Origin of the sequence: Prochlorococcus marinus str. MIT 0917, assembly GCF_027359575.1 — a bacterium.
Taxonomy (GTDB): domain Bacteria; phylum Cyanobacteriota; class Cyanobacteriia; order PCC-6307; family Cyanobiaceae; genus Prochlorococcus_B; species Prochlorococcus_B marinus_D.
The window spans coordinates 499082-606310 of the sequence record NZ_CP114784.1 but is presented as its reverse complement, the minus strand read 5'-3'; the positions used below and the strand labels follow the sequence as shown (position 1 = coordinate 606310).

152 protein-coding genes and 2 tRNA genes are annotated in these 107229 nt (G+C 34.1%); 87 read left to right on the top strand and 67 right to left on the bottom strand.

All coding sequences use genetic code 11. From position 1 onward, the window contains the following. Positions 1 to 55: 55 nt before the first annotated feature. A complete protein-coding gene (gene malQ, locus O5637_RS03820) occupies positions 56 to 1552 on the top strand; it encodes a 4-alpha-glucanotransferase (RefSeq protein ID WP_269606261.1) in 1497 nt (498 codons plus the stop codon). Between the two features lie 5 nt (positions 1553 to 1557). On the opposite strand, the gene O5637_RS03815 is transcribed toward malQ, so the two are convergent. The 4 genes from O5637_RS03815 to O5637_RS03800 form a co-directional block, all read right to left on the bottom strand. After that, a complete protein-coding gene (locus O5637_RS03815) occupies positions 1558 to 2091 on the bottom strand; it encodes a helix-turn-helix domain-containing protein (protein WP_269606259.1) in 534 nt (177 codons plus the stop codon). Between the two features lie 14 nt (positions 2092 to 2105). Next, positions 2106 to 2819, bottom strand: coding sequence for a pseudouridine synthase (locus O5637_RS03810; RefSeq protein ID WP_269606257.1), 714 nt, complete (start codon positions 2817 to 2819; stop codon positions 2106 to 2108). 69 nt (positions 2820 to 2888) lie between these two features. Then, on the bottom strand, positions 2889 to 3347 hold the full coding sequence (locus O5637_RS03805) for a hypothetical protein (RefSeq protein WP_269606255.1): 459 nt from the start codon (positions 3345 to 3347) through the stop codon (positions 2889 to 2891). Positions 3348 to 3397: 50 nt separating this feature from the next. After that, entirely contained in the window at positions 3398 to 5044 is a 1647-nt protein-coding gene (locus O5637_RS03800) for an ABC1 kinase family protein (RefSeq protein ID WP_269606253.1), read from the bottom strand. Between the two features lie 101 nt (positions 5045 to 5145). On the opposite strand from O5637_RS03800, the gene O5637_RS03795 reads away from it, so the two are divergent. Together O5637_RS03795 and O5637_RS03790 are read left to right on the top strand one after the other, a co-directional pair. Continuing rightward, on the top strand, positions 5146 to 6540 hold the full coding sequence (locus O5637_RS03795) for a lysine decarboxylase (RefSeq protein ID WP_269606251.1): 1395 nt from the start codon (positions 5146 to 5148) through the stop codon (positions 6538 to 6540). Between the two features lie 96 nt (positions 6541 to 6636). Then, positions 6637 to 7524: a phosphatidate cytidylyltransferase gene (locus O5637_RS03790; protein ID WP_269606249.1), complete on the top strand. Its 888-nt coding sequence runs from the start codon at positions 6637 to 6639 to the stop codon at positions 7522 to 7524. Positions 7525 to 7529: 5 nt separating this feature from the next. Here O5637_RS03790 and O5637_RS03785 read toward each other — a convergent pair whose 3' ends face one another. From O5637_RS03785 to rimI, 5 genes are all read right to left on the bottom strand, one after another. Next, entirely contained in the window at positions 7530 to 8162 is a 633-nt protein-coding gene (locus O5637_RS03785) for a hypothetical protein (protein ID WP_269606247.1), read from the bottom strand. Position 8163: 1 nt separating this feature from the next. Continuing rightward, positions 8164 to 9072: an alpha/beta fold hydrolase gene (locus O5637_RS03780; protein ID WP_269606245.1), complete on the bottom strand. Its 909-nt coding sequence runs from the start codon at positions 9070 to 9072 to the stop codon at positions 8164 to 8166. Positions 9073 to 9077: 5 nt separating this feature from the next. Continuing rightward, complete coding sequence (locus O5637_RS03775; RefSeq protein WP_269606243.1) at positions 9078 to 10196, bottom strand: iron-containing alcohol dehydrogenase; 1119 nt, start codon at positions 10194 to 10196, stop codon at positions 9078 to 9080. 19 nt (positions 10197 to 10215) lie between these two features. After that, positions 10216 to 12783: an ATP-dependent Clp protease ATP-binding subunit gene (locus tag O5637_RS03770; protein ID WP_269606241.1), complete on the bottom strand. Its 2568-nt coding sequence runs from the start codon at positions 12781 to 12783 to the stop codon at positions 10216 to 10218. A 181-nt stretch (positions 12784 to 12964) separates the two neighbouring features. Next, positions 12965 to 13429 carry a ribosomal protein S18-alanine N-acetyltransferase gene (gene rimI, locus O5637_RS03765; RefSeq protein ID WP_269606239.1) on the bottom strand — a complete coding sequence of 155 codons (465 nt, stop codon included), beginning with the start codon at positions 13427 to 13429 and terminating at the stop codon, positions 12965 to 12967. A 95-nt stretch (positions 13430 to 13524) separates the two neighbouring features. Between rimI and lysA the strand changes: the two genes are divergently transcribed. The 6 genes from lysA (at position 13525) to O5637_RS03735 (ending at position 19187) form a co-directional block, all read left to right on the top strand. Further along, positions 13525 to 14889, top strand: coding sequence for a diaminopimelate decarboxylase (gene lysA, locus O5637_RS03760; RefSeq protein WP_269606237.1), 1365 nt, complete (start codon positions 13525 to 13527; stop codon positions 14887 to 14889). A 29-nt stretch (positions 14890 to 14918) separates the two neighbouring features. Continuing rightward, positions 14919 to 15821 carry a diadenylate cyclase CdaA gene (gene cdaA / locus O5637_RS03755; RefSeq protein ID WP_269606235.1) on the top strand — a complete coding sequence of 301 codons (903 nt, stop codon included), beginning with the start codon at positions 14919 to 14921 and terminating at the stop codon, positions 15819 to 15821. Then, the gene (locus O5637_RS03750; protein ID WP_420063726.1) at positions 15818 to 16588 is read left to right on the top strand and encodes an isoprenyl transferase; all 771 of its coding nucleotides are present in this window, start codon (positions 15818 to 15820) and stop codon (positions 16586 to 16588) included. The genes cdaA and O5637_RS03750 overlap by 4 nt, the downstream gene beginning before the upstream one ends. Positions 16589 to 16680: 92 nt before the next feature. Next, a complete protein-coding gene (gene bioB, locus O5637_RS03745) occupies positions 16681 to 17724 on the top strand; it encodes a biotin synthase BioB (protein WP_269606233.1) in 1044 nt (347 codons plus the stop codon). A 6-nt stretch (positions 17725 to 17730) separates the two neighbouring features. After that, entirely contained in the window at positions 17731 to 18690 is a 960-nt protein-coding gene (locus O5637_RS03740) for a rhodanese-related sulfurtransferase (RefSeq protein ID WP_269606231.1), read from the top strand. Beyond that, positions 18687 to 19187 carry a hypothetical protein gene (locus tag O5637_RS03735; RefSeq protein WP_269606229.1) on the top strand — a complete coding sequence of 167 codons (501 nt, stop codon included), beginning with the start codon at positions 18687 to 18689 and terminating at the stop codon, positions 19185 to 19187. The genes O5637_RS03740 and O5637_RS03735 overlap by 4 nt, the downstream gene beginning before the upstream one ends. Positions 19188 to 19197: 10 nt before the next feature. Here the strand turns inward: O5637_RS03735 and lipA are convergent, their stop codons facing one another. Continuing rightward, the gene (gene lipA / locus O5637_RS03730; protein WP_269606228.1) at positions 19198 to 20130 is read right to left on the bottom strand and encodes a lipoyl synthase; all 933 of its coding nucleotides are present in this window, start codon (positions 20128 to 20130) and stop codon (positions 19198 to 19200) included. A gap of 13 nt (positions 20131 to 20143) precedes the next feature. Next, the gene (recR, locus tag O5637_RS03725) at positions 20144 to 20743 is read right to left on the bottom strand and encodes a recombination mediator RecR (RefSeq protein ID WP_269606896.1); all 600 of its coding nucleotides are present in this window, start codon (positions 20741 to 20743) and stop codon (positions 20144 to 20146) included. Between the two features lie 120 nt (positions 20744 to 20863). Here recR and psbP point away from each other — a divergent pair, with 120 nt between their 5' ends. Then, positions 20864 to 21409, top strand: a complete 546-nt coding sequence (gene psbP, locus O5637_RS03720; RefSeq protein ID WP_269606227.1) for a photosystem II reaction center PsbP — start codon at positions 20864 to 20866, stop codon at positions 21407 to 21409. Positions 21410 to 21411: 2 nt separating this feature from the next. On the opposite strand, the gene O5637_RS03715 is transcribed toward psbP, so the two are convergent. The 7 genes from O5637_RS03715 to O5637_RS03685 all read right to left on the bottom strand — a co-directional run bounded on the left by O5637_RS03715 (position 21412) and on the right by O5637_RS03685 (position 35657). After that, complete coding sequence (locus O5637_RS03715) at positions 21412 to 23202, bottom strand: ABC transporter ATP-binding protein (RefSeq protein ID WP_269606226.1); 1791 nt, start codon at positions 23200 to 23202, stop codon at positions 21412 to 21414. Positions 23203 to 23525: 323 nt separating this feature from the next. Then, complete coding sequence (locus tag O5637_RS03710; RefSeq protein WP_269606224.1) at positions 23526 to 25292, bottom strand: DEAD/DEAH box helicase; 1767 nt, start codon at positions 25290 to 25292, stop codon at positions 23526 to 23528. A 148-nt stretch (positions 25293 to 25440) separates the two neighbouring features. After that, entirely contained in the window at positions 25441 to 27150 is a 1710-nt protein-coding gene (locus tag O5637_RS03705; protein ID WP_269606222.1) for an AAA family ATPase, read from the bottom strand. 12 nt (positions 27151 to 27162) lie between these two features. Further along, positions 27163 to 30942, bottom strand: a complete 3780-nt coding sequence (locus O5637_RS03700) for a UvrD-helicase domain-containing protein (protein WP_269606221.1) — start codon at positions 30940 to 30942, stop codon at positions 27163 to 27165. Positions 30943 to 31038: 96 nt separating this feature from the next. Continuing rightward, entirely contained in the window at positions 31039 to 31599 is a 561-nt protein-coding gene (locus tag O5637_RS03695) for a methyltransferase family protein (RefSeq protein WP_269606219.1), read from the bottom strand. Between the two features lies 1 nt (position 31600). Then, entirely contained in the window at positions 31601 to 34894 is a 3294-nt protein-coding gene (locus O5637_RS03690) for an exodeoxyribonuclease V subunit gamma (RefSeq protein ID WP_269606217.1), read from the bottom strand. A gap of 25 nt (positions 34895 to 34919) precedes the next feature. After that, complete coding sequence (locus O5637_RS03685; protein WP_269606215.1) at positions 34920 to 35657, bottom strand: pyridoxine 5'-phosphate synthase; 738 nt, start codon at positions 35655 to 35657, stop codon at positions 34920 to 34922. Between the two features lie 138 nt (positions 35658 to 35795). Here O5637_RS03685 and O5637_RS03680 point away from each other — a divergent pair, with 138 nt between their 5' ends. The 3 genes from O5637_RS03680 (at position 35796) to grxD (ending at position 37120) form a co-directional block, all read left to right on the top strand. Further along, complete coding sequence (locus tag O5637_RS03680) at positions 35796 to 36476, top strand: lysophospholipid acyltransferase family protein (RefSeq protein ID WP_269606213.1); 681 nt, start codon at positions 35796 to 35798, stop codon at positions 36474 to 36476. A 79-nt stretch (positions 36477 to 36555) separates the two neighbouring features. Beyond that, positions 36556 to 36786 (top strand): BolA family protein, encoded by a 231-nt coding sequence (locus tag O5637_RS03675; RefSeq protein WP_269606211.1) that lies wholly within the window; start codon positions 36556 to 36558, stop codon positions 36784 to 36786. Between the two features lie 10 nt (positions 36787 to 36796). Continuing rightward, positions 36797 to 37120, top strand: a complete 324-nt coding sequence (gene grxD, locus O5637_RS03670; RefSeq protein WP_269606209.1) for a Grx4 family monothiol glutaredoxin — start codon at positions 36797 to 36799, stop codon at positions 37118 to 37120. 19 nt (positions 37121 to 37139) lie between these two features. Here grxD and O5637_RS03665 read toward each other — a convergent pair whose 3' ends face one another. After that, positions 37140 to 37409, bottom strand: coding sequence for a DUF6761 family protein (locus tag O5637_RS03665; RefSeq protein ID WP_269606207.1), 270 nt, complete (start codon positions 37407 to 37409; stop codon positions 37140 to 37142). Between the two features lie 88 nt (positions 37410 to 37497). Here O5637_RS03665 and O5637_RS03660 point away from each other — a divergent pair, with 88 nt between their 5' ends. After that, positions 37498 to 38262, top strand: a complete 765-nt coding sequence (locus O5637_RS03660; protein WP_269606205.1) for a response regulator transcription factor — start codon at positions 37498 to 37500, stop codon at positions 38260 to 38262. A 21-nt stretch (positions 38263 to 38283) separates the two neighbouring features. On the opposite strand, the gene crtH is transcribed toward O5637_RS03660, so the two are convergent. Both crtH and trmFO read right to left on the bottom strand, forming a co-directional pair. Then, positions 38284 to 39846 (bottom strand): carotenoid isomerase, encoded by a 1563-nt coding sequence (gene crtH / locus O5637_RS03655; RefSeq protein WP_269606203.1) that lies wholly within the window; start codon positions 39844 to 39846, stop codon positions 38284 to 38286. Between the two features lie 17 nt (positions 39847 to 39863). Further along, positions 39864 to 41267 carry an FADH(2)-oxidizing methylenetetrahydrofolate--tRNA-(uracil(54)-C(5))-methyltransferase TrmFO gene (gene trmFO, locus O5637_RS03650; RefSeq protein WP_269606201.1) on the bottom strand — a complete coding sequence of 468 codons (1404 nt, stop codon included), beginning with the start codon at positions 41265 to 41267 and terminating at the stop codon, positions 39864 to 39866. Positions 41268 to 41480: 213 nt separating this feature from the next. On the opposite strand from trmFO, the gene O5637_RS03645 reads away from it, so the two are divergent. From O5637_RS03645 to O5637_RS03620, 6 genes are all read left to right on the top strand, one after another. Then, a tRNA-Lys gene (locus O5637_RS03645) sits at positions 41481 to 41552 on the top strand. An 80-nt stretch (positions 41553 to 41632) separates the two neighbouring features. Beyond that, a complete protein-coding gene (locus O5637_RS03640; RefSeq protein ID WP_269606199.1) occupies positions 41633 to 41938 on the top strand; it encodes a hypothetical protein in 306 nt (101 codons plus the stop codon). Positions 41939 to 42375: 437 nt separating this feature from the next. Next, entirely contained in the window at positions 42376 to 42699 is a 324-nt protein-coding gene (locus O5637_RS03635) for a hypothetical protein (protein ID WP_269606197.1), read from the top strand. Positions 42700 to 42736: 37 nt separating this feature from the next. Beyond that, positions 42737 to 43033 (top strand): DUF3303 domain-containing protein, encoded by a 297-nt coding sequence (locus tag O5637_RS03630; protein ID WP_269606195.1) that lies wholly within the window; start codon positions 42737 to 42739, stop codon positions 43031 to 43033. Between the two features lie 76 nt (positions 43034 to 43109). After that, on the top strand, positions 43110 to 43325 hold the full coding sequence (locus O5637_RS03625) for a hypothetical protein (RefSeq protein ID WP_269606193.1): 216 nt from the start codon (positions 43110 to 43112) through the stop codon (positions 43323 to 43325). A 59-nt stretch (positions 43326 to 43384) separates the two neighbouring features. Beyond that, positions 43385 to 44956 carry a SulP family inorganic anion transporter gene (locus O5637_RS03620; protein WP_269606191.1) on the top strand — a complete coding sequence of 524 codons (1572 nt, stop codon included), beginning with the start codon at positions 43385 to 43387 and terminating at the stop codon, positions 44954 to 44956. 433 nt (positions 44957 to 45389) lie between these two features. Here the strand turns inward: O5637_RS03620 and O5637_RS03615 are convergent, their stop codons facing one another. The 5 genes from O5637_RS03615 to O5637_RS03595 form a co-directional block, all read right to left on the bottom strand. Continuing rightward, complete coding sequence (locus O5637_RS03615; RefSeq protein ID WP_269606190.1) at positions 45390 to 45533, bottom strand: hypothetical protein; 144 nt, start codon at positions 45531 to 45533, stop codon at positions 45390 to 45392. Positions 45534 to 45637: 104 nt separating this feature from the next. Then, on the bottom strand, positions 45638 to 45883 hold the full coding sequence (locus O5637_RS03610) for a hypothetical protein (RefSeq protein ID WP_269606186.1): 246 nt from the start codon (positions 45881 to 45883) through the stop codon (positions 45638 to 45640). A 237-nt stretch (positions 45884 to 46120) separates the two neighbouring features. After that, positions 46121 to 46393, bottom strand: coding sequence for a hypothetical protein (locus tag O5637_RS03605; protein WP_269606184.1), 273 nt, complete (start codon positions 46391 to 46393; stop codon positions 46121 to 46123). A gap of 525 nt (positions 46394 to 46918) precedes the next feature. Beyond that, the gene (locus tag O5637_RS03600) at positions 46919 to 47095 is read right to left on the bottom strand and encodes a hypothetical protein (protein WP_269606182.1); all 177 of its coding nucleotides are present in this window, start codon (positions 47093 to 47095) and stop codon (positions 46919 to 46921) included. Positions 47096 to 47782: 687 nt separating this feature from the next. Then, positions 47783 to 48076, bottom strand: a complete 294-nt coding sequence (locus tag O5637_RS03595) for a hypothetical protein (protein ID WP_269606180.1) — start codon at positions 48074 to 48076, stop codon at positions 47783 to 47785. A gap of 160 nt (positions 48077 to 48236) precedes the next feature. On the opposite strand from O5637_RS03595, the gene O5637_RS03590 reads away from it, so the two are divergent. Continuing rightward, positions 48237 to 48413 carry a hypothetical protein gene (locus O5637_RS03590; RefSeq protein ID WP_269606178.1) on the top strand — a complete coding sequence of 59 codons (177 nt, stop codon included), beginning with the start codon at positions 48237 to 48239 and terminating at the stop codon, positions 48411 to 48413. Positions 48414 to 48444: 31 nt separating this feature from the next. Here the strand turns inward: O5637_RS03590 and O5637_RS03585 are convergent, their stop codons facing one another. After that, positions 48445 to 48945 (bottom strand): hypothetical protein, encoded by a 501-nt coding sequence (locus O5637_RS03585; RefSeq protein ID WP_269606176.1) that lies wholly within the window; start codon positions 48943 to 48945, stop codon positions 48445 to 48447. A 533-nt stretch (positions 48946 to 49478) separates the two neighbouring features. Then, positions 49479 to 49640: a hypothetical protein gene (locus tag O5637_RS03580; RefSeq protein ID WP_269606174.1), complete on the bottom strand. Its 162-nt coding sequence runs from the start codon at positions 49638 to 49640 to the stop codon at positions 49479 to 49481. Positions 49641 to 50564: 924 nt separating this feature from the next. Between O5637_RS03580 and O5637_RS03575 the strand changes: the two genes are divergently transcribed. The 4 genes from O5637_RS03575 to O5637_RS03560 all read left to right on the top strand — a co-directional run bounded on the left by O5637_RS03575 (position 50565) and on the right by O5637_RS03560 (position 52415). Then, positions 50565 to 50638 (top strand) — tRNA-Pro (locus O5637_RS03575). A 51-nt stretch (positions 50639 to 50689) separates the two neighbouring features. Beyond that, entirely contained in the window at positions 50690 to 51460 is a 771-nt protein-coding gene (locus O5637_RS03570; RefSeq protein WP_269606173.1) for an NAD-dependent DNA ligase, read from the top strand. Positions 51461 to 51679: 219 nt separating this feature from the next. Next, a complete protein-coding gene (locus tag O5637_RS03565; RefSeq protein ID WP_269606171.1) occupies positions 51680 to 51874 on the top strand; it encodes a hypothetical protein in 195 nt (64 codons plus the stop codon). Positions 51875 to 52070: 196 nt separating this feature from the next. Then, positions 52071 to 52415, top strand: coding sequence for a hypothetical protein (locus O5637_RS03560; protein ID WP_269606169.1), 345 nt, complete (start codon positions 52071 to 52073; stop codon positions 52413 to 52415). 77 nt (positions 52416 to 52492) lie between these two features. Here the strand turns inward: O5637_RS03560 and O5637_RS03555 are convergent, their stop codons facing one another. Together O5637_RS03555 and O5637_RS03550 are read right to left on the bottom strand one after the other, a co-directional pair. Further along, positions 52493 to 52843, bottom strand: a complete 351-nt coding sequence (locus tag O5637_RS03555) for an ExbD/TolR family protein (RefSeq protein ID WP_420063730.1) — start codon at positions 52841 to 52843, stop codon at positions 52493 to 52495. Between the two features lie 56 nt (positions 52844 to 52899). After that, positions 52900 to 53529 carry a MotA/TolQ/ExbB proton channel family protein gene (locus tag O5637_RS03550; protein WP_269606166.1) on the bottom strand — a complete coding sequence of 210 codons (630 nt, stop codon included), beginning with the start codon at positions 53527 to 53529 and terminating at the stop codon, positions 52900 to 52902. A gap of 74 nt (positions 53530 to 53603) precedes the next feature. Between O5637_RS03550 and O5637_RS03545 the strand changes: the two genes are divergently transcribed. Continuing rightward, positions 53604 to 54290, top strand: a complete 687-nt coding sequence (locus O5637_RS03545; RefSeq protein WP_269606164.1) for an energy transducer TonB — start codon at positions 53604 to 53606, stop codon at positions 54288 to 54290. Between the two features lie 4 nt (positions 54291 to 54294). Here O5637_RS03545 and O5637_RS03540 read toward each other — a convergent pair whose 3' ends face one another. The 5 genes from O5637_RS03540 to O5637_RS03520 form a co-directional block, all read right to left on the bottom strand. Further along, entirely contained in the window at positions 54295 to 55146 is an 852-nt protein-coding gene (locus O5637_RS03540; protein ID WP_269606162.1) for an ABC transporter substrate-binding protein, read from the bottom strand. A 90-nt stretch (positions 55147 to 55236) separates the two neighbouring features. After that, the gene (locus O5637_RS03535; RefSeq protein WP_269606160.1) at positions 55237 to 57477 is read right to left on the bottom strand and encodes a TonB-dependent hemoglobin/transferrin/lactoferrin family receptor; all 2241 of its coding nucleotides are present in this window, start codon (positions 57475 to 57477) and stop codon (positions 55237 to 55239) included. A gap of 201 nt (positions 57478 to 57678) precedes the next feature. Then, complete coding sequence (locus O5637_RS03530) at positions 57679 to 58455, bottom strand: ABC transporter ATP-binding protein (RefSeq protein ID WP_269606158.1); 777 nt, start codon at positions 58453 to 58455, stop codon at positions 57679 to 57681. Between the two features lie 5 nt (positions 58456 to 58460). Beyond that, a complete protein-coding gene (locus O5637_RS03525; RefSeq protein ID WP_269606156.1) occupies positions 58461 to 59435 on the bottom strand; it encodes a FecCD family ABC transporter permease in 975 nt (324 codons plus the stop codon). Positions 59436 to 59639: 204 nt separating this feature from the next. Beyond that, positions 59640 to 60341, bottom strand: a complete 702-nt coding sequence (locus O5637_RS03520; protein ID WP_269606154.1) for an esterase/lipase family protein — start codon at positions 60339 to 60341, stop codon at positions 59640 to 59642. A gap of 210 nt (positions 60342 to 60551) precedes the next feature. On the opposite strand from O5637_RS03520, the gene psb28 reads away from it, so the two are divergent. Both psb28 and O5637_RS03510 read left to right on the top strand, forming a co-directional pair. Next, positions 60552 to 60908, top strand: a complete 357-nt coding sequence (gene psb28 / locus O5637_RS03515) for a photosystem II reaction center protein Psb28 (protein WP_269606153.1) — start codon at positions 60552 to 60554, stop codon at positions 60906 to 60908. Between the two features lie 192 nt (positions 60909 to 61100). Beyond that, positions 61101 to 61307: a hypothetical protein gene (locus tag O5637_RS03510; RefSeq protein WP_269606151.1), complete on the top strand. Its 207-nt coding sequence runs from the start codon at positions 61101 to 61103 to the stop codon at positions 61305 to 61307. 108 nt (positions 61308 to 61415) lie between these two features. Here O5637_RS03510 and O5637_RS03505 read toward each other — a convergent pair whose 3' ends face one another. Then, positions 61416 to 61796 carry a DUF1330 domain-containing protein gene (locus O5637_RS03505; RefSeq protein ID WP_269606149.1) on the bottom strand — a complete coding sequence of 127 codons (381 nt, stop codon included), beginning with the start codon at positions 61794 to 61796 and terminating at the stop codon, positions 61416 to 61418. A gap of 239 nt (positions 61797 to 62035) precedes the next feature. Between O5637_RS03505 and O5637_RS03500 the strand changes: the two genes are divergently transcribed. Next, positions 62036 to 62242 carry a hypothetical protein gene (locus O5637_RS03500; protein WP_269606147.1) on the top strand — a complete coding sequence of 69 codons (207 nt, stop codon included), beginning with the start codon at positions 62036 to 62038 and terminating at the stop codon, positions 62240 to 62242. A 115-nt stretch (positions 62243 to 62357) separates the two neighbouring features. On the opposite strand, the gene O5637_RS03495 is transcribed toward O5637_RS03500, so the two are convergent. After that, complete coding sequence (locus O5637_RS03495) at positions 62358 to 62522, bottom strand: hypothetical protein (RefSeq protein WP_187152602.1); 165 nt, start codon at positions 62520 to 62522, stop codon at positions 62358 to 62360. 399 nt (positions 62523 to 62921) lie between these two features. Between O5637_RS03495 and O5637_RS03490 the strand changes: the two genes are divergently transcribed. The 5 genes from O5637_RS03490 to O5637_RS03470 are packed head-to-tail and all read left to right on the top strand — an operon-like array spanning position 62922 to position 63577. Continuing rightward, positions 62922 to 63029 carry a high light inducible protein gene (locus O5637_RS03490; RefSeq protein WP_011125327.1) on the top strand — a complete coding sequence of 36 codons (108 nt, stop codon included), beginning with the start codon at positions 62922 to 62924 and terminating at the stop codon, positions 63027 to 63029. An 11-nt stretch (positions 63030 to 63040) separates the two neighbouring features. Further along, positions 63041 to 63160, top strand: a complete 120-nt coding sequence (locus O5637_RS03485; RefSeq protein ID WP_011294968.1) for a high light inducible protein — start codon at positions 63041 to 63043, stop codon at positions 63158 to 63160. Continuing rightward, the gene (locus O5637_RS03480; protein WP_269604620.1) at positions 63160 to 63306 is read left to right on the top strand and encodes a high light inducible protein; all 147 of its coding nucleotides are present in this window, start codon (positions 63160 to 63162) and stop codon (positions 63304 to 63306) included. The genes O5637_RS03485 and O5637_RS03480 overlap by 1 nt, the downstream gene beginning before the upstream one ends. Further along, entirely contained in the window at positions 63306 to 63452 is a 147-nt protein-coding gene (locus tag O5637_RS03475) for a high light inducible protein (protein ID WP_269604621.1), read from the top strand. Before O5637_RS03480 ends, O5637_RS03475 begins: the two co-directional genes overlap by 1 nt. Further along, positions 63452 to 63577 (top strand): chlorophyll a/b-binding protein, encoded by a 126-nt coding sequence (locus O5637_RS03470; RefSeq protein ID WP_011294605.1) that lies wholly within the window; start codon positions 63452 to 63454, stop codon positions 63575 to 63577. Before O5637_RS03475 ends, O5637_RS03470 begins: the two co-directional genes overlap by 1 nt. A 281-nt stretch (positions 63578 to 63858) precedes the next feature. Here the strand turns inward: O5637_RS03470 and O5637_RS03465 are convergent, their stop codons facing one another. Beyond that, positions 63859 to 64386, bottom strand: a complete 528-nt coding sequence (locus tag O5637_RS03465) for a hemagglutinin (protein ID WP_269606895.1) — start codon at positions 64384 to 64386, stop codon at positions 63859 to 63861. A 306-nt stretch (positions 64387 to 64692) separates the two neighbouring features. Here O5637_RS03465 and O5637_RS03460 point away from each other — a divergent pair, with 306 nt between their 5' ends. Further along, a complete protein-coding gene (locus O5637_RS03460) occupies positions 64693 to 64854 on the top strand; it encodes a hypothetical protein (protein ID WP_269606103.1) in 162 nt (53 codons plus the stop codon). An 8-nt stretch (positions 64855 to 64862) separates the two neighbouring features. After that, a complete protein-coding gene (locus O5637_RS03455) occupies positions 64863 to 64997 on the top strand; it encodes a hypothetical protein (RefSeq protein WP_257473379.1) in 135 nt (44 codons plus the stop codon). A gap of 150 nt (positions 64998 to 65147) precedes the next feature. Here O5637_RS03455 and O5637_RS03450 read toward each other — a convergent pair whose 3' ends face one another. Beyond that, on the bottom strand, positions 65148 to 65369 hold the full coding sequence (locus O5637_RS03450; protein ID WP_269606144.1) for a hypothetical protein: 222 nt from the start codon (positions 65367 to 65369) through the stop codon (positions 65148 to 65150). A gap of 64 nt (positions 65370 to 65433) precedes the next feature. Then, positions 65434 to 65625, bottom strand: a complete 192-nt coding sequence (locus O5637_RS03445; protein WP_269606142.1) for a hypothetical protein — start codon at positions 65623 to 65625, stop codon at positions 65434 to 65436. A 66-nt stretch (positions 65626 to 65691) separates the two neighbouring features. Between O5637_RS03445 and O5637_RS03440 the strand changes: the two genes are divergently transcribed. The 10 genes from O5637_RS03440 (at position 65692) to O5637_RS03395 (ending at position 68965) form a co-directional block, all read left to right on the top strand. Next, the gene (locus O5637_RS03440; RefSeq protein WP_269606140.1) at positions 65692 to 66177 is read left to right on the top strand and encodes a hypothetical protein; all 486 of its coding nucleotides are present in this window, start codon (positions 65692 to 65694) and stop codon (positions 66175 to 66177) included. Between the two features lie 88 nt (positions 66178 to 66265). Beyond that, positions 66266 to 66769: a hypothetical protein gene (locus O5637_RS03435; protein ID WP_269606138.1), complete on the top strand. Its 504-nt coding sequence runs from the start codon at positions 66266 to 66268 to the stop codon at positions 66767 to 66769. Positions 66770 to 66783: 14 nt separating this feature from the next. Next, positions 66784 to 67182, top strand: a complete 399-nt coding sequence (locus O5637_RS03430) for a hypothetical protein (protein ID WP_269606136.1) — start codon at positions 66784 to 66786, stop codon at positions 67180 to 67182. A 44-nt stretch (positions 67183 to 67226) separates the two neighbouring features. Continuing rightward, positions 67227 to 67364 carry a hypothetical protein gene (locus tag O5637_RS03425; RefSeq protein ID WP_269606134.1) on the top strand — a complete coding sequence of 46 codons (138 nt, stop codon included), beginning with the start codon at positions 67227 to 67229 and terminating at the stop codon, positions 67362 to 67364. A 26-nt stretch (positions 67365 to 67390) separates the two neighbouring features. Then, the gene (locus O5637_RS03420; protein WP_269606131.1) at positions 67391 to 67564 is read left to right on the top strand and encodes a hypothetical protein; all 174 of its coding nucleotides are present in this window, start codon (positions 67391 to 67393) and stop codon (positions 67562 to 67564) included. A 347-nt stretch (positions 67565 to 67911) separates the two neighbouring features. Continuing rightward, positions 67912 to 68094, top strand: a complete 183-nt coding sequence (locus O5637_RS03415) for a hypothetical protein (RefSeq protein WP_269606128.1) — start codon at positions 67912 to 67914, stop codon at positions 68092 to 68094. Further along, entirely contained in the window at positions 68095 to 68319 is a 225-nt protein-coding gene (locus tag O5637_RS03410) for a hypothetical protein (protein ID WP_269606125.1), read from the top strand. Between the two features lie 46 nt (positions 68320 to 68365). Continuing rightward, positions 68366 to 68554, top strand: coding sequence for a hypothetical protein (locus tag O5637_RS03405; protein ID WP_269606122.1), 189 nt, complete (start codon positions 68366 to 68368; stop codon positions 68552 to 68554). Positions 68555 to 68558: 4 nt separating this feature from the next. Further along, the gene (locus tag O5637_RS03400) at positions 68559 to 68825 is read left to right on the top strand and encodes a hypothetical protein (RefSeq protein ID WP_269606119.1); all 267 of its coding nucleotides are present in this window, start codon (positions 68559 to 68561) and stop codon (positions 68823 to 68825) included. Further along, positions 68822 to 68965, top strand: a complete 144-nt coding sequence (locus O5637_RS03395; protein WP_269606117.1) for a hypothetical protein — start codon at positions 68822 to 68824, stop codon at positions 68963 to 68965. Before O5637_RS03400 ends, O5637_RS03395 begins: the two co-directional genes overlap by 4 nt. 19 nt (positions 68966 to 68984) lie before the next feature. Here the strand turns inward: O5637_RS03395 and O5637_RS03390 are convergent, their stop codons facing one another. Beyond that, a complete protein-coding gene (locus tag O5637_RS03390; RefSeq protein ID WP_269606115.1) occupies positions 68985 to 70058 on the bottom strand; it encodes a hypothetical protein in 1074 nt (357 codons plus the stop codon). After that, positions 70058 to 70612, bottom strand: coding sequence for a J domain-containing protein (locus O5637_RS03385; RefSeq protein ID WP_269606113.1), 555 nt, complete (start codon positions 70610 to 70612; stop codon positions 70058 to 70060). The genes O5637_RS03390 and O5637_RS03385 overlap by 1 nt, the downstream gene beginning before the upstream one ends. Before the next feature lie 255 nt (positions 70613 to 70867). Here O5637_RS03385 and O5637_RS03380 point away from each other — a divergent pair, with 255 nt between their 5' ends. From O5637_RS03380 to O5637_RS03355, 6 genes are all read left to right on the top strand, one after another. Then, positions 70868 to 71167 (top strand): DUF3104 domain-containing protein, encoded by a 300-nt coding sequence (locus O5637_RS03380; RefSeq protein WP_269606110.1) that lies wholly within the window; start codon positions 70868 to 70870, stop codon positions 71165 to 71167. Positions 71168 to 71169: 2 nt separating this feature from the next. Then, the gene (locus O5637_RS03375) at positions 71170 to 71301 is read left to right on the top strand and encodes a hypothetical protein (protein WP_269606108.1); all 132 of its coding nucleotides are present in this window, start codon (positions 71170 to 71172) and stop codon (positions 71299 to 71301) included. A gap of 130 nt (positions 71302 to 71431) precedes the next feature. Beyond that, on the top strand, positions 71432 to 71599 hold the full coding sequence (locus O5637_RS03370; protein ID WP_269606106.1) for a hypothetical protein: 168 nt from the start codon (positions 71432 to 71434) through the stop codon (positions 71597 to 71599). 91 nt (positions 71600 to 71690) lie between these two features. Continuing rightward, on the top strand, positions 71691 to 71852 hold the full coding sequence (locus O5637_RS03365; protein ID WP_269606103.1) for a hypothetical protein: 162 nt from the start codon (positions 71691 to 71693) through the stop codon (positions 71850 to 71852). An 8-nt stretch (positions 71853 to 71860) separates the two neighbouring features. Next, the gene (locus O5637_RS03360) at positions 71861 to 71995 is read left to right on the top strand and encodes a hypothetical protein (RefSeq protein ID WP_269606101.1); all 135 of its coding nucleotides are present in this window, start codon (positions 71861 to 71863) and stop codon (positions 71993 to 71995) included. A gap of 239 nt (positions 71996 to 72234) precedes the next feature. Then, positions 72235 to 72387 (top strand): hypothetical protein, encoded by a 153-nt coding sequence (locus O5637_RS03355; protein WP_269606100.1) that lies wholly within the window; start codon positions 72235 to 72237, stop codon positions 72385 to 72387. A gap of 463 nt (positions 72388 to 72850) precedes the next feature. Here the strand turns inward: O5637_RS03355 and O5637_RS03350 are convergent, their stop codons facing one another. Next, complete coding sequence (locus O5637_RS03350; protein ID WP_269606098.1) at positions 72851 to 73102, bottom strand: hypothetical protein; 252 nt, start codon at positions 73100 to 73102, stop codon at positions 72851 to 72853. A 433-nt stretch (positions 73103 to 73535) separates the two neighbouring features. On the opposite strand from O5637_RS03350, the gene O5637_RS03345 reads away from it, so the two are divergent. Then, on the top strand, positions 73536 to 73724 hold the full coding sequence (locus O5637_RS03345) for a hypothetical protein (RefSeq protein WP_269606096.1): 189 nt from the start codon (positions 73536 to 73538) through the stop codon (positions 73722 to 73724). A gap of 18 nt (positions 73725 to 73742) precedes the next feature. Here the strand turns inward: O5637_RS03345 and O5637_RS03340 are convergent, their stop codons facing one another. The 4 genes from O5637_RS03340 to O5637_RS03325 all read right to left on the bottom strand — a co-directional run bounded on the left by O5637_RS03340 (position 73743) and on the right by O5637_RS03325 (position 75722). Next, the gene (locus O5637_RS03340; RefSeq protein WP_269606094.1) at positions 73743 to 73907 is read right to left on the bottom strand and encodes a hypothetical protein; all 165 of its coding nucleotides are present in this window, start codon (positions 73905 to 73907) and stop codon (positions 73743 to 73745) included. Positions 73908 to 74165: 258 nt separating this feature from the next. Beyond that, positions 74166 to 74384, bottom strand: a complete 219-nt coding sequence (locus tag O5637_RS03335; protein WP_269606093.1) for a hypothetical protein — start codon at positions 74382 to 74384, stop codon at positions 74166 to 74168. A gap of 483 nt (positions 74385 to 74867) precedes the next feature. After that, positions 74868 to 75197 (bottom strand): hypothetical protein, encoded by a 330-nt coding sequence (locus O5637_RS03330; RefSeq protein WP_269606091.1) that lies wholly within the window; start codon positions 75195 to 75197, stop codon positions 74868 to 74870. Positions 75198 to 75560: 363 nt separating this feature from the next. After that, on the bottom strand, positions 75561 to 75722 hold the full coding sequence (locus O5637_RS03325; protein ID WP_269606893.1) for a hypothetical protein: 162 nt from the start codon (positions 75720 to 75722) through the stop codon (positions 75561 to 75563). A gap of 279 nt (positions 75723 to 76001) precedes the next feature. On the opposite strand from O5637_RS03325, the gene O5637_RS03320 reads away from it, so the two are divergent. Together O5637_RS03320 and O5637_RS03315 are read left to right on the top strand one after the other, a co-directional pair. Continuing rightward, the gene (locus tag O5637_RS03320; RefSeq protein ID WP_269606089.1) at positions 76002 to 76220 is read left to right on the top strand and encodes a hypothetical protein; all 219 of its coding nucleotides are present in this window, start codon (positions 76002 to 76004) and stop codon (positions 76218 to 76220) included. Positions 76221 to 76331: 111 nt separating this feature from the next. After that, complete coding sequence (locus O5637_RS03315; RefSeq protein WP_269606087.1) at positions 76332 to 76763, top strand: cupin domain-containing protein; 432 nt, start codon at positions 76332 to 76334, stop codon at positions 76761 to 76763. Between the two features lie 97 nt (positions 76764 to 76860). Here the strand turns inward: O5637_RS03315 and O5637_RS03310 are convergent, their stop codons facing one another. Together O5637_RS03310 and clpS are read right to left on the bottom strand one after the other, a co-directional pair. After that, entirely contained in the window at positions 76861 to 76986 is a 126-nt protein-coding gene (locus O5637_RS03310; RefSeq protein WP_269606086.1) for a hypothetical protein, read from the bottom strand. A 190-nt stretch (positions 76987 to 77176) separates the two neighbouring features. Continuing rightward, positions 77177 to 77473 carry an ATP-dependent Clp protease adapter ClpS gene (gene clpS, locus O5637_RS03305; RefSeq protein ID WP_269606084.1) on the bottom strand — a complete coding sequence of 99 codons (297 nt, stop codon included), beginning with the start codon at positions 77471 to 77473 and terminating at the stop codon, positions 77177 to 77179. 825 nt (positions 77474 to 78298) lie between these two features. On the opposite strand from clpS, the gene rluF reads away from it, so the two are divergent. Together rluF and O5637_RS03295 are read left to right on the top strand one after the other, a co-directional pair. Further along, complete coding sequence (gene rluF, locus O5637_RS03300) at positions 78299 to 79021, top strand: 23S rRNA pseudouridine(2604) synthase RluF (RefSeq protein ID WP_269606082.1); 723 nt, start codon at positions 78299 to 78301, stop codon at positions 79019 to 79021. A gap of 322 nt (positions 79022 to 79343) precedes the next feature. Next, positions 79344 to 80063: a dienelactone hydrolase family protein gene (locus O5637_RS03295; RefSeq protein ID WP_269606080.1), complete on the top strand. Its 720-nt coding sequence runs from the start codon at positions 79344 to 79346 to the stop codon at positions 80061 to 80063. Positions 80064 to 80295: 232 nt separating this feature from the next. Here O5637_RS03295 and O5637_RS03290 read toward each other — a convergent pair whose 3' ends face one another. After that, entirely contained in the window at positions 80296 to 80685 is a 390-nt protein-coding gene (locus O5637_RS03290) for a hypothetical protein (RefSeq protein ID WP_269606079.1), read from the bottom strand. Beyond that, positions 80685 to 80876, bottom strand: coding sequence for a hypothetical protein (locus O5637_RS03285; protein ID WP_269606077.1), 192 nt, complete (start codon positions 80874 to 80876; stop codon positions 80685 to 80687). Before O5637_RS03285 ends, O5637_RS03290 begins: the two co-directional genes overlap by 1 nt. A gap of 702 nt (positions 80877 to 81578) precedes the next feature. On the opposite strand from O5637_RS03285, the gene O5637_RS03280 reads away from it, so the two are divergent. Both O5637_RS03280 and O5637_RS03275 read left to right on the top strand, forming a co-directional pair. Beyond that, a complete protein-coding gene (locus O5637_RS03280) occupies positions 81579 to 81755 on the top strand; it encodes a hypothetical protein (RefSeq protein WP_269606076.1) in 177 nt (58 codons plus the stop codon). 111 nt (positions 81756 to 81866) lie between these two features. Continuing rightward, the gene (locus tag O5637_RS03275) at positions 81867 to 82061 is read left to right on the top strand and encodes a hypothetical protein (RefSeq protein ID WP_269606075.1); all 195 of its coding nucleotides are present in this window, start codon (positions 81867 to 81869) and stop codon (positions 82059 to 82061) included. A 325-nt stretch (positions 82062 to 82386) separates the two neighbouring features. Here O5637_RS03275 and O5637_RS03270 read toward each other — a convergent pair whose 3' ends face one another. Both O5637_RS03270 and O5637_RS03265 read right to left on the bottom strand, forming a co-directional pair. Continuing rightward, positions 82387 to 82581 carry a DUF2811 domain-containing protein gene (locus O5637_RS03270; RefSeq protein ID WP_269606074.1) on the bottom strand — a complete coding sequence of 65 codons (195 nt, stop codon included), beginning with the start codon at positions 82579 to 82581 and terminating at the stop codon, positions 82387 to 82389. Further along, positions 82578 to 82868: a DUF2811 domain-containing protein gene (locus O5637_RS03265; RefSeq protein ID WP_269606072.1), complete on the bottom strand. Its 291-nt coding sequence runs from the start codon at positions 82866 to 82868 to the stop codon at positions 82578 to 82580. The genes O5637_RS03270 and O5637_RS03265 overlap by 4 nt, the downstream gene beginning before the upstream one ends. Before the next feature lie 874 nt (positions 82869 to 83742). Between O5637_RS03265 and O5637_RS03260 the strand changes: the two genes are divergently transcribed. Further along, positions 83743 to 84201, top strand: a complete 459-nt coding sequence (locus O5637_RS03260) for a hypothetical protein (RefSeq protein WP_269606070.1) — start codon at positions 83743 to 83745, stop codon at positions 84199 to 84201. A 312-nt stretch (positions 84202 to 84513) separates the two neighbouring features. Here O5637_RS03260 and O5637_RS03255 read toward each other — a convergent pair whose 3' ends face one another. Both O5637_RS03255 and O5637_RS03250 read right to left on the bottom strand, forming a co-directional pair. Next, entirely contained in the window at positions 84514 to 84810 is a 297-nt protein-coding gene (locus tag O5637_RS03255) for a hypothetical protein (RefSeq protein WP_269606068.1), read from the bottom strand. A gap of 55 nt (positions 84811 to 84865) precedes the next feature. Then, complete coding sequence (locus tag O5637_RS03250; protein WP_420063725.1) at positions 84866 to 85171, bottom strand: 2Fe-2S iron-sulfur cluster-binding protein; 306 nt, start codon at positions 85169 to 85171, stop codon at positions 84866 to 84868. A 554-nt stretch (positions 85172 to 85725) separates the two neighbouring features. Here O5637_RS03250 and O5637_RS03245 point away from each other — a divergent pair. Further along, on the top strand, positions 85726 to 86109 hold the full coding sequence (locus O5637_RS03245; RefSeq protein ID WP_269606065.1) for a hypothetical protein: 384 nt from the start codon (positions 85726 to 85728) through the stop codon (positions 86107 to 86109). Positions 86110 to 86370: 261 nt separating this feature from the next. On the opposite strand, the gene O5637_RS03240 is transcribed toward O5637_RS03245, so the two are convergent. Beyond that, positions 86371 to 86544: a hypothetical protein gene (locus tag O5637_RS03240; RefSeq protein WP_269606063.1), complete on the bottom strand. Its 174-nt coding sequence runs from the start codon at positions 86542 to 86544 to the stop codon at positions 86371 to 86373. Between the two features lie 1145 nt (positions 86545 to 87689). After that, positions 87690 to 87983: a hypothetical protein gene (locus O5637_RS03235; protein WP_269606062.1), complete on the bottom strand. Its 294-nt coding sequence runs from the start codon at positions 87981 to 87983 to the stop codon at positions 87690 to 87692. 204 nt (positions 87984 to 88187) lie between these two features. Here O5637_RS03235 and O5637_RS03230 point away from each other — a divergent pair, with 204 nt between their 5' ends. From O5637_RS03230 to O5637_RS03220, 3 genes are all read left to right on the top strand, one after another. Then, on the top strand, positions 88188 to 88370 hold the full coding sequence (locus tag O5637_RS03230; protein WP_269606060.1) for a hypothetical protein: 183 nt from the start codon (positions 88188 to 88190) through the stop codon (positions 88368 to 88370). Positions 88371 to 88621: 251 nt separating this feature from the next. Beyond that, entirely contained in the window at positions 88622 to 88978 is a 357-nt protein-coding gene (locus tag O5637_RS10775) for a hypothetical protein (protein WP_332299755.1), read from the top strand. Positions 88979 to 89580: 602 nt separating this feature from the next. Next, positions 89581 to 89790 (top strand): hypothetical protein, encoded by a 210-nt coding sequence (locus O5637_RS03220; protein WP_269606058.1) that lies wholly within the window; start codon positions 89581 to 89583, stop codon positions 89788 to 89790. Here the strand turns inward: O5637_RS03220 and O5637_RS03215 are convergent. The 3 genes from O5637_RS03215 to O5637_RS03205 form a co-directional block, all read right to left on the bottom strand. Then, complete coding sequence (locus O5637_RS03215; protein WP_269606057.1) at positions 89785 to 89973, bottom strand: hypothetical protein; 189 nt, start codon at positions 89971 to 89973, stop codon at positions 89785 to 89787. The two genes, O5637_RS03220 and O5637_RS03215, sit on opposite strands and share 6 nt — an antisense overlap. A gap of 57 nt (positions 89974 to 90030) precedes the next feature. Then, positions 90031 to 90195 carry a hypothetical protein gene (locus tag O5637_RS03210; protein ID WP_269606055.1) on the bottom strand — a complete coding sequence of 55 codons (165 nt, stop codon included), beginning with the start codon at positions 90193 to 90195 and terminating at the stop codon, positions 90031 to 90033. A 339-nt stretch (positions 90196 to 90534) separates the two neighbouring features. Then, on the bottom strand, positions 90535 to 90690 hold the full coding sequence (locus O5637_RS03205; RefSeq protein ID WP_269606053.1) for a hypothetical protein: 156 nt from the start codon (positions 90688 to 90690) through the stop codon (positions 90535 to 90537). A 95-nt stretch (positions 90691 to 90785) separates the two neighbouring features. Between O5637_RS03205 and O5637_RS03200 the strand changes: the two genes are divergently transcribed. Beyond that, positions 90786 to 91007 carry a DUF2839 domain-containing protein gene (locus O5637_RS03200; RefSeq protein WP_011823953.1) on the top strand — a complete coding sequence of 74 codons (222 nt, stop codon included), beginning with the start codon at positions 90786 to 90788 and terminating at the stop codon, positions 91005 to 91007. Positions 91008 to 91015: 8 nt separating this feature from the next. Here O5637_RS03200 and O5637_RS03195 read toward each other — a convergent pair whose 3' ends face one another. After that, on the bottom strand, positions 91016 to 91219 hold the full coding sequence (locus O5637_RS03195; protein ID WP_269606050.1) for a hypothetical protein: 204 nt from the start codon (positions 91217 to 91219) through the stop codon (positions 91016 to 91018). A gap of 436 nt (positions 91220 to 91655) precedes the next feature. On the opposite strand from O5637_RS03195, the gene O5637_RS03190 reads away from it, so the two are divergent. The 5 genes from O5637_RS03190 (at position 91656) to O5637_RS03170 (ending at position 95185) form a co-directional block, all read left to right on the top strand. Beyond that, positions 91656 to 91781, top strand: a complete 126-nt coding sequence (locus tag O5637_RS03190; protein ID WP_257473561.1) for a hypothetical protein — start codon at positions 91656 to 91658, stop codon at positions 91779 to 91781. Between the two features lie 243 nt (positions 91782 to 92024). Then, entirely contained in the window at positions 92025 to 92168 is a 144-nt protein-coding gene (locus O5637_RS03185; RefSeq protein ID WP_269606049.1) for a DUF3104 domain-containing protein, read from the top strand. A gap of 199 nt (positions 92169 to 92367) precedes the next feature. Further along, positions 92368 to 92799, top strand: coding sequence for a hypothetical protein (locus tag O5637_RS03180; RefSeq protein ID WP_269606048.1), 432 nt, complete (start codon positions 92368 to 92370; stop codon positions 92797 to 92799). A gap of 1445 nt (positions 92800 to 94244) precedes the next feature. Next, positions 94245 to 94586: a hypothetical protein gene (locus tag O5637_RS03175; RefSeq protein ID WP_269606047.1), complete on the top strand. Its 342-nt coding sequence runs from the start codon at positions 94245 to 94247 to the stop codon at positions 94584 to 94586. 59 nt (positions 94587 to 94645) lie between these two features. Further along, the gene (locus O5637_RS03170; protein ID WP_269606045.1) at positions 94646 to 95185 is read left to right on the top strand and encodes a hypothetical protein; all 540 of its coding nucleotides are present in this window, start codon (positions 94646 to 94648) and stop codon (positions 95183 to 95185) included. A gap of 238 nt (positions 95186 to 95423) precedes the next feature. On the opposite strand, the gene O5637_RS03165 is transcribed toward O5637_RS03170, so the two are convergent. Continuing rightward, entirely contained in the window at positions 95424 to 95606 is a 183-nt protein-coding gene (locus O5637_RS03165) for a hypothetical protein (RefSeq protein WP_269606043.1), read from the bottom strand. Between the two features lie 239 nt (positions 95607 to 95845). Here O5637_RS03165 and O5637_RS03160 point away from each other — a divergent pair, with 239 nt between their 5' ends. The 3 genes from O5637_RS03160 (at position 95846) to O5637_RS03150 (ending at position 97185) form a co-directional block, all read left to right on the top strand. Further along, on the top strand, positions 95846 to 96172 hold the full coding sequence (locus O5637_RS03160) for a hypothetical protein (protein WP_269606041.1): 327 nt from the start codon (positions 95846 to 95848) through the stop codon (positions 96170 to 96172). A gap of 138 nt (positions 96173 to 96310) precedes the next feature. After that, positions 96311 to 96574 (top strand): hypothetical protein, encoded by a 264-nt coding sequence (locus tag O5637_RS03155; RefSeq protein WP_269606039.1) that lies wholly within the window; start codon positions 96311 to 96313, stop codon positions 96572 to 96574. Between the two features lie 251 nt (positions 96575 to 96825). Beyond that, on the top strand, positions 96826 to 97185 hold the full coding sequence (locus O5637_RS03150; protein WP_269606037.1) for a hypothetical protein: 360 nt from the start codon (positions 96826 to 96828) through the stop codon (positions 97183 to 97185). Positions 97186 to 97227: 42 nt separating this feature from the next. Here O5637_RS03150 and O5637_RS03145 read toward each other — a convergent pair whose 3' ends face one another. Continuing rightward, positions 97228 to 97392 carry a hypothetical protein gene (locus O5637_RS03145; protein WP_269606035.1) on the bottom strand — a complete coding sequence of 55 codons (165 nt, stop codon included), beginning with the start codon at positions 97390 to 97392 and terminating at the stop codon, positions 97228 to 97230. A 329-nt stretch (positions 97393 to 97721) separates the two neighbouring features. On the opposite strand from O5637_RS03145, the gene O5637_RS03140 reads away from it, so the two are divergent. Both O5637_RS03140 and O5637_RS03135 read left to right on the top strand, forming a co-directional pair. Next, positions 97722 to 98108, top strand: a complete 387-nt coding sequence (locus O5637_RS03140) for a putative quinol monooxygenase (RefSeq protein WP_269606889.1) — start codon at positions 97722 to 97724, stop codon at positions 98106 to 98108. 4 nt (positions 98109 to 98112) lie between these two features. Then, complete coding sequence (locus O5637_RS03135) at positions 98113 to 98376, top strand: hypothetical protein (RefSeq protein WP_269606033.1); 264 nt, start codon at positions 98113 to 98115, stop codon at positions 98374 to 98376. Between the two features lie 264 nt (positions 98377 to 98640). On the opposite strand, the gene O5637_RS03130 is transcribed toward O5637_RS03135, so the two are convergent. Beyond that, the gene (locus O5637_RS03130) at positions 98641 to 99267 is read right to left on the bottom strand and encodes a hypothetical protein (protein ID WP_269606032.1); all 627 of its coding nucleotides are present in this window, start codon (positions 99265 to 99267) and stop codon (positions 98641 to 98643) included. A 331-nt stretch (positions 99268 to 99598) separates the two neighbouring features. Here O5637_RS03130 and O5637_RS03125 point away from each other — a divergent pair, with 331 nt between their 5' ends. Genes O5637_RS03125 through O5637_RS03110 form a run of 4 tightly spaced genes read left to right on the top strand, consistent with a single transcriptional unit; the run spans position 99599 to position 100216 of the window. Next, complete coding sequence (locus O5637_RS03125) at positions 99599 to 99805, top strand: high light inducible protein (protein ID WP_269605917.1); 207 nt, start codon at positions 99599 to 99601, stop codon at positions 99803 to 99805. 20 nt (positions 99806 to 99825) lie between these two features. Continuing rightward, positions 99826 to 99945, top strand: coding sequence for a high light inducible protein (locus tag O5637_RS03120; RefSeq protein ID WP_011294968.1), 120 nt, complete (start codon positions 99826 to 99828; stop codon positions 99943 to 99945). After that, positions 99945 to 100091, top strand: a complete 147-nt coding sequence (locus O5637_RS03115; protein ID WP_269605758.1) for a high light inducible protein — start codon at positions 99945 to 99947, stop codon at positions 100089 to 100091. Before O5637_RS03120 ends, O5637_RS03115 begins: the two co-directional genes overlap by 1 nt. After that, positions 100031 to 100216: a chlorophyll a/b-binding protein gene (locus O5637_RS03110; RefSeq protein ID WP_332299753.1), complete on the top strand. Its 186-nt coding sequence runs from the start codon at positions 100031 to 100033 to the stop codon at positions 100214 to 100216. The genes O5637_RS03115 and O5637_RS03110 overlap by 61 nt, the downstream gene beginning before the upstream one ends. A gap of 15 nt (positions 100217 to 100231) precedes the next feature. Here the strand turns inward: O5637_RS03110 and O5637_RS03105 are convergent, their stop codons facing one another. Next, the gene (locus tag O5637_RS03105; RefSeq protein ID WP_269606031.1) at positions 100232 to 100579 is read right to left on the bottom strand and encodes a hypothetical protein; all 348 of its coding nucleotides are present in this window, start codon (positions 100577 to 100579) and stop codon (positions 100232 to 100234) included. Positions 100580 to 100820: 241 nt separating this feature from the next. Further along, the gene (locus O5637_RS03100; RefSeq protein WP_269606030.1) at positions 100821 to 101093 is read right to left on the bottom strand and encodes a DUF3303 domain-containing protein; all 273 of its coding nucleotides are present in this window, start codon (positions 101091 to 101093) and stop codon (positions 100821 to 100823) included. Positions 101094 to 101931: 838 nt separating this feature from the next. Between O5637_RS03100 and O5637_RS03095 the strand changes: the two genes are divergently transcribed. The 8 genes from O5637_RS03095 to O5637_RS03060 all read left to right on the top strand — a co-directional run bounded on the left by O5637_RS03095 (position 101932) and on the right by O5637_RS03060 (position 106675). Further along, on the top strand, positions 101932 to 102222 hold the full coding sequence (locus tag O5637_RS03095; protein ID WP_269606029.1) for a cytochrome oxidase: 291 nt from the start codon (positions 101932 to 101934) through the stop codon (positions 102220 to 102222). A 490-nt stretch (positions 102223 to 102712) separates the two neighbouring features. After that, complete coding sequence (locus tag O5637_RS03090; protein WP_269606994.1) at positions 102713 to 102859, top strand: hypothetical protein; 147 nt, start codon at positions 102713 to 102715, stop codon at positions 102857 to 102859. A 152-nt stretch (positions 102860 to 103011) separates the two neighbouring features. Then, positions 103012 to 103239, top strand: a complete 228-nt coding sequence (locus O5637_RS03085; RefSeq protein ID WP_269606028.1) for a hypothetical protein — start codon at positions 103012 to 103014, stop codon at positions 103237 to 103239. Positions 103240 to 103475: 236 nt separating this feature from the next. Further along, positions 103476 to 103865: a hypothetical protein gene (locus O5637_RS03080; RefSeq protein ID WP_269606026.1), complete on the top strand. Its 390-nt coding sequence runs from the start codon at positions 103476 to 103478 to the stop codon at positions 103863 to 103865. A gap of 136 nt (positions 103866 to 104001) precedes the next feature. Continuing rightward, entirely contained in the window at positions 104002 to 104298 is a 297-nt protein-coding gene (locus tag O5637_RS03075; RefSeq protein WP_269606024.1) for a DUF3303 domain-containing protein, read from the top strand. A gap of 481 nt (positions 104299 to 104779) precedes the next feature. Beyond that, complete coding sequence (locus tag O5637_RS03070; protein WP_269606022.1) at positions 104780 to 105031, top strand: hypothetical protein; 252 nt, start codon at positions 104780 to 104782, stop codon at positions 105029 to 105031. Positions 105032 to 105317: 286 nt separating this feature from the next. After that, positions 105318 to 105659 carry a hypothetical protein gene (locus tag O5637_RS03065; protein ID WP_269606020.1) on the top strand — a complete coding sequence of 114 codons (342 nt, stop codon included), beginning with the start codon at positions 105318 to 105320 and terminating at the stop codon, positions 105657 to 105659. Positions 105660 to 106513: 854 nt separating this feature from the next. Beyond that, the gene (locus O5637_RS03060) at positions 106514 to 106675 is read left to right on the top strand and encodes a hypothetical protein (RefSeq protein WP_269606018.1); all 162 of its coding nucleotides are present in this window, start codon (positions 106514 to 106516) and stop codon (positions 106673 to 106675) included. Positions 106676 to 106721: 46 nt separating this feature from the next. On the opposite strand, the gene O5637_RS03055 is transcribed toward O5637_RS03060, so the two are convergent. Continuing rightward, a complete protein-coding gene (locus O5637_RS03055; RefSeq protein WP_269606016.1) occupies positions 106722 to 106892 on the bottom strand; it encodes a hypothetical protein in 171 nt (56 codons plus the stop codon). Positions 106893 to 107229: the final 337 nt, after the last annotated feature.

The following is a 107229-nucleotide window of genomic DNA, read 5'->3' as shown; positions in this document are numbered from 1 at the left end:
TAAAAAAAAATAGCATTATTAGTATTTCTTTTTTATTTTTTAGAGACTACAAAAAGTGAAATTGGAAAGAAATTCAGGAATCCTTCTGCATCCAACCTCATTACCTGATAGTCCTGTCTGTGGCAGTTTTGGTAGCCCTGCTCGATTATGGCTTAATGAACTTGCTTCGGCTGGCATAGGAGTTTGGCAGTTTTTACCTCTAGCTCCTACTGATTCATTTGGATCTCCTTATAGTTCCCCATCAAGTTTTGCTTTTAACCCATGGTTCCTTGATCAAAATGATTTAGTGAGAGACGGTTTTCTAGCTAATGACTTAGAAAATTTTTCTGTTGAAAAAGATTATTCTTCAAATAGAGTTGATTTTCAATTAGCTAATTCAAAAGTTAAGATCTTACGTTCTTCTTTGCTTAATTATTGGGATAAACAGAATAGAACAGTTCAAGAACAATTTGAATTATGGTGCTCAAGTCAATTTTGGTTGGATGACCATTCTATGTTTATGGAACTAAAAATTCAAAACAATGATCTTCCATGGTGGGAATGGCCAGATGAATATGCTGCTCGGGATAAGAAAGAATTAGCAAATTGGAAAAAAAATAACCAAAGAGAATTGTTAGGACATAATTTGCTCCAATGGCATTTGGAAAGGCAGTGGAAATCAATCAGAAAACTGGCAAAAAATCTGGGAATTTTCTTATTTGGTGATGTCCCTTTTTATGTATCAAAAGATAGTGCTGATGTATGGGGTAATAGAACCTTATTTTCTATTTTAATTAATTCAGATACATATCTTCAAAGTGGTGTACCGCCTGATTATTTCTCTGAGACCGGGCAGCTTTGGGGAAACCCCGTTTATCGTTGGAGTAGGCACAAAGCTAGTAAATATCGATGGTGGAGAAAAAGAATTTCAAGACACTTAGATCAGGTTGATTTTTTACGTCTTGATCATTTTCGTGCTCTTGAAGCTTTTTGGGCAATTCCTGGTAAAGATAAAACAGCTGAGAATGGTTTTTGGTTGCCTTCCCCTGGGAAAGAGATACTTGGCTTGATAAAAAAAGATTGCAGTGGTTTGCTTCCTTTAGTTGCTGAAGACTTAGGTCTCATAACATCAAACGTTGAAAATTTAAGAGATTACTATGAATTAGCAGGAATGAAGATTCTTCAATTTGCTTTTGATGGGAATTTAGATAACCCCTATTTGCCAGAGAATATTAAAGATGAAAATTGGATTGTTTATACAGGCACTCACGATAATTCAACTTCTCAAGGCTGGTGGAGTGAAATGGATCAAGACAGAAAAGAACAAATCAGAGAAAGGATTCTTGATTACGAGAATTTTACCTCTTGGGAATTGATTCGAATTGGAATGGAAACTAAAGCCAAATTATTTGTAGCGCCTATACAAGATTTATTATGTCTTGATGATAGCTCTCGATTAAATAAACCTGGCACAATAGAGAATAATTGGTCATGGAGATTATCGAAAAATGATTTAAATTTTCAAGAAGCTTTAAAAAGGTATGGTGATTTAGCTAAAGCAAATAAAAGATAAAATCACTATTCTTTTTGATTATTAATTATATTTCTAGTTTTTAGAACAGTCTTTTCTATAATTATGGGTTCATTAGAAACACTATTTATTTTTATAAGATATCTTTGTTGACTGTTAAGGGCTAATATAGATAAAAACATAAAGATAATATATAACAGGCTTCCAATCCAGCTATTTAGAAAGTCTATATTTATAAAATTAAATTTAAAACTAGATATAGTATTAATACTACTCTTTTGTACTGATAAACCGCGTAAACTTCCTATCTCTAAGTTTAGACTAATCTCAAGACTTTTTATCATTGAAATTAAATAAGTTTTTTCTGGTAAATATTTATTCCATCCATTTTCAATAGCAATTAGTACATTCATTGAGATTTTTGTTTCCTTTGATAGTTGCTCTAGTGAAATCCCAGCTTTCTTTCTTTGAGTTTTAAATAAGTTAATAGCCTCAGAAAATTCATTATCTAATGAAACAGGTTTATCTGTTTCATTTGATAAGCCTGATGAGGATTTTTTAAAGGGAAAATATAAAACCATAGAATCAAATACCTTTAATTAATAATTGAAATCAATTCCTTTGTCTTTAGCTCTCGCCATTTTCCTTCTTGTCTTCCATTTAAGTTTATATTTGAGATCGATATACTTTGCAAATCTTGAACTGGATCTCCAATGAGATTTCCTATTCTGTAAATTTTGCGATTTAGCCCTTCTTTTAGAATAAATTTAAGAAGAGCCTTGCGATTTACTTTATTCAAAGCTTTAATGCTCGCTGGTATTGTCATTTCTCCATCAAGTAAAACTCCTCTTCTCCAATCATCTGAAATTGGTTGACTTGGCTGACCACTTAACCATACTAGATAAGTTTTTGTGTGGGAGAATTTGGGATGTGTGAGGCTTGGGGTTAATTCTTCATTATTGGTCAATTGATTGGCTCCTCTACTATTTAAATCCAACCTTCCCACAGGATGAAGACCACTACGTAAGTGTGATGGAATTAAACTTAAAATAGTTTTTCTTCTATGATTATCTTGGCAGCTAGATATAACTACATTAGGTTTAATTAGTAGAAAAACTTTATGATTTAGCTTCTTAGGTAAATTTATCCCATCAACTAAAATATGATCAGAGCTAGTATCAGCTTTGTCTCCAAGAATAGCTTGCCTTATATTCAGTCTTACTAGGCCTTCCTTTATTATTAAGTTGGCTTTACGTTTTAATGAATTACCAGAGTCAGATATTATCTTTTGTGATCTATTAAGTGGCATTATTATTAAATACTATATTAATTTTTATCTTATTTTATAAGCAAATGCACCAAAATATAATTTATTTTTTTAGAAAAACTCATCTATTTCTTTAACAGTTCCGGCTTCTACTTGGCTTAATAAATCTTTAATGGCTTTCCACATGCTTATGCCAAAAAGTATGGAGATTATTGAAGAAAATATTATAGATTTAATAATAGAAAAGTTTATGATGCTTAAGGCACTTACAAAAATAATTGTTAGACCTGTGAAGAATGAAAACCAACTTGAAATTGTTCTAGGGTTCTCTAGTGGTATGGGTGATATCTTTTTTGTCGCCCAATTGTTTAGTTTTGATTTCATTATGTCGGCAAATATCAATCCAGACATTAGGCAAATGAATGCACCACATGACAGCCAAAAAACGGGATCTTCAATTGGCTCTATTTGTTGATAATCGGAAATAAATTGATCTACATCTGGTAAATTAGCATCATCTAAACTAACTACAATAAATGTGATTATATTTTGAATATTGATAGTAATCATATTGGTAATTTCAATAGAATTTTTTTGATATTATATTTTATAAAAATCATCTACGCAACTTGTGTATTGTTTTGTTTTGCTAGACCTGAAGCCATTCTTATAGGATTGAAGATTTTTCTTACCAGTTTGACTAATTGCTTCATATCTTTTGTATCTATCCTTTCATCTTTAATAATACTCATTAATAAGTTTTTTCTTATTATCGAGCCTCTAGAGCTTGTTAAGAGCTTAAAACCTGCTCCTGCTACTGGAATAAGCTCTTTTGCGGGTGTGCTTGAGTCTTGTACAAGGACATCGAATAAATTCTCTATTCGCTCAACTCTTATGTGACCATTCTGGTCAAATATTACGTCTAGTAATATATTTATCATCTCATTAGTATCTGAAGTAAGTAATCTTTTTGCTACGTAAGGATAGGCTAAATCTATAATCTTAAAATCAGGATCTAAGCGAAGAGCAAGTCCTTCTTGACTAATTACTGCTCTGATAATCAGAGCAAATCTTGCGGGAACTCTAAAGGGGTAATCAAACATTAATTCAGAGAATTTATTTGTAATTTCTTTAAAATTAAAAGACGCAACATCTTTACCTATTGCACTTCCAAGTACTTCTTTTAAAACAGGTATTAGAGGTTTAAGATCTTGTGCTTCATTTAAAAACCCCAGCTTTTGAAAATCTTTTGCAACAGCATGAAAATCATTATTTATCAGGTGAACAATTGCACCAGTAAGAGTTAATCTGTCTTCCTCTGAAATTGAGTCCATCATTCCGAAATCTACATAGGCTATATTTCCTAAATCACCATTATGACCTTGAAGAGCAAACATGTTTCCTGGATGAGGATCTGCATGAAAGTATCCAAACTCTAATAATTGTTGTATTCCACTGATAACACCAGTTCTAATAATTTTTGATGGATTTAAATTATTTATAACTAATTCATCTCTATCTTTTAGTTTTGTACCATTAATCCAGCTTGTGGTTAATACCTTTACAGATGATAAATGTCTTTCTACTGTTGGAATGGTAACTGACTTATTATTGTGGAATAGGTTGGAAAATTTTTCAGCATTATTAGCTTCTTTTTTGTAATCAACTTCGTCAAATAAACTTCTTCCAAATTCATCTATTATTTCGCCTAAACCGAACCCAAGATTTAATGGCAGTATTGGAGCACTCAGAACCCCTAGTATTTTTATAATAACGATGTCTCTCCTAATGTTAAAAATCAGATGAGGCCTCTGAACTTTTACTGCTACCCAATAATTGCTACTTAACTTTGCTTTATATACTTGACCGAGACTAGCTGAAGCTATTGGATTAGATGGGAATTCTTCAAAAAGTTCATTTACTGGTCTACCTAGCTCATCTTTTATAATTTCAAGTGCTTTTTCATGAGAAAATGAGGGCAAGTTATCTTGTAGGTTTGTTAATTCTTCCAGCCAATCCTTTCTTATTAGATCTGGCCTAGTTGAAAGCGCTTGCCCTACTTTTATAAAACAGGGGCCCAGACCAATAAGTGTCTTAAGTAGAAATTTAGCTAGATTCTTTTGAGTTTTGTCATCATTGCTTGAACCTTGAAAAATAAGCCTTGCTAATAGAACTGATATTGCGCCAACTATCTGAATAAATCTAGGCACAAATATCCATGGCCTGGAAATTAACCAGATTAAATCTCTTTTGAAATCGTATTTCATGAATCCATCATAAGTTCTTTTAGCTACCTCCCTTAAGAAGTTCTTTTGATTTGCTTATTGATTAATTTTATTAGATTGATTTTAGATAATCCTTTTATTTTATGGGGCTTTTAAACTTGCTTTCTGTTAATAGAAGTGAAAATCTTTTCTTGCCAGCCCATGGGAGAGGAAATGCTCTCCCAAAAAAGATAAAAAAACTATTGAAGCTAAGGCCAGGTATTTGGGATTTGCCTGAGCTTTTTGAGATTGGTGGCCCGTTGATTAGTGAAGGAGCAATAGCAGAAAGTCAAAGGTCTTCTGCTAAGCAAGTGGGTGTTAATAGATGTTGGTATGGAGTCAACGGTGCTACGGGTTTACTTCAAAGTTCATTGCTTGCTCTAGCTCATCCTGGTCAAGCTGTTCTCATGCCTAGGAATATACATAAAAGTTGTATTCAAGCATGCCTCTTTGGAGGCTTAACACCCTTGCTTTTTGATGTACCTTATTTAACTGATAGAGGCCATGCCTCTGTTTTTGATAGAAAATGGCTTAAGAGGGTTTTTGAAAAAGCAAAAGAACTTGAAAATGATATAGCGGCGGTAGTTTTAGTTAATCCCACATATCAAGGCTATTCTGCGGATATGAAATCTCTGATTCAGGAGATTCATTCACATTCTTTGCCAGTTTTGGTTGACGAGGCTCATGGAGCATACCTAATCAGTCAAATAAGACCAGATCTACCTAAGTCAGCTATCTATTTTGGAGCAGACCTTGTGGTTCATTCTCTCCACAAATCTGCACCAGGATTAGTTCAATCCGCAGTTTTATGGTCGCAAGGTGAGAAGGTTGATCCATTTAAAATCGAAAGAAGTATTGATTTGCTTCAAACTTCAAGTCCAAGTTCTTTGTTGATAGCTTCTTGTGAAAGTTCAATAAAGGAACTTTTTGAATCTAAAGGGTTAAAGAAATTGAACTCTCGCATAGAAGAAGCTGAGTTGTTAAAAGATTTTTTGATTAATAAAGAAGTTCCAATTCTTAAAAACAGTGATCCATTACGAATGATTCTTCACACATCAAAATTTGGTTTGAGTGGTATTGAAGTTGATAAAAGTTTTATAAAAAAAAGAATAATTGGCGAGTTGGCTGAGCCAGGTACACTAACTTTTTGCCTTGGGTTTTCATCTCATAAGAGATTAGGAAAAAGATTTGTAAGAATTTGGAATGAGATTCTTACATCTTTTGGTCAAAAAAAATCTTGTCTATTTAAAAGACCACCTTTCAAAATCGTTTCTAAGCCAGACAAGCCATGTACTGCCTCTTGGGGATCCAATTTTGAGAAGGTTTATTTGCAGGATGCCATAGGAAGAATTTCAGTTGAAATGGTTTGCCCTTATCCTCCTGGTATCCCATTATTGATTCCAGGGGAGATTTTGGACAAAGCTCGGGTTGATTGGTTGATAGAGCAAAAAGGCTTTTGGCCAGAGCAAATTCCAGACTTTGTAAGAGTTATTTCTTGATTAATAATATCTACTTATCAGCTATAATAAAATTTATTATTAATAACCCCTTTTAAGTATGCTTTATAAAAGAAAGCTATATTTTTTATCTAATTTATGTTTTTAGCTGTTTCGAAAAAGAGATTATTAAGTGGACTTTTAGTTGGTGCTTTTGGATTCTTAATAGTCTCTCTTGGTAATTGGTGGTTTTATATTGCAATAAGCTTAATTGTTCATTTAGCTCTTCTAGAGTTCTTTAGGATGGCAGAATTTACTGGAATAAGACCAGCTACTAAAACAACATTGTTAGCCTGTCAAATATTGCTTTTCTTTACACAATTATCTTCCCTTGGATATATCTCGATTGAAATATCTGATGCTATTTTACCCTTGTCTGGTGCTGCTATTTGTGGTTGGTTATTGTTGCAACCTGTTACTGGTTCCATAGCTGATGTAGCAGCATCAATCTTCGGATTATTTTATTTAGGTTTCTTGCCAAGTCATTGGATTAAGCTAAGAAATCTTTTAGAGACTGATTTAACAAATAATTTCAACTTGATTCCCACTAATTGGTCCTCATCTATTACTTTTGGAATGCTAATAACTTTTTCTACATGTTTTATGATAGTTGGATTTGATATAGGCTCTTATTTTGTAGGTAAGAAATTTGGCAATCACTCATTATCACCAATTTCGCCTTCTAAAACTATTGAGGGTGTTATTGGTGGATTATTATTTTCAATGTTTATAGGAGCCTCTTTTGGTTATCTACTTAAATGGGAATTTGGAGTATTTATTGGAGTGTTTATTGGCGTTTTAGTAGCATTATTTTCTCTGGTTGGAGACCTTACAGAATCAATGTTAAAGAGAAATGCAGGATTAAAAGATTCAGGTGATTTTTTACCTGGTCATGGAGGGATTCTTGATAGAATAGATAGTTATTTATTTACTCCAGCAATTGTATTTTATATTGTAATTTTATTATCACCATTAATTATTTCCTGAAACAATTAAAAACTTATAGTTGAATTTGCAAAAATATTAATTATATCATTTTCTATATTTACACTTTCAATATATATTTTATCTTCAATTGGTATCTGAATAGTCTTAGTGTATATTTTATTTCCCAAATAGATTTTACCTTTAGCTGTTTTAATATTTATCTGTTCTCCTTGATTAATCGTGGTTTTCTCTTCAGAAGCTTTTATTAATAATTTACCATTACTTATTTTTATATCTTCTAATTTTTTTTTGTTTAATATTTTCATGCAAATCATCTTACCGATCCAATTCCAATTGTCAGATAATAAAACTGTTCTGATTGAATTTTGAGATAAAGAAATATTGAATTTTATTAAAGGATTATTCATAAAGTATAATTCCTTATTGGTTAATTTAAACATTATCTTAAGATTATTGGCTTCTAACTTGAGTTTATCGAATAAAAGATCTTTATAATTTATATTTTCAGCAATGATAGTGATTTTTTGTATTTCCCCTTTGATTATTTGAGTAGAACTAGAGATGATGTCTATTTTAATGTTGCTAATTTTTTTACATTCTTTTATGAGTAATATCCTTATACATTTTTCTAATAATATTGCTAGAACCCCTTTATCTTGAATACGCTTCTCTATCATTTTATTTTTCTAATTTTTCCCAAGCTTCAGCAACTAATTTTGGTTCTTCCAAATGTGGAAGATGACCTGAATTTGATGCTATTTCTATGCTGGAATTATAGTTCCTGTTGGTTTCTTCTTTTTCATTCTTAGGAATGATTCTGTCATATTTACCTAATATAATTTTAAGAGGTTGAGTTGGTTTTGGGAGCCCACAATCAGATACTCCCCCATCTGCTGCAAAATCTGCTAGCGATGATTGCCAACCAGGAACTTTTAAATGTATGGAAGCTATTTGCTCTTCTGCAGCTCCAACGCTATTTGTTGGATCTGCGAATGCTTGCCTACATAATCCCCTACGAACAAAAGGTTGACTAAGAAAAAAGGCTCCCAAATGATTAAAGGGCCATGGGATTTTGGGATTTTTGCCTGCTAAACCTGCTGGTGATAGAAGTAATAATTTATTTATCCTCTTTGGGTTTTGTCTTGCGAGTTCAAGAGCTAAAGCTCCACCCATTGAGGCACCAATAACGCCTAAGGGTTGATTCTTTGAAAAACAGTCCAAAACAGAATTCAAATGTCTCATTAAATATTTAAATCCATATTGGTTTCCACTAGATCTAGGACAAAAGCCAAATCCATATAGATCTGGAATGATTAGTTTATTATTCTTTTTTAGAAAGGGAGTAAGGCGTCTATATTCAAGAAAGCAGCTGTCAAAACCATGAATGAGAAGAATTCTTTCACCTTTACCTGTTAAAACTATTGGAAATAAATCAGATTTATCACTTGAAATATTATCTAGTTGTATCCATTTAAGATCTTTAAAAAGTGTATTCGCTTGTTTATCAATAATCTTATCTTGTATTTCATTGATGTATGCCTTGTTAGCATCTGTTTTATCTATATTTTTATTTACTTTTTGAATCAATGCCCTTAAGTCTTATTTATTATTATTTTGGAGCTTTTAGGCAAGGAGTGAAAACTTTGAAATGCTTGAAAAAGATCATTTTCATTTACTGAGAAAGGTAATTGATGTATGTCGGAGCTTTCATTGCAGGCGAATTTACAAGCTTTATGTAGTTCTTTTGAGTTTGAATTTCTAAGAAAAATAGATTCAGTTGAAATAGGAAGTTTTAGTTGAGAGAAGAAATCTATAAGTTGTGACTTAGCTTGTTTTGGTAATTGACTGTTTGAATTTATCTCTTCCAAATGTAATTGTACTAGCAGACCCAATCCAACAAGTTCTCCATGAAGTGGTTTGTTTATGTATGAAAGTTGTGTTAATCCATTGTGAATAGGATGAGCAGCTGCTGTTCTGCATCTAGCACCCCCAAGCCCTCCTATTATTCCAGCAGTAAGAGCACATCCTTCTGCAACAGTTTCCCAAGAATTGCTTTTTGGATCTAAGAAAGCCTTGTAGCCGTTTAAAAATAATTGATCTCGCAAAACTCTAGCCATCTGAACGGCTTGTTGAACAAAACCGTCCTGGCTTGTACTGCTTGTTAAGGACGACTCGTACCATTTTGCGACAGCATCTGCGATCCCGCTAGCAAGCATTCTTGGTGGGGCGGCTCTAACAATTGTGTGATCAAAGATCAATAAGTTTGGACAGTTTTTTAAAGTTACATCTTTTATGAATTTGCCATCTGGCGTATAAATATTAGATAAAGCGGTCCATCCAGCACATGTGGAAGCGCTTAATGGCACAGTAATACAATTTATGCAAAGTAAATCAGCAATTAATTTTCCAGCGTCAAGTACTTTCCCTCCTCCTGCTGCAATAATCCCATCGCAATTATTATTTTTTGAAATCAGGCATGCTTTTTGGATATCTAATTCACAACAATCATGATCTAACACGAGAGAGATTGATTGAATACCTTTTAAAAGAAGATCTTTTTTAAATGAATTTCTTATTTCTTTTGTACAGCTACTTTTACCTATTATTAAAGGCCTTCTGCATAATTTAGTTATGAGATCTAACGATTTAAACCATGCTCCATCACCCCTGACTACCTTTGAAGGTGAAATGCTGTGATTATTTATAGACATTTAAATCTACTATTTAAAGTTAAACAGCAGCACTTGCTAATTCTGGCGTGGAACTATCTTTCCCAAGATGTTTAACAATTACTTTTTTACTTTCATCAATATCTACCTCTGCTTTGTCTCCATCTTTTATTCTTCCAGATAAAACTTCTTCAGCAAGACTATCTTCTAACAATCTCATTACAGCTCTTCTTAAAGGTCTCGCCCCATAGGAAGGGTTGTATCCTTCTTCAACTAATCTTTCTTTGAAATCATCTGAGACAGTTAAAGATATTCCTTTCTCTTTTATCCTCAAGAATACTTCTTTTAACATTATTTCTGCGATGTCTTTAACTTCGTTTCTAGAGAGTTGTCTGAATACAATTATTTCATCTAATCTATTAAGAAATTCAGGGCGGAAGTATTGCTTTAATTCTTCATTTACTAATGATTTAATTCGATTGTATTGACTATCTTCTAAATTCTCGCCTGAGAATTCAAATCCCAATCCTCCTCCACCTTTTTCTATAACTTTAGATCCAATATTAGAAGTCATTATTATTAAAGTGTTTTTGAAATCAACAGTTCTTCCTTTTGAATCGGTTAACCTTCCTTCCTCTAATAGTTGAAGGAGTAGATTAAACACATCTGGATGAGCTTTTTCAATTTCATCGAACAAAACTACTGTGTAGGGTCTTCTTCTTACAGCCTCTGTTAGTTGTCCACCTTCATTGAAACCTACATATCCAGGTGGAGAACCTATCAATTTACTAACAGTATGTCTTTCCATAAATTCAGACATATCTAGCCGTATCATTGCTTCTTCACTACCAAAGAAGTATGCCGCTAGAGCCTTTGTAAGTTCAGTTTTCCCGACTCCCGTTGGACCAGAAAAAATAAAACTAGCAATTGGTCTATTTGGATTCTTAAGGCCAACTCTTGCTCTTCTTATTGCTTTCGAAACAGCTTTAACTGCTTCGTCTTGACCAATCAGTCTTTGATGCAACGTGTCTTCCATATTTAGAAGTTTGACTGATTCACTTTCAGTTAATTTCTGGACAGGAACGCCAGTCCATGAGGCAACTATATGAGCAATATCTTCTTCATTAACTACAGGTTGAGATACTTTTAATTCATCAGAATGATCAACAACTTTATCAGGGGTTTCAATGTTTTTATCTTTAGTATTATTAGGATCGGGATTTTCATTTGATGAGGTTTTTTGTCTTATATTTTGTAAAAGATTTCTAATTTTATCTCTGAGTTCAACTTCTTTTTCTCTAAGCTCTCCTGCCTGGGTGAAATTTTGATCTCTTACTGCTTCTTCTTTACTCTTTTGTATTTTCCTTAATTCTTTATCGACTTCTTTCGCCTCTGGAGGTAATTTGGAGTTTAGTAATCTGACTCGGCTTCCTGCTTCGTCTATTAGGTCTATTGCTTTATCAGGTAAAAAACGATCTGAGATATATCTATCCCCAAGATTCGCAGCAGCATCAAGAGCTTCATCAGTAATCTTTAATCTGTGATGTTGCTCATATCTCTCTCTTAATCCTTTAAGTATTTCGATCGTATCTTTGATTGAAGGTTCTCCAATCATTACAGGTTGGAATCTTCTCTCTAGTGCAGCATCTCTTTCAATATGCTTTCTATACTCATCTAGAGTTGTAGCTCCAATACATTGGAGTTCACCTCTGGCTAAAGCTGGTTTTAATATGTTTGCAGCGTCAATTGCGCCTTCTGCAGCGCCTGCTCCTATTAATGTGTGAACTTCATCAATAACCAGAATTACGTTTCCAGCCGATTTGATTTCTTCCATTATTTTTTTTAATCTTTCTTCAAATTCACCTCTATATTTAGTTCCAGCAACAAGTAAACCAATATCAAGAGTTAATACTCTTTTTTCTTCGAGTATGTCAGGAATGTTTCCCTGTTGAATTCTCTGCGCAAGTCCTTCCGCTATTGCTGTTTTCCCAACTCCAGGTTCTCCTATTAAAACAGGATTATTTTTTGTTCTTCTTCCTAAAATTTGAATTACACGATCAATCTCTGAATGTCTTCCAACGACTGGATCAAGCTTTGATTCACTAGCTAATTGAGTAAGGTTTGTTCCGAATTCGTCTAATGTTGCCGTTTTGGCTGACCCTTTAGACGATCCAGACCCTGTTGTAACTTCAGCAGTTTCACCAAGCATTCTTACAACTTGTGTCCTGACTTTTGTCAGGTCAACTCCTAAATTTTCAAGAACTCTTGCAGCTACTCCCTCCCCTTCTCTAATTAGACCAAGTAATAGATGTTCGGTGCCAATGTAATTGTGACCTAGTTGACGGGCTTCTTCTAATGAAAGTTCAAGGACTCTTTTAGCTCTTGGTGTGAAGGGGATTTCTACAGCGACGAATCCTGAACCTCTTCCTATTATTTTTTCAACTTCAACTCTTGAGTCTTTGAGGTTTACTCCTAATGATTTAAGAACTTTAGCAGCCACACCAGTTCCTTCTCCTATTAGCCCCAAGAGGATTTGCTCTGTTCCAACAAAATTATGCCCAAGTCTCCTTGCCTCTTCTTGAGCAAGCATGATCACTTTTATAGCCTTTTCTGTAAACCTCTCGAACATTTAACTTTTACCATTGACTATTCACACTAATTTATCAGGGTTAAGTGTGAAATGTGTACGGTTAAGTTTTTTTTTATAAAGGGTAAATATTAAGTGTTCGTTGAAAAATAATCAAAAGTATTAATTGATGCAAAGAATGTCCTAATTTATTTGTTTTTTAATTTCGGTAAACCGTACTTAATTATTGATTTTTTGATTTCTTATTGTTTTCTTTTTTGAGAATAAGAGCATCACTACCATCTTTGTAAAAATTAGTTCTATTACCTACTCTTTTGAAGCCCATGGATTTGTAAAAAGCTTTAGCTGGCTCGTTATTTTCTTTAACTTCTAGATGTATGTGATTTGTTTGAAGTGATTTTGAACGTTTGATTAAGTCTGTCAAGAGAAATTTTCCTAACCCTCTTCTTTGATGTAAGGGATGAACAGCTATAAAAGTTATGTGTAATTCTTCTATTACTAACCAGGCGGAACAAAGGCCCAAAAGTTTTTTAGTTTCCAATTCGATTATTCCTATACAAATCCTATTAGGGTCAGTAAGTTCTCTTTCCCACTGAGATTTTGTCCAAAGACCATTTAATGATTTTTGGTCAAGATCCACGCAATCATTTAAATGCATAATCCCAAGTTGAATTATTGTGAGTTTCATATCCAACTATTAATTAATAGATCCCTATTTTTTAAAAAGAATACTAATTGGTGCATTGATCTCTAGATTGGTTAAATATTAAAGTAAAACTTTTTATGCACGGATCAAAAGCTTTTGAACCCAATGTGGATATTGATAGTCCCAATCGAAATATAGCTCCTATAACTTCAGAAATTAATGAGAATAAAAAATTAGTTGTTGGGGGATGTCAACTTAGCGAACTCGCAAAAAAATATGGCACACCTTTATATGTTCTTGATGAGTTTTCACTTAGGACTGCATGCAAAACTTATATTTCTTCTTTGAAAAAACATTACCCAGGAAAATCACTTCCTCTATATGCTTCAAAAGCAAATAGCTCACTAGCTATTTGTGCAGTTATTGCTTCTGAGGGGTTTGGACTTGATGCAGTTTCAGAAGGTGAATTACTTACTGCCTTAAAGGGTGGTGTAAAAGGCAAAGATATTGTTTTTCATGGAAATAACAAGTCTCATGATGAATTGAATTTTGCCTACAAAAATAATGTGACGATTGTTTTAGATAATTATCACGATATTGAGTTGCTGAAAAATATTGCTTCTGATAACAAACCAGCAAAGCTAATGTTGAGGTTTACTCCTGGCATTGAATGTCATACACATGAATATATTAGGACTGGACATTTAGATAGTAAATTTGGTTTTGATCCTGATGAGCTTAAGTCAGTTTTAGAAGAATTAAAAACATATAACTGGGCTAATTTATCTGGTTTACATGCACATATAGGGTCTCAAATTTTTGAGGTTCAACCTCATATTGATCTTGCTGGTGTTATGGCTGATGCGTTTGTGCTTGCTCAGGAAATTGGTCACCCAATAGTTGACCTAAATGTAGGAGGTGGCCTAGGGATCAAATATGTTCAAGAAGATAAACCTCCTTCTATTGAAAAATGGGTTGAAGTTATTTCTAATGCTGTTGTTAAGGCCTTTAGGGAAAGAAATCTAGATTTGCCAAGATTGATGTGTGAACCTGGCAGATCTCTTGTCGCTAATTCCGGGCTTACTATCTACAAGATTGGAGCTAAGAAAGTTGTTCCTGGTGTTAGAACTTATTTATCTATTGATGGAGGGATGAGTGATAATCCACGTCCAATAACTTATCAGTCTTTATACAGTGCTTGTTTAGTTGATAAACCATTAAATACAAATTTCGAAAAAGTTACTATCGCTGGCAAGCATTGTGAATCTGGAGATGTTTTGTTGAAAGATTTTCTCCTTCCGTCTTGTGAAAGTGGAGAGTTTCTTGCTGTGTTTGGAACAGGTGCATATAACTATTCAATGAGTTCCAATTACAACAGAATACCTAGACCTGCGACAATTTTGGTTGGGAAAGGTTCGTCCGAGTTGACTCAAAGGAGAGAACTTCCTGAGGATCTATTGCAATTAGATGTATTACCTGATCGCTTTATTCCCAAGAATTAGGTAAGTTGAAATAACGTTGGGGTGTAGGAGTGAATTTCTGGTGGCTTATAAACCTGCGTGTTCTCCTTGATGTCTTGTTCGCTTCTTCACTTGGAGTGCTTCTTTTTACAAGAGTTAAAGAACAAAGAACATTATGGCTTTTGAGAGGCTATCTCTTTTTGGTTTCATTAGCGTGGTTTGTTCAAAGGTTTGCAAACTTACCAATTACTTCAAAGCTTGTCGACGCCTTAGTTTTGGCCTGTTCATTATCTTTAGCAATTTTATGGCAAGGGGAATTAAGAAGGTTGATGGAGTTATTAGGAACTGGACGATTGGCTGTGATTCTTGGAAATACTCAAAATGAATTTAGGGCAAGTTCTAATACTTTCGCTCAATTAACTGAAGCCGCTGGCCGCTTATCACAAAATAGAAAAGGAGCTTTAATTGTTGTTGATATGGGGAGTGACTTGCGCCCTGAAGATTTCCTTTTCCCTGGGGTTCCAATTGATGCTCAATTATCCTCTGAATTGTTATTAAATCTTTTTGCAGCTGACACTCCTCTTCATGATGGAGCTGTTTTAGTAAAGGGAAATAGAATTATTTCAGCAGGGGTGATTTTGCCTCTTTCAAGGCAAGGAATTAGCAGATACGGAACTAGACATTTGGCAGCTCTTGGAATAACTGAACGATTTGATCGATGTATTTGTGTTGTTGTTTCAGAAGAATCAGGTACCTTATCCTTAGCTAGTCAAGGAAGACTAGAAAGACCCATTACAAGCAGCCGATTACTTGACCTTTTGAAAGAATTGTTGGATCCTTCCAATGCATCTGGATCCAAGTCCTCTAGCATTAATTCTTCATTGAAAACAACTTCCTCTAATATTGAAACTAAAGTTGCTCAATCTAGAGTTAATCTTGGGAAAATTAATGACAGCAAGGAGTCTTTGAATTGACTTACCCTTCTGTAATAAGCACTGATAATTCTAGAAAGGTATTCCCATTACCTAAAGATTTGGATCGTCTTCGTATGCCCAATCACATTGCTGTGATTATGGATGGGAATGGAAGGTGGGCGAAAGCGAAGGGGTTACCTAGGACAATGGGACATACGGCTGGGGTTGAGGCTTTAAAAACTACTTTGCATTTATGTACTAATTGGGGTATTGGAGCCTTAACTGTTTATGCTTTCTCAACTGAAAATTGGTCCAGACCTAATGAAGAAGTGAATTTTTTAATGACACTTTTTGAAAGTGTTCTTAAGCGTGAATTGACTAATTTAAAGCTCGAAGAAGTAAGACTAAATTTCTTGGGTGATCTTGACCCATTACCTGTTGCATTAAAGGAATTAATAAAAGAATCAGTTGAATCAACTTCTAATAATAAAGGAATTCATTTTAATGTTTGTACTAATTATGGTGGACGACGTGAATTAGTACGAGCCGCCCAAAAGTTGGCAGAACGTTCCGTTAAAGGTGAATTAGATCCTTCATTGATAGATGAAAATGTATTTGCCTCTGAATTGTTTACAGCTAGTGAGGTTGACCCAGACTTACTCATTAGAACTAGTGGTGAGAAAAGAATAAGTAATTTTCTCTTGTGGCAATTAGCTTATGCTGAGATCCATGTCACAGATGTACTATGGCCAGATTTTAACGCAGATACCCTTGCTAATGCCCTACTTGACTATCAGTCTAGAAGGAGGAGATTTGGAGGTGTATAACTAAAATAATTGAATATCTTAGGTTCTATGATTTTTTATAGATAATCAGCTAAAACTAGATAGCAATTAAATTTTTTATATTCAGATTTTTTATGACTCTAATTAACCCTAATATTCAGGAATCTAATAAATTCACTTTTAAAGATGAATCATTATTAGATTTTAATTCTATAAAAGGTGGAGATATTAGACATGATTGGTCTATAGATGAAGTCAAAGAGATACTTCAGTTGCCATTAATGGATTTATTGTGGAGAGCTCAAATAGTTCATAGGTCTTACAATCCAGGTTATAAAGTTCAACTAGCTTCTCTTCTAAGTGTGAAGACAGGTGGATGCTCAGAAGATTGTTCGTACTGTCCTCAATCTGTACACAACGAAACAAAGGTTCAACCTATTCCTGCTCTTCAAGTCAAGTCAGTCCTTGACAGAGCAAGAGCGGCTAAAGATGCAGGTGCAGATAGATTCTGCATGGGCTGGGCTTGGCGTGAGATCCAAGACGGAAAAGCGTTTGATTCAATGCTGGAAATGATTAGAGGTGTTAGAGAACTTGGCCTTGAGGCATGTGTTACTGCTGGAATGATTACCGATTCACAAGCATCTAGATTGGCAGAAGCAGGTCTAACAGCTTATAACCACAATTTAGATACAAGCCCTGAACATTATTCAAAAATTATTTCAACAAGAACATATCAAGATCGACTTGAGACATTGAGAAGAGTACGTACAGCTGGAATAACAGTGTGTTGCGGTGGAATTATTGGTATGGGCGAATCTGTCTCTGATAGAGCATCTTTACTCAAAGTATTGGCGACCTTAGATCCACATCCTGAGAGTGTCCCTATAAATGCTTTGGTGGCTGTAGAGGGGACACCTATGGAAGACTTATCTTCAATTGATCCATTGGAGATGGTTCGCATGGTCGCGACAGCAAGGATCATTATGCCTAAAAGTCGAATAAGACTTAGCGCGGGTAGGCAGCAATTAGGTAGGGAGGCTCAAATACTATGTCTACAATCTGGAGCTGATTCGATTTTTTATGGAGATACTCTTTTAACTACTAGTAACCCTGAAATTGAAGCTGACCGAAAGCTTTTAGCTGATGCTGGGATTAAGGCCAATTTTACTCAAGAATAAGTAGGTATGAAAACAGGAGAAAGCTTCAAGAAAGTTAAATACAAAGTTGCTGCATTCTACAATTTCTTGTCGATTCTTGACAAAGATATTTTTTTGCTTAAAGAAGAATTGTCGGAATTAGCAAAGAATAATGGAGTAAAAGGAACTATCTTAATAGCCACTGAAGGAATCAATGGTACGGTTTGTGGACCTGAAAAAGCAATAATCCACTTTATTGAATTTTTAAAGCAATTATTAAAGATATCAGACATTAATGTTAAATATAGCTGGACTGAAAAACAGGCGTTTAGACGCTTCAAGGCTCGCAAGAAAAAAGAAATCGTCACTATTGGGCTAAAACAAATCAATCCTATTAAATCTGTAGGTAAATATATAAAAGCTGATGAATGGAATGAGTTCTTAGAAGATCCAGATAGTGTTGTTATTGATACACGTAATGAGTATGAAATAAAAATTGGTAATTTTGCAGGAGCTTTAAATCCACATACAAGTTCATTTCGTGAATTTCCTGCATGGGTTCAAAAGCATTTAAAGCCTTTAATCGAACAGAATCCCTCTTTAAAAATAGGAATGTATTGTACGGGTGGAATAAGATGCGAAAAAGCCACCTCTTATTTAATAGAGGAAGGCTTTTCCGATGTATATCACCTTGAGGGTGGAATACTGAAATATCTAGAAGATGTTACACCTGAGAAGAGTCTATGGGATGGTGAGTGCTTTGTTTTTGATCAACGTGTCTCTTTAGATCATGCTCTCTCACCAGGTTCACACACTATGTGTCATGCTTGTGGATTGCCTATCTCCCCTGAGGATTTGAAAAAGCCAACGTATATTAAAGGCTTGCAATGTGAGGCTTGTGTGAATAAATTTACAGATAGCGATAGAGCTAGATTTGCGGAGAGACAACGTCAAATTGATGAAATAATGAAACGTCTACCTGAAAATTCTATATGGCCAGTCTCATGACTAAAATTAATTTAACTATTTTAGAAAAAGAAGCATCTAATAGAGGTTTGTTGTTGCGAATACAAGTTAGGAGACCAATCAGTATTTGGTCGTTTAGGCTAGTTGTTGGCGAATTCATCAGTAATGATAAAATTCAATTATGGGGTGAAATGAAAGGATGGGCGTATCAAAATATCAAGGGACTTCAGCTTGATACTATGAAGGTTAGTAAGAACGCCAATTCTAAAGTAGGTGATTTAATTTGGGCTGCAACTATGGCTTGGACTTTAGAAGAGACTCCATGTCGAAGTGCTAGATTATTGGCTATTTTTGATGAGAACAATCAACATGAAATCTTGCAACGTTACTTTCGGAGGCGTGGATTTAATACTGTGCGTACTGTTGGATCTTCTCCCTTGGATTTGCCTTTGAGACTTGTGTGGGGAGGTGCAGGTGCATTTATGGTAGGGAATTGTGAGACAGTCCTTGAAAGAAGTTATCGGAGTTGGTCGGAATAATTAAATTTTTTTAGGAGACTAAATCTAAGGTTTCATTCGCATGGTAACTGCTTCTTACTAGTGGACCGCTGTTTACTTTCTTAAAACCTAATCTCTTTGCTATTTCTGCAAAATCATTGAATTTTGTAGGTGACCAGTAATGAGAAACTGGAATATGAGCAAGTGATGGTCGTAAATATTGGCCGATAGTTAGATATTGGCAGTCGACTTCTCTTAGGTCTTTGAGGGTTTGAATTATTTCATGAAACTTTTCTCCTAGTCCAAGCATTATTCCTGATTTTGTAGGAATCTTTGGAGCGATTTCCCTGGCAGATTTGAGGAGGTTTAGTGAATGTTCGTAAGTAGCTCCTCTTCTGACTTCTCTCTGAAGTCTCTTGACGGTCTCAAGATTATGGTTAAAGCAAATAGGATCAGCCGAGAGAACTAGCTTAAGTCGTTCTCTTTGTTCTTTGTTATTGTCCTTGTTGTTTCCACCCCAGAAATCTGGTGTTAGCACCTCTATCGCGACACCAGGATTCAATGATTTAATTGCCTCTATTGTTGTAGTGAATAGACTTGCGCCGTGATCAGTTAAATCATCTCTTGCAACTGCGGTTAGTACCACATACTTGAGATCTAAGACCTGAACAGCATTTGCAATTTTTTCTGCTTCGAAAATATTTACTTTCTCGGGTGATTTCCCTTTCTCTACTTGGCAGAATGCGCAGCTCCTTGTACAGATTGAGCCACCTAATAAAAAAGTAGCCGTACCAGCGGCGTAACATTCACCTCTGTTCGGACATCTACCTTCCTCACAGATTGTATGTAATCTATTTTCCTTTACTAGCTTTTGAACTTTTTCTAGTTGAGATGCGTTCCCTATGGATGGTTTGATCCAACTAGGTAAACGTTCTGCTGGAAGGAAGTTACTATATTTTGTTGTTTTTCTTGTGGTTGTGGTCATTTTGGTTTGATGATTAATCTAAATCTGTACGTCCTTCTAAAGCACGCGAAAGAGTTACCTCATCGGCATATTCCAATTCACTTCCAACAGGAAGTCCATAAGCAATACGAGTGACTTTTGTGAAAGGCTTTAATAATCTTCCAACATAAAGACTCGTAGTATCCCCTTCAATACTTGGAGTTAAGGCAAGTATGACTTCTTTGATATTTTCTTTATCCACTCTTCTTATAAGACTTGATATTTCAAGCATCTCTGGTCCAATACCATCCATCGGAGAAATCAGTCCACCAATGACATGATAAAGACCTTTGTACTCGCGAGTTCGTTCAAGCGCAAGTAAATCTCTTGACTCGGAAACAACGCAAATCAGATCTTGATTTCTTTGTTTGTTTAAACAAATTTCGCATTGTTCTCCTGCAGTTAAATGAAAACACTTCTTGCATTGGCCTACCTGATTCTTTGCATTAACTAAAGCCTCTGAAAACAGTCTTATTTTCTCTTCGGGTTGGCGCAAAAGATGCAAGGCTAATCTTTGAGCAGTTCTGGGTCCTATCCCAGGCAATTGCTCAAATTGATCAATTAATTTAGATAATGGTTTTGTGAAGCCGCTCAGAGTTAAGAAGCAATTAACTTGAATTTAGTCAGAGTTTTATCTGTGTTGCACTAATTTAATGAAGATTACCATCAGTTAAATTATAAATGTATCAAAATGGTGGTGATTGAGTCTTTCAAAATGATCAAATTTCTACGAACATCTTTTAAATCTCTTTTGGCTATTGCTCTAGTCTTGACACTCGGAGCATGCTCTACAGGGGGAGCCGCAGGGCTGGAACCTTTTAAAAGTCAAGATGGACGATATGGTTTCCTTTTTCCAACAGGGTGGACGAGAGTGGCTGTCGATAATGGCCCAGAGGTTGTTTATCATGACTTGATTAATTCAGATGAAACTCTCAGCCTTGTTATTTCTAAATTGGAGAATGAAGTTGATTTAGATGACTTGGGTGGACCGGATGCCGTAGGGGAAAGACTCTTTGGCGAAAAAAATATTAATAATCCTATTCAATTAATTGATGCTTCTGAGAGAGAAATAGATGAACGCAAATTTTATGATCTTGAATATTCTATTGATTTAAAAGAAAAAAGTAGGCACGAAATCGCTACTGTTGTCGTAGACAGAGGTTATTTATATACACTTGCCGCCAGCACCAGTGAACAACGCTGGTCAAAAATGCAAGATACTTTTAAAAAAGTAGTTAGTTCTTTTACTTTTTTTGTCTAACTTTAAGTATTATTTTCACCAGCTTGAATTTTCCATAGGTAGTAATAGAAATCTTTATTTTTTAGAAGAGAACTATGTGTTCCTTTCTCGATGACCTTTCCTTTATCTAAAACTATAATTTCGTCAGCATCTATTACTGTGCTTAATCGATGTGCAATAACAATTGTGGTGCAGCTATTTGTTATCTTCTTTAGAGACCTTTGAATCGCGGCTTCAGTTTCATTATCTACAGATGCTGTTGCCTCATCTAATATTAATATTGGGGCGTTTTTTAAGATTGCCCTTGCGATAGCAATTCTTTGCCTTTGTCCACCAGATAACTTTTGTCCTCTTTCTCCAACTATTGTTTTTAAACCTTCTGGCAGTTTATTAATAAATTCAGTTGCTTCAGCAGTATCTGCAGCATTTATTATTTTTGACTTATCAATATTTTGTGATCCATAAGAAATATTTTCTTCAATTGTACCTTGAAATAAATATGTTTCCTGGCTTACTAATGCAATAGATCGTCGTAGACTTTTTAAATCTAATGATTCAATTGAGTTTCCATCAATTTCTATTGAACCTTTACTTATTTTATACAGCCTTAATAATAGTTTTACAAGTGTACTTTTACCAGAACCGGTAGCACCTACAATGCCTATTTTCGTTCCTGGGAAAATATCTAAATTAAAGTTTTTAATAACTTGAGCCCGACCTTGATAGGTGAAATCAACATTCTTAAATTTGATTTTACCTTGGACATTATTAGTATCTAATTTGATTTTTCCAGTTTTAATTTTTATTGGAGTATCTATTAAATCTAAAACTCTATTTGTTGAAGCCATTGATCTTTGATAATCATCCAAAATATGACCTAATGTTGTTAAGGGCCATAATAATCTTTGTGTAATAAATACTAAAAAACTATAAGTTCCGACTGGCATCAATCCTTTCCAAGTTTGGAAGCCTCCAGCAATTAATATTGCAAGGAATGCAAATAGTATTGCGAATCTAATTAATGGTATAAATGCAGCTGATAACTTAATTGCCTTTCTATTGCTTTCTTGATATAGATTGCTATCTAGTCTTAATCTTTCTAGTTCCCAATCCTCAGTAGCGAAACTTTTAATAGTAAGCATTCCACTTAGGTTATTATTTAGTCTTGAGGCAAGATCTCCAGCTCTATCTCTGACTTCACGGTAACGAGGAGCTAGGTTCTTCTGAAAATTAATCGAACCCCAAAGGATAAATGGAATAGGTATGAATGCTAGCAATGCAATTTCTGGAGCTAATAAAATCATTGCCCCACCAACAATAAAAACAGTAATGATTAATTGAATGATTTTATTAGCTCCTTCATCCAAGAATCTTTCTAATTGATTAATATCATCATTAAGTACAGTCATAAGCCTTCCTGTATTATCTGATTCGAAGAATGTCATCTCTAATTTTTGTAAATGCTCATATGCTTTGATTCTTAAATAGTGTTGTGTCTTCTGAGCTAAATTTCTCCACAATAATCCATACAAATATTCAAAGAATGACTCAGCTGTCCAAATCAAAAATGAAATTACTGCAAGTACAATTAACTGATCTGGGACAGTATTGAAGCCTATTGAACCTAGCCATGAACTTTCTTTTCTTACTACTACATCAACAGATATACCAATTAATACAGGTGGTGCTAGATCAAAAAATTTATTTAATATAGAGCAAGTAATAGCTGAATAAATTAGACGCTTTTGACTTTTAAGATTACTTAAAAGTCTTGCTATCGGTGTTCTATTTATTTTTGTACTCGATCTATTCATTTGATTTAGATGGTTTTTCTTTTAGAGATTATATTTCTCAGAGGCTTTATCTCTACAGTAAGCACGAGAGCTTTTTAAGGAATTTCCAGAATTATATTTTTTAAAAAAACATTCACATGTAAAATCACTGATTTCATTTGAATTCTGTTTATTCTTGCTTTCAAGTTTTGATTTTAGTGTCGCAATACAGAATTTATTAATAAGACTATTTTTAGTACTAATTTTTTCTTCCTGAGCCTCCAAATTGATACCTATATCTATAAGAAGATATGTGATCATGCTGCTGAATAATAATTTACGAAGCATTTTATTTGTTTTGTTTTTCAGTCAGCTCGGTTTATCTGTAATTCTCTATTCATTACTTTGACTTTCTTTAAAGCTTGAAAAACATTATCAGGCATTTGTTTTGGCAAATCTACTAGGCTGTAGTTTTCAAATATTCTTATTCTCCCTATAGATCTTCCTTTTAGTCCTGCTTCGTTGGCAATTGCTCCGACTAGATTACCAGGCTTAACTCTATCTCGGTGCCCAACTTCAACCCTGAATCTGTCCATCTCATCTTCAAGTCTGTTGTTATCAAAATCACCTCTCCTTCGTTGTTTGAATTTATTGTCTCGTCGATCATTTCTTGTATTCTTTTGAGCTGATTGCCTGATCCAATCTTCATTCCCATTCTCAAGGAGTGCATTAAAACCAACTGCTAAATTTAATGCGGCAAGTGTTAAGTCTTTTGGATCTATTTCTAATTCTTTTTCAACATTTTTTATTAATTCTTCTAAAATATTAGACTCTTCTGGGTTATCTCTTTCCGTTGAAGCGGCCTTTATTAATTTTGCTTTAAGCTTATTAACTCGGTTGCTGTTGATAAGTTCATTGTCTGGAATATCCATTTTCTCAATTGGTTGACCTACAGCTCTTTCAAGATTACTTAAAAAAGATCTTTCTCTTGGATTAACAAAAAGAATAGCTTCACCATTTCTTCCTGCACGTCCAGTTCTACCAATTCTATGAACATACGCTTCGCGATCAAATGGCATATCATAATTTATTACTAACCCAATTCGATCCACATCAAGGCCTCTTGCTGCGACATCTGTAGCTACTAAAATATTGATAGAACCCTGTCTTAACCTTTCAACAGTTCGTTCCCTTTGATTTTGAGGAATATCTCCATTTAAAACAGCTACATTATATCCAAATGATTCTAATTTTTCAGCTACTACAATTGTAATAGCTTTTGTTCTAGCGAATATTATTACTCCTTCTTCTGATACAGCTTCAAGTACTCTTTGAAGTGCATTGATTTTATAAACATTTTGAACGCTTATATACCTTTGCCTGATCAGTCTTTCCTTCAATTCAGTTGCTTTTATAGTTATTTCTGCAGGACTATTTAAATATTTTTTTGATAATCTTCTTATCTCTGATGGCATTGTCGCTGAGAACAAAACCAGTTGTCTCTCCTCTGGTAATTGTTCTAAAATCCACTCAACATCATCTATGAACCCCATTCTTAACATTTCATCAGCTTCATCTAGAACTAAACAACTTAAATGACTAGTATTTAGAGTCTTTTGGCGCATATGATCCATAACTCGTCCAGGAGTCCCCACGACCACATCAACTCCCCTCCTAAGTGTGTTGATTTGATTTCGGAAATCAGAGCCTCCATATATTGCAAGTACTTTAAAGTGCGGATGCCCTGCGGAATATGTGCGAAATGATTCAGCCACTTGCATAGCCAACTCGCGAGTTGGAGCTAGAACTAAAACTTGTGGATGTCGAACATCCTTTTTTAGTCTTTCAAGGATTGGCAATGCAAATGCAGCTGTTTTACCTGTACCTGTTTGAGCTTGCCCAACTAAATCTCTACCTAGAAGTAATTCAGGAATTGCAGCTTTTTGAATAGGAGTGGGTGATGAGTAGCCTTTATCAGAAATTGTTTGAATTAGTTCTTCACTAAAGTTAAATTCAGAAAATCCATTTTCTGAATTTTGTTCACCTTCATCCAATATTTCCTCAGTAGATTCCTCGAGAACATCTTGTTCTACTGGACATGAGGAATCCTCATGTAGATTTTTATTTGTCATCTAATAATGGTTGCCTTTTTGTCCTTCAAATTAGGCAGACAACTTCCGATCGGTGTATAACCGTGCTTTGCTGACTCGCCTTGTTAAAGGGATATAAGGTTTATTTTATCATTTCAAAAATCCTTTTAGGAATAAGTTGACCACATCTTTAAAAGTCTTCTTCTTTATTGGTAATTACCAGTAATTGTTTTTTTGCACGAGTTATTGCTGTATAAAGCATTCTTTTTTCATAATCATCAGAGTAAAATTTATTGAATGTCTTCTCTGCTGAAACTTTTGAGGTTGTCGGCCAAAGAAGAAAAACTTGATCAGCTTCACTCCCCTGTGCTTTATGAATTGTCATTGCATATGCCGCATCATATATATTTAACCTTGATGGATTTATTAATCGAGTTACTAGTCTTTGTTCCTCAGAAAAAACATTAAATAAAAAACGTCTTTTCTCCCCGTTGCCAATAATTATCCCAATGTCTCCATTCGCTAAACCTATTTCGGGCTGATTACTTTTTGCCATAATTGGTGTTCCCTCCCCCCAATTATGTGTTTCCTTCTCAAATCTCTTTCCTAAAAGAAACTCGTGGATTTTTTTTACACCCCAGGGCCCATATCTTTGTGGACAAAGTATAAGAAGATTATCTATAAATTTAAAGAGTTTTAGTATCTCAACTGATTGTTCTACCTCAATCATGCTTGATTGCCATGCTTCGTCTGGAATATAATTAATACAATTTTCTGTTAACTTTTTAAGGTTCTTTCTATAGCTGGCAAGAGTCCTTACTACGGGATCTGGAACACTTTTTAGGGATGAAAGGTAGTGAAGTGTATTCGTTGAATTTTTTTTTATTGAAAGGAGGTGCCAAAAGGCATCTACTCCATTATCTTTTAGTGTATTTCTTAATAAAGCAATATCTCCTTTATTTCGGTATGACTTTGTTAGTTTGACTGAGTTTGTTTGAAAGTGTGTTTTCGTTTCTTTCTCTTGCAAAATTTGCCATATACCACCACTTCCTATTGGTAATAATTGGTCAGGATCACCTACTAAGATTATTTGACATGATTTTGTTAATGCATCCAGCAATCCATTAATGGTTGACAAGTCAACCATTGACATCTCATCTATGACTATAAGGTCTAATTTTAATAGGCGTTGAGAGTTTCTTCTAAAGCCATTTGGTCCTGCTTCTAACCATTTATGTAATGTTTTTGAAGGAATATTAGAAAGCTTATTCTTTATATGATCATCAAAATCTTCAATACCGGCCTGAATAGTATCTTTTAGCTTTTTTGCAGCTTTCCCTGTTGGAGCAGCCATTGCAATACTAAGAGTTGGATTTATTGTTAGTGCTTGTAAAAGCATTTGAAGGATGGTACTAGTCTTACCTGTGCCTGGGCCACCACTTAATAAGATGATTTGTTCACTTTTAACAAGGTTAACAGCTTCTATTTGTTGATTATTTAGATGCTCTAGATTCTTAGCATCAATTCGAACAGGTAATCCTTTAGATAGCTGTTTAATAGATTGATTCCTTAGGAGTATTTTATTAATGGTCTCAACAATCTCATTATGTGTTCTACGCCAACTTATCAAATCCCCATTTAAAACTATTGGGGAGTTATCTTCTTTAGTCCAGCCACTCTCTAATAAGGCTTTCATATGACAGCTGGGCCAATCTTTATATTTAAGTTCAAGATTTTTAGGGATTTCCTTCATGTCTATATAAACATCACCTCTTGATAATCCATCCATTAATACATTTACGACATCAATTAAGGCTTCATTAAACTCTATGGGTGGGAAATAGCGAATTAGAGTAGCTAATAATGATTTATTTAAATCAGTTGGAAATTTTTTTTTCAAGGGTTCTCTCATTTACATTCGTTTAATCAATAAATCTAATTTTTTAATTCTTTTAATAGGAGCAGGTTCTACGATTAAGCCTGGAGTCATTTGAGGGAAATTCTTTTCTACTAAATCTCCTTTATCTGGAAGACCTCTCAAAAACACGTAAATATAACCTCCAAGATGTTTTTGAGGTGAATACTCGGGCAGTCTCCAATTTAAAAATCTATGTAAAGCTAGTAAATATATATGGGCTTGAAGAGGATAGTGGTGATGGTACATTTCTTCATCCATTCTGGCAATTGAATAATTTGAGGGACCACAAGAAGAACCACCATCTTTTGATAGCGGACTTCCTATCCAGTTGCTTTTCCAATCTAAAACCCACCATTTAGCAATTTCATGATTTGGGTTGTCTGCAAAAACTTGGTCTATGGATCCGGTTAGGAAGCCGCTGCTATAGATATTTAGATTCATCAGTTTATTTATATAGTCTGAGCCATATTTATTTTGAGGATCTTCTCTAAATATTGATGATAATTCGAAAGTATTAATTGGATTGGCTTTATGACAAATTGGAATATCAAATTTCAATTCTTTGATAGAGCTTTTAGGATTTAAATCTTTCATTTTAAATTTACCTAATGGACCACCTAAAGGGATATTTGCAATTCTCTTTAATAAAATATTAATTGGTTCAATAAATGAATTACTTATATTAACTGTATTTAATTCTTCTTCTATTATAGCTGAAACTTTTAGTTGATTTTCAATATCATTGAAATCTATTTTTTCAAGTATTTTATGAAGACAAGTCCCTGCTATAGGTCCTCGGGGGAAATTACCAATAGGACTTTCTTTTGACAATAGCTCAGCTTCTGATTGGTCAAAACTTTGATCTTTCTCTATCAATAATTGATCAATTTTTTTGAGAGATATATCCTCAATTTCTTCTTTAAATGCATGATCTTCATTTAACTCATCTGATAAGTCTTTTAGAATTAATTCGTCATCTTTTTTTGATATCCATTTTGAAAAACTATACCTTCCCCAACTATTCTCAAACGGATGTTTAGGAATTTCTCCCAGTTGTAATTTGACTTCACTTTTCGGTTGAGTCCATTTTTGATTAGTTTCAATTGCTTTTATATCTTGAATATCAACTTTTAGTTCCCTTGTCTTGAATGACTTTTCCATCATTTCTTTTGTATGGTCTTCTATATTTAGATTTATCGATTTAGATCCAAATAAAAAGCCTGAAAGAGGGTTCCCTTCTTGATCAGCAGCCTTTGCCCACAGGACTATTAATTGTTGTTTAGCTCTTGTAAAAGCAACGTAAGCTAACCGCTCTGCTTCATTTAATGATTCTTTTCTAATGAAATTTTGATATGACCTATATTTCTTATGCCATTTATACTTTTTAGAAATTAATAGATTTTGATTATCTTTCCATAAATGACTTTTTTTATCAGGAGGCTTTTGCCACAAGTATGGACAGATTACTATTTTAAATTGAAGTCCTTTACTCTTGTGAATTGTAATGATATTTACGGAGCTATTACTAATGGCACTGTTAGGTTGATATTCTTCAGGTATAGGCTCAATGGGCTCGAAACGTTGATCCCTAAGCCATTGTGATGCTCTTAAAGCATTGAATTTCTGTCGATGGATCTGCTCGTCTACTAATTGAGAGCTTTGATACAAATCACCTAACAAAGTTCCTCTATTAGAAAGGTCAGCTATTGATTTCCCTTCTAGAAAGTTTGATAAACACCCTAATAATCCAATCTTTGGAAATAATTTGGCAAGTTCATAGAACTTCGAAGATAATGAATCAAAATCGCCATTAATTTTAGATTCAATAAGTTGTTTCTTTTTCCATTGCATTAGCTCAGAACAAGCTAATATGGAAAGTTTTTGTTGGTTATATGGACTGACGATGCAGTTAATGAAAATCTGTAGAATTTGAGCACCCTCTCTAGTAAAAATATTTTCATTGCTTAGGAGTTGTGAAGGGATTTTTATTTTGGATAAATAGCTATGGATGTTGGTAGCTTGATCGTGTCTATTGACTAGTATGCAAATATCTGAGGGGCTTAAATCTTTGGGATTACTGTTTAATAGCTCTAACAAATAAGATCCAATAACTTTCGGAATTTTATCCTCTATTTTGCTTTTTGATTCCAATTTTATTCTTTCTGCTTTCTCTTCATGATTGTTATCTATTAGATTTATTATTTTAAATGGTTCTTTTATACCATTTAGTTTTAGTAGCTTTTCTTGTGAACAAGGATTAAGTTCTTGAGTTGATAGCTTTGATCTTATTAAACCATCAAGAAATAATTTATTGAGAGTTAAAATTAGAGATTTTGTACTTCTATAATTAGCGTTCATCAAATCAATTCGATCACAAGCCTCTCTGGCTTCCATGTATGTATTTAAACTTCCACCTCTAAAACTATAGATTGCTTGCTTTGGATCTCCAATCATTAGTAATAGATGTTTTGAGCTGTTACCAAAGGTCTCTTTTAGTAATCTTAATTGGACTGGATCAGTATCTTGGAACTCATCGATTAATGCTACTTTATACCTGAATTTTAGGTTTTTATAGATATTGTTAGATTTATATTCATCTTTTATTTTACTACTATTTAGTTTATTGGGATCTAATAATTTAAGTAGATCAGAATAATTTATCAAACCCTTTTTAGATTTTCTTTTTTCAAGCTCTCTCTTAGTCCATAACAAAGCATGTTCCCAAACTAATTCACCTGGACTATCATATAAATCTGCTATAACATGAAGTATTTCCCTCATTTCTTTTGAACAGGAATCTATTTCATATTTCATATCTAATTGGTAAATATTTTTAGGATGAAAATATTTATTTATAAGGGTTTGATTTTGAATATCTTCATATGATGGTCGTTTGTGATCTTTATATTCTTCAATCCAGTTAGTTAATAGCTGATAACGATTTTTCCTAGGCTTGGATGAGTATGGCTGTGTCCGTGCAATACCCTGAGATTTTAGATCCTTCGCGATCTCTATAAATCCATCTTCAATCGCTTGGCCCTTTTCTTTCCATTTAGTTTTAAATTCTATCCATAATAATTCAATTAAGTTGTTTAATTGATTTGAAAGACTTTCTTCTATTTTTAATTCATTAAATGTTTGCTTGAAAATATTATTTGGATCATTATCCAATGAACTAAGAACTTGAATTAAACTCTTTCGATTAAAATTTGTTTTAAATATCCCTTTTAATTCTGAAATTTCTATTTCTAATATTTCTTTTATCCAATATTCTTCAACAATTTCATTTATTAGTGAATTTGAATCTTTTTCGATTGATGGGTTTAAATTATTACCATTCTCAATAGCTTCTCTACGAAGAGTTTTACTGCAAAATCCATGAATTGTTGTGATATCTGCCGTGTCAATTCTTTCTAATGCTTCTAATAGTAGGGATGCTATGTATAAAGCTCTTTCTTTAGATGTAATATTTAATTCTATCCATTCATTTAACACGTCGTCAATTTGATATGGTTTTACTTTTGTATTTATTGATTCAATTATTTTTAATGCTGAAATTAGTCTTTCAATGATTTTTGCTTTTATCTCTGATGCTGTTGCTTCTGTAAAACTGACAACTAGTATTTGGTCTATTGAATACTCTTTTTCAGTCAATAATCTTAAGACAAGATGCGAAAGAGAGAATGTCTTACCTGTGCCAGCACTTGCTTCTATTAGACGCATTCCATTAGTTAAAGGATATTTATTTGCTTGAAATAATTTAATATTTTTCATATCTATTTTATGTTTACTATCATAAAATAACAAATCAATAGTTCACTCTTCTTTTTACCTTGATGCTGATGTTTTAAATTACTTCTAATTAACATTTTATGATCTCCAATCTAAATATTTTATTTTTTTGATAATAGCTGGGACTTCTTTGATATATTTTTTGTATTCAGAGAATTTAATTTTCAGCCTTTCTTCTTCCTTTAATGCTTTTATCTTTAAGATGTAAGCTAATGATATGAGCAAACATAGATGTATTAGACTCAATAAAAAAATACATATTCCTAATGAAATAAATAATAATCCCTTATAAATGGGATGTCTAACATTTTTGTATGATTTATTTTTTATCAGAATCGATTCATTCATTGGATAAGTTAGCGGTGTAAGATTTTCTCCTAAATCTAGGAATGCTTTAATGACAATAATTAGACCGTGAATTGAAATTGATAATCCAATAATCATAATAAAAGTATTTGTTGCAAATTCTGTATGCTCTATTTTTGGGTAGGGAGGTATAAAATGGAGTAGTATTAGTAGGATTTGAGAAAATAAATACCATTCCCCTTTTGAATTATTTAATAGTCCCTGCTTGCTAAATCCCCATCTTGATAAGACAGTTATAATATTATTAAAGTGTTTTCTTTTGTTTAGCCTCATTTTAGTAGATGTTTTTTAGTAGTGGTTCATACAGACTCATTAATATATCGTTAAATGATTTAACGTCTAGAAAAGTAGAGGCCTTGCATTTCTTTCCAAAGCAAAGTTCCATTGTTAGTGATTCTCTTTCTCCTTGCCTATATAAATCACCTTCCCATTGCTTTTGAAATAAATCTTCCTCATTCTTATTCTTTTCGTTTATGGCAAGGGCATACGCCAGGCCACTTTCAGGTGGTATGGGCCAACAACTTTTTCTTCCTGCAGCTGCTAATAGATGGATCTCTCTTAGTGTTTTAGTTGCTTCTTGGGCATTGATGGGTAATATTTCCTTGCTTACTTCAAAATTAATGTTTTTACTATAATCTTTCTTTTTAGAAATTATCAGAGTTTTAGAATTAAATGAACTATTTGCAGATAAATATAAATGATTTAGCCACCCTTTCATAAGAGTTTTATATTTTAAAATACCAATTTCAATCTGTATTAAATTCTTCTCACTAAAGTAAAATTCACCTTCCAACTCTTGCATCTCTATACTCCTTTTCGTGATTTCACCGGTAGCGTATATTGCGGATATTAAATTATTCCATCGCTCTTCAAGAATATCTTCTTCTATTAATCCAGAGCCTTTTGGAGGGAAAACACCTTTGCCAGAAAAGTTTTCTTCCCAGTAGTTTGAATTGTTTTTTATGTTGTTAATTTTTCTGAGATCACTATTCTCTAGTCGATATTTAAGCAGCTTATATTTTTCTAATTCTGAAAGCTCGAGTGAATCATTATCTTCAATAAGATTGACAAATTCTTTTGATTGGATTTCATTCTCTTTCAACCATGTTATTTGTGGATTTAGTAACCATTCTTTGGTTTTCTCGAAGGAATAAGATTTTAATTCGCTTACGTTTATTCCTTTCCATTTTATTGGTAATGCTAGTGAGACATCTTTTGTTGGTATAGCTTTTTCAAGCCATTTTCTAGCTTCTAGATTCTTCATATCACAACTCATGATTTGTGGATTTTCGGTTTTTATAAAGTTGAAATGATCAAGAGGATTTGCTGGTGGCTCAATGAGGATATCTTGAAAGGTGTTGGCTCCTAATTTGATTTTTAAGTAATTCATCCATTGTTGAATAGGACTTGGAGGTTCAAGATCTTCTCCTGTCTTTTCATCTTTGGAATTCCAAGAAAGTAAAAGATGTTGACGAGTTGAGATTAAAGCTTCTAATAATGAATAGCGGTCTTTGTCATATTGGTTAGGGTCTCCAAGTTCTCTTTTTCTTTCTAGGAGATTAAAACTCCTTCTATTATCTATTCTCGGAAAAGTTCTACTTTCCAGTCCCATAACGATGATGATTTGATGAGGGATTGCTCTCATTGGCTCTAAGGCACTGATCGTAATTTTCCCTGTCCTATGACCAAACTTGCCATTCGTAGAACTTAATGCTTTGGTGATAATGTCTTTGACTATTAAACAATCAATTTCTAATTCACAATTATCTGTTATGAGACCCCAACTATTAACAATAGTTAGTAGTTGTTGCTCTTCCCATGCCCATTCTCCACCATCCCCAAATAAATCCTTTACGAGCGATGTTATAAGCTTTATCCATTCTTGACATGAACGACTACTGCGAATCGCATCGATATAATTGCAAAGTTTTGAAAGTATACCCCAAACTTTTATAAACTCAGTACTTGAAATATTCTCGGAATAAGGGGAGATATTGCTTATTCCATTAATTGGATCATTTGGTAAAACAAGACCAAGTAGAAATCTTTCTAGACACCAACAGAGACTATGAGTTTCATCCCCAAATCTTTCTGAAGAATCAAGTCCCCAAGTAAAGCCAGCGGATTGAAGGTTTTTGGTTATCTCACTCACTTCCTCATTACTTATATTCTGTTGTGCTTGGAATGCTGGATTCGTTAATAAGTTTTCAAAAATTGAGGCAGTAAGACGAGATGCCGAAATCTCTAACAGATTTAACACAAAATGTATTAAACCTACTTTATCCTCTTGACTCCTATCTGTGATTACCCAGGGTAGCTGTGTAGTATTGTGATCGATATTGTTAAATATTGAGGCAATTATTGGCGCATAACTATCAACCTGTGGTGTCATTATTAGAATGTCTCTGGGTTGTAGTTCTTTGTCATTGGCGAAAAGCTGTAATATATGGTCCCGTATTAATTCTACTTGCCGATACTTTCCTGGAGATTTAAGGAAAAGGAGTGATTTGTCAGATTTTTCTTTAGTTAAAATAGTTTCACTTTTTGTGACTAACAATTCTTGTTGTAGTTGTTCTAATAAATTTGGTTTGTTCCCTTTATTAGTGACAATATCTGCTGTAAGAGAAAAAATATCTTGCTCATTTTTCTCTCCTAATTGATATTCACCACTCCCCTCTAGCAACTGTTGAAATTCAGCCCCCATCCTTCCAAGTAAGGCTTCAAGTCTTGGAGATTCTAGTAACCATTGGCTATCAGGAGGAGTATTCCATGTGTTTCTAAATTGCAGTCTTCTTGCTTCACATCTTTGCCAAAGATCATTGCAAGGGGAAATTAGATAAATTTTTATATTTATTACTTTTGAAAATGCTTGAATTAAATCTATTTGCAATGGGGCCAGACTGCTAAGTCCATATATGTAGAGATTTTTTGGATAATCTAGCTTAGGAATATCATCTTTTTTTAAACGTTTAATAGCTTTTTCGACTTGGATGCAGAATGGATCTTTGTTTATCTTTTTATGTAATAAATTAAATAAAATTTTTTGCCAATGAATATTTTTATTAATACTAATTTCTCTAGGATTCTTTTCTGTTTTCTTGCTTAACCATTGCTTGATAATTTCAGGCCTATAAAGTATGTAATCATCAAATATCTCTGCAATATTGTTTGCTAGATCCCATAAATTTAGATTTATTTGCTCATTTTCTTTATCGCTTATTTTTATCCAGGATCTAATTACCTGTGCTTCTTCATCTTTCATTAATTCCGGTAATAATTCTAAAATATTCCAAACAAGATGATTCTTTTCCCATTGATCTTTTTCATTAGGGTCAATACCAATAATTCTCTTGACTAACCCTTTCAAATATGAACCAGGGAAAGGGTATTTAACTAATGCATTGATATTATTAATTATTGAAAGTTTTTCACTTAGCCATCTGCTTGATGGCCATGTACTCACGATAATATTAACTTCTTCAGTTATTTCAGGAGGATTTAATCGGAGTTCCTGTCCTAGTATCTCTGCTAACCATTCAGCTTTATTACTTCGATAAATTGTTAGCAAGAGTCAAAATCCGATTAAGGTTTTTTTAAAGTAAGAAGTTTTCTTTTCTTGGATTGATAATTAGGCTTTTCATTTCTTTTACTGCCTGAGATAGACCTACTGAAATGGCTCTAGAAATAATTGTATGGCCAATATTTAATTCTTCAATCCCTTCGATAGCTGCAATCGGTTCAACGTTTTGATATGTTAATCCATGTCCTGCGTTTACTCTCAAACCATAGGATTTTGCTTTAGCTGTGCTCTCTCTAAGAATTGATAATTCCAAATGTCTTGCCTTGTTTTTTGTAATTGCATATTTACCTGTGTGTAGTTCAATCCAGGCAGCCTTTACTTCAGCACAATTTTCTAATTGAGCTTGGACTGGATCAACAAAAAGACTAACTGGAATATCCTCATCGGAAAGACGTTGAATTATTTCCTTCAATTTGTTTTTGTGTTTAATGACATCAAGTCCTCCTTCTGTAGTGACCTCTTCCCTTTTTTCAGGAACTAATGTAACCATATCTGGTTTGAGATTAAGTGCTATTGAAATCATTTCCTCAGTTGCAGCTATTTCCAGATTTAGTCGAGTATGAACAGTCTCTTTTAGAAGATTGAGATCTCTATCTTGAATATGCCTTCTATCTTCTCTTAGATGAACTGTTATACCGTCAGCACCACCTAATTCCGCTAAAAGAACCATTTTTACTGGGTCAGGTTCAAATGTCTTACGAGCTTCTCGGACATTTGCTATGTGATCAATGTTTACGCCAAGACTTGCCATAGGTATTTAAAATATACTTTGATTGTATTCATCAAAATCAGAATAAGGTTTAGCCGCTGGAGTAACTGCCCAGTCTAACCATTAATAATAAAGCTTTCGGAGTTAACTTCATTACATGGTTTGTTAAAGAGGGTTTTTTTGCCCCTTCTTCATAGAGAAAAAAAAATATGCCTCGGTGTAGATCCCTTTTGGAGTCGATTAGCTATGTTTGCAACGCAAGATTTTGCGTTGAATAATTTTTTTCGAAGAAGAATAGTTATTGGTCGAGAAAATTTACCTTTAAGTGGTTCTGTTGTACTTGCTCCCACTCATAGGTCTAGATGGGATGCTTTGATGTTGACTATGGCTGCTGGGAGGAGGATTACAAATAGAGATTGTAGATACATGGTCACCCGATCAGAAATGAGAGGGTTACAAGGTTGGTTCTTAAACAGGTTGGGTTGTTTTCCAATTGATCAAGGAAGACCTTCTTTAACTACTCTTAGATATGCAATTGATTTGTTGATTTCAAGTCAGCAATTAGTTGTTTTCCCTGAAGGAAAGATAAATCGACACGGAGAGCCTGTAAAACTGAAAAAAGGCTTGATTCGCTTAGCTCAGCTAGCCTCTAATAAAGGGTTGGACATTAAAATTGTTCCAGTCGGTTTGGCTTACAGCGATGTTATCCCGAAGTTTTATGGATCGGCCTCAATTTGTTTCTCTAAACCAATAATTATTTCGAGGGATTTTAGGCAATCTACGAATGACTTTAATATTGAACTTTCCAAAAGTATGAGAAGTGCTGAACAATTGGCTTTATTAGCTGTTGGTAGAAGATAATATGATTTTACTTAGTTGAATCTTTAGCACTTACATTGAATTTATTTTCTCCAAATTCACTTTAATTCCTTATTTGAAAATGATTACCGCACAAGAAGTTACTCTTCTAATTAAGCAATCACTTCCCGATGCTCAAATTGATGTTAAAGATATGGGCGGTGGAGACCATCTTGAAGTAAATGTCGTATCTGAAGGATTCTCTGGTTTATCTCTTGTACAACAACATCAACTTGTTTATGGTGCGTTAAAAAATGAATTGCAAACAGAAACAATTCATGCTTTGGCCTTGAAAACCTCCACTCCTCAATAACTTTTCAGATATGGATTCTACAACTCGTTCAAAAATCGAACTCTTAATTAATTCAAAACCAATATTTGTTTTCATGAAGGGCAATAAGTTGATGCCACAATGTGGTTTTTCCAACAATGTTGTTCAGATTCTTAATTCCTTGGGAATGAGCTTTGATACTTTTGATGTGCTTTCAGATATGGAAATTAGAGAAGGAATTAAGGAATTTTCAAATTGGCCAACAATACCCCAAGTTTATGTGAAGGGTGAATTTATTGGAGGCTCCGATATTTTGATAAGCATGTATAACTCTGGAGAATTGAAGGAAAAATTAGAAATTGCACTTGCTTCATAACTTGTCACTTTTTTTATCTTTATCCAGGTTCTTTTTGAAAAAAGAGGTTATTAATATCTCCATCAGGCCCAACAAAGCTTGAAGGATCCATGATCCATCTATCAATTAATGCTTCTAATTTTTCTTGATCCTTTGACCCTAATCTCTTGCAATTCCTGAGGGAATGCAAATATCCATCTGCATAGATCCTAAGCTCAGAAGGGCTGTGGTATCGACTTGTTAGCTCCTGACAGGCATCACAAATTGATTGGAAGTGTTTTATTGACTCTGGAGTATCAAAAGATGTCATGGTTTGCTAAGACACAGACTATTCTTGTTAGTCAGCGAACAGTTTGCTTTAATATCTTTTCTAGTCTAAGGGTCTACATTTCCGACTTGTGACATTAATACCTGCAGATCAGCTTGCTACTGAGCAAATTCAAGGATCCTCATCAGGTTCTTCTCCTATTCAAGCAACCACTCAATCACCTTCAAAGGTTCTTGTTGTAGAACCACATCCAACTCTCAGAACTGTTTTAGTTCAAAGGCTCAGACAAGATGGGCAGCTCGCCGCAGCAGTAGGTTCTGCTTCCGAGGCAGTTGATCTTTGTCGGGATCAATCACCAGATTTACTAGTTAGTGCTGAGATATTGGAAAAAAGTTCTGCCCTACGACTTGCACAACAGTTGGGCTGTTCAGTGATTGTTCTAACTGCAAGAACAGGAGTTGAACCAGTAGTAGGACTTTTAGATGAGGGTGCTGATGATGTTTTAAGGAAACCTTTTGGCCTAGAAGAATTAGCTGCTAGATGCAGGACACTACTTAAAAGAGGAAGAATTGGTTTACAGGAGCGTGTTGCTGTAGGTCCACTTGAGGTTCATCTTCTACTAAGGCAGGTCACCTTGAGAGAAAAACCTGTAGAACTAAGCCCTAGGGAATTTGCTTTATTGTGTGCCTTGTTGATGCCACCTGGCATGGTAAGAAGCCGCCATGAGCTACTTCGAATGGCTTGGCCTCCATTTAGTGGTGGACCTCGTTCAGTTGATACCCAGGTTTTGACGCTTAGAAGAAAATTAGAACAAGCAGGTTTAGGAGATGGAGGAGGTATTACAACTGTTCGACAGCAAGGTTATAGATTCAGTCTTGATAACTTGCCTTCGTAGTTTTATTAGCTTTTTCATAATTTATTCAGGAAGTTCCCATTTATTTATTCCCAACTTTGTGCCAATTTTGTGAGCACAGGCATAGCCGCTAAATGCCACTGCGTTTAATCCTTGACCGGGGAAAGAAGAATCCCCAACACAATAAAGTCCTTTTATTTTTGTAGTATTAAATGGCATAGGAAGAAGACCAGGCAACCTCATTGAAGGTATTGGCCCATAACTGCCCTTGTTTCTAGCAAGAAACCTTTTATGTGTTCTTGGACTACCTATCTCCTTGTGTAAAATGTTTTGACTAAGGTTTGGAAATAATTTTTCTAACTTAGATATAAGTTTATCTCCATCTTCTTTTTTCTTGTCAAGATATTCTTTGTTGCTTAATCCCTCCCAACAATCCATTGAAGAAGGGGTAAAGGCATGAACAATATGATTATCTGAAGGTGCTAAGGATGGATCTAATAGAGTTGGGATTGATAGAAAAGTAACTCCTTGTTCATGTTCCATCTCTTCCCATTTATCGAGAAGTAAGTGATGGCAATGTGTATTCGAAGGGATAGAATCTTTACTTACTCCCAAATGTAGTGATAAAAATGAAGGAGAAGGGATATATCTATTTTTCCATTTTGTCTCTGCCGGTGGAGTCTTGTCTGATGCTACAAGTGGATCATTTATTCCTTGCCCACCAAATGTATCCCATCTTGTTGCATTAGAAACTATTGTTTTACCAAAAATTTCTTCACCATTATTTAGTGAAACACCTATTGCCTTTCCGTTCTCAAATATTATTTTTTTAACTTTAGCTTTATATCTTATTTCTCCCTTGAAGTTTTCAATTCCTTTTACTAATTTTTCAGCAATTACTCCAACACCTCCTTTTGGATAGTTAATGCCTCCATAATGTCTATCAGAGAAGACCATTCCTGCATTTATCATAGGTGTTAAGTCAGCGGGCATGACTGACCAGCAAAAACATTCAATGTCTATAAAGTTTAAAAGTGCAGGATCTTTGATATATCGTTTAGCAACATCTCCGGCATTAATTGGTAACCATCTAGCGAGTCCTAGGCAAGATAAGGGTGATTTAAAAAAAACTTTCATTAGATATCCAGGATCCTCTATTGAAAGTAAAGGCATCGAATTCAGACAATTAAATACATCCCAACATGTTTCGTAGAAATGATTTATTCCTTTCTCTTCATGGGGAAATAAACCAATTAGCTTAGTAATGAATTCTTTATAGTCTCTATCAACTGTAATTTCTAAATGATTAGGTAGATGATATGCCAATTGTGTGGGGTCAGGAATTGTTTCACATTCTTGTCCAACATCTTTGAGAGCTCGCGTTAGTAAATTGGTGTAACCCTTTTTACCAAAGCCGAAAATCATAGATGCTCCAACATCAAAAGTAAATCCTTTCCTTTTAAATGAACCACCACTTCCACCAGGAATTTTGTATTGTTCCAGTACCAGAACTTTTGCACCCTTGCTTGCTAATTGACTTGCAGTCACTAATCCACCAAGACCGGAACCAATAACTATCGAATCCCAGTTAGAAGAAGCTTTAGTTTTATTTGTTAATTTAGTCATGATGTAAAAGAAATTTTTTAAATGGACGGTTGAGTAGAATTTTTATCTAATGATGTTTCTCTTAACTTTTTTATTTGACTCAAAGCTCTATCTCTATATTCTTTGTATCTTTCACGTTTGTTGTGAACTCTATTCTCGAGTTCAGGTAGTAATCCGAAATTAGCTGGCATAGGTTGAAAGTTTTTTTTATTTTGAACTCGTAAGCTTGTTTGACTATTACTGACAAAGTTTGTCAATGCCCCAATCATGGTAGACGATGGCAAAGTAATTGTATCTAATCCCTTTGCCAATAATGCTGCGTTAGTTCCAGCCAACCAGCCTCCAGCGATAGCCGCAGCATACCCCTCTGTACCAGTGAGCTGTCCAGCAGCGAATAAAGTTTTTCTATTTGTGAACTGAAGTGTTGGCTCTAATAGCTTTGGAGATTCAAGAAAAGTATTTCTATGCATTACTCCTAAACGAATAAATTCTGCATTCGACAAGCCAGGAATCATTCTGAATACACGTTTTTGTTCGCCCCATTTTAAATTTGTTTGAAAACCAACGAGATTCCATAGTTGACCTGCTTTATCCTCTTGCCTTAATTGAACGACAGCATGAGCTCTTTTGAGCCTTCTGAGGGATTTGTCGTTTACATCGCCCCATCTTGGATCCCAGAGGCCTATTGGCTTTAACGGGCCAAAACGCATAGTCTCTAGACCTCTTTTCGCAAGCTCTTCAATAGGAAGGCAGCCTTCAAAAAAAAGAGCTGATTCTTTCTCAAAATCCTTTAACTCAGCTTGTTCAGCTTTTATTAACGCAGAGTGAAATTTTAAATATGTCTCTTCGTTCATTGGGCAATTAACGTAATCAGCATCGCCTTTGTCGTATCTACTTGCCCGAAATGCTGTTGAGAAATCAATGCTTTCCCCAGTAATTATTGGACTAGCCGCATCGAAAAAATGACATTCACTTTCTCCTGTGAATTTTTTGATGTCTTCAGCTAGCGATTCGCTTGTTAAAGGACCTGTGGCTAGAATTGTAATTTTTTGAGCATTAGGCAGGCACGGACATTCATCTCTAATGATTCTTATTAGAGGATGAGAAGAAAGTTTATTTGTGATTGATAGACTGAATTGACTTCTGTCTACTGCAAGTGCTCCTCCTGCAGGAACAGAGTGTTGATCAGCTTTTGCAATGACAATCGATTTTAAATTTCTCAACTCTTCTTGTAAAAGTCCTGCTGCTCTATCACTACTAAGAGCTCCAAAGCTATTGCTGCAAACAAGTTCAGCGAATTCGGCTGAGTGGTGAGCTGGAGACTTCTTCTTTGGTCGCATTTCAAAGAGTGTTACTTTGACTCCAGCCCTTGCTATTTGCCATGCTGCTTCTGATCCTGCGAGACCAGCGCCTATTACTGTTACCGATGGATCTTCTGTCAAACTTTCGTGTTTTTCTTTTTAAAAGCTTAATTAAATAATATTCTCATGTCCTCCAACTTTTTATTAAGGCTTTAAAAGTATCTAAAAAAATCAATGAGGAAGGGAAAAAATATCTTTAAATTGTTTTTTAGTCCTCAAAAAGGAACATTAAGACCATTAATGCTTCTGCAACGTGATATTTTTCATATTGGGCCATTACTATTGGTCTATTGTGGGTCGCTAGCTCAGTGGTAGAGCATCCGGCTTTTAACCGGCTGGTCCTGAGTTCGAATCTCAGGCGACCCATTTTTCTTGAGACTATTTTTAGATAAATTGAAGTGATCACCACTTCTAAGTTTTTGAAGAATTATTTTTTTTTGATCCTTTTGATTTCAAGTTTTACATCAATAAACGCTGGGTTGAATAGCTTTACTAATTTGATTGTTGTAGAAGATTGGCTTATTGAGAGGAAGGTTGATTTAACTATTAATGATACGAAATGCAGAGCCTCAATACCTTCACATGCAAGTTGGTTTGGAGCCAGGGTAAGACTTGGACCCAATAATGAATTGATAAAACCTATTTGGATCTCAATAAAAGCTAACCAAGTGCTTGATTCAAAATTAACTATAATTAGAAAACTTCTTGATGATTGCAGGTCAGGACTTATTTTTCTTCCTGAAAAGTTATAAAGGTCAATGACTAATGTGTTGATGATAATATAAATACTTCCTCCAAAGAAAATTTATTGCTGAATTAGAAATATATAAATTCACTTTAGTATGAAGCAGCTAACTGTAGGCGCAGCGATTGCATTAAATATATCTTTGTATATATGGGCTTTAATGGACTTGCCCGTAAAATTTTAAGCACTAAATAAATGACAATAATTTTATTTATATCTCTGACTTCTAAAATTCCTAAGATCTTTATTTTTTAGATTTCATCATTTATTATGTTTATTTTAATTAAAAAAAGTTACTAGTTTTAAAATAATTTATTTTTTTGTTTTCATAAGCACTTTTTTAACTTTCATTTTTTTTTTAATTCTCAATCCTTTTTTTTTACCAGTAGCGGTTAGGGTTTATATGAGGTATCAAATGCCTCTCGTCTTATTGATATGCGGGGTATGGTTAAGAAATCTTCTTCGATTACAAAATCCAATTCTAATTGGCTATGGAGGTGGGCAGAACCTGAAAGTGAACTATCAGTAATTCCAAAATCAAAAACTAAACGTTTGGCCCAACAGGCAAAGTTAGCAAATGTTGATGCTGAAAGAGCCGTCTCTAGGGCATATCAAATTGAATTATCAAGAACTAAGGCCATTGGAGAGGCAATGTTTAAATCTGGCAAAGCATTGAGGTTTACTCTATCTAGTTCTGGAAGGCAGTTAATACTCAGGACACAGGCAGCACGAAGGCAATTTGAGCCTGGTTTTAGGAATAATAAATAATTCTCGGATAGAATAAAAGTCCTTCGAAAAATAAAAAATGCAGCTGTATATAGTTACTTGGAAATTCGAATCATCTGAAGATCAAAATTATTCATCGGAAGCATTTGTAGATTACGTTGAAAGTGGGAAATCTGAGGATCTTATTGATGGCTATGAAAGAATTGCATGGGCTCATACTCCGCAAGACGGAACAGGAGTGATAATTTGCAGGGCTTCAAGTGCATCAATCTTATTTAAGGTTTTTGGATCCTGGAGAGATAAATTTGGAATGACTTGGGAGTATAAACCTGCCTTAACTACTGAAGAGTTTGTTAGTTTAATAAAAGAAAAATAGATATTAATTTTTTTATTACTTAGATTTAATTTATATAAAGAATAAACTTCTGTATATAAACTTTCAAGATTGAGCTATGCAACTTAGCCTTTTAAAAGTATCTGTTCATTTAATGAAAGCTCATTTTTTCTTTGCTTTGACTGCTAATGAAATGGGTCTTAGTCCGATAATACTAATTTTAATAGTAGTCTCATCTATAGTTTTTATTGTCGGCTTTGCAAAGAGCTCAAGAGAGAATGAATACAAAAAATTGATGGATTCATTTATAGAAAGGAAAGAGGAATCTGACTGATTATTGATTTATTCATATTAGTAAGAAGATCTTCTTACTAATATGAATTCTTATGTCTAATGAGGCAGGATGGTAGAAGCGTAGTTTTGAAATTGATCAATTTATTAGCAAAGGAGAGAATTGTCTCTCCTTCTCGCGATGTTCTTGCTGGTCTTGTGGTTGCATTCGCAATGATTCCAGAGGCGATAGCTTTTTCTGGTATTGCAGGTGTTGATCCAAGAGTTGGACTCTTTGGTGCTTTTTTGCTTTCTATAACCCTCGCGATTTTCGGAGGCAGAATGGCGATGATCACCTCAGTAACTGGTTCAACTGCTCTTTTGATGACTGGGATTGTTCAACAAGGAGAAAATATTAGCCCTGGTCTTGGTCTGCAATATCTTTTGGCGGCTGGATTGCTTACTGGAGTTCTTCAGATTGCTTGGGGGTATCTAAGACTTGCACATCAGATGAGATTTGTGCCTCAACCTGTCATGGATGGTTTTGTTAATGGGTTGGCTATATTGATCTTCCTTGCTCAATTGCCTCATTTGGGTATTGACTTAGGGCATTCTGCGAATGTAGTTACTGCAACACAAGTACCTGCAGTTTGGCTATTGACCATACTTACGTTATTAATTATCTATTTGCTGCCAAAAGTTACGAAGATTTTGCCTTCAGCATTGGTTGCAATTTTTATTTGTACTGCAATTTCTATTGGATTTAAATTGGATGTTCCAACTGTGTCGAATTTAGGAATTCTTCCAAATGGATTGCCTGGCTTTGGCCTTCCAAAAGTTCCTTTTAATTTTGAAACTCTTGGTTTGATACTTCCAACAGCTTTGGCAATTTCTTTGGTAGGTCTTATGGAGACATTTCTCACTCAAGATATTCTTGATGATATGACTGATAAAAGCACAAATAAAAATGTTGAGGCTCGTGGCCAAGGTATAGGAAATATTGTTAGTTCTCTTTTTGGTGGTATGGCTGGATGTGCTTTGGTTGGACAATCTGTTATGAATGTGGGCTATGGGGGAAGAACACGGCTTTCAACATTAAGTTCAGGAGTTTGTTTAATAGCAATGATTCTTGCTGCTAAAGATTGGGTGAATCAAATTCCAATGGCAACATTAGTTGGTGTAATGATAATGATTGCAATTAATACGGCTAATTGGATCTCAATTAAAGATATAAGCCGTATCCCTAGAAGTGATAGTTCAGTTATGATTTTAACTGTATTTGTAACTGTTATTACTCATAATTTAGCCTTGGGACTTCTTTCAGGCGTAGGACTTGCCGCTATACTATTTAGTAGAAAGGTCGCAAAGGTTATTAAGGTTGAGTCTTCTTTAAATGGTGAAGACCACAGGATATATAAAGTTAAAGGGCAGTTATTCTTTGTTAGCAGTATTTACTTTAGGCAAGGATTTGAACTTCACGAACATCCTAAGAAAATTACAATTGACATGGCCGAGGCTCATATTTGGGATCAAAGTGGTGTTACAGTTCTTGATCAAGTAATTAGAAGAATAAAACTAGGTGGATCTGAGATTGAAGTGATTAACTTAAATGATGAAAGTTTGAATTTATTTTCTCGAATAGGACAGGCAACTGAAGCTGGAGGTAGAGGGGGAGAATTTAAACCTGCACATTAAAAAATTAGACTTCTACTTGAGATTTTTGCAGATTTTTTTAAGAGCTTGTATAAAAGGCTTGTAAGGATTCATTTCCATCTGACTGTAATTTGTAAATTTTATACATTTAAATGTAAAAGCCTGAGCCTCAGATGATCAAGCATCATATCTTATGGTCATACAAGTCATAAGATTTGCTTATGTATACTCTATGTCTTGATGACCTCTATGAATTCTATTTTTTATAGATAGTTCGCAAGTCTTTAGCTATGATTTTTGGATTTTTGTAATTTGAATTGGTTTAAAAAAAGATCTAAATCAGTCAAGTGTTTTAACACTTGATGAATTTAGATCTTTTTGTTGTGAGTTTGATTCCCTAGATAGATTTATGAAAATCTAAATATTTGTTGGTAAGGAAACTTGGCCAATAGATTTTTGTCTAAAAGCGATCGTCCTAAGCGTCAGAATCAAATTTAGATAGATTAGGACCAGCAATCACGCCAACTAGTCCAAAAAGAACAAGGGATACAACTCCGACAATTGTTGCTGAGAGGCTTCCTCCTCCCAAAGCAAAGGTTAAGAATGGCAAATGAAGCATTTTTTTTTAGATGCAGGTATATATATAAACCTAAAATTGCCCAAATTTAATGAAGTTGTAGCACCTTGATAAATTCAGACATCTTTAAAAGGTTTTAGTGAGTGTTAAGCCGTAGGGAAATTATTTGGAAATCTTGATTCTAAATCGTCTTGGCTAGCATTTGTTTCCCACTTAAGCCAGTCTTTTACTCCGTTAGGCTTTACCTTCTGAGCACTACGAGCAGCAAAAATAATTACATGAAATGGAATCACAATCGCAAAGAAGAAGAAATGTAGTAAATACAAATCCCAAGGGATCCCTTGATAACCGTAATCAGGGAAAAATATTGCAGTAATAAAAGGGAGCACCATGTTGTTCAAGTTTCAACTGTATTAATCATTATCCATAAAGCCTTAATTTTTTCGATAAGGACGGATATTTTAACTTCTAGAAATGCTAACGATTTTTGAAATGCATATTATGAGGTCTTGATTACTAAGCTTTTTAAATTGAGTTTTGAGTGGATTCGCAATGTACATAAAACTTTATAGAACAATAATTAGTAAAAATTTTGCTATATACATATTTTGATTAAAATCCTTAAATGTTTAATTAATAACTCTTTCTATTAACTTGACTAGCTTAAAAGTAAAATAGAGACTAACTATTATCCAGACTGGTAAAAGGATATTCCATGCCTTTTGATATTTTAAAAGTATAATTTCATCTAGGAAATATGCCCCTCCAATGGGAATAAATATTAATAAGCTCATTTTAAAAAAAATCTCGAGGAATGCTAGCGCTGCTATTGGATTTATTAGCCATGCTATTAATATTCCACTTAGTAAGTAGCCACCATATTGCCCCAGTTTCTTTATCATAAATGTCATTTTTGTATCACTAACTTATTTTAACTAAAATATTACTCTTAATACAAAAAGGTATTAATTTGATGACTTATTGTGAAGCTTAAGTAACAGTTAGTATTGTTTGAAAAAAATGACTACTTTCTAGATTTATACTTATAAGTAAATTTTTTATAGGGTTTTTAATTCCAATAGATTTATAAGTATTAATTTGATCAATCTTTGGACTTAGGGTATAGTTTGTTAATTGCATCAGCTTGAGTTGTTTCCTTTTTCTTTAACTGCTTTAATTCATTAAATCTTCTAACTATAATTCCTGGAATGAACCAAATGACTGTTATTAAAGAAAAAATAAAAAGTGGATTATTTATTGTCATATCAAGTATAGTCGTTTTTATTAATAGTAAATATAGTCTATTTATTAAAAATAATTGATAGTGCATGTTTGTTAAACGTTTAAGATCATTATAATCGTAGATGTGAATTAATTTTTTATTTAATCTCTGGTTTTTTACTTTTTTCTATTTTTATTTTTTGGCATCATTCTTTCTCTTCCTTAGACTGTTCTTCTAAATAGACTTCGGATTCATCAGCAATTATTTTTAAATAGTTATCAATTCCTTTTGATTCTGCAATTTCTTTTGAGTTTCTATATTTTATTCTTATATCTTTATTAGACCATGCTGCTTGATCTTTGAAAAGATTCCTTTTTGCCAAATAAAATATCTTTTTTACAATGAAGAAAATAGCTAAAATAAATATAGAAAGTAGAAGAACTATTCTCATTTTTCTAATGTCTATTTATTTAATCATAACTTCTTATAAATCCTATGTTGGAAGAAGATGAAAAAAAAAATATATAAATATACTTCAGCTCATTTCAGTATGAATTTTGCTGTTTCCTTGGATCACTTTTATTCTCATAACCTTTAACACTCTTGCTTAGATCTTTTCAAATTTTGTTTTTTTAATTAATATTGATTTGATAATTGCCATCTTTGTAATTGTTTGCTAAAGATAGATATATATATATTTATAATATTATTCAAATATGTTTTCTTGGATTAATCAAAGTAGAGTTATTTATATTTTGTCTAATTTGTTTGTTTTACCGGCTACATTTATTCCTTTCTTTGACTTGATTTCAAATATTTCTTTTATTCTAGCTTTCATATTATTGATAAACATAAATTTATTCCAATTATTAGTATTATGTGTTGTTTTTATTATTAAAAATAACTCAAATTATCGATTTAATCTTTTGTTGAAGCTTAAAGGTAAAGAAATCTCTAAGTCAGATTATGAATGTGTTTATTTATATGCATGGTGTACCTTATTAAGATATTCTCTAATTGGATTAGCCGCAAATCAAATTTATTTGATTTTTAAATAGTTTTATCAAGTTTACTTATTTTTAAATGGATTTGAAAAAAAACTTTTTGCTATATTTTGTGGAGGATTAATCATTCCCGTATCTGCATTTAGTCTTCTTTTGATGTCTTCAATTGTTTTTTGATGTTGAACCTCATCTGTATCTGGGTCTAAGGAGGCAAACCAATTTTGAAGATCCCAATTTTGATGACCGTTTTGATCTACCTTGATTTTTACAAATCCTTCCTGACCTGAAAAGAAATAAACACCTTCAGGAAGGTTTTCGAAATCAAACTCTCCATCTTTCCCCTTTATGATTGAATCCATTATTATTTAAATTTTTTTCATTACAATATCTCATCACAGATGTTTTTGAACTTCTTTGATTTCTTGGAACGTAATTCTTCTTACTAAATATTTAGTAATTATAATTTTTACTTGCTTTTAACCTTAATAGCGTGAATGATTGAAAAAATACATAAGATTTATGTGCCCTTTTAGTAAGGAATTTTCTCTTCTTGCCAAAACATTCGAGTATTCCGATTACCTTGAAGATTCAGAATGGAAATTTCAGAAATATAACTTGGTAAATGCTTCTTGTTATTCTGATCTTCTAGAAGATACTGAGTGGGGAACAAGATCTGACGATTTAACTATTGCTTGAAGCTCTTGGTATAGATTCGGTTTTATATATTTTAATCTGCGATTGTTAGTTCAGAAATGAATGTATCGTTTATCCATTCTATTTCGTGATCTTCGTTTGGGGTTCTTCCTAAAATGATAATTGGTATTCGAATTTCTTTGTTTTCAATAATTTGTCTATATCCAACTAGGAGTTCTACGTATTTTTTAAAAGTCCATCCATTGTTTCCTTTTGTGTTCGATTCTGAAGAGTTTCGAAGAGATCGATGAAAATCTTCAATTCCAAATTCATTCCAGCATTCCTGAATGGCAAGTAAATGATCGTGACCTTCCTTGAGTAATTGTTGATATTGAATTAGTTCAGGGGCTTCTTGTGAGTTGTCTGGTTTAAGTTCTTTAGCTAAATCATAGACTGTGACTTTTTTAAGCCTGAACCAATCCCTGTTAAAAAGAAAAACTGGAAAATTCAAAGACCATTTTTGACTGCCTAAGCTTTCGTATGTTTTGGCAAACTCATTCACGTGTTTTTTTAGAAATTTGTATTGTCTTTTCATAAATAATTCTTCTTATGTAATTACTTTTGGTTTTCAATTTTTAGAATTAACGTTAAGCCTTAGCAGCTTTAAGTCAATATCAGATTTTGTAAGTATATTATATATATAGAACATTGATTTATTAAATTAAATGAATAATGGTAATAAGCGACCTGCATGGCTTAATTGGGTTTACCTCTTAATATTTTTATATTCTTCTTATTTCTTGTTCAATTATTGGTCGGCAATTTTAGAAAAATAAGACCATTTACTGAAAAAATATAATTAATTTATTCATGAGATATGATATATTTAAATTTTATAATTTATTAAATTAAAGCAATTTATATATTTAATTGTTAAAGTTAAAAATTTTAAACTGAAGTAACTTGGATTTATTTTCCAATCATCCAGCAAATACTGGCAAACCAATTGTTGCTGTGCTGATTAATGCTCCTGCAAAAATAAGGAAAGGAAGTAATGGGTACTTTTGAATCATGAGAGCTTAAATACTTTACTTTTTGATTTATAGGTAATTATACCATACTAGGTATTTATACTTCAGTCTGAGCTGAAGATAGTTGTAATTCCTCTTTTATCTTTACCTCTCTCTCTCTCTCTCTCTCTCTCTCTCTCTCTCTCTCTCTCTCTCTCGTTAGGTGCTTTGCTTTCATAGTTTGAGTTTTAGTTAAATATTTTACCTCTGATTTGATCAAGAGATGGACCCCTTCTTTTTTCCTCCCTAGTCAAAGGAATCCAGTTCCAGTCACAACTAACAGTCAGAAGGTACCCAACGAGTAAGTGCCAAATCAATATTAAAAAAGGTTGATCTAAATGAGGAGTCAAATGGTTCACTATTAATAGATCTTATCTTAGCTATTTAGGGGAATTCCCACGAGTTCCTTTAATTTTGACTTGACATATATTCAGTAACGTAAATCTAACGCTGTGAGTTGAAAAATATCTTTATGTGATTTATAGATGGCGTTACTTTTTCTTTTCTAGATCTTGATTTGATGTGATCCTTGAAGCAATCATTTCTAATTGTTTTCAAGTAAAGGTTAGTTCTTTTCAGTTTTTAGTTTCTATTCCACAAAAGTTAGATTAGCCTTGGAACTTTTTGATAAGACAAAAATAAAATATATACAAAAACTTTTGCCCAAATTCGAATTTTATGTCATTGATAAAATATATAAATTTTACTTTCCTTGCTCTCTGTATGTAAAAGGAATTTAAGGTTTTTTTCATCTCATCTCTCTTGCCTTCTGTTGTTTATTCTTTTGCCTTCTAATTTTTATTCGCTATCCCAGATTTTTTAAAATATAAAATTGGTGATTTTAGTACAAATATAGTAAGAAGTCCTAACCATCCCCAGATTTTTGCTCTTAAACAAATTAGTTAGTTGAGATTTTTCTGTATATTCTGGGAGTAAATCATACTTTATGTAACCAAGATTGGATTTCATAAGGAGATTGTAGTTTGCTTTTTATTCGAAAGAGAATTTTGTTTGGTTTCTTTTTACCTCTTTGCTAGGGCACGTAAAGAATCTAATTGAACCTTTTTTAATCAAGGGTGAATTTGGAAATAATTTTTTATTCCAGGTGATTAAGCGCCTTTGAAGCCTTAAGATTAAAGGGGTACGGGGCGTGGCGCAGCTTGGTAGCGCGGGTGCTTTGGGAGCACTAGGTCGCAGGTTCGAATCCTGTCGCCCCGATCAGTCAGAGACAGGTTTCCCAGCCTGTCTTTTTTAATGGGTAAAAATAGCGTGGGCAAAACGTGGGCAAAAGAACTTTCGGCGTTGGTTGAAAAGCTAGATTTGGCCTACAGATCGGGCAATGCTCAAGTAAGTGACAAGCAATTTGATCAATTAGAAAATAGGCTTAGGGAAATAGATCCTCAGAACTCATATTTCCAGCAAAAAATGAAGTTGCTTAGTTTGGATAATTATTGCTTTTCAGAATGGTGGGCAGACAAAGCCAGAAATGAAACCATGATTGTTCAACCAAAATTTGATGGTTGCGCTTTGGGGTTGAGATACCAATCTGGAACCTTAGTTGCAGCCTTCACCAGAAGTGGAAAAGATGTTACCGAGGCAGCTAGAACTGTTTGCAATCTTCCTGTTGAACTTCCAGAAGATGGACAAGCAGTTTCAGAAGATCCAGTTGAAATAAGAGGCGAATTGTATGCGCCAAATCTTTCTAGAACTAAAAGCCAAGCATTAGCCGCTGGACATTTAAGAAAGAAAAATCCAACTGGGGCGGGATTGTCATTTGTTGCTTATGAAATTCTTGGAAGTACTGCAGATGAAATCGAAGATATTAAACGCCTAGAAAGTTGGTTTTTTGAAATTCCTCCTACAAATCGAACAGCCGATCCAAAGCAAGTGAAGAAATGGCATAAGGAATGGCTTGCTGGTGAATTATTTGAGAACCTTCCTACTGATGGAATTGTCGTAAAAGTTGCGTCTGGTGCAACTAAACAAAAACTTGGTGTTACTTCAAAATGTCCGAATTGGGCGATTGCTTTAAAAGGGTAAATGCATCAAAGACATTTCCTTTGCCGTTTAAAGCAAGGATTCATTATTAGGAATTTGGAACTAAGAATTATTCAAAAATACATTTTTATCATGCAAGATTTATTCATTGCAGATTGGGAATTTAAAGACCTTAGGAAAATAATAGAAAAATGAGGCGAAGCACTCAGAACTCACCTCAGAAGGAAAAGTGTATGGAATGTTCTATGTAAGGAGAAAGAAATGATAGGCGAGGTGTTAGTCCTTTATACATTTAGGCATCGTTATGCAAAAGCTTCACATGCTGCTGGGGTTCCACTAAGTAATATCGCGGCTGCTATGGATCACACAACAGAAGTGCCTCATCAAAGTTATGAAAGATTCATTCCAGACGGTACGGTTGATTTGTATGCCAAGCGCAACGCGAGAATCTCATAAATATGGAAAAAAGACTCAACTCGCTCAAATACTTTGCTCCTCTAGTTCAGATAGTCCTATGCCCTGTAACTATTCTGTTTTTATGGACTGTGTTTACAGGTTCTGAAGTAATCCCTGAAGTTAATGAAGAATTAGTTCGTAAAGAATAGACAAAGGTCTAATGTTTACATCTCATCAAAGTTGACATGATAGACGTATGAAAAGTTTTTTTAGTTATGCCATAGCATTTCTTTTTATCTTTATCGCACTTTCATCTAAAGTTAGTAGTTATGAAAATGAATCTATCCTAGATAAATCTCAAATAATAATTGCAAATAAATACGCAGAGAGATTTTGCAGTGCTAAAGCCGATCATTTTTTTGAGGGGTTAGACAATGAGAAGACTCTTAAATATTCTTACTTTCAATATATAGGTTTGATGAGTGATGAGATTGTTTTAAAGGGTATGTACAAGCCATTAATCAATCAAATAAGAGGAAAATGCCTTATTAGCAATGATGAAGAAAGAGAACTAAATGAATTATTCACGAAGAAACCATAGCCAAGACAAATTCATTAATTACTTCAGGGCCAAACTATTATAATTTTGACTATGTTAATTTATCTTCTAAGATATTCTTAGTCTATTGACTTAGTCGAAATTGCTATTTTTAAACCATCAATACTCCTAAGAACATCTAGAACACTAATTACATAACCATGAGAAACATTTTTATCTGCATTGAGAACAACTAAATTCTTATTTTTATTAGTCAAATTAACAACCTTGACTCTCATTTCCTGTAATCTTGTTCTTTTTTTATTTATAAATAAACTACCACCTTTATCAATAGATATATTCACAAACTTCTTATTCTGCGTAATCGAGTTACTTGCCTTCGGCAATTCAACAGATACAGTTTCAACACGAGTTAAATAAAGACTAGAAATAATAAGAAAAGCTAAAATAGAAAATATAATATCTATCATAGGCAAAATATCAATTTTATTCTCGCTCTTATTATCTTCTTTAAAATAGACCATTATTATAATTTATTTGCTCTATATAGCATCTCAAATCTACCACAATACTGATTTAGAATAGAATTTTGTTTCCTCCATAAACTATTAAAATAGTTAGAAAAGATGAGTGTAATAATAGCAATAATTAAACCAGTTGCTGTGGAAATCAATGCCTCACTTATACCACCAGTAACTTCTTGAGCATTAACACCAGATTCTCCTAATTTTATAAATGAAAAAGAATTTATAAGCCCCAAAACTGTCCCTAAAAGTCCAAGCAAAGGAGAGACAGTAATAATTGTAGAGAACAAATTACTAAACTTTCCAAATTCAGATTGAATTGATTGAATTGATATTTCTAATGCTAATTTTAGATCAATAGAATTTTTATCAGTTAGAAGACTTCTATCTATAATTTTCAAGGAATCTAACAATACTTTTTCTAATGGAATGGAAGAAATCTCATTTTGTTTCGTAAAATCCACAGAAGAAATAGTTGAATATTTTTCAACTGTAATCATTAGTTTACTATCATTTTTTTTTATTACATCTATCCAGTATGCAATTCTTTCAAATATGCACGCTAAAGAAGTAATTGAAATCAATAATAATGGCCACATAACTATGCCGCCTGATTTGAAAAGATCAAACAAGAAGACTTATAATGAATATAACAATCATAATCCTAATAAAAGAAAGCTAATTGGATTAATAATTACCTAGAAAAATGAATAAGATAAAAACAATTAGAATCAATTATTACATCCTCTTGTCAGTATTGATTCACCTTTCCTTCTTTTTATTTGTAGAAAAAGAAAAAGATATCAGTTTAGGTAAGAAAATTATTCCAATTGAGCTGATTGATAATTTCCAAGAATCAGGATTAGGGGAAGCCACAAAAAGAAGTGAAAAATCAATTAAAAGACCTTCAACAAAAGAAGAATTAAAAGAAAAAATTAATAATAAAAATCCTTTAGATCAAGAAAAATCATTTGAAAATAAAAAAATAACTAAAAAGATAAATGAGAATCAAATTGAACAGAAGTTAAATAAAAGTAATTCGGTAAACAAAACTATATTAAAAGAGGAAAAAGGGAGCGGATCTAGTGAAGGTATAAACAATAATGAGCCAGAAAAGGGATCTTTAATGGGCAAGGGAACAATAAAAATTACTTGTTTGAAATGTGTTCGGCCTATATACCCTCCAATCGCTCTTAGAAGAGGAGCAGAGGGAACTCCTATAGTAAAAGTATGGATTAACAAAAAGGGAAAAGTCTTTAAGGCAGAGTTAATAAGTCACAGTGGGCATGAATCAATTGATAAAGCTGCTAAAAAAGCTGCAATTAATTCTACTTTTTACCCCTTAGAAGAGGAAACTTCAATAAATATTGAATACGATTTAAAAATAAAATAAGTAGTTAAAATATTTTTCTAAGTTTTAAACATGCACTATTAATACTCTCTAAACTACCTGCATTTATTAGCCCATAGTAATTAAAACGATACACTTGATCAGATTTAACTGCTTTTAGATTAGAAAATGGCTTAGATTTTTCAAAGTCAACGTATTGTCCAGGCCTTGTTTGGATAATAATTAAGTTATCAGGATCTTCTTTTATTAACCATTCTGGTGATAAATTTACGTAACCTCGAAACTCACTTTTTGAATCAAGATCTTTAGTTAGACTATTTATACCAAATCTTTGAAGAAGATTTCCAGCCCAACTTTTTGAGTTAGGAGAGAGAATAGGTTTTGTACTAGCAAGAACAACTACACTAGGGTTTTCATTTTGTTCATTGGCAACAACACATTCTTTCAATTTAGTGTTAACTATTTCATTAGATGTCCTCAAATTATTTATATCTAATTTAGTAGAAATTAAATTAATAGTATTTTCTAGGCTATTCCAATCATTTAATTCATACGAAATTGTTTGAATATTAATATCTTTAAGTTTGCCTAGTATTTTGTCATGAAAACCCTTTGTCCCAATTACCAAATCTGGCTTCAAAGAAACAATTTTCTCTAAATTAGGTGGAGTTCTGCCCTGACTTATTCTTGGCAATTTCTGATAGTCAATTTTACCTTTAAAAAGTGAACTTCCAGGAATAGCTACAAGTTTATCCCTTGATAAAGCACTAACAATATCAGTACTTAATGATGTTAAAGTAATTACTTTATTAATACTCTTATCTTGTAAGAGCTTTGAATTACTATCACTTATTGCTCCATTATTAGAATTAAATGACGAACAAGAACTTAATAACAAAAATGGTAAAAAGTAGAAATAATTTAGAATCTTCATTAACTTTTTTGTTTAATTAAAAACTTGACTTAATTTATACTTACTATATAAAATTTAAAATCTGAAATTAAACCCAGCCTTAATATGCCTAGAGGGTTGAGAATATCCCTCTAAATTGGCAGCTGTCTTAGACAATCCTTTGACATCGGAGTAATAGTAATATCTTTCGTCAAACAAATTATAAACTCCTAAATCAACTTCTAATCTATCTGATTGTTTTAGACTACCAATCAAATCAACCTTATTATAAGAATCAGGAACGTATGTAGTTGTTCCACTTTCTACTCTCGGTCCTCCTACATGAGTGTTCTTCAAATCAACAGTAATTTTATTATCTGAGGTTTTATATCTAAGAATAGCTATCGCTTTAAGTGGTTCTATTGACTCAAGAGCCGTATCTGTTTTTGTATTTTCTCCATGCTGGTAGCCCAAGGATGCTAGCAAACTTATTCCAGTTGAATCAGGATTAAACCTATATTCAGCCTCAATTTCAGTACCATAAATATCAATCTCATCTTTATTCACAGACTTATATTCACTGAATCCACTTGCTGATTGACCTATATAACTATGTTGTTCAATATAATCATCATATTTACTGAAGAATCCTGAAATATTCCAATCAAATTTATCAGTAAATTTTCTTAACCCAACTTCAAATGTATCACTTGTCTCAGGCTTCAAATCAGGATTAGAATAAGTTGTATATCTTCTCTGGACATTAGTAAAACTACTATTCATATCAACATAATTTGGTGCTCTAAAACCTCTTGCATATAGACCATAGAAAGAGAGCTCAGGATTAACCTTATATATTGCAGACAATTTCGGACTAATAGCACTTTCATTATAGCCAACTGGTTCTAGAACACCTACTCCATTAGCTAAATATGCTGCATCTGATTCGGCATCTAAATCAAAATTATCATATCTAATGCCAGCGATAATATCTAATTTATCATTTACAGCAATTTCATCTTGTATGTATACACCAGTTCGTTGAATAGTCGAATCAGGTGTTTCTTTAAGGCTTTCTGTTACCCCAGTCAAGTTATTGGTAACCTTTCTTTCTCTTTCATTATCACTTTCAGAAAAATCTAGGCCATAAGAAATTTGATGTAGAGAATTTCCAACGCTTCTATCACTCCTAAACTGTAACTCTGCTCCATATGAAGAATGTTCAAAAGGTTGGTCTCTTTTCTGATTTGATGGCCTTCCATAAACAACCGCATTACGACTATATTTATGATCTGCTTCTATATCTTGAAAATAAGCTTTGACTTTCGAGTACTGTACCGACTTACCATTAGATGGATTTTCATAAACATATGATATTGAATATCTATTTGTTTGTGTTTCACTTTCAGAGTCTAAAGAGCTATAACCACTTGGTAAGTTGTCAGGCTTGACTGGATCTTCATCTGTTGATTTATTTATACTTTCAGCTATAAAATTTGCTTTTGAATAATCATCAATATTTAACTCAAGATTAGAAAATAATGTATTACCAGAACTCTCTCCTCCGTTTATGTATTTATCATCTGCATTTGTTGCAGGATCTCCCCCTCTCTCCCCACTAACAATAAATAATCCTGAGAGTCTTTCCGATAGAGGTGCCGCAATTTTTATCGCTCCTCCTAACCCTTCATTTGCTCCATCGTAATAGGTTGGCAACTCAACAGCATATGTGCCGTCTTCTTTTAATAAATCAGATGGGGATAGCTGTCTAAATGTAATTGCCCCCCCAAGAGCATCACTTCCATAAAGTGTTGAGGCTGGACCTTTCAGAACTTCAACTGATTTGAGCGTATTGAAATCTACATAACTACCTCTGCCAAAAGTGTAATAACTTCCATAGGAATAGGTAGGTAGTCTTATTCCATCAACTTGCATTAAAACTCTATCGCCATTCATACCTCTTATATTTACGTCTTCTTGACTTGTTATTCCCCTTACTCCACTTTGAGTAAATTTCTTTGTACTAACACCAGGTACATCCTGTAATAAATTTCTTAAAGTAGGAGACTGATTTGAGTATATTTCCTCTCCTTCGATAACAGTTACACTCCCTGGATATTCAGAAGTTGCTCTTGGTGTTTTAGTACCAGTAACAGTAATTTTAATTTTACCAGCTGCATCTTCTTGTCCTCCCTGAGCAATTAAAGTTGCATCTCTATTTGTCTTAACTCCAAATCCTTTAGGAGAATTTGATTCAACTTGCAATGCAATTGCTGTAGAAGAACCTAAAAAAGAGATTGCCGCAGGAATAACCAGCAGCTTACGAAAAAGCTTCACCCTTGCCTCACACAACAAGAAAATATACTTATTTTTATAGACATAAATTTATTGAAAAACTTTTCAAAAAGGTATCGTTCTATACATATAAATAAGCAAAAAGATTCTTTCTGGTAATCCATAGGCTAAAAGGTGCTATTAGATCCTCTTACAGGTATAAAGCTATACTTCTATGTCTATATACAAATTGATTATGCCATTTCAGCAAGATTTAATTGTACATACTTGAAGACCAATAGGTGTTTCTATTTGGCATGTCTCAACTTGAAAAGCATTTTTCAAAAGCTCATGAGTTAGAACTTCTCTTGGTTTGTCGATAGCTAATAATTCGCCGTCTTTAAGTACTGCAATCCGATCGCAGTATCTCGCAGCCAAGTTCAAGTCATGAATAACAGTAACAATTGAAATTTCCTGTTCATGATTTATTTTCTTGAGTAGGTCTAAGAATTGAAGTTGATAGCGAAGATCTAAAAAAGTTGTTGGTTCATCCAATAAAAGTGTTTTTGCATCTTGCGCAAGAGCTAAAGAAAGGAAAGCCCTTTGCCTTTGCCCTCCAGATAATTTATCAACAGGTTTATCCTTAAAAACTGTCATATCAGTTAATTCGATGGATCTCTCTACTTTTATATGATCATTTTCATCAAGGTCGAGTTCCCACCATTTTTTATGAGGAGACCGTCCAAGACATACCAATTCATAGACGGTAAGAGTTAAATTAGACCTCTGATGCTGAGGTAATACAGAAATCTTTTTTGCTATTTCCTTAGTAGAAGAATGATGAATATCCTGCCCATCCAAATAGGCATTACCTGTATGTGCGTCAAGTATGCGGCTTATACCTTTTAAGAAAGTGGATTTACCTGATCCATTCGCTCCAACAATTCCTAACCACTCAGATTTCTCTAATGAGAGACTTATCGATTTAATGATTTGATTTTCTTCATAACCGGTAGAGAAATCTTTTGTTATTAGTGTCATTACGTCTATCTCATACTAGTTAAGGATTTTTGTCTTTTATACAATAAGACTATAAAAATTGGAGCGCCTAATAATGATGTGATGATTCCAACAGGCAATTCAATAGACCCCGATCTTGCAATCAAATCGGCCGAACTAAGGGTAAAGGCACCTAATAAAGCAGAGAATGGAAGAACAACTTTATAGTCTGTCCCAAATAAAAATCGTACGGCATGGGGGACAATCAAACCTACAAATCCAATCAAGCCACCAACGCTAACTGAGCTTGCAGCCAACAGAGTTGCAGATGCACCAATCAAGCATCTTGAACGAAATAAAGAATTTCCTAAACCTACAGATAATTCATCTCCCAAGCCTAATAAATTCAATTGTCTTGAGAGTAATAATCCCACAACTAAAGCAAAGATGATTGGTGGACCAGCTAACTTGATTTCAGTCCAACCTCTGGAGTTAAGACTACCTATTAACCAAGTCAAAGCAGCTTGAACTCTTCCATCTTCTGTTTGTAGGAGAAGCATTGACTGAATAGACCCAAAAAGACTACTTAAAGCAACCCCTGCAAGAATCAATCTTTCAACTGATATGGAAGTCCCAGATTTTGCTAAACAATAGACAATTAACGTAGTGATAATTGCCCCTATCCATGCAGCAATCGGAATCCAAGAGAGCCATAAACCCATGCTTATCAACAAAACAATTACCAAGCCAGACCCTGCAGAAATGCCGAGCAAGTAAGGACTTGCCAATCCATTTCTTAGCATTCCTTGCAGGAGAGCCCCAGACATACCTAATGCTGAGCCAACAAGTAAAGAAGCAATTAATCTAGGAAGTCTAAGTTCCCAAAAAATAATTTGATTAGTTAAATCACCTTCTCTCATGAATGCTTTGATTAATTCATGACTACTTAATTCAACAGAGCCATTACTTAAAGACAAAACTATGACTAAAGCAATAAATACTAAAAGAACCGTTGCGTTCAATCTATTCTTTTCCCTAAACAAGTTTAAAAACTTTTGATAGGACACCTGAAAGAAATTATTTCAACTTAACGATAGTTATTCTAATATTTATGCCATGTACAAATATTACATACGTGATTACTAAAGCTGGATGGCTTTTACAGAAAGAAGTCTACAAAATAAATTAAAATCTAATTAAATCCAAACCTCTAAATTACTTCTATATCATATCAAAGATTTATTAAGCCATTCTTCAACTTTATTTTTTGAACCATACCAATCCTTACCAAAAGCTTTTCCGTGTGCTGTTTCTTTCATCACTACCTGTTTTGAGCCAATTAGTAATGCTGAATCTCTAGGGACTAGTCCATCTCCAATAACATCTCCATTTCCATTCAATGCTCTATAAGATGACTTGCTTAATTTTAGTGATGTCTTTGTCGCAATAGGTCCGTTCAAGTCTAATTCGCCAGCAACAGATATATAACTAACATCTGCGCTATAGAAACTACCTGGCAATTTAGAGCTTACAAAATTACGTAGATAGGTGGCTCTTTTTGCTTGATTAGGACTTCCTAGTGTAATTAAGCAATTTGCATAATCCTTCCCATTGTAGATCTTCCGACTAAATAAAAGATCTGATAAATACAATCTGAGGATCATCCCTCCAGAGCTATGACCTATCAAAGTGACTTTATTCGTAGACGATTCTTTCGATAATTCTGTCACTATTTTCTCAACTTTATCAAGAATATTCTTCCAACCAAATGACCAATTAGTACTAAGCCACTCAATTTTATTTACTGGAACTATTACTACTTTGTTCTTTATTCTACTTTTAATATATTCTGTCATTTCCTTATAGGCACTACCGTCAATCAAGAAACCACCAAGTATAACAATTGGCTGATCAAAATATTTATTCATGATTTAGTACAAGACCTCAAACGAATTTATTCTGATAATCCATTGTAATTATTAACTAATTACAATTTAAAAAATGCTTAATTTATTAAAAAAAAGCTTTTAGAAGATTCCCTGATAGTAATAGCGACTACATATCGATGTATGCAATGACATTCTCTAAAGTTCTCTCTAAAAAAGCATTTAAAGTAAAAAAGAAATCAAGAAAAGTAGATGAAGGATGTTGCGATACAATTTTTTAACGGTGTCGACGAAAAAGTTATTCCAGAAATAAGGCTTACAAAAAGCAAAGATGGTCAAGCAGGACAAGCTTTCTTCAGATTTAATAGTCCTGACGCATTATTATCAGATAATTTTAAAGAAATACAGGGAATGTATTTAATTGACGAAGAAGGGAAAATAACTACTAGAGAAATAAATATCGCTGTTTCAAAAAAAAATGGGAAATATACTGCTATAGAGGCTATTTACTGTTGGAGATCACAAAGAGATTTTAATAGATTCATGCGTTTCGCAAATCGATATGCCAAACAAAATGGTCTTGCTTATGAAGCGAATAATGACAAGTAATTAAAATGAAACGCTTTTTACTCCTCGCCCTAACTGCTGATCTTCTCTCCCCTGTCTATTAACTACAAACGCATGTGTCTAATAATACTTATAAAAATATCTTTTTTTATTCTCTTGCTATAAATTGTCTCAGTTTTTTAGATTATATTTATTTATTGATTATAAATACAAGAATAAGATTATTTTATTCAAATGATTTTAGCTTTAACGTCTTCTGAGCTAGGAGTCAGTAGCTTCACCATTAATCTCATTCTTCTTACGGCTATTGTTGTTTTATTAGCTTTGCCAACTTTCTTCCTTTTCAAGTCAAGTCAGGGCAAATCAGCTGTTTCGAAAAAAACAGATGCAGAAAAAACAGAGGTTGAAAACATAGAACCTGAAAAAATAGAATCTAAATAAATCTTGTGTAAGAACTAAGTAAACAGACAATCGCCTAACAGTTAATGTGAAAGCTCGGTTGACAGTCGATTTATGTGAGGGGGCTAAATGCCCCCCCCCTTTTTTTATTTATAGTTTTCCTTCTGTTAGTCGGAAATTCCAATTGGTATGAGGTGCTCGAATGGCTTTTAGCCTTTGATATTCATCAGATTCGTAGCATTTAATTACTGCATCCTTACCCTTTGGATGTCTTGCAATAACAGTTAGAGGACCACCATCTCCTCTCTTATTTCCTTCTCGTATATCTGTATTTCTATCTAATACCAAGGTTGTAAAACCACATTCTTTAGTGAATTGATTAACGTTTTGAAAATACTCTTTAGCTGCTTCTCTATCTTTTGTGGTTCCTGTAATTACGGCATATCCCGCAGTACCAGATTTAGGAAGTTGAGAACCAACAGCAAGTCCTATTGCCGCTGCAACAACACCCACAATCGCAGTTTTCTTCATTTGAATTTTTAAAGATCATTGGCAGAATATCGGCTTTTTACTGAACTGACCACCGCCTGACAGTAGTAGGACTCACTCCATAAATTCCGGCAATCTTTTTTCAACTCCATCCGTAATTTCTATATCTGTTATTTATTATTTTTCCAGCCATACATCTAAGCCATTCTTCCAGTTAAAGCTAAATATCCCACGAATTGTTCAGAATCCTTTTAGTCTATAAAAATAAGGTGTTCCTTCGTATGATGCTGTTATCGACTGCCTTGTTTTTTCCCGACTATGGAAGTTCAGGTGTTCCTTGGGACCTTCTTTTATTGCATTTTTATTTCTTTGCAATAGCTATTCCATTTCTAATAATTTTTAACGCAGCCAGAAACTCTGATCGTGAAAATCCAAACAGAGTTAAAGATGAAACGACAAGGTACCCAGATTTACATCCGAGAGCCTAATTTTCAGTAGAACTTTTTATATTTGAGCTTTCTATCAGATACTAGCTTTAACGCTAGATTCAGCTATTGCTTTTCTGTTGTTATTTCTAATATTGATCGTTGAAATCATTAGTTATCAAATAGTAGTCATATAAGCAAGAAAACCAATAGGAACGAAAAGCAATGCAGCGATCGTATAGCGAACAAATTTGCCTGTTCCTGAATCTCTTGAATAATCAGTGAAATGCTTTGTGTTGTTCCACTCAGACCAATTCTTTGGGCTGTTATCAGATGATGTCATTGTGAGTTAAGCAAATAGGGTAGTACCAACTTCATAAGCACCAGCTAACAAAAGTAGTGCAGGAAGATTCCAGAGAACGATTAGTTTTGCAGCAGTGGTTTTGTTGATTGCAAGCATGACTAAAAGTTCGGTTCTGGTTTGGATTTAAAGATGAGTGAAATATAAAAGAAGCTCTCAATTCCTGTAGGACGGTTGAAGTAGGGCTAACCAGTTCGGGCTATTTATACTTATGAGGGTTATCAATAGATCTAATCATTTTATAAATATCTCTCTAATGAGTTGCTGTAGTTAGTGTTTGAGGCTTATAGCTGTTAAGGATTAGAAGAAGCCGTACCCAACCGTATCTTTCGTTTGAAAAATTAATAATTTAACTTCACTTACACAAACGCAATTCCAGTAATGACTCCAGAAGCAGAAAAGTTTAACGGTTGGGCAGCAATGCTTGGCTTCGTTGCAGCCTTCGGTGCATACGCAACAACAGGTCAAATCATTCCTGGAATCTTTTAAAACAATTAATCATGCAACCATCTAACAAAACAATCCTAGAAAGAAGCATCGGCAGACCAGCCATGATGGCATTCGTTCTATTAACAGGTATCTACCTAACAACCGGTCAACTAATCCCAGGTGTCGTTTAATGACTACTCAAAACAACAACAACAGAAACATTGATCCTGAAAAGGTAACTGCAGAAAGACTTAACGGCTATGCAGCATTATTTGGTTGCATCGCTCTAGTCGGTGCATATGCAACAACAGGTCAAATCATCCCAGGTTTCGTTTAATGAAAAGTCAAACCACTGAAACGCCAAGATTAGAAGAAGGCAAATTGTTTGCTGAACGACTCAATGGTCTAGCTGCTTCTGTTGGCTGTTTAGCTCTCATTGGCGCATACCTAACAACCGGTCAAATCATTCCAGGTTTTGTGTAATGAATAAAGAAACGAATTACTGGAAAACAGCAGAGCAAATGAATGGTCGCCTTGCGATGATGGGCTTCTTTGCTGCAGTCATTAACTACGGAATAACAGGCTGGATCATCCCAGGAATTGTTTAATCCTAACTGTCAAATTTAGTAAAAAGGCCTCTTCTCAGTCATTACAGAAGGGGCTTTTTTTATTGCTTCGGAAGACGATGAGCAACTAGAACTGGAGATATTCTGATTGGAAAGTACTGGTTTTAAAATTGTATTAATGAGCAAATCTGCAGAATAGTCATATAAAAAGGGCTGATTTAGTCAGCCCCAGTTGTTTAGATGGTAATTAGCTATCAACGAAGGTTAATCTCTTTCATAGGTGTTGAACTTATCTTGGATTTTAAATTTGCTCTTAGATTTCCCTAAAGTTTATTTAAAACTTTTTCCTTAGATTGAATTGGATCTAACTTCATTCTTTTAATCTGTTCTTTTTCCCAAACCCAGTAAACAGGATTTTTCTTTTGAGCTTCTTGTAGATCTTTTCTTTCTCTTAAACTAACTGGTATAAATTCATTTTCAGGATTAAATTTTTCATCTCTTACGGCTTGGTTTAGAACAATACTTCCTTCTTTATTAGAGATTGATCGATGATATGTTCCGATAGGAATTTGAAGTGCGCCCATGGCACGATTTAAATAAATAATATGATGAGGTTCATCCCATTCAGGATTGATCAACGTAAAAATACGACTACCTTCAATGACTAAATTGTGATCAATTTGATGTCGATGTACGTAATACTGTTCAAAATCTCCATCATCTGGTGGTGAGATTGCATTGCCGTGATGAATGACAACATCAGAGCCATTACATCCTTTTACTCCTGCATCGAAGAACGAGACTTGAGGTGTTTCACGGAAAACGTGAGTAGGAACAAAATTTAAACGCATTGCAACTCCTCCTTTACTGTTGTTTTCAAGGTCAGTCAAAAACGAAATCAAATCTTTGCCTGTAAAGGTTTTCAAAAAGGTTATCTAAAAATGGATTCTTAACTGCTTTTTTCTTATTCTTTTCAATTCTGCAAAGGTCGCAGTTTTCCTTTTGAGGAATAGTGAAGGGAGTGAATAGTCTCATAAGACCTCCTCTTGCTACATCTTTGGTCTACTCCTTCTTTTGGCTTGTAGGGAGTAGGGAAGCACTACTCCAACCGAACATCATTACTTCAATAGAACTTTTTATATTTATCACATCGGTGGATGGAATGTTCAACCCCTGTATCACCGAAAATTTTCAACCCTCTCCCTGCCATGACTTCAATCAATAATTCTTCAGCAGCTAAGTTCCTAGCTCTTTTTTGTATCCCTGCGCTTTTACTTGCATCAGGTTCATTTGATGTTGCTTCTTTCGTAATCGTTTAATTAGAACAATGCCTTCAAAATTCTCACCTGATTTTTACGAATCTATCCTTGAAGCTTCAGACAAAGGTGAGCTTTGGGGAATAGAAAATAGTGATTTAACCCCGCTAGAAATTCAGTTACTTCTTTCTCATGACTTCAACTGATAAACCAGCATTTGACAAAGCAGCATTCGAAAAGAAGGCTTTTAAGTTTGTTCCATATCTCATTTTGGGAAAAATTATTTTTGCCGCTTGGTTTATTTCCTACTTGGTGAAACTCTAACTTTGCCTAGTTTTCAAGCTTACCCGTAACTTCTAATAAGTTAATGTTTTGATATTCCATGATGTTTCGTCAATAACCTTATCTGTAATTCCTTTTCTAGATGAAAATATTGCCCATTCAAATTCCTCAACAGTAAGAAATAATAAAATAAAGGCCAAAATAGAATTAACAATAATAAATCTAATTGCTGCTAATAAAGTCTTTAGATCAAAAATACTTCTATCGCTATAGCTATATGTAGTTGCAAAAGTCATCCTTTAAAAATCAGAAAGAAGTATAGAAGAACAATAAGAAATTCTTAATACAAGTCAAGAGGCTTCATGCCAAATCCAACCTCCTAGGAGTAGTTGGATTTGCGCTATAAATATCAGTAATCTTTTTCCAACTCCAGCTGTAACTTCTATATCTGTTAATTCTTGTTCTTTTGGTATCCAATGCCCAGATAAACAGCATTAGTGGAATCATTAGCACAGCACAAAGCCATGCTATTACGCATGTAAAAGATGTCATTAGTTTGGAAGAGTGCTTTTATGTCGAGTGAGGACTCATGCCCTACGACTTCGACTCGTTTATTTTATGCGCCGCCTTTTATTTGTTGCTCTGACTGCTGGACTTTTGTCACCTACCGCCGCGATTGCAGACACCTATGATGCACTCTGCAATAACAAGGATTGTCAAATAACTATTAATGAATCTGGGTTAGAAGGTCCTCAGGGCTTTATCGACAAAGAAAAAATTACTCAATGGCATTCATACAAACTTGCGTTAGGAACAGCTGGAGGTGTTAAGGGGGAAACTGCTGCATTAGCTGCTGCAACTGCAGCATGTCTAACAGGAGTATTCTGTCCTGTAGCAGTAGCTGTTGGAGTGGCTGGTCCTAACAAAGTAGGTTCAATATTAGGCAAAGGAAATAATTACTTTTTTACTGTTATGGGCCAAAAAGAAGATGGATCAAATTACGTTCAAAGTTTTAGATTTCCAAATAAGAAAATAACTAAGAAGTTTCAAAAAGAAGTAATTAAACTGACTGGTTTAAAAATGGGACAAGTTAAATCTTCTTGATAGCTATTATTACGAGCTTTTTGAATAAATAAATGATTGAATAGCAAGGGAGAACCAACAAGTTCTACGACTTCGACTCGTTTATTTTATGCGCCGCCTTTTATTTGTTGCCCTGACTGCTGGACTTTTGTCACCTACCGCCGTGATTGCAGACACCTATGATGCACTCTGCAATAACAAGGATTGTCAAATAACTATTAATGAGTCTGGGTTAGAAGGTCCTCAGGGCTTTATCGACAAAGATAACATTATTCAATGGTATACAGGCGGAGATGAATACAACCTGGCTTTGGGTGTTGCTGGAGGTGCTGCTGTAAGTACAGCTGGATATATGGGTACTGTTGCATGCGTAATGTCAGGAGGAGTATTATGCCCCGTAGTAGCGGTTGGTGGAATCTTAGGTGGAGCGAAATTAGGATCAAGATTAGGTAAAGGGAAAAATGTCTTTTTTACTGTGATGGGGCAAAAAGATGATGGTTCAAATTACGTTCAAAGTTTTAGATTTTTAAATAAGAGAACAGCAAAAAAGCATCAAAAAGAATTAATTAAATTCACTGGTTTGCAAATGGGACAAGTTAAATCTTCTGGATAGCTATCTGTATGAGAATGAAATGCCTACTACTTGCACCGTTAATATTTGGAATTACTGTACCTGTTAATGCTGGAATCTATTACTACCCCTCTTATCAGGATGGGATAGAAGTTCGTTGTAAAGATGGCAAGCCTAAGCACCTTGTAGAAATTTCTAAGTCTGGTAGAGGACTGAAATTAGAGGGAGATGGAGAAGATCAATACTCATGGCCGATAACTTATTTATTTCCAGAAGCCTCCGACGAAAAATACAAATACTTTCCAAGTACCACTAGTGTATGCAGCTATCGAAAACTCGATGTAGAAGAAAAGAACTCACTAATACTCAAAGCCTTTAAGACTTGTGTTGGGACAGAAGGAACAGAAGAGGAGAGAATAGAAAGAAGGGAAAAGTATTGCTTCGGGTGGAATTAGATGAAGCGCCTTTTCTTTCTCGCAACTTATGGGAGACATTTCTGATGAATGTAAAAGATCCTGTATGGCATGATTCAAATGATCCTTGGTCGCAAGATTCTGAGTCAGACAGCTCTGGATATGTTTATGTTATTCAAGATCTTGATAGTGGTCTTCTTAAAAAAGGAATTAAAGGGATTTAACGGACCAATGAAAATGCTCTTAAGATATGGAACCTACTTTTAAGTTCAAAGTGAAAAAGGTTATTTCATTTGTTTTTGCTCTTTCAGTTATTGCTGGCCCATCTCTTGCTTGGGGTTGGGGTGAAGGCGGTTGCTCTTATTCAAAAGACAAAAAAAGCCAAGAAACAAAAACTGAGCAAGTAAAAGAAACTGACGCTTAAGTTGGAAGACCAAGCCAACCAGGAAGAATTTTTAACTGAATATTTTGCTGGTATAAAAAAGGGAGATTTCTATGAAGAACCAGTTGAAGGAGAATATCCAGATTGGTAGCTGCAATGAAATTTGAGTATTAGTGCCGAGAGCTACAAAAGAGAGTTTGATCCTTTAATAGAGAAAATTTGGCTCATTCAGGAACATGACCAGGAAAGAGTTCATGGATAAGTTCTTTGATCTTTGCAAGGACGCTCAAGAAGAAATCCCACCAAATGTTATTGCAGAAATTCTCAGAGATTATGCAGATAGGTTGGATTAGATAAAAAAACTATTTGCTTTTGTTCTTGGTCTGCTTTTGTTTTTCTGTCCTTTTGCAGTTCAAGCAGAACAAATATCTGATGCACCTTCACCTGATCCAATGTCGGATGAAGCAATTAGATATTTACAAGGTGAGGACATGTATCAAGGCACTCTTTCTTGGCAAGGCAACAAAGTTTCTACCAAATTTAATTACGATATGAAAAAGGAAAAAAGATAGATGCCAATATTCGCAGTTTTAGTTCTCATTGGATTTGCCCTGTCTTGGTACTTCCGAAGCTGGGAAGTTTTTAATCACATGCTTGGATATGGTTTGATTTTTGCCTCACTACCTTTAGGGCTGAAATTCGCATCGGTGGCAGGGGTAAACCCAATAGCAGTTTTCTTTATTTACTTAGCTGTCTTTTGGATTGTTTATTTCTTTATTTACAGAAGGAACCGTTAAACATCCAAAACTCATTAGGGTGATTTTATTAGTAATTGATTTTCGAATGCCTAGTCCTTTATTTGCAATACCACTCAATATGGGAACAGGTACTTGGATTGTGACGATTTTTGCTGGTCTAGGTTTTGTTGTGATGTTTGGTCTTGCCTCAGCAGGTGGAGACTATCAAGGTTTGATAAATACAACGCTTGAAAATGATGCACTTGCGCGTGAGAAGAGAAAGGGCAAAAAGTAGTTGCATGAAAACAACAAAGATCCCTAATGAAGAGAACCGATATTGGTCTGATAGGAAGCCAATTATCTGCCCTAGTTGTGGTGAGAAAGCAGTAAGAAAATCAATTTATGGTTATCCCTCGCAGGAAGATTTCCAGAATCCAAATATTCATTGCGTTGGATGTATTCCAGATCTTCCTTGGCCTCGAACTTGGGGATGCAATAATTGTGATGCTGCTATTTGGAAAGATACCCCAAAGATGAGATATAGATATGAGAGGTTTGAACTATGAGCCGTTTCACAGATATAAATGTTCCCTATTCAGTTGATCCTGAAGACAAAAGAACGGATGAAGAAGTCCTAAAAGATATGGAAAAAAATTTAGGAGTTAAAGTAGTTCGTGTATCAAAAAAACCTCCCGAAGCTTTTTAAAAATAAGATTGTCTTTAAATCAATTTTTTAGATAACTTTTTTCATAGTTTTTCTGTAATTTCTCCAACCAAGTCAAAAGGTGTTGATACCTTTTCTTTGAGGCTACTGAATTGTCTGGATCTATTAAATCAAATCTTACGTCCAATAGAAACTTTAAAAAATCTTTTGGCTCACAACTTTCTCCACCTTTCCATGCATGAAATTGTATATGTATTTGATTTTCGACAACTAAGATATTTTCTTGAAGATCAGCAAGGTCTGGGCGTGTATGTCTATCAAACAGATGGTGTCCTATTAATTGCACAGAATTAACATTGTTTTTTTTCTTCCCACTTACTTGGCATGTGTAATTCGTGGCTTTTTTTGCATTACTAATTATCTTGTCAATTCTATTTGAAGCTGCATTCAATCTTTTGATCTCTTGCTTAAAACAATCCTCTACGACATCACCAACTGTCTCTACCCAAACTTTACGAGATTTTTTTATCCTTGAATTTTGAGACATATCAATTGCAAGCCGAGCAATGCCTCTTTGACTCCACATCCTTTCTTCTGTTTCTTCTGAACGAATAAAATCTTTATCAATTTCAAGCCCTTCTTGACCATCTAATGAACCAGAATTAATTAAACGTTGTTCGCTATTGTTAAACCCTTTTCCATTTGTCTCAAGAATATTTATAGTAGTTTTCTTGGTAACGAATGCGAACTCTCCTCTTATTTCTAGAGGTACTTCAGACGAAACAAACTGCTTCACAATTTTTCTTGAGACAAGCATTTTCTTTCTTTTAAGGCGCCTTCTTAACAAGGCATCTAAAACACGATTTACAAAGTTTATTTCACCTTTTTCTTCATAATAACGGGCCAAAATAGCAACAGCTTCTTCAGTAAATCGTCGTGGGCGAAGATGAATCGGACCACTCTTAATTAGAAACTCAAAATGTTCTCCTTCTTGTAATTCCCATTCGTCATCATCATGAGCATCAAAAAAATTAATTGTATTTGTTAATTGCGTAGTAGTTTTGTTGAGAATTTTCGCCACTTCATGATGACTTAATAACGCTGGACCGAGTTTTTTTGAAATCTTATCAGTCATCACATCAACCCTAAAATTGAATCTTTCATTTTTGTTAGCCGTTCCATGACTCTTTCATCTCCGCCATGATCTGGGTGATGAACCATTGCAAGAGAGTTATATGCTTTTTTTACATCTTCTTTTGTTGCTGTTGAGCTATCTAATCCAAAGACATGCCATGGACGAAAATTTTCTAGAACATCGATTCCATTAATACAAGTTGCACCTTCCTTACTTCTCTCCTCTGTAGGTACGCCAACCCATTTTCTATAAAGTTTCATCCAGTCATCTTTTGACTTGAATGAAATTTTTTCTCCTGTCATCGCCATACTGAAAGTTTTATTTTTTCGTAATTGAGGAACCGTTGTACAATTAAATTGAGCTAAGACGGCCTTCCTTGCTGCTGCCATTGTCATTGTTTTCGGCTTCTTAGATTTAGGAGTAGTAAAAGGTCCACCATTAATTTTCTCTGCAAACCCATATAACAATTCTTCTGAAATATCTCCTTGTGAAGTTAAGTCACTTATCAATGCAACAACTTCAGGTTTAGTCAGTCGCTTGCGCCTTGCTGGCATAACAATTGATGGAGAAAAAGATACTTACTTTGTAAATCTCAACCTAGATCAACCACTACCCAAAAGCTTTTGATTGCACAATATTCGCAAAACTTCTAATAATTCTTTAATTATGAACTCGGTTTTTTAATGAGAAAGTGAGACTGGGATCTCAGCGGGATCTACTGAGTCTTTACTCGCTAGTGATAGCTTAATTTCTTAGGCAAATACTTTCTGAAACTACTTGACTTAACAGACTTAGAAATTTGGTCTAAAATGATACTTCCCTTGCTTGATGGATTTGGACAGAATGAACTTATGGATGAACCTTTATTTTTAAAAGTCAGACCTGGGGACGCTGTTCTATATGAAAAGGACCAAATCGGAAAAGTTCTTACTTTTGTCGGCGGCTCTCGTGATCCTGATGCACCCTCACTCTTTCAAATTGCCAACGTAGATTCTGGCGAAATCCGTTGGATTCATGGTGAAGAAGTTACTGACATCGTTAGCGAATATCGAACAACAATCAAAAAGCCTTCCACTTTCTACGAGCAAATTCAGCAGCAACAACAGTAGAAATGAAGCAATTTAAAAATCTATTCCCTTTTATTGCTGCTATTGGAGTTTTCTTCTTGGCTAGTAATTCAGCTATGTGGAAACTAATGGTCGAAAACGAAATCAAATCTATCCCTGTAAAGGAATTTAAATAGTTGAAGAATCTGGCTGTCCCAGCGAAAGAAGTACACTCACTCCAACCGTTAGCAAGGACGAAGAAACCTTAAGTTCTTTTGTCATTGTGGAGAGGTAACTCTTGATTTATTTGTGTCGCACGCATTTTCAATGTGCCGCATCCTCGGATACATTTTTGCAGCAGCAAAAAAAGAGAGGCTATTTGCCCCTCTTCTGATTATTCCTTTTAATCCTGCAAAGATCGCAGTTGTCTTTTTTGGGTATGGTGAAGGGAGTGAAGAGTTTCATAAAGCCTCCTTTCTTACACCTTCGGTCTAATCCTTCTTTTTATTGGATGGAAGTAGGGAAGCACTACCCCAACCGAACATCATTACTTCAAGATTACTTTTTATATTTGTCGCATCGGTGAATGGAATGTTCAACCCCTGTATCACCGAAAATTTTTAACCCTCTCCCTGCCATGACTTCAATCAATAATTCTTCAGCAGCTAAGTTCCTAGCTCTTTTTTGTATCCCTGCGCTTTTACTTGCATCAGGTTCATTTGATGTTGCTTCTTTCGTAATCGTTTAATTAGAACAATGCTTTCAAAATTCTCACCTGAGTTTTACGAATCTATCCTTGAAGCCTCAAACAAAGGTGAGCTTTGGGGAATAGAAAATAGTGATTTAACCCCGCTAGAAATTCAGTTGCTTCTTTCTCATGCTTTCGACTGATAAACCAGCATTTGACAAAGCAGCATTCGAAAAGAAGGCTTTTAAGTTTGTTCCATATCTCATTTTGGGAAAAATTATTTTTGCCGCTTGGTTTATTTCCTACTTGGTGAAACTCTAATTTTCAAGCCATTGACCACCTCCTAGCAGTAGTAGCAGAAACACCCCAGAAACATTCGCTTTCTACTACATCACTGCTATATCTCAACTGATTAGATTTTTAAAAGTTTAGTTTTTAGAAAATGTTTACTGCATATCACGCAATCATGTTCGCAGTTTTATTGATAGGTGGAGCTGGAGTTATTTTTCAAGCGTCCTCAGGAGATGATTCTTTAGCAAATAATACAATTCCAGTTAAAACTACTGAATCAAAATTCGACTTAAACACTTACTAGGTTGACAGTCGATTTACTTGGGGGCATTGGCCCCCATTTTTATGGATAAAGTAAAAACAGGTTAAAACAAGAAACCCCCTTAGAAATTCCAATAACTAAAGGGGTTATTAATCGACTCGTACTATATAAAGTCAATTATGTCTTGATGAGGCTTGGCCTCAATTATATATATAGGCGAAATCAAGTTAGAAAACAAGAAAAGATTGGATAGCCCTACCTAAACCGAACATCAGGACTCAATAAATCCTTTTTAAATTAGTCCCATATTGATGGCGTGATACGGAAGCATCATCAAGCTAGATCGGGGGACGGTCGTCGAAATCCCAGTCCTCCCTTCGCTATTTCATTAAAAGTTCACTAGGTCTGCACTTTTTTTGTAATCAAAACCATTAGTTAACCCTCCAACGCGGGGGTTTCTTTTTCAGTAATCGTTTAGGACTAAAAAAAATGGACATGAATCCTTTCAAGCCGTTAATCCAACATTGCGAAGAGTTCTATGGAAAAATGCTTTCCATAAAAGAGCCACTAAACAATTTTTATTTAAAACTACGACTAAGCAAAGCCAACGCCAACGCTTAAAAATTATGTACGGAATCAACGAAGTAACAATTATTGCAAGCTTGGCTATACCCGCTGGGTTGTTTATTGGCTTTTCAACAATCCTTGTTAATAGACTTCGCCAATGTATGTAATGACCACATCTACTCCAGCACAACCAAAGAAGAAATCATGGTTCGGACTAGGTGAGTTTATTGGTGGGATTCTGTTTGATCTTTACGCTTGTTACTAATCAATAGACCAACGCCTGGCAGTAGTAGGACTCACTTCATAAATTCCGGCAATCTTTTTTCAACTCCAGCAGTAATTTCTATATCTGTTATTTATTTTTTTCCAGCCGAACATCTCAGCCATTTCCCCAGTTAAAGCCAAATATCCCATTCTCCAAGGAATATCCCAAAAGCAAACAGGTTGGGAACTATTACACCAATAATTTGAGCATTAGCAAAGAGAACAATTCTTTCTAAAGCAATGAAACTCTGTTATGTCAATGTCAGCTGTGAAACCTCATGCAACCATATGTACCCCAATTAGTTTTTGTTTTTTCAAAGATACTCTCTAACGTGCTTATAAAAGTAATTGATTTTTGGATGCCTAGCCCATTATTTGCAATACCACTCAATATGGGAACAGGTGCTTGGATCGTGACGATTGTCGCTGGGTTAAGCTTTGTCGTGATGTTTGGTATCGCTTCTGCTGTAGGTGACTTCCAAGGTTTGATTAATACAACATTAGAAAATGATGCACTTTCCCGAGAAAAGAGGAAGTATAAAAAATAAAAAAAGGATTGATCTAAGTCAGTCCTCTCGTACTTTCTTCAACCAATAGGGAATAAAAGTTTTTTCCTTATTGGCTGAATCATATAGATAATCAGAAGCACCTTCTAATAAGACTGCAAGGGTTATACGTACACTAGGGAAAGTAAGACTACAAATAATAGCAATTAAAAAGATTATCTTCATTTATTAGTTCCTATAAATCTGATTGGTTCATTACCAAAATCAACGTTTTCCATTCTAGTTATATAGCAACTAAACTATAAAACCAACCATAAACAAGGGCATAAAGCTATCGAGTAGTGAATAGCCTGCATAGACTATTAATGGGAAGAAGATTACACCTTTAATCTTTAAACGAGGAAAGTCTGATCTGTAATGTGCTTCGACCTATATATTTTGAGCCTAGCCTAAAACTATCTTTTTATCTTTTTCTTGCTGTAATCAATCCCTTTTACTTGAGAGCTTGTTGCCACGCCAATCAGTTTCTCCAATATACATTTCCTCTCCAAATAAATCGTTTAGTTGCTTTTCTGTTATTGGATCAAGGGCAGGTGCTTGAGATATTTCTTCTTGGGGCATTAGTTCAATCTCTTCTGCTTGTACTGCTAGAGGGCTGAAAAACAATAGAAGACCAAGAACAAAAGTAAAGATCTTTGTCATCCCCCTGAATTGGCTAATTTTGTCTATTAAAAACCCAAACTCTCTTTTGAAGCTATCGGCATTAATGCCTTTTCAAAGTAGTTTCTTTTATTGCTTTTGCTGCTGTTGTATTTGCTCGAAAGAAGAAAAAGGATTTTTGATTGTTGTCCGATATTCGCTAACTTTCTAAGTAACTCCCTCTCCATGGATCCAGCGAATTTCTCCAGAATCTACATTTGCGACTTAGAAGAGAGTTGTGTGTCTGGATCTCTTGAGCCCCCAATAAAAGTAAGAATTTTTCCTATCTGATCTTTTCATAGAGAACAGTATCCCCTGGGTTAACTTTTAGAAATAGAGGTTCATCTAAAAATACTTTCTAACTAAATCCATAGGACTAGGAAAGTAATTTTAATTACAAATCTGGATACTCGTCTTGAACTAGTTATTCATAGAAGTCTTAATTTTATTCCAGAGAAATATTCATTTAATATGTAGGGTCTTCACTCATTCTTTATTTTTTGATTGATTTGAGGACTTCTCAAGAAACTCGACAAACTCTTTTTGTTTCGGAGTAATTTCCTCTTGTTTATGATCTTCTTGTTCCCATGCTTGAAATTGGAAATAAAATATTGCTGCAATCGCAAAGAAGATTGCAAGAAGTCCAGTCCAACCCCAAAACTTATGCTCGGTAAAAAGGTTAGTCAGTGATGACTGTTCAACATATCTTGCATCCATCTCGTTTTGAATATTCCCAGTCCATGCGTCAGCAGCAATAATAAAATTCCCAATTAAATTAATCATTTCCGCCATCTGATTAAGAATAATACTAGGCAAAAAGAAGCCCTCAAAATAGAGGGTTTTCCAAAATTGTGTGAGGATGTTTTTGAAGGAAAAAGATTTAACATCCCACTCTTCTAGTTCTCAAAAGAAGTGCATACCTAATCAACTTTAATGAATTTGCTAATAGAGGAATGGATTTGACGCTTTCCCCTCGGTCTGGCTTGATGATGCTTCAGTATTACGCCATAAATTTAAATTTATTTTAAAAAGAACTTTTCTGGTCCTGATGTTCGGTTCGGGTAGGGCTTTCTAACTTTGTTTGTTCTTTGGATTGATTTTCGCCTATATAAGTAATTGAGGCCAAACCTCATCAAGACATAATTGACTTTATATAGTACGAGTCGATTAATAACCCCTTTAGTTTTTGGAAGTTCTAGAGGGGTTTCTTGTTGGTTCTTGCTTCTGTATTTGCTCGTAGAAAGTAGAAGGCTTTTTGATTGTTGTCCGATATTCGCTAACGATGTCAGTAACTTCTTCACCATGAATCCAACGGATTTCGCCAGAATCTACGTTGGCAATTTGAAAGAGTCTCGGTGTGTCTGGATCTCGCGAAACACCTATCTATAGATGTGAGAACTTTGCCTATCTGATCCGTTTCATAAAGAACAGCTTCACCCGGTCTGACTTTTATAAATAGAGTCTCATCCATAAGTTCATTCTGTCCAAATTCATCAAGAAAGTGAAGTATCCTTTTAGAGCGATTTTTAAGTTTTTCTTAATTGGGTATTTCTTTCAGGTAGTAAAAATCAATATCTTTAGCGAATCTAGTTATGTCGAAATCTAATCTTTCTCTCCACTATGCCTTTTGTGGTTATTTCTGGAACTGGTATTTGGGTTCCTTCTCATTCCCTTCTTTATATTGTTTTGATTGTGGGGGCGCTCCTTACCGCTGGTGTAGCTATGTCAGCTTTTTCATTTTACGATGATTATTATTGGGGGGATGAGGATTTTAGAGATCAGCTTAGGTTTCATCCTTCAAATAGGAATTCATCCAATCAAAAGACTCGCAAGGTCTAAACAAGATTTAAAAATACATGGATCAAAGAATTCAAAGCTGAAACTAATAATATTTTTCGATGTATGCTTAAACTAGATCAGCTATAACGAGCTGGTATTTACATATCTTTAATGCGCCGTTTTTTACTTCTTGCACTTACAGCTGGAATTTCAATTCCAATAGTTGCATGTAGCCCAAAGGAGCAAACATCCCTTGAACCTGTGGTACTAGAAACTCTTATTAGTGCATCTGAATCGTGGAATGGAGATTCATTTAAATATCCAAGAGGGCAAGCAGAAATGAAACTTGAGAAAATAACTGCTAAACCTGGTTTTAAAACACCTCTTCATTTTCATCCACAGCCTGGGATTATTTATGTACAAAGAGGAACTCTTTATTGTGAAACTAGTGACGGACAATCCCTGACAGTAGGGGCTGGTGAAAGCTTCGCTTCATCCCAGGACACTGATCATTATTGTCAAAACATTGGTGATCAAGAGATGGTAGTTTTTAGTGCCTCAGCAGGATCTAAAGGTAAGAAAACAACTGTCCCGACTGAATAAATAAACGCTTTCTGATTAAATAAAGAAGGTTGACAGGCGATTACTATCTGAACCAGAGGGGCTGACTTTGATCAGTCCTTTTTATTTTAATTAACCATTATATAAAATATAAATCCTGCAAGAATGGTGAGTTTTCACCAATACCATAAGCAATTATCTTGCCAAATCTGGAGCCTCTGAAATAATCAAACCAATGATTTTCAGCCTTATTACTTGAATTCATTTCTAATTAGAGAAAAGGATTTAACGAGGAAAGGGAAAGGATTTCGACAGCTGTCCCATTCTTTGACTAGAGTTGAAATCAAAATGTCTTTGGTAGAAGTTACTCCTCTTGCTTAACAAGATCACAAAAAGAAGTTCTCTAAAACTGATTTTCGATTGAGGTAGGTTTTCCTATCTATTTTTCATTTATTTTATGTTTTTTCAATTGGTGCCATTGTTAATCCTTTGCTGACTAGTTGCTGATGATATAGCTCTGCCTGTTCAAGGGGTCCTCTCCATACTTCCGCGGAACTTTCCCTATCCACTTCGAAAGCAAGTTCCCATGACCTTTTTTCACTCATTCCGGGGATGATTGTAACAAGACAATTTGCCACATGTTCAAACGAATTAAAATTGTCATCGAGAACTATTATCCTTGCTTCTGGATATAGTCTTTTTGTTGTCTTTGGATCTAAGACTGTGGTAGTTGAATCAGTAATTTGATTCATAAAGAAGGGGGACAATGTCTCAAGATAAATCGACTGTCAACCGAACTTTTAATTTACCAGTCTGGATACTCCCCTTCGACTGGTTCTTCGTAAAAATCACCCTTTTTTATACCAAAATATATTCAATTAAAAATTCCGGTTGGTTTACTTGGTCTTCCAACTTAAGAGTCAGCTTCTTTTACTTGCTCAGTTTTAGTTTCTTTGTTTTATTTGTTTTTTGAACCAAAACAACCACCTTAGCCCCAACCCCAAGCATGAGATCACTCCCAATAATTAGAAAACAAAACCAATGAAATAACCTTTTTCACTTTTAACTTAAAGTATATTCAATATGGTAAGAGCTTTTTTCTTTAGCCGTTAAATCAAGCTGAAGAATATTAAAGAGGACTCCGACAGCGAACAATCTCTAAGGGCTATAGCCTTTGTTATTTCTCACCGAGCACAAAGTAATTCACAGGGGATTCCAAAGACAAAAGTGAAAAGGGAAAAGAGAACCAATCGAACTGTATGCACCATAAAAACTTGTTATGTATAAATTCATAATCTGTTGATTACTCTCTTGTTCGACTTTGAAACTATATGGAACTTTTTATGACTTAATGAACCTTAAAATACCTATGGAAAAAAGATTGACTCCATGAGACTAGGGAAAGAAATCGAACGTCTACGGCAATGTGTAGATAAATTATCTATAGAGACAGCTATTGGTAACATTTGGTTTTAAAACTATAGATATTTTTTTGCTTAATTTTGCCGAGGTTGTCATGACAAATAAAGCAATATTTGTCCGCATATTTAAAATAAATAAAAGCTAACTTTGACAAAATGGCAACCAGAATAAATAAATATTTAAGTGAAGTCGGTTACTGTTCTAGAAGAGTCGCAGATAGATTAATTGAAGATGGGAAAGTAACCATTAATGGTAAAATTCCAGAAATGGGTACCAAGGTCGAGGAAGGTGATCAAGTAATAGTTGAAGGTCAAAAAATAGAAAAATCAACGAAACAAAAAAACATATACTTAGCCTTTAATAAACCTGTTGGGATTGTTTGCACAACCGATAGAAGAGTAGAACCCGACAATATTGTAGATTTCATTAAATATCCTTCAAGAATTTTTCCTATTGGAAGATTGGATAAGCCCAGTGAGGGATTAATTTTTTTAACTAACGATGGAGATATCGTAAATAAAATACTAAGAGCAAGAAATAATCATGAAAAAGAATACATCGTAAGCGTTAATCGTCCGATTAATAGAGACTTTATTCAAAGTATGAGTAATGGAGTTGAAATATTAGAAACCATAACTAAGAATTGTTTCGTAGAACAATTGGGGGCAAAAAAATTTAAAATCATACTCACTCAAGGACTTAACCGTCAGGTAAGGAGAATGTGTGAGTCCTTAGGCTACAGAGTACATTCATTAAAGCGTGTAAGAATTATGAATATTAAGTTAGACGTACCAACAGGAAAATATCGCGAATTTACCAAAGAAGAACTCTTAGAATTAAATAGATTACTCAAAAACTCTTCAAAAACGTTTGACTAATCAAATATCCCCTCTTTTCTCTAAGAGAATTTTTGAAAATTAAATTACCCAAATCCCCTTGCAGATGATTTAGGCTTATCAAGAACATTAAGAAAGTGAGTTTTATCACTTCCAACATCATAAAGCGTGTAATAAGCTCGAGCATCAATACCTAATTACTCCTCGCTTAGGTACTTTCTATTCTTGTTTGCGATCACCACCTAAATCTTTTACGTATGAATTAACGACAGCGTTAGTCAACTCAAGATGAAATTGTTTCTTGATTACTTGTTTTTTTTCTACTTTCATTCATGCTCAAGTAAGAATTTTATTTAATTGAGATATGGAGGGACGTTGGGTACAGATAGAACAAGGTCCAGTACCATTACGTTGCTGGTGGAATAATCCTCAGAAAGAAAGTAAGAATATCGTTCTTGTTCTACCAGAAGTCTTTGGGATTAATAGTTGGGTAAGAAGCGTTGTCGATCGGCTCGCAGAACAAGGTATTCCTGCTTTGGCGATGCCACTTTTCGCTAGGACAGCTCCAGAGTTAGACCTTGGATATGGCGAAGATGACTTATTAGAGGGACGTCGGCATAAAGAACAAACGACGACTCACCAAATTCTTGATGATGCTTCTACTTCTCTAAATTGGTTAAAACAGCAGTACAACCAATCAAAAATAAATGTTGTTGGATTTTGCTTTGGTGGCCATGCTGCTTTAATTACATCAACACTCCCTGACGTCGATAAAACTTTTGATTTTTACGGTGCTGGTATTGCAACAACCAGACCAGGAGGAGGCCCTCCAAGCTTGGAATTGTTGAGTCAAACCTCAGGAAAATTAACTTGTATTTGTGGGACTGGTGATCCATTAATACCTGAAGCTGATAGAACCTCTATCCAAGAAGCTTTAAGCAAAGCAGATCCTTCTGAAGTCAGATTGAGCTATGTAGAAATTGGAGATGCTGATCATGGATTTATGTGTGAGGAAAGAGCAAGTTTCAGCCCCAAGGCCTCCACTCTTGGTTGGCAATTAATTATGAATGAACTTAAAGAATAATTTTTAATCTTTCGGGTCCTTCTTGGATTGAGATTCATGGTTGATTTCGGATCGCAAAGTCTGGCTAGGTAGCGTCTAAAAAAAATAGTTACATTTACACTTTCTCAACACCCTCAGACTTATTCCCTTTCAATTATTCTCAAGGTTCTGGTGGCGTAACAAATGTAAACCAACTTATAGTCTTACTTACTTACGAGAAGCCCAGCGGTTAGGGCGAATAGTACGAAGCGGTTCATTTAAATTCTCTTAAAACAGCTCGTGAAAATTCAAAAGCCCCGTGAACTAGCACCCTTGAATAGACGGAAGTAATTGCTAATGTCCAATAAACCAATGGAATAAAAAGGAGAATCCACCACATCCTGAAAATATTTGACCAGATAAAATTTAAAGTTGGTATTACTCCAACAAATACCAAGCTAAAAAGAAAAGCCAAAATCACTACAAATTTCTTACCACCTTTCGTCTTGATAAATGTCAGTAAAGGTCTTAGAAATTTTTCAGGTAACAAATCTCCCCAACGAGATGGTCGATACTTTATCCAAAAGCCCATATCTTTTCTTATCTGTCTGTCATAGGCTGCAAGAATTTCTTTTAGTGTATTCTTATTAGTTAAGCGGTTCATCACCAAAGTCTCCTTTTACCAGTCCAGTTATATAGCAACCAAATTACAAATCCCACCATAAACAAAGGCATAAAACTATCGAGTAATAAATAGGCTGAATAGACGATTAATGGAAAGAAGATGACACGTTTTATATTTAAACGTCTACCTCTAGATAGCTTTTTGAATAGTTTAAGTACGAAGCGGTTCATTTTTTAAATCACATCCATCTTTAATCGATTGCTCAATATCTTCTTTCCAATTTTGTGAATTCAAGTCAAATTTAACAGCCTTCTCACGTGCAACGAGCACTTGTAACAAGGAGCAATGGATCGACATGGAAAGTTCCTGCTGAATCAGTAGGGATGGACTATCGGATACTCAGGAAATACGTATGAGATCATCCTGATGCGAATGAGTTCCTGGAGCGTCAAACACAAGACGCATTAGATCAAAGCCATACCAAACTTATTGCAGCTGCTCCTCTAGCAGCTCAACGATTAATCGATGTTATTAATAACGAGAACAATAGAGGATATATTGTTGTTCAAGCTGTTGAGAGTTTATTTAGGATTATTGATCGAGGTTTTACAGATCGAGAGAACGCTGAGCAACTAAGAGAAATTAAGGAATCGCTGAATGCTCTAGAAGGAGGGAGAGTTCTTGATATCTAAAATGGTTGATTACATACAGAACGATTAGTCAGAGTTGCTCCTAAATTTAATTTCTATTCAAAGGATTAACTGATGTAATGCTTAGAGATATTGAATATGCATTTAATGCACAACCTCCAGAAGGAAAAAGTAGCTATGAGTGTTGTTAATTAATTAACTTCTCTTCAACACAAAACTCTTACTTGCAAACGTTTTAGAAGTAATTTCCATACAAATCTATTAAGGACAGCTAATTATCTAATGACTAATTCAGTCGAATCAATTGTTATCTCTTTAGGGAATGAACCTGCAGAAGTCCTTGGTTTCAAAACAGAAGAACAAATAGAAACAGCCTTAATCCCCTTAATGGCAGAAGTTTTTAACAATGAGCCCCTTACTGTTAAAGAAACCAATTCAAGCGGAATAAGACGAAACTAAATCACTTTATAAATTATCCAAGGTCCTGGTATAGACACAAAGAGTATTAACTCCAGTTTCAAGATCAAGATTACCAGCTATTGAATAAGTAATAGATAAGTTCTTACACGAATGAATGCTGACAAGGAGCTAAAAGACATATTGCACATGGCAGTAGAGAATGCAATCTCAAGAATGAAAATCGTAAGAAGTCCTGCTGATCGTCGCTGTTTATTCCATGAATACAAGGAATGGCTAGGAGAAAGTATTAATAATGAAGTTTTAGCAATTCCTACAGAGATAATTCAAAACGAACTTGATAAATAAAGTCAACTCAGGAGGAGTCAACAATATTTATGGTCAAGTTATAAGAAGATCAGTCTTTTAATTTGCCATTAAAAAATAAAAACAAAGGAATAGTTCCATGGGAATATTAAATTGGAGATGAGAATTATCAAATAGAGCCTTGGATAATCAAGAAAGGGAAGGAATATGTAACTATTGAGGAAGACAAAATTAATAAAGGTTTTTTCCTCCTTCAAAAGTATGAAGACAAACGTCTATTTCTTAGCCCTTCGCAAGCTAGATTGACATATCATCAACTGATTTAGTTTGGATATAAGCTACAAAAACCTAAGAATTAATTTGACAATCAAAGTTCAGGAGAATGGTTAAGAAGATATTTCAAATAGCTTTCTCTAAGATGTTTGACTTGACATCCATTCTGAAAGAGGAAATCTGTTAAAGCAGAATTTATAAATTTTTTTCTATCAAGGTCAGAACTTGATTCAATGAAATCCTTCATCTCTGTGAAAAGAACCTCAGGGATCTCTGTCTCTAAGCTCATATGCTCCCACTCATTGATCTTTTGCAAAACATACTTTGAGTGTAAAAACGTCTCATCTCTAGTGATGTGACCCCTTTTTCCAAAAGGTAACCAGAGATCGCCGCTTGCATTAATCGATGTTGATCCCAGTTTGGATGGTCATCTATATATTTTCTCATTGCCTCATTTAGATAGGCAGGTACATCTTCTATAAAACTAACTATCGACTCTTTTTGATCATTAATAGAAATACTGTTTTGATGATCTATTTTTTTTGATTGAATCGTTTCTAGCCCAGAATTTTGCATTAAATATTTCTTTGTTGAGACACCAGTATCAAGGTTTTTGAGGACAAGTCAAGGAAAAAGAAAACTCAAATCTCATTGGGTCTCATCAAGAGATCCTATGGGAGGGAAGGGTGTCAATAGAAAAATTAAATATAAAGACTAGATTGCCTATATCTTCACAAATAAAGCATCAAGTTGAGGGTTTTCCACTGAAGTACAGCAGCAAAGGCATTAATATTTTTTCCCTGTGGAAAAAATGTTGAAAACAAATGATTTACTCTTAAGAAAGTGCTTAAAAGTTGATTGATTAGATTATCTTATGAATGATATTAGATTTCTTTTGAGACTCATCAAAGAGATTGATAAGGACAAATCAACATTAGCTGACTTATTTTTTATTCAATCTTTTAGGAATATATAAGCCCAGCAAAAGGATCTGCCATTGCATATTCTTTCTTTAAATCAGCCTGAGTCACTTAATTTATAAGAAAACAGCTCCATTTATAAAATTAAAAATTTTTCTTGTAATTTTTAAATCAAAAACCAAAAAATGGCTTTAAGCAATTGACCTTTCAACTTTTATGCTGCGAGTTTCTAATGGATTTTTTCTTGTTTTTGATTTATTTAAAAGTTGAGAGCCAAAACCTTAAATTGTGGAAAAGTATCTAATTATACAAAGAATAATCATGAAATGTAAACACTTTCAGTGCAATTCTAAGGAATGATTCCGTCGCCTTAATTTGTTAATGAGATAAGATCATTGAATCAAATAGAGTCAATAGGGAAATAATTCTTTCAAATCTCCTTGAGAAGTATCATTTATTGTTTTATTTCCCAGAACCTTGGTAGGGTCGATTTCAAAATCAAGTTTATCTATTTCGAATAGCTTATACAAATGACAGAAGACTGGAATACGACTGATGAGCTAAAGAAAGACATTATTACAGCCGTTTATAAGGACATAAATGATCAAATAGAAGAAATGGTTGAGGATCTTGGTTGTCCTCGAAGTTTTGCAGAAGGACTATTGAAATCTATTGCAGACAACTTTAAAGATGGAACGACAGTCGGCAAGACAGAATCTTCCTATTCTTCTCGTCATGCTTCAACACCAGAGCATGAGAGAGGTGCACAAGAAATAGTAATCAAGAATGAGAGAGAAGTTAGGAAAGCCTCTTCTGAGTTGATGAAAGATTTCAATAAAAAGATTGAGGTTATTGAAAACAACGATACACAAAGTTCTTTATATTCCTCTCGACATCTCTCAACTCAAAACGAAGAAAAAGGAGCTGAAGCAATCGTTATTAAGAACGAAGAAAAAATTAGGGAAGAGATGAAAAAGGAGAAAGCGTAAAAAAGAAATAGCAATAGTGAAATAGCTCTATTTCCTAATGATGCTTCTACTTTGTAATTCTATGCAGCTTCAATAACTCTTGATTCGTTGCGCTTTTGGTCTAAATAAATTACAGAGTTAGCGACAGGAAATAATTTCTTTTCTAAGTGAGCTATTGCAATTCTCTTTGTTTCTGTCATTTCTTCGGTATAGAACTTCAAAGGCTGAGAAACATACTGATTGTCTCCACTCATTAAAAATTTCCAAAACATCTCTATCTTATATAAGCGTATTAATAATTTGAATGCATTAATCAATACACAATTAAATTAACTATTCAAAATCAATTTCTACTTCTTCTTTCATATCCCTATCTAGGTCGGGAAGATTTGGCTCTATCCAATGAGATTTATTATCAACACCAGCCGCAGTTGCATAATTCATAATGTGCTGATCAACTTGTTTATAAATGTCATGTAGATTTAAGTCCTTACTAACACCATGCGCTATTTCCGAAACCTGTTGTTCTGTTAAACAATGATCAGGATGTAATAAATCACAGCAAGGAATTCTTTTTTCTATCAACTCATTTATGTTGATTTTAATTTCGTAGTCTGGATGAACAGTCATGGTATGAAAGAACTTTTTTAATACTTGTAAATCAATTTTATGATTATTTTTAAATTTATCGTTGATCCCAAACAGCATCAAATTGATTCGCAACTATTTTTAAGTCTGATTTGGGATAGGCCTGACATAAAAGGACATAGCCCTGATCTTGCAATTCACTCTTCAACCCCATTGCATCCATATCGACAGAACCTTCTTTAAGAAAGGCGGCACATGTACAACACATTCCTACAAGGCAAGAACTCGGTAGCTCCACATTCGCATCTGCGGCAGCCTCCAATACGGTTTGGTTTGACTTGCAATTAAAACTTTTCTGAACTTGATCAATCTCGATACTTATCTTGAATAAGAGATCAGACAATTTAGCCAAGACTAACCTTGGCTTATTATGGCTTATTTGTTACACAAAAGGAAAGCTTTTTTTACGGCAGTAATCTTGTCTTCTAGTGTTCAGCTGGAAAAGCTTGTCTAGATTCAGGGCTAAAATTAAATTTAAGAATTTGCTTTAATATTGCTCAAGCAGTTACAAGCGAAACTGAAATTAACTGGAAAGAGTCAATCAAGGCTTACAGGGAATTTAAAAAGATCTTGTAAAAGATTCAACTTGGCGTAGCAAATATGACCCTGTTTTTAAGAACGTAATTAAGGCCACTAGCAAAAGTTCCAAAGCACCTTTAAATTGGGCCATCACTTTCAAGGTTGCACTTAAGCAATGGCAACAAGGAACACTAAAGAGAAGACACAAGCATCTGGCCCTTTTTGGGTTTCTTCGGTATTGTGCTCAGGAACAGCTGTAAGAATCCACGTGGTTGCCCCCAGCCGTAATAGATAAAGATTTAGTTACCACTAAAAAAAGAATTTGTTATCCATTAACTGATTCACAAATTCTCTGATTATTAGATTCTTTCCCTGCAGATGAAATTGGTAATAAGTGGAGGTTTGCTTTCAATGTATAGCGGTTTATGGCCTAAAAGCAGAAGACCTACGAACAATCCACACCCGCAATGGTGGGCAAGAAATTACGAAATTAAAATCAACATAAATGAGTTGATAGAAAAAAGAATTCCTTGCTGTGATTTATTACATCCTGATCATTGTTTAACAGAACAACAGGTTTCGGAAATAGCGCATGGTGTTAGTAAGGACTTAAATCTACATGACATTTATAAACAAGTTGATCAGCACATTATGAATTATGCAACTGCGGCTGGTGTTGATAATAAATCTCATTGGATAGAGCCAAATCTTCCCGACCTAGATAGGGATATGAAAGAAGAAGTAGAAATTGATTTTGAATAGTTAATTTGATTGTGTAGCAATTAATGTAATCGAATTATTAATACGCATTTAAGAGATAGTTTTCTTTTGGAAAAATTTTAAATGAATGGATAAATTAATCTTTGTGCCGGTGTAGGCTCTACTGCAATATTTTTACTGTGGCTTTGATCTAATGCGCTTTTTAATTATCCGTAATCGGCTTTAATGACATAAGTTTTTTTAATTGATAAACAGACTTGGATCTACTGTTTATTTACTAGATAGTGATAAACCAATTACTTATCAAATACGTTGTTGTTTTTGCAGCACCTGAATTTCTGCGTTGCTTCTTTGAGCTTCAATCTTTGCTTCTTGCTTTGCGGGAGAAGTGTATTCAGTCAGTTTGGTCATAAGGTCAAGTGTAGTATGAGTGATGATCTCTGGGTAAATAGAAGGCGTATATAGTGTTGAGGTCATGCGTATATGTACAAGTTTCCACTAAATATGGCGATATTGGTCCTAAATGGAATCGGAATTTACACTTATTCGCAAAAAGAAACAGGGCTTGAATTATGAAATTTATTTTTAAACCTATATCCCTTTGACGAATCACTCACCCCATATTTGTGGCCTTTTGATAAAGTTTTGTTAAATAAATCTGTATATGGTGTTATGAGGATTTGAAAGTTCATGTGTTCTTACTAATGTCTCTATGACTGGGTGATGGGTCTCAGTCTTTTGTTCATAAAGGTCCACGCTTCTTTATTTAAATTAACGCTTGACCTTTAATTCTTTATAAATTCTATGAACCTTGGATTGCTTTTTCTCGAATCAATTTCAACTGGAGTTATCACTTCGGATGAGATGAAATGGGTGACATCAAATCAGACTAAATTTTCACGAGTTGAAGAAGCAACAGCTTTGAAACTTGGTCGACTATTAGATAGAGGCCTAATTCAAATTGGTTGTCGTGTTGTAGCAATTAAGAATTGATTCGACTACTAAAAAGGAATCAAAATTAGTGAAGCTTTTGGATTAGACCTTATTGCTTGACTGAGTTAATTATCATTATTAAGAATTTCCGCATTTCTGAATGTTCTGTATCTGTTAGATAAAGGTTATTAAACTTTTGAATTAGTTTTTTTGGGAGAATTATTTGATTGTAATGAACATTTTCCTCTGAAGAAATGAAGCTTTCATAAGCTTCTATTGTCAGAGAGAGTCCGTCATGGTGTCACAAAAAAGAGTTCCTCTTTGTACATGAATAATTCCTGCCTCTGGATCTAAATAAGAGTTGTTTGAAAACCAGGTTGAGTAGTTATTCTTTTCGAGTTTCAGCCTGCTTTCCCTCTAGGATATTTACAAGAATCTTTATCCCAATATGCCTTTGAACTAATAAGAGTTTCCAGAACTAAGTGTGCAAGTTATATTTGCTTCCTTTGGACTACACGCAATTATTTGGATAGAAATTCCAGCTACAAGTGCAAAATTTGAAATAGTGCATAAACCACATAATACCAATTCTTAATATCTGATTTGGCTCAATTAGAGATCACATAAAAAGTTTTTACCCTATCAGCCCAGTGATTTTGATAGCAATAGGCTGGTTAATAGTAATTACTTCAACGAACCAAGCCTGTCTTTTGATAAGTCTCATCAACTTTGGTCATTTCTTCATCGTCGTCATGAAAACAACAGGTATACATAAGATTTATCACACGGTCCAGGTCAATCTTTCTATCTGCAACATCCTGCCAAAGTCTCTTCGTTAACTCTTCATCACCTCGGGCAAATTGAGCCTGTACTAAATCTCGTACAAGCTGAAAAACTGCTTGGCGGTCATTTCTTATTCTTGCCTCTTGAGCTCCTACTGGAACTTGAGGTGAATTTGAAATGAATTTATTTGTTAGCTTCAATGTATTTTCCTTGAAGTTTGTATCCAATTTTACAAAAAAAATGATTTGTGGCAATCAGTACTTATTTGGATTTTTGTTCAATTGTGATACAAATATCACAATTATGTATGTTGATGAAATTCATGAATAAATTAGAGGTTTATACAGTTGAGTTTAGGTTGACTTTAGATTTATCTTGTAGGCATTAGCCATTTTTCACTAAATATGGGAGAAGCCAAAAGAAGAAAAGATTTGGGATTGCCTCCTAGAGAAAAGAAGATAAAGAAAGATGAAAAGAAAACTGGTTTTATAAGTAATCTCTCAGCCAAATATCCTTTTTTGCCTTTCATTCTAGGAGGAACCCTTTTGACTGTGCTTATTGTTGATCTGTTGAATTACTACAAATAAATAGATAATTGAAAGATTCAATAAGTTTTAAAAGGGATTAATCTAGCGTCATCCAAAGCATTCAAGGTTTTAGGCACAGCTCTGAAAAGATGAAATAGTTAACTGTTAATGCTTAAGAGCAAATAAGCTTGAATAAAAGCTATTAGAGATCAAAGGAGTTGATTAGAACAAGGATTGGGCGTTAATACCTATTGTCATTTTGTAGCTGTTGATACAAAAATGTTCCACATTCCAGAAATGGAGTATTAACTATGCCTCTTAGAAAGCCTTTCCACGTAACTAACCATGGTGGATCAATTCATTGTATTGAGGGTTTTTCAGGAAGAATCTTTAGAGCTTGTTCTGCAAATCAATGTACTTACACTGGTGATCTCTACAGTGCAAAATCATATTTAGACTTTATTGAAAACAAGACTATTAAATTTCTCCCTCCTGGAAAAAAGAACGATAATATCCCATTTCAACGTAAAACTACTCTTAAATGGAATTCGGACGGAAGTCTTTCCTCTATAGACATGGCTAGGATATTAAGTCGTCTTGAGAAAACAAATTTGACTGAATGTGAACTTTCTTGCGAATGGGGAACCACATCAAATAATGAGAGTTAATTAGCGAAAAAACAATTCTTTTTTCAGTAGTAACTAAATCTTATCTGTTACGGCTTGTAGATACTATGCTAAGCCTAACTGTTATTACTTTCTTGCAAAGGAAGAAGTCTCTACAACTTATAAACATCTCTATTCTTATCGGTGTTCTTCGTAGCCGTTGTTTTTAAAGGAACATTTCAAGGTTAAGCTCTATTGTTCCCGTCTGTGTTTTTAAAAGACATAGTATTCATATAAGCAAGTAACTCAACATGAACGATAAGAAAGTCAGGAATCATATAACGACAATCTCCCCTTTTCCTGAATCCCATTAATAAACAGTAAAATGCATTGTGCTAATCCACTCGGACTAATTCTCTAAACTTTTATCAGATGATGTCCTTGTTGATTAAATAAGTATGTTCTTACCAACTTCATAAGCACAAGCCAAGAAAACTAGTTCAGGAAGATTCCACAAAACGATTAATTTTGCAGCAGTGGTTTTGTTGATTGCAAGCATGAGTAAACGTTATCCAAATGTTTAAAAAGATAAAGCAAACATAATTTCATTTATTTCATGTCTTGTTATTTCTAAAGTCAATCAAACTAATTTATGAATAGCTAGAATGAGTAGTCAATATAAATCTTTAATTGAAGCCCGAAATCAATGGCAGAGGGATATAAAAATGTACAAGGATTTTCTGCAAGGAGAAACTAAAACCTTTGAAGGTAGATACGGTGCAGAAGAATATATTTCTATGGCTGTAAACAGATTGAAAGACATCAACCTAAAGTTAAAGGAAATTGAACAAGATAGTTTGAAGGATGCGTTATGACTTTTTATTCCCTATCCAGTCTTCAGGTTTTTTCATCATCCAATTCATAATTCCATCACTATCCATATTCTTTGAGCTAAGACCAAAGGCAACGATAAATAAAATGCTAAAGGAAATTATTATGGCGAGTAATATAGGACTTATTTCCATTTCTGAAAGAGTAAGACCAAAAAGATATTGCATGATTTGTGAATACAAGATTTTTTATTGAAATTCTAAAACCTAAGTGTGTGTGTTTGATTATCCATGCCATAAAAGCTCAGATAATTCACTTTTTCCCATTGAGATGAACTGCTGAAACATTGTCTCTTCGTACAACCTTCTAAGTTCCTTCTCATTTGCTTTGTCTGCCATAGCCTTTGCTAAATTTCTCGCTATCTCTTGATGATTAAGCTCCTGTCCCATTTTCTCAGAATAAATTTAATTATCCCTTTCTAGAATTAATTATTTGTTTTACTTAGAGGGTATTCACATAATGTATTTTGCATGTATCAAATTTGCTAGTTAATAAGACTGGTGGCTCTAAAAAAACTATACGAATCAACTAATACCAATAAATTTGGATATGGGAGAAATAGGTTTCATTTTGCGAAAATCAAAGAGCTTGTCAATTCATATCAGTAACCAGAGCAGTATCTGCAAAAAAAACCTCCTTTTTAGGGGAGGTCTTTTACTTCTTAGACCTGAGCTAGCAGTTGCTAGCAGAGCTAAATCGTTAACTTGATGAGATTATTGTAGTCTTTTTTAGACCTCTTCGCTTTCTACTTTTTCAGCAAGTTCTCTAAGCATCTTGGCAATTACATCTTTTGACCAACTGAACTCTTCTTTCATCCCATCCACGCAATCTAAAACAGATTCCCATGCGGCCTCATATTCTTTTGGGTCAACTTTTTCAGTCATGCTTAATGAATGATTTTTTTTATTAAACCGTCTAAATCTTTATAAGCCAAAGACCAACTCCGATTTATCTTTAGAGGATTACGTCCTCTTTTTTTATGGGAGAAGCTAAAAGAAGAAAAGAATTGGGACTCCCCCCAAGAGAAAAACCAGTTGAGTTAAAGTTGCCCGTACTTGATAAAGAAAATATTCAAAAAAAAGTTAGGTCTTTTTTGTATAAAAATCCAATAGTTCCTTTTGTTTTTTATGGCCTTGTACTTGGAGCTTTTGGATGGGGGCTATATAATCTCGTGAAAGGCTATCAATTAATTAAGTCATAGATAATTCCCTAGCAATCACACATGTTGGGATGTTCACCTGTATCGCAATAGAATTCAGCATATTGGCCAGAAGCACCATCACAAGTTAAAGTTCTTGGCTGAAAAGGAAAAGATGGATTCCAACCTGCTGGATAGTTTCCTCGAGCTCCACCTCCAGAAGTGATGCATCCTGTAAGTAAAACTGTCAGAGAGAGAAAAAGTAAATTATGCAAGAGTGTCGAATCTCGCCCGCATATTTAAACACTCGTCTAACAAATAAACCATTGCATAACAGTGGTTGGAGAACCTTAATCAGATTTTGTGGTACCTAAATAAAACTTCTTTTCCGTATTAACCACTTGAAAGTATTGGGCTTGTGGTTATAACGAACACAACTTGAAAAGTTTTATGGCTTTCATTTCTCGTTTGATTAACAAAAGGATCTCTAACTTAATTAGTAAATTTAATGTTTCAACTAAAGTTGTTGAACAGTTTGAAAACGACTACCCACTTGATTGTATGGGGGATCATCATAGGTTCTTGCTTTAGAAATCACTATTGCTTTGAGAATTGAGGGTGAGTTAGACAGTCAGGCAAGATCTATCTCGGCTGGTAAAACTGGTCTTTAATCTCATAAAAACTCAACAGGAAAAGAAATATGATGCGTTTATGAAATATAACTGGAAGGATCTTTTAGTAGATGCTGCGATTGTGGCTGTTGTCCTTGGAGTGTTGGCTCTGATCATTGGATCATTTCCTGCAACCTTCAGCAAATTTCTTCCTTTTCTTAAATAGGAATGGATATCAACTATCACTTGCTTGTTGATATTGTCCTTGTCTCAGGGGCACTATCCTTTGTCTTGATCGCAAGGAAATTAAAAAAAGAATGATTTCAATCATTGAAGTCTCTAAGCAAGCAAACCTACTCATCTATGTTGGTTGAGGTTGATTCGTTTTACTAGGAAAAGTTTTTTGATCTATTAGTCACGTTCTTTTTTTCAAAGAAACCATTAATCAGAAACGGCACAAAATAAAAAGTTGAGTGAGCCTAAATTTCTAAAAGTTAAACTTGGAGATACTGTTCTTGTTGGAGAAGATGAGATTGCGAAAGTTCTTTCATTTGTTGTAGGAGCTAGAGACCCAGCTGCCTCCAAACCTTTTCAAGTCACAAACCTTGATTAAGGCGAAATCAAACTTGTTCATAGTGAGGAAGTGAAACAAATTCTGTCTGAGCATGAAAAGCGGCTAAAAATAATGTTTGAAGTTCTCTTTACCAAATGCCCCTAGATAAACCTATCCCTGATTCTGTGATTAATTACTGGAAAAATGTATTCAATAATTTTAGGTCGAAATTCAGTGATACTAAAAAAGCCAACTAGTTATGGATCCAATACAAGTTTTAGGTCTCAAGGATCGGAGGAGGGAGGTTCAAGTTAAAGATGAAAATACTGCAGGTCAGTTGTTAGTTAAAAATACACATGCAGAAGAACGGTATGTAAGAGGAATGTCTAAGACTGCGAAAAGGCACTATATCAATAGAAAAGATTGTCCTGTTAAAAATCATTTTCTTGGTCTACCAACGTGGAGTAGAGAGGATGCTGTAAAAGCTTTTGATACCTATCTATGGTCTCAACATCAAAAAGATGCAATAGAGAAACCCCTCAAGGATTGGTTTAATGCCAGAGTGAAGGAGCTAATGGCGGGACATAATTTAGACCTTATTGATGATATTGATTTTGTAAAAGGTAATGATGATTCTCATGGTTTTACTTTGAAAAATTATATTGAATATTTAGCTAAAGAAATTTATTGAAGACAGCACCTTACAACTCTTTGGGGACTTACCATTTACAAGTGATCTATTGTCTGACTTATAAATGCTTATACATAAGTCAGAAAAAATAAAACTTTTAAGCTGCATGATCGGATTTATAAAGATATTTCCATTTAGGCTTGCATATATCAATGAAAAATAAAGGAAAAGAGTTTTTAAAGGATTCTGCTCAATGGGTGATTATTTTTGGAGCAATTTATTTGCTGGTTTTTTACAACTACGTTGAAGTGAAAGGCATTCTGAATCATAAGTTTAACTAATTCTCGAAAACCCCACCTTTGAACTGTCACGTGTCTGGGTATTTGTTCTTACTTTTATAGTATCTTTCCACATTCACCTGCGAGTACAAGGTCAAATGGCTCAACGAATTAACGTTGCATTAAATTCAATCCCATCAGGATGCAGAGATTTAGCTGAATTTGCTTTCTTCTGCGGAATTGGTTTCACTTTTGGGAGCTTAGGTCTCATATGACTTCAACTACGAAATCAATAGCCGAAACAAGAATTAAAAAGCTTATTCCTTATTCTTTAGCAGGAAAACTTGCAATTTTTACTGGATTTCTCGTTTACATGATGCAGGGTTAAAGAATTTCAGATCCATAAGAAAAATTTATTCCACGGTTAGCCCTACCCCGACCGAACCTCACTCAAACCAAGTACTTTCTTATCTTTGTTCCATCAGAGATTTAGGTCTGTATTTCTCTGAAATTATTTCTCCTAAATCAAAATGACTTCTGCAACCTATAAAAAAACTGCTCTCAAAGTTCTAGTGCTTTGGAACCTACCTGCTTTACTTCTTTTGGCTGGTGCATTCCAAGTTGGTTCTTCAGTAATCGTTTAGTTATAGGGCAAGACAATGGATATGAACCCTTTTAAGCCGCTTATTCAGCATTTAGATGAATTTTGCGTAAAAATCCTTTCAATAAAGGATCCAATAAATAAGTTTTACCTAAAGCTTCGCTTAACTAAAGCCACCACATAATTTTTCTTAAGTTAGGATTTTCCAAAAAAATCCAATGGAGATCAAAGATTTTAATAACCATGGGTTAGATAGCCTTGGTATTCACTGGATGCAATATCTATCAATGACATTAATTTCTTTATTAATATTTTTCATTGGTCTAGATAAGGCGGTTCCGAGTTTTCATCATTTTGTTTTATCTCTCTTATTCAAGCTTCAGTGCAGCGGCTTCAACTGTAATGGTGTGAAAATCAATTATTTATAGCTTTATTAGTTGTAATTTAGCGTCAACAGTCAGCTAAAATTTATAAACTTTATCTGATATAACCTTTTGAAGGAAATTTCTTAATTTTGAGAATCTTGTTAATACATGGTTGCGCTAACTCTTCTTTTTCTTATCTGGTAGTTGGATTACATGACTTAATTTCCTTTTAGGCATGAACTTTCGAATTATGAATGATTTATGAAACGCCCATTATATCTCGTAATTTTTTTGATTCTTTCTCTTCCTTTGAATTCAAATACTTTTGACGAAATAGAGGCTAAAAGAGAATGTGATAAATGGGTTCATGAAGCAGGAACTTACCTCATGTGGAAAAAAGATTGGAAACAAGTTGATGGTGAAATGCAAAGGAAATGGAAAATAAAAAGAGTGTCCAAAAGAGTCTGTAAAATGGATCAATTAACCAATAAATTTATTGGATTAGAGTACCAAGTTAGAAATGGAAAAGTTCTTTCTAAAAACGAAATGATTGGTAAGAGACATCAATTAATAATAAAAAGGACTTTTCTTTTTAAGCCATAGATCGTTTTGAACAAATTAGAATAAAATTATTCAATCTAATGAAAGAAGAGTTGCTCTAGATGACAGAACAAATCGAAGTGCTTGGACAATTTGATGTCAGAAGAGATGATGTCGCTACTAAAAGTGAACCTGAATTGACTGGTAAGATATCAATTGAAAAAGCGAGAATAACTAATACATTTGGAGGAGATCAATTAAACGCTGCTTTGGACGCAGTAAATAATAAAAAAACATATATCAGAGGTTATGAGAATCAATCTAAAAAGTTTTATATCAGTAGAAAAGACTGTCCAGTAAGAAATTTTTGTGAGGACTTGGCAGGGCCAAATAAAAGAGCAGAATCAATACAAATGTTTGATGCACTGTTCTGGGGTTCATGGATTGCTTGTAATGGGATGCCAGAGGAAGCAAAAGAATGGCTAGATGAGAGAGTCAAAGATTATAAAGATGGGAGAAAGATGGATTTTATATGTGATTGTCGAAAATTTAGAGGTAATGATGCTGACAAGACTCAGGCAAGTGAGATAACTAGGGCAGAATATCCATTTGATTGTCATGGTTATACCCTTAAAAAATACATTGAAGAACAAGCCAAGTAAACAAATAATGGATTTTTAAAAATTTAATTGCTTTTTTAAAGACTTCAATATTTTAATTTTCAATGCTTTTCTTAATTTAAAGGATCACCTAAATAGTTTTATCTCTTGTTTTATATTTCCTATTAAAGATATTTTCCCATAAATATTCTATTGTTTTCGAAGAACTTGATCTTATGTCCTACTTCTTCCACCTCAATCATTCAGATATATTGCTCCATTCTGTCCTCAATTAAGCACTTTAAGAAAACCACATCCCACCATTCTTGCTTGCTTCTAAGAAACACTTGTTTTGCACCTCAATATCCTCAATCAAATTTTTGGACTTGTGCAACTCAACTTTTTGATTGTTGAGAGGTTTTGCTGTTATTGGCCATAGCCTTGATAGCAATGATCTTGTTCTTGCTCTAGCAAATGAAACCATCGATCAATAGTCCTAAAGAGTAGTGGCAGCTAATTAGCTTCCTATATTTTTTATAGCCTTAAAAAAGAGATTACCTATTACATATGTTATGAGATAAAGATCAGCATGGATGGAGATCCAACTGATGGTTTAAATTCTCTTGATTTGTTTTTGACTCATATGGTTTTTTTTTGCTTTTTTTTAATTAACTTTGCTTAGATTAAGAAGATGAGTTGAGCAAGATCAGCTAGAAAGGGTTAATGAAATTCTCATTACCTATTTACCAAGACCTCAATGATTACTTAGCTGTAAGAACTAAGACCATATCCCGTATCGCTATAGCTGACATTATGGATAACAGTATGCTGATTAGATGGTACAGCAAAATTTTTGATAGCTATTTACTCGTAAAAGACTTAAAAGGTTTTGGCTATTTTGAATCTGAGTACTCACATGGTTATGTCCAAGCCACTTTTCGATTTAACAAACTTGCATTGGAAGTAATTCGATTTCAATTTGACCTGCGTGGACTTAATAGAAGAAACACCAGAGAGATTTCTATTATTGAAGAAGCTATGAAAGGCTAAATAAATCCCGACTGTCATGCTGTTAGTAATAAAGGTATTTAATTTCCTGTTATGTCAGAAGAGCCTAAAGAGATAGACATTCGTACAGAAAAGCTATAAAAGAAATGCAATGCTAACTATTGTTTTGACCATTTTTTTATGAATACCCTAATCATTTCAACCTTTAGCTGTACTTTTGAAGAATTTGAAAAGGAAATTACTGAGAGTTTCTTTGGTTGCTTGGTTAAGGATTATGTGAGTGACTTTGAGTTTGTAAAAGTCAACGATCATAAAGCTCATACCTTAATCAATATCACCGATATGGATAAATTTGGAGCATCATTAGAAAGTGATGAAGCTAAAGAGTTCGACAAAAGAAATAATTGTAAAGATACTGTTTATACTCTTGATCTTATAGAATAAGTAAATTCTCTCGAGGTTAACGAGATCTTTTCTTCTGAAAAAAACTAATGAAAACAATAAAATCTTTTTTTCCATTTATTGCTGCAATTGGGTTTTTCTTCTTCGCGACTAATTCGAAGATGCAGAAAAAAATGTATTAATATCACTCAACCGATAATGAAATCAGTACCATTTCTGTTCAGGCATTTAATCCGAATGAATGAATTTTAAAGTTTCCATTTACAATTAAGGAGAGATAAGCATCTTCCTTTGTGATTCAAGCTAACGATTTAGAAGTAAAGCTCAAGCTTTGTACAAGTTTTATAGTTAAAGAAGTTATCGCATTAGATCCACTTGCAAGGAGGCAATGGCTTTTTACTTACAAAGGGATTATTCAATACGCTGATTCTCAAGGGAGCGAACTCACAAAAGATCAGATTGTAGGGGCAGATATTTATAGAGATCTTATTAAGCAAGTAGAAGAATTAATTAAAGAGGAAGATTTTGAAGGGCAAAATTACAATGCATATAAAAGCCGTGATCCAGATTACGAAACTATTCACAAAAAACGTTTAAAACAAATACGAGAAGATTTTCCTATACCTGATCAATTTAAAGAGAGGACTTCATAAAACCTTCACAGCAAAAAAATAAAAATAGTCTATTAGCTTTGCTTAGGTGATTCTTTTATTGATTCTTTTTCTTAAAGCCTTTAGTTGATAGTTAAATCTCAATTGCTTTATATGTTGCAGCTTTTCGGCTAAATCGACTGGCATTGACCTTGCCGCTTTAACAAGCTCAAAAGCGTACCTATGCGTATCTTTTGTATAAGAATCCATAGTCGACGTAAGGAATTATCTAACATCTTGGCAACTCAAAACAGATTTTGTCTATGTAAAAAAGAAATTTGAGTATTAACGCTGTTCGTTGGTAATAAAAATGTCTTATCTAGGGATCTAAATCGTATATATCAGATATCTTTACTCTGCTATATCTATTAGGCAGGAACTGCTTGTTCTTGTTCTTTTTGTTTTTAACGCCCTCCACTTGAAGATCTAGTCTTCTTAAAAATTAAAATGTTTATGTCAGAAGAGCCTGAAAAGCTGCCCTCTTACTACAGCAACTTTAAAAGAAATATGCGATGGTGAGATCTAACGCAGAAAAATTAATGTCATTCGGAGTCGAAACACCCTTTATTCTTCTTGCTCGTATTCAAGTTAAGCCAGATAAAGTTCAAGAATATTTATTACTTGCAGCTAAAACTGATAAGGCCGTTGAGGATTCAGAACCAGGAATGTTGCACCATACTTTTGATCAAGATCCCGGGAATCCTCTTTGTTTTGTTTGGTCCGAAGTTTATAAAAATGATGAGGCTTTCCTTTCTCATCTGTCAAATCCACCTGTAGGTGAATATTTACAGGGTCATGCAGAACTTGGCGATAATTTCACTGTCGAGGTTTATGGAACTGTTGGAGAAAAATGTAAAGCCGCAATGGAAGCAACAGGATTGCCATTAAAAATCTTTGAGAGCAAACTTGGCTACAGCAGGGTCTAATTAAATGGAAAAACTTTTTATTGTATGTACTTTTGATTGCTCTTTTGAATACTATCAAGAGACGATTGAAAAGTTCGTTAAGGAATATGGTGATGGAGTCGTTATTGACTATGACTTAAACAAAATCAATGACCATAAATCACATTCCTTCTATAACGTCACAAGCTTAGAAGCTTTTATAGAGATACTTGATACTCCATTTGCTAAGGAGTGGGACAAAGCAAACAATTGCAAAGATATTGTTTATAAGCTTGAGCTCGTTGAATAAAGTTATGAACAGCTTTTTTAGTATGACTCTTAATCTTAAGAATGAATCCGTGGTTTGTGAGATTAAGTGTATTTTTCCAATCAGATAATTTGAGAACCACTGGAGAGGTAACCGTGATTAATTGTCGTGAAAACCCCTGCTAAATGATAATTATATCTTTAAGTTTTTATGAAAATAACTCTATTGATTGGTGGCTATGAAATTTTTCTGTATTAAAAATTGAATGACTTTCAATATAAATCTGATCTGTTTTACTCATTGGATTCAATCTTTAAGCCAAGTTATGACCGAACCTCCTTGCCCTCTTGCTGAAAGCCATTCACAAGCTTCTCCTAATGCAATCAGAGCAAAAAATGACTTCTTCTCTTCTTCTGGCTCTTCAAGGGATCTCCTCAATAATGTATTTGAATTTGAATTGAGTTCAATTAGTTTCAAATAGAATGTTAATAAAGGTTGTTTTCCTTGTAAATAGCCAGAGCCTGAAAATTTTATTGTGAAGAGTCCCAATTGGATGGATGCGATAACAGAAAATTTGGGTAAATCCTCATTTGAGATGTCCTCTTTAAACTCTATGTTTGCAGAGAAGATTCTTAGCAATGAACTGAAAATAAGTTCTTCTTCGTTGATGTCTTTTTTCCATACAGAGAGAAACTTCCAATTTCCTATAAGCGAATCAAATTCAATTCCACTACCTTGATACTTTGCAAGTCTTTCCAGCTCAATAAGCTTTTCTTTATCTGGGAGTTTGACAGAAGTCTTTCTTAAAAGATCTTCCTTATTGTAACTGCTTAAAAGGGAAGTTTTTCTTGCACGACTTTGAATCGAAAATAGAAGTGGTATTACTGCAATTACTAATGCTGCATCAATTAATAGGAATTTAGATATATTCATTTCATGGAACCATGAGGAACATCAGTGGTAAAAAGTCATTTCTTTATAAATCTCTTATAGGTTTTTCATAGTGTCAGAGCAATAGGACTTAACAGTTAATGCCTCTTTATAGGAGAGTTTTGCTGGGCCTAGTTTTCTTCCAGTTCGCGCTACTTATACTTATCAGAATGATCAATATATCTAATCATTGTATCAATATCTCTCTAATTAGTTGCTGTATTTAGTTTTTAAGGTTTACCTCTATCAAGGATTAGAAGAAGCCGTACCCGACCGTATCTTCCACTTAGAAAATTCATACTTTACATTTGTTCACATCAACGCAATTCCAGCAATGACAAGTTCATCTCCATCTCAAGTAATCACTGAGTACGGCAAGCAAAACATCTTTGGCCGTGAAACACAGCCTCAGCTTGTAGAGGACTACACCAGCTATCCAGAGGAAGCAGAAAAGACAAATGGCCGTTGGGCAATGATCGGAATGTTCAGCCTTTTGGTTTCATACTTCGCAACAGGTCAAATCATTCCTGGAATTTTCTAAACCAATAACTACTCATAACAATGCAACCATCTAACAAAACAATCCTAGAAAGAAGCATCGGCAGACCAGCCATGATGGCATTCGTTCTACTAACAGGTATCTACCTGACAACTGGTCAACTTATCCCAGGTGTCGTTTAATGAAAAACCAAATCACTGAAACTCCAAGAGTTGAAGAAGGCAAAGTTATTGCTGAAAGACTAAATGGCTACGCAGCATTTGTTGGATGTTGGGCACTAATCGGTGCATATCTAACAACCGGTCAAATCATTCCAGGTGTTGTGTAATGAACAAAGAAACAAACTACTGGAAAACAGCAGAGCAAATGAATGGCCGTCTCGCGATGATGGGTTTCTTTGCTGCAGTGATTAATTACGGAATAACAGGCTGGATTATCCCAGGAATTGTATAGTCCGAACTTCCAACTCTAAATTAAAAGCCTCTTGTCTGTGATTACGGAAGGGGCTTTTTTAGTGCTTCTAAAGCGATTTTTTTTTTTTTTGACAACAGTTCCTTTTTCAAATTTTTTATAAAGTACATATCCAATCAGAAATAGAGCAATAAAGGAAAAGTTTTGATTGAAAATCTCAATTATCAGATATGCAAACACTGGAATCAATAAAAATCTTTTGGCTGAAAGCTTTTCTTCAGGTGTTAAACCTCTCCATTCAAGATACCTTCTCCATTGGAAAACCCTCTTCATTTCTCTTCCTGTTGATTCTCTCCTCTTTATAAAATTATTAAATAAAATTTTTAGATCAAAGAAGCGGCTCATAACCTCATTATGTTTTCTTAATACTTATGTTACCTATAAAAAACAAAGCTCAATCTATGAAGACGGAAGTCAATATGAGCTAATAGCTTTACTTATACAGGTGCTTAAGAGATATTATTTACTTAAGACGTTCTTTTTTTCAATAAAAGGAGTGAGGTTGAATGCTCTTAAATAGATGAGATAAAAGACAGACGTATGTCGTCTTTTATCTCAATTACCTCGCTATTAATCAGGTTTTGATTTAACTGTAGATTTTTGCGCAAATGGGTCCAGCTTCTTCATCTGTAAATACTGGAGTGGTTTGCCAATCTAGGAATTCAGCCCATTCAGCGGCATGCTCGTAAAGTGCTTTTGGATCTTCTGCTTTTACAAGAATCCAGCCTTCAAGTGATCCTGGAGCGTGATATCTACCCAGCATCTCTGCTCCTGCGTATGGAGCTCCCGTGGCTAAAAATCTTTCTGCGCCTTTTTGGTGGTAACCAGACTTGAATTTCCAATGCTGTATGTAGAGCATGAATCGTTTGAGTAATCTTGTACTTTATAAACGAATCTTGTTTTTATCGCTCGTAAAGATGATCACATTTAGATACATACCTTTAATTTCTCAACACCTAACGAACACTCCAAAGGTAAGTACATGAGTAGTTTGCTTGTCTTTAGCTTGGGAAGAGAGTTGGTAACACTTTTTTTAGATCAGTATTATTTTTGCTTTTTATGCCAGGAAATTAAAAAATTCTTCACTGTGATGAATATGACGTGAAGCTTTGACAACTAAATTCTCTTCAATGTAGTTCTCTAAAACTCATGATTATGTCTTAAGTATTGCCATTACAGTGGAAAATAGTTTCATTCACTCCATGGAAATAGACTTTTCCGATGCTGATTCTTGATCAGCCAAATAATCACAAATTCTTTTGCTCATACTAGAAAAGCCTTACGATTGATTCAATTCTCGTGAAGAGATTTTGCCACAAGTATAAAATTAGGTGTTAAGACGGACTTGTTTAGTGATTCTAATGACGCATTAATTGTTTAATTATCTTTTTTGTAAATGCCATCACGAGTCCTTGATGATTTTATTGATGATTGTTTTCTCAGTGGTGACGATATTTGCAAATTTCAAATCTATAGGTCAAGAAAATATGAGAACAGGGTCAACCCAATTGCCTCTCAATTAATTGCTTTGAATCAGAAGGTCTATCTAGATAAGACTAAATAAATTGCTGTTAAAAACTTTACTTCTATAGTCTAGATACTTCTTATTGTCACAATAAATTTGAACATTAATAGGCTTAACTGGATTATCGCAAGATTTGCATGTAAACTTAAACTTATGGTATGTATTTTTTAGAATGCCATTAAAGAAAAAACCAGTACCAGTTCCATGGGAAATAAATGATGGTGACGACAATTATCTTAAAGAGCCTTGGATTCTCAAGAAAGGAAAAGAGTTTATTACCATTGAGACAGATAATGATAATAGAGGTAATTTCTATCTTCAAAAAGATGATGAAAAACGTTTATCTTTAAGTGCTTTACAAGCTAAATTGACTTATCATCAACTTCTTGATTTTGGTTATAAGCTTCAAAAACCAAAGAGAAAAAAAACAAAGACATCTGAGAGTTCTGATAAATTTATTTAAGATGAACCACTATTTTCTTGATACATCAATTCTAAGTAGTAAATAATAATGATTAGCAAATAAAATTACAATTACTCATGATGAACACTTGTCAAAGTGTCTTTATGACCCTTGAAAAGAAATATATGTAACTTTTAGTAAATATACGTCTAGCTTATTTGAATGAATATTTCAAAAGTAATTATTTCTAAGCAAAAAAAAATAGCTAATCAATATTCTTTTGAAAATGAGGTTGGTTTATCTTCTTATGACTTAGCCTTGATTTCGATTAATAAAATTAATAACAAGAGCAAATCATTTATAAATGACTCTTCAAAAACTACTTTTTTAATCTAAGCCTGATTCCTAGTCGTCTACTTTAATAATGTATTAGGGAATACCTTTATAATGTAGATATATAATTTTTTTATAGTTGTAATAACTCCTACTGACTCATGAATGTAGCTGTTTAAACTGAATTTATACAATTATTTATTTCACTTAAAAACCAATGATAGGGACAATATCTAAATGGTTCTCATCGAATTTAAATCCAGACAAAGCTGAAAAATATAATGGTTGGGCTGCCATGATTGGAATTATTTCTGGTATTGGTGCATATGCAATTACGGGTCAGATAATTCCTGGTGTCTTCTAGTACTAGTAAATACTGAGGTAGTAAAACGGAGGTCATAATACTCCCGCATTAAGACGGATTTACTCATGGTCTTTATTTCTATTTAATCAGATATATATTCACTATTAACAATAAGAACCACTGAAGGCTTTTGAGAGTAAGTGAATGTTCTCATGTTAAAAATTAATTTAGTAACTATGACTAACAAAGCTTCAAAAAAAACATCTAATCAAAATGATGATTATTTAAAAAGGTCTCAAGCAGAGATGCAAAGAAGATTTGTGGATTTGCAATTCAAGAGAAGTGAATTGGAGAAGCAGTTGAAAACAGTTAATGAAGTCCTTTTTTCTTTGGGTAGAGAAATGGAACAACACTTTTCATATAATCAGTTTTATAAGTAAGCATAAAGTTTTTTGATATTACCTATAAGCAAAACTGCTTATTGAGCATTTGTTTTTAAGAAAATAGAATTTTTATTTGGTATTAATGTTCATTTGAACTATTTCAAAATTGAGTCGAAACTGAAGACTTCAAGTTTTTAAGAAAAGATAATTTATGTATATTTACTATACGTTATAGATTATTGCCTTTTATCGGTCGACTCAAGTAGGGATAATTATAAAAATAGCTATAAATAATGATTGCCTTGCGAAAATATATACACCAACGATTGCTTATCTTCTGCATCTTTTTTCTGATTTTTTTCTTCTCTCCCTTTATCCTATTTGCTGATGGGATAGGTTGGTTAGAAGTATCTAAGACAAATAATGAATTACTATCTATAAAACCTGATTCAATCAAATATAATAACAAAGGTTTTCTTTCAGTTCTCGCTAAATATTCTGAGATCGATTTAGATGATCAAACTATTATAAATAATGATTCCTTTTTAATGGCTATTGATTGTGAGAATAGATTATTTAGTAAATTTCCAGTAAATGCTGATCTTAAGCAAGTAAAAAGTTGGGTAAACCCCATTAATAACAAGTTGATTAAAAAAGCTATTATTAATAGCTGTTCATACTAATTGTTTGAAAATATATAAATAATTTCTTTATATTTACAGGTGAAAAATTGTTAATTCAAAGTTCTAGAAAGATGATATTTAATTGTTTTTTTGATAACTCTATGCAAAGTAGTTGTAATGGTTTTTACCCTCAGTTATGCAGCGTTATCTGATCTCTTATGAATTTAATGATGGAGAAGATCAAGAAACAGGTGGAGAAATGTTGGTTAAATGGTATGAAACAGGAGGAGTAGAAAATAGACCAGAAACCTATGAGGTTCATTCATGGGTTTTTATGATTCAAAATGGTACTGGTCATTGCGTCGTTAGGGCAGATTCTTTAGATACGATATGGAAACTATGGCATCCTTGGAGAAAATTGATGGATATATCTATTCAACCTTGTTTGGATATGGAAGAAACAATATCTTTGATTAAAAAAATTAGGCAATAGGCAAATCCGAGATTGAGAAAATAAAAACCACTGGATCTCTTCACTTGCTACTGGGTTTACTTCTTATAAGCATGTTGCTTTTCTCAGTGGAAACGATTGCTCCTTCTGTTTCAGCATAAACATTACTCTATGTTAGAGGCTTCGCTGGTAATGTTGCCGCATCTGATTTAGGTGTTGGCTTTTTATTAATCATTGCGAGTTCCATAACAGATTTCCATACTCCCAGTAAAGTCTTTTAGGTGAGTTGGTCTTAATGGCTTGCTTATTGATAGTTGCTGTCTTTAACACAATAAATGCAGTCATTATTGTTGATGCTTTTACACCCTCACCGTTTTGGATTGTTCTAATTGCAAATCCTTTTTTATGTACCTATTCACTGTTGAAAGGTAAGAATTTTTGATCAAATGAAGTCTGTACGTTTTTTATGCCTTTAAATACATTCCGAGCAATGAGAAAAGGTAGTGATAATTTTTACTAAGCAATGAAAAAATTAACACAATGGTCTTATAAGCTCTGGCTGAACTTAAGAGAATTTATGCTAGCTACTTTATTTGCTTCCGCATTTCCTTGGCTCTGGCTTGCTGGAACAGATCTTGGAATAAATCATTTTACTACTGATTTAATTCTTGTTGTTTCTTTCGCAATATTGACAGCCCTACCTATGTCATTCCTAAGACCAACAATTAAAAAGTGGGAACAAGCTGGAGTGAAGAGCTCTCTTTTTACAAAGTAGAATTTAGAAGTTACAGTCGATTCTTTTTGGGGGCCTTAGCCCACTTTTTGGTGGTAATTATTACGGATTGAATCTTTTTGATCTATCGATTTAATAGAAATAATTTAAATGATTTTATGCACATTACAGCTTTCTTGAAAAAAAAGATATCTAAAATAAAAAACAGGTTTGATGTGCAAAAAGTTCCGATCATGATGCAGAAAGATCTAGAAACTATGGCTTATTTGAACAAGATTTAAAACGAAATAATTAAGGGATAAGCCAAACTTATAAATAAGAAAGTAGGGTGGATCTAGTTAAGGCTTTGGTTATGACTGCTACTGCTGCTCCAACAGTAAAAGATCAGGAATTGATGCCACATGGATTGGTTGAATCAGCAAGTGTAAATTCATTTGCAGATTTCGTTTCATCAAATTTGAATGAAACGGAAGCAAATAAAGAAAAGGAGGTAAATGATTTTATAAATACTTTTATTTGTCACCTGATTTTTTATGCGGTTTTTTGCATTTCACTTGTTTTGTACATCCTTATTGACCTTGGCCTTGGGTCGTTTGTTAAAAATCAAGTTCTTCAGTTGATTGAAATTGTAAAAAAATCAGTTGTTTTGAAAAATCCTGCTTTCGCTTGATTAAAGAATATTTTTAAATTAACTATGCTCTGCAATTAATTCGTGGAGTGTTTTTAGTTTTTTTGCTAACTATCTGATGCCATATCAGATTAGCTTCTTTTGCTAAATCCATATATTCATTTCTACCTTCAGCATGTTTCATCTTCAATAAAGTGAATGCATACCGATGGGTGAGTTTTTTGGTCATTATCATCAGGTCAATGCATAGAAGGATGTATCAAAGAATTAAAATCGATTGTATTTGATTTAACAATCTGAACTTTTTAGCTCGTAAGACTTTACATCGTAGTTGTTTCAGTAGCTAGTGATTTTTAATTAGACAATCCTTTTCTATGGCATTTGCAATCAATTAGCTTTTTTTCTAGAAAGCCTCCTGATTTTTTGGGTTTTGGATAATTTTTTGGTTCAGTATTACAACCAATAAAAATTGAATTCAACTTATTTATTAAAGGGTTTCGTTTATTACTGATAAAGTTGATAAATGATTTTATTGATAAAAACTTTGAATTTGATACTCCAACAAGACAGATTACCTTCTACTAAAATTAAAAAATAAATTTTAATTCTTATGGGAGATAAGAAGAAAAAAAAGAAGTGCAAAAAGAAAAAATGCTCTGCCTGGAAGGGTGGTAAATGTATTTGTCATGGTCAATAAAAACAGACATAAATAGCCGGTCAACTTAGTTGATACACATTCTGAGTAATGTCAAAATCTTAATAAACTAATATATCTCTGGGGTTAGCACTACCTCGACCGAATTACAAAATTGGGAATATTGTTTTTATTCTAAATCCATTGAATCAGCGTTTTCTATCTAATCAGTAGTTTCTAAAGCAATTTATTCATCAAAAAAATGAACTCATCTAAAAGACCTAAAAACTGGAAAGATTGGAACAATGCCAAGCATTTCAGTGATTTTTCAAGAGATTCAGGTACAGGGAAATTCGTTCGTTTTACTATTGCTGCCTTACTCTTTGTCCCTGTTGGCTTTCTTGCTTACATGACCTCTATCTAAAGTTTGATAATCTTACTGATTTGAAGTGAAAATTATCTTTTCCTTTCTAACTTTTTAATCTTGTAGTGAATGCATCACCTTCAACAAAAATCTTTTTTCTGTTAATACCCGCCGGCAAAGCAAAAATCAGTACCACAGATAGGAAGATAATCAAATCCAATGGGAACCTACCAATCCCCCACTCTGAGAAAGCCAGCGCTAAAGGTGTGATCTGCATCTTTTTTTTTATTGGTCAGCCAAAATTTATATGAGATTATTAAATCTGAAATCTTTGCTTAGTAAAAGTTATTGATAGAGCAAGGAATTATTGGAATCGATAACATCCGCATATCCCTGTATTGACCAAATTCAATATTTCCCAAAATTATCAGCAGAATTTGAAATTCTCCCAATTTTTTCAATACTTTTAACTATATTTGCTTGAAAATCTTGAGAGTTTCAAAACTGGTCAACTTGTCTATTCATTTTTTTTTGAAATAAACCGATACATCAATTGATTGGCATAAATAAATAGTCATGAAAATAGTTATTCACTTCATTCAGTATGGCTGCAG

What these genes read in the sequence shown, in the direction of transcription:
- O5637_RS03815 (WP_269606259.1), bottom strand. Translation starts at nt 2,091, where the DNA reads ATGGTTTTATATTTTCCCTTTAAAAAATCCTCATCAGGCTTATCAAAT.
- O5637_RS03810 (WP_269606257.1), bottom strand. Translation starts at nt 2,819, where the DNA reads ATGCCACTTAATAGATCACAAAAGATAATATCTGACTCTGGTAATTCA.
- O5637_RS03805 (WP_269606255.1), bottom strand. Translation starts at nt 3,347, where the DNA reads ATGATTACTATCAATATTCAAAATATAATCACATTTATTGTAGTTAGT.
- O5637_RS03800 (WP_269606253.1), bottom strand. Translation starts at nt 5,044, where the DNA reads ATGAAATACGATTTCAAAAGAGATTTAATCTGGTTAATTTCCAGGCCA.
- O5637_RS03795 (WP_269606251.1), top strand. Translation starts at nt 5,146, where the DNA reads ATGGGGCTTTTAAACTTGCTTTCTGTTAATAGAAGTGAAAATCTTTTC.
- O5637_RS03790 (WP_269606249.1), top strand. Translation starts at nt 6,637, where the DNA reads ATGTTTTTAGCTGTTTCGAAAAAGAGATTATTAAGTGGACTTTTAGTT.
- O5637_RS03785 (WP_269606247.1), bottom strand. Translation starts at nt 8,162, where the DNA reads ATGATAGAGAAGCGTATTCAAGATAAAGGGGTTCTAGCAATATTATTA.
- O5637_RS03775 (WP_269606243.1), bottom strand. Translation starts at nt 10,196, where the DNA reads ATGTCTATAAATAATCACAGCATTTCACCTTCAAAGGTAGTCAGGGGT.
- O5637_RS03770 (WP_269606241.1), bottom strand. Translation starts at nt 12,783, where the DNA reads ATGTTCGAGAGGTTTACAGAAAAGGCTATAAAAGTGATCATGCTTGCT.
- rimI (WP_269606239.1), bottom strand. Translation starts at nt 13,429, where the DNA reads ATGAAACTCACAATAATTCAACTTGGGATTATGCATTTAAATGATTGC.
- lysA (WP_269606237.1), top strand. Translation starts at nt 13,525, where the DNA reads ATGCACGGATCAAAAGCTTTTGAACCCAATGTGGATATTGATAGTCCC.
- bioB (WP_269606233.1), top strand. Translation starts at nt 16,681, where the DNA reads ATGACTCTAATTAACCCTAATATTCAGGAATCTAATAAATTCACTTTT.
- O5637_RS03740 (WP_269606231.1), top strand. Translation starts at nt 17,731, where the DNA reads ATGAAAACAGGAGAAAGCTTCAAGAAAGTTAAATACAAAGTTGCTGCA.
- O5637_RS03735 (WP_269606229.1), top strand. Translation starts at nt 18,687, where the DNA reads ATGACTAAAATTAATTTAACTATTTTAGAAAAAGAAGCATCTAATAGA.
- lipA (WP_269606228.1), bottom strand. Translation starts at nt 20,130, where the DNA reads ATGACCACAACCACAAGAAAAACAACAAAATATAGTAACTTCCTTCCA.
- psbP (WP_269606227.1), top strand. Translation starts at nt 20,864, where the DNA reads ATGATCAAATTTCTACGAACATCTTTTAAATCTCTTTTGGCTATTGCT.
- O5637_RS03715 (WP_269606226.1), bottom strand. Translation starts at nt 23,202, where the DNA reads ATGAATAGATCGAGTACAAAAATAAATAGAACACCGATAGCAAGACTT.
- O5637_RS03710 (WP_269606224.1), bottom strand. Translation starts at nt 25,292, where the DNA reads ATGACAAATAAAAATCTACATGAGGATTCCTCATGTCCAGTAGAACAA.
- O5637_RS03700 (WP_269606221.1), bottom strand. Translation starts at nt 30,942, where the DNA reads ATGAAAAATATTAAATTATTTCAAGCAAATAAATATCCTTTAACTAAT.
- O5637_RS03695 (WP_269606219.1), bottom strand. Translation starts at nt 31,599, where the DNA reads ATGAGGCTAAACAAAAGAAAACACTTTAATAATATTATAACTGTCTTA.
- O5637_RS03685 (WP_269606215.1), bottom strand. Translation starts at nt 35,657, where the DNA reads ATGGCAAGTCTTGGCGTAAACATTGATCACATAGCAAATGTCCGAGAA.
- O5637_RS03675 (WP_269606211.1), top strand. Translation starts at nt 36,556, where the DNA reads ATGATTACCGCACAAGAAGTTACTCTTCTAATTAAGCAATCACTTCCC.
- grxD (WP_269606209.1), top strand. Translation starts at nt 36,797, where the DNA reads ATGGATTCTACAACTCGTTCAAAAATCGAACTCTTAATTAATTCAAAA.
- O5637_RS03665 (WP_269606207.1), bottom strand. Translation starts at nt 37,409, where the DNA reads ATGACATCTTTTGATACTCCAGAGTCAATAAAACACTTCCAATCAATT.
- crtH (WP_269606203.1), bottom strand. Translation starts at nt 39,846, where the DNA reads ATGACTAAATTAACAAATAAAACTAAAGCTTCTTCTAACTGGGATTCG.
- O5637_RS03635 (WP_269606197.1), top strand. Translation starts at nt 42,376, where the DNA reads ATGGTTAAGAAATCTTCTTCGATTACAAAATCCAATTCTAATTGGCTA.
- O5637_RS03630 (WP_269606195.1), top strand. Translation starts at nt 42,737, where the DNA reads ATGCAGCTGTATATAGTTACTTGGAAATTCGAATCATCTGAAGATCAA.
- O5637_RS03625 (WP_269606193.1), top strand. Translation starts at nt 43,110, where the DNA reads ATGCAACTTAGCCTTTTAAAAGTATCTGTTCATTTAATGAAAGCTCAT.
- O5637_RS03620 (WP_269606191.1), top strand. Translation starts at nt 43,385, where the DNA reads ATGAGGCAGGATGGTAGAAGCGTAGTTTTGAAATTGATCAATTTATTA.
- O5637_RS03615 (WP_269606190.1), bottom strand. Translation starts at nt 45,533, where the DNA reads ATGCTTCATTTGCCATTCTTAACCTTTGCTTTGGGAGGAGGAAGCCTC.
- O5637_RS03610 (WP_269606186.1), bottom strand. Translation starts at nt 45,883, where the DNA reads ATGGTGCTCCCTTTTATTACTGCAATATTTTTCCCTGATTACGGTTAT.
- O5637_RS03605 (WP_269606184.1), bottom strand. Translation starts at nt 46,393, where the DNA reads ATGATAAAGAAACTGGGGCAATATGGTGGCTACTTACTAAGTGGAATA.
- O5637_RS03595 (WP_269606180.1), bottom strand. Translation starts at nt 48,076, where the DNA reads ATGGATTCAATCATAAAGGGGAAAGATGGAGAGTTTGATTTCGAAAAC.
- O5637_RS03590 (WP_269606178.1), top strand. Translation starts at nt 48,237, where the DNA reads ATGTGCCCTTTTAGTAAGGAATTTTCTCTTCTTGCCAAAACATTCGAG.
- O5637_RS03585 (WP_269606176.1), bottom strand. Translation starts at nt 48,945, where the DNA reads ATGAAAAGACAATACAAATTTCTAAAAAAACACGTGAATGAGTTTGCC.
- O5637_RS03565 (WP_269606171.1), top strand. Translation starts at nt 51,680, where the DNA reads ATGATAGGCGAGGTGTTAGTCCTTTATACATTTAGGCATCGTTATGCA.
- O5637_RS03560 (WP_269606169.1), top strand. Translation starts at nt 52,071, where the DNA reads ATGAAAAGTTTTTTTAGTTATGCCATAGCATTTCTTTTTATCTTTATC.
- O5637_RS03555 (WP_420063730.1), bottom strand. Translation starts at nt 52,843, where the DNA reads ATGATAGATATTATATTTTCTATTTTAGCTTTTCTTATTATTTCTAGT.
- O5637_RS03545 (WP_269606164.1), top strand. Translation starts at nt 53,604, where the DNA reads ATGAATAAGATAAAAACAATTAGAATCAATTATTACATCCTCTTGTCA.
- O5637_RS03530 (WP_269606158.1), bottom strand. Translation starts at nt 58,455, where the DNA reads ATGACACTAATAACAAAAGATTTCTCTACCGGTTATGAAGAAAATCAA.
- O5637_RS03520 (WP_269606154.1), bottom strand. Translation starts at nt 60,341, where the DNA reads ATGAATAAATATTTTGATCAGCCAATTGTTATACTTGGTGGTTTCTTG.
- psb28 (WP_269606153.1), top strand. Translation starts at nt 60,552, where the DNA reads ATGAAGGATGTTGCGATACAATTTTTTAACGGTGTCGACGAAAAAGTT.
- O5637_RS03510 (WP_269606151.1), top strand. Translation starts at nt 61,101, where the DNA reads ATGATTTTAGCTTTAACGTCTTCTGAGCTAGGAGTCAGTAGCTTCACC.
- O5637_RS03505 (WP_269606149.1), bottom strand. Translation starts at nt 61,796, where the DNA reads ATGAAGAAAACTGCGATTGTGGGTGTTGTTGCAGCGGCAATAGGACTT.
- O5637_RS03500 (WP_269606147.1), top strand. Translation starts at nt 62,036, where the DNA reads ATGATGCTGTTATCGACTGCCTTGTTTTTTCCCGACTATGGAAGTTCA.
- O5637_RS03495 (WP_187152602.1), bottom strand. Translation starts at nt 62,522, where the DNA reads ATGACATCATCTGATAACAGCCCAAAGAATTGGTCTGAGTGGAACAAC.
- O5637_RS03490 (WP_011125327.1), top strand. Translation starts at nt 62,922, where the DNA reads ATGACTCCAGAAGCAGAAAAGTTTAACGGTTGGGCAGCAATGCTTGGC.
- O5637_RS03485 (WP_011294968.1), top strand. Translation starts at nt 63,041, where the DNA reads ATGCAACCATCTAACAAAACAATCCTAGAAAGAAGCATCGGCAGACCA.
- O5637_RS03480 (WP_269604620.1), top strand. Translation starts at nt 63,160, where the DNA reads ATGACTACTCAAAACAACAACAACAGAAACATTGATCCTGAAAAGGTA.
- O5637_RS03475 (WP_269604621.1), top strand. Translation starts at nt 63,306, where the DNA reads ATGAAAAGTCAAACCACTGAAACGCCAAGATTAGAAGAAGGCAAATTG.
- O5637_RS03470 (WP_011294605.1), top strand. Translation starts at nt 63,452, where the DNA reads ATGAATAAAGAAACGAATTACTGGAAAACAGCAGAGCAAATGAATGGT.
- O5637_RS03465 (WP_269606895.1), bottom strand. Translation starts at nt 64,386, where the DNA reads ATGCGTTTAAATTTTGTTCCTACTCACGTTTTCCGTGAAACACCTCAA.
- O5637_RS03460 (WP_269606103.1), top strand. Translation starts at nt 64,693, where the DNA reads ATGGAATGTTCAACCCCTGTATCACCGAAAATTTTCAACCCTCTCCCT.
- O5637_RS03455 (WP_257473379.1), top strand. Translation starts at nt 64,863, where the DNA reads ATGCCTTCAAAATTCTCACCTGATTTTTACGAATCTATCCTTGAAGCT.
- O5637_RS03450 (WP_269606144.1), bottom strand. Translation starts at nt 65,369, where the DNA reads ATGACTTTTGCAACTACATATAGCTATAGCGATAGAAGTATTTTTGAT.
- O5637_RS03445 (WP_269606142.1), bottom strand. Translation starts at nt 65,625, where the DNA reads ATGACATCTTTTACATGCGTAATAGCATGGCTTTGTGCTGTGCTAATG.
- O5637_RS03440 (WP_269606140.1), top strand. Translation starts at nt 65,692, where the DNA reads ATGCGCCGCCTTTTATTTGTTGCTCTGACTGCTGGACTTTTGTCACCT.
- O5637_RS03435 (WP_269606138.1), top strand. Translation starts at nt 66,266, where the DNA reads ATGCGCCGCCTTTTATTTGTTGCCCTGACTGCTGGACTTTTGTCACCT.
- O5637_RS03430 (WP_269606136.1), top strand. Translation starts at nt 66,784, where the DNA reads ATGAAATGCCTACTACTTGCACCGTTAATATTTGGAATTACTGTACCT.
- O5637_RS03425 (WP_269606134.1), top strand. Translation starts at nt 67,227, where the DNA reads ATGAATGTAAAAGATCCTGTATGGCATGATTCAAATGATCCTTGGTCG.
- O5637_RS03420 (WP_269606131.1), top strand. Translation starts at nt 67,391, where the DNA reads ATGGAACCTACTTTTAAGTTCAAAGTGAAAAAGGTTATTTCATTTGTT.
- O5637_RS03410 (WP_269606125.1), top strand. Translation starts at nt 68,095, where the DNA reads ATGCCAATATTCGCAGTTTTAGTTCTCATTGGATTTGCCCTGTCTTGG.
- O5637_RS03405 (WP_269606122.1), top strand. Translation starts at nt 68,366, where the DNA reads ATGCCTAGTCCTTTATTTGCAATACCACTCAATATGGGAACAGGTACT.
- O5637_RS03400 (WP_269606119.1), top strand. Translation starts at nt 68,559, where the DNA reads ATGAAAACAACAAAGATCCCTAATGAAGAGAACCGATATTGGTCTGAT.
- O5637_RS03395 (WP_269606117.1), top strand. Translation starts at nt 68,822, where the DNA reads ATGAGCCGTTTCACAGATATAAATGTTCCCTATTCAGTTGATCCTGAA.
- O5637_RS03390 (WP_269606115.1), bottom strand. Translation starts at nt 70,058, where the DNA reads ATGACTGATAAGATTTCAAAAAAACTCGGTCCAGCGTTATTAAGTCAT.
- O5637_RS03385 (WP_269606113.1), bottom strand. Translation starts at nt 70,612, where the DNA reads ATGCCAGCAAGGCGCAAGCGACTGACTAAACCTGAAGTTGTTGCATTG.
- O5637_RS03380 (WP_269606110.1), top strand. Translation starts at nt 70,868, where the DNA reads ATGATACTTCCCTTGCTTGATGGATTTGGACAGAATGAACTTATGGAT.
- O5637_RS03375 (WP_269606108.1), top strand. Translation starts at nt 71,170, where the DNA reads ATGAAGCAATTTAAAAATCTATTCCCTTTTATTGCTGCTATTGGAGTT.
- O5637_RS03370 (WP_269606106.1), top strand. Translation starts at nt 71,432, where the DNA reads ATGTGCCGCATCCTCGGATACATTTTTGCAGCAGCAAAAAAAGAGAGG.
- O5637_RS03365 (WP_269606103.1), top strand. Translation starts at nt 71,691, where the DNA reads ATGGAATGTTCAACCCCTGTATCACCGAAAATTTTTAACCCTCTCCCT.
- O5637_RS03360 (WP_269606101.1), top strand. Translation starts at nt 71,861, where the DNA reads ATGCTTTCAAAATTCTCACCTGAGTTTTACGAATCTATCCTTGAAGCC.
- O5637_RS03355 (WP_269606100.1), top strand. Translation starts at nt 72,235, where the DNA reads ATGTTTACTGCATATCACGCAATCATGTTCGCAGTTTTATTGATAGGT.
- O5637_RS03345 (WP_269606096.1), top strand. Translation starts at nt 73,536, where the DNA reads ATGCCTAGCCCATTATTTGCAATACCACTCAATATGGGAACAGGTGCT.
- O5637_RS03340 (WP_269606094.1), bottom strand. Translation starts at nt 73,907, where the DNA reads ATGAAGATAATCTTTTTAATTGCTATTATTTGTAGTCTTACTTTCCCT.
- O5637_RS03335 (WP_269606093.1), bottom strand. Translation starts at nt 74,384, where the DNA reads ATGACAAAGATCTTTACTTTTGTTCTTGGTCTTCTATTGTTTTTCAGC.
- O5637_RS03320 (WP_269606089.1), top strand. Translation starts at nt 76,002, where the DNA reads ATGCCTTTTGTGGTTATTTCTGGAACTGGTATTTGGGTTCCTTCTCAT.
- O5637_RS03315 (WP_269606087.1), top strand. Translation starts at nt 76,332, where the DNA reads ATGCGCCGTTTTTTACTTCTTGCACTTACAGCTGGAATTTCAATTCCA.
- O5637_RS03310 (WP_269606086.1), bottom strand. Translation starts at nt 76,986, where the DNA reads ATGAATTCAAGTAATAAGGCTGAAAATCATTGGTTTGATTATTTCAGA.
- clpS (WP_269606084.1), bottom strand. Translation starts at nt 77,473, where the DNA reads ATGAATCAAATTACTGATTCAACTACCACAGTCTTAGATCCAAAGACA.
- rluF (WP_269606082.1), top strand. Translation starts at nt 78,299, where the DNA reads ATGGCAACCAGAATAAATAAATATTTAAGTGAAGTCGGTTACTGTTCT.
- O5637_RS03295 (WP_269606080.1), top strand. Translation starts at nt 79,344, where the DNA reads ATGGAGGGACGTTGGGTACAGATAGAACAAGGTCCAGTACCATTACGT.
- O5637_RS03290 (WP_269606079.1), bottom strand. Translation starts at nt 80,685, where the DNA reads ATGAACCGCTTAACTAATAAGAATACACTAAAAGAAATTCTTGCAGCC.
- O5637_RS03285 (WP_269606077.1), bottom strand. Translation starts at nt 80,876, where the DNA reads ATGAACCGCTTCGTACTTAAACTATTCAAAAAGCTATCTAGAGGTAGA.
- O5637_RS03280 (WP_269606076.1), top strand. Translation starts at nt 81,579, where the DNA reads ATGACTAATTCAGTCGAATCAATTGTTATCTCTTTAGGGAATGAACCT.
- O5637_RS03275 (WP_269606075.1), top strand. Translation starts at nt 81,867, where the DNA reads ATGAATGCTGACAAGGAGCTAAAAGACATATTGCACATGGCAGTAGAG.
- O5637_RS03270 (WP_269606074.1), bottom strand. Translation starts at nt 82,581, where the DNA reads ATGAGCTTAGAGACAGAGATCCCTGAGGTTCTTTTCACAGAGATGAAG.
- O5637_RS03265 (WP_269606072.1), bottom strand. Translation starts at nt 82,868, where the DNA reads ATGCAAAATTCTGGGCTAGAAACGATTCAATCAAAAAAAATAGATCAT.
- O5637_RS03260 (WP_269606070.1), top strand. Translation starts at nt 83,743, where the DNA reads ATGACAGAAGACTGGAATACGACTGATGAGCTAAAGAAAGACATTATT.
- O5637_RS03255 (WP_269606068.1), bottom strand. Translation starts at nt 84,810, where the DNA reads ATGACTGTTCATCCAGACTACGAAATTAAAATCAACATAAATGAGTTG.
- O5637_RS03245 (WP_269606065.1), top strand. Translation starts at nt 85,726, where the DNA reads ATGAAATTGGTAATAAGTGGAGGTTTGCTTTCAATGTATAGCGGTTTA.
- O5637_RS03240 (WP_269606063.1), bottom strand. Translation starts at nt 86,544, where the DNA reads ATGACCTCAACACTATATACGCCTTCTATTTACCCAGAGATCATCACT.
- O5637_RS03230 (WP_269606060.1), top strand. Translation starts at nt 88,188, where the DNA reads ATGGGAGAAGCCAAAAGAAGAAAAGATTTGGGATTGCCTCCTAGAGAA.
- O5637_RS10775 (WP_332299755.1), top strand. Translation starts at nt 88,622, where the DNA reads ATGCCTCTTAGAAAGCCTTTCCACGTAACTAACCATGGTGGATCAATT.
- O5637_RS03220 (WP_269606058.1), top strand. Translation starts at nt 89,581, where the DNA reads ATGAGTAGTCAATATAAATCTTTAATTGAAGCCCGAAATCAATGGCAG.
- O5637_RS03215 (WP_269606057.1), bottom strand. Translation starts at nt 89,973, where the DNA reads ATGCAATATCTTTTTGGTCTTACTCTTTCAGAAATGGAAATAAGTCCT.
- O5637_RS03210 (WP_269606055.1), bottom strand. Translation starts at nt 90,195, where the DNA reads ATGGGACAGGAGCTTAATCATCAAGAGATAGCGAGAAATTTAGCAAAG.
- O5637_RS03205 (WP_269606053.1), bottom strand. Translation starts at nt 90,690, where the DNA reads ATGACTGAAAAAGTTGACCCAAAAGAATATGAGGCCGCATGGGAATCT.
- O5637_RS03200 (WP_011823953.1), top strand. Translation starts at nt 90,786, where the DNA reads ATGGGAGAAGCTAAAAGAAGAAAAGAATTGGGACTCCCCCCAAGAGAA.
- O5637_RS03190 (WP_257473561.1), top strand. Translation starts at nt 91,656, where the DNA reads ATGAAATATAACTGGAAGGATCTTTTAGTAGATGCTGCGATTGTGGCT.
- O5637_RS03180 (WP_269606048.1), top strand. Translation starts at nt 92,368, where the DNA reads ATGGATCCAATACAAGTTTTAGGTCTCAAGGATCGGAGGAGGGAGGTT.
- O5637_RS03175 (WP_269606047.1), top strand. Translation starts at nt 94,245, where the DNA reads ATGAAACGCCCATTATATCTCGTAATTTTTTTGATTCTTTCTCTTCCT.
- O5637_RS03170 (WP_269606045.1), top strand. Translation starts at nt 94,646, where the DNA reads ATGACAGAACAAATCGAAGTGCTTGGACAATTTGATGTCAGAAGAGAT.
- O5637_RS03165 (WP_269606043.1), bottom strand. Translation starts at nt 95,606, where the DNA reads ATGGTTTCATTTGCTAGAGCAAGAACAAGATCATTGCTATCAAGGCTA.
- O5637_RS03160 (WP_269606041.1), top strand. Translation starts at nt 95,846, where the DNA reads ATGAAATTCTCATTACCTATTTACCAAGACCTCAATGATTACTTAGCT.
- O5637_RS03155 (WP_269606039.1), top strand. Translation starts at nt 96,311, where the DNA reads ATGAATACCCTAATCATTTCAACCTTTAGCTGTACTTTTGAAGAATTT.
- O5637_RS03145 (WP_269606035.1), bottom strand. Translation starts at nt 97,392, where the DNA reads ATGGATTCTTATACAAAAGATACGCATAGGTACGCTTTTGAGCTTGTT.
- O5637_RS03140 (WP_269606889.1), top strand. Translation starts at nt 97,722, where the DNA reads ATGTCATTCGGAGTCGAAACACCCTTTATTCTTCTTGCTCGTATTCAA.
- O5637_RS03135 (WP_269606033.1), top strand. Translation starts at nt 98,113, where the DNA reads ATGGAAAAACTTTTTATTGTATGTACTTTTGATTGCTCTTTTGAATAC.
- O5637_RS03130 (WP_269606032.1), bottom strand. Translation starts at nt 99,267, where the DNA reads ATGAATATATCTAAATTCCTATTAATTGATGCAGCATTAGTAATTGCA.
- O5637_RS03125 (WP_269605917.1), top strand. Translation starts at nt 99,599, where the DNA reads ATGACAAGTTCATCTCCATCTCAAGTAATCACTGAGTACGGCAAGCAA.
- O5637_RS03120 (WP_011294968.1), top strand. Translation starts at nt 99,826, where the DNA reads ATGCAACCATCTAACAAAACAATCCTAGAAAGAAGCATCGGCAGACCA.
- O5637_RS03115 (WP_269605758.1), top strand. Translation starts at nt 99,945, where the DNA reads ATGAAAAACCAAATCACTGAAACTCCAAGAGTTGAAGAAGGCAAAGTT.
- O5637_RS03110 (WP_332299753.1), top strand. Translation starts at nt 100,031, where the DNA reads ATGTTGGGCACTAATCGGTGCATATCTAACAACCGGTCAAATCATTCC.
- O5637_RS03105 (WP_269606031.1), bottom strand. Translation starts at nt 100,579, where the DNA reads ATGAGCCGCTTCTTTGATCTAAAAATTTTATTTAATAATTTTATAAAG.
- O5637_RS03100 (WP_269606030.1), bottom strand. Translation starts at nt 101,093, where the DNA reads ATGCTCTACATACAGCATTGGAAATTCAAGTCTGGTTACCACCAAAAA.
- O5637_RS03095 (WP_269606029.1), top strand. Translation starts at nt 101,932, where the DNA reads ATGCCATTAAAGAAAAAACCAGTACCAGTTCCATGGGAAATAAATGAT.
- O5637_RS03090 (WP_269606994.1), top strand. Translation starts at nt 102,713, where the DNA reads ATGATAGGGACAATATCTAAATGGTTCTCATCGAATTTAAATCCAGAC.
- O5637_RS03085 (WP_269606028.1), top strand. Translation starts at nt 103,012, where the DNA reads ATGTTAAAAATTAATTTAGTAACTATGACTAACAAAGCTTCAAAAAAA.
- O5637_RS03080 (WP_269606026.1), top strand. Translation starts at nt 103,476, where the DNA reads ATGATTGCCTTGCGAAAATATATACACCAACGATTGCTTATCTTCTGC.
- O5637_RS03075 (WP_269606024.1), top strand. Translation starts at nt 104,002, where the DNA reads ATGCAGCGTTATCTGATCTCTTATGAATTTAATGATGGAGAAGATCAA.
- O5637_RS03070 (WP_269606022.1), top strand. Translation starts at nt 104,780, where the DNA reads ATGAAAAAATTAACACAATGGTCTTATAAGCTCTGGCTGAACTTAAGA.
- O5637_RS03060 (WP_269606018.1), top strand. Translation starts at nt 106,514, where the DNA reads ATGAACTCATCTAAAAGACCTAAAAACTGGAAAGATTGGAACAATGCC.
- O5637_RS03055 (WP_269606016.1), bottom strand. Translation starts at nt 106,892, where the DNA reads ATGCAGATCACACCTTTAGCGCTGGCTTTCTCAGAGTGGGGGATTGGT.